General features: G+C 69.5%; 150 protein-coding genes and 1 tRNA gene (2 of these 151 running past the window's edge). 110 read left to right on the top strand and 41 right to left on the bottom strand.

Annotation, left to right across the window (positions count from 1 at the left end; genetic code table 11):
* Together G3I54_RS36670 and G3I54_RS36665 are read left to right on the top strand one after the other, a co-directional pair.
* A protein-coding gene (locus G3I54_RS36670; RefSeq protein WP_164621303.1) for an MFS transporter crosses the window boundary here: on the top strand, positions 1–260 show its final stretch. It extends 976 nt beyond the left edge of the window; the window shows 260 of its 1,236 coding nt (coding positions 977–1,236); its start codon lies off the left edge, out of view; the stop codon is at positions 258–260.
* A 110-nt stretch (positions 261–370) separates the two neighbouring features.
* Positions 371–1,237 carry an AraC family transcriptional regulator gene (locus G3I54_RS36665; protein ID WP_164621301.1) on the top strand — a complete coding sequence of 289 codons (867 nt, stop codon included), beginning with the start codon at positions 371–373 and terminating at the stop codon, positions 1,235–1,237.
* 24 nt (positions 1,238–1,261) lie between these two features.
* On the opposite strand, the gene G3I54_RS36660 is transcribed toward G3I54_RS36665, so the two are convergent.
* From G3I54_RS36660 to G3I54_RS36650, 3 genes are all read right to left on the bottom strand, one after another.
* Positions 1,262–1,852, bottom strand: a complete 591-nt coding sequence (locus tag G3I54_RS36660) for a hypothetical protein (protein WP_239144742.1) — start codon at positions 1,850–1,852, stop codon at positions 1,262–1,264.
* 131 nt (positions 1,853–1,983) lie between these two features.
* Complete coding sequence (locus tag G3I54_RS36655; protein WP_164621297.1) at positions 1,984–2,184, bottom strand: DUF397 domain-containing protein; 201 nt, start codon at positions 2,182–2,184, stop codon at positions 1,984–1,986.
* Positions 2,181–3,014, bottom strand: a complete 834-nt coding sequence (locus tag G3I54_RS36650; RefSeq protein ID WP_164621295.1) for a helix-turn-helix transcriptional regulator — start codon at positions 3,012–3,014, stop codon at positions 2,181–2,183. Before G3I54_RS36650 ends, G3I54_RS36655 begins: the two co-directional genes overlap by 4 nt.
* 150 nt (positions 3,015–3,164) lie before the next feature.
* Between G3I54_RS36650 and G3I54_RS36645 the strand changes: the two genes are divergently transcribed.
* Positions 3,165–3,461, top strand: coding sequence for a sulfatase (locus G3I54_RS36645; protein WP_164621293.1), 297 nt, complete (start codon positions 3,165–3,167; stop codon positions 3,459–3,461).
* Between the two features lie 35 nt (positions 3,462–3,496).
* On the opposite strand, the gene G3I54_RS36640 is transcribed toward G3I54_RS36645, so the two are convergent.
* On the bottom strand, positions 3,497–4,639 hold the full coding sequence (locus G3I54_RS36640; protein WP_164621291.1) for a LuxR C-terminal-related transcriptional regulator: 1,143 nt from the start codon (positions 4,637–4,639) through the stop codon (positions 3,497–3,499).
* 148 nt (positions 4,640–4,787) lie between these two features.
* On the opposite strand from G3I54_RS36640, the gene G3I54_RS36635 reads away from it, so the two are divergent.
* Together G3I54_RS36635 and G3I54_RS36630 are read left to right on the top strand one after the other, a co-directional pair.
* Positions 4,788–6,161, top strand: a complete 1,374-nt coding sequence (locus G3I54_RS36635) for an FAD-binding protein (RefSeq protein ID WP_343240510.1) — start codon at positions 4,788–4,790, stop codon at positions 6,159–6,161.
* A gap of 34 nt (positions 6,162–6,195) precedes the next feature.
* Entirely contained in the window at positions 6,196–7,587 is a 1,392-nt protein-coding gene (locus G3I54_RS36630; protein ID WP_164621287.1) for an MFS transporter, read from the top strand.
* 1 nt (position 7,588) lies between these two features.
* Here the strand turns inward: G3I54_RS36630 and G3I54_RS36625 are convergent, their stop codons facing one another.
* Positions 7,589–7,963 carry a MerR family transcriptional regulator gene (locus tag G3I54_RS36625; RefSeq protein ID WP_164621285.1) on the bottom strand — a complete coding sequence of 125 codons (375 nt, stop codon included), beginning with the start codon at positions 7,961–7,963 and terminating at the stop codon, positions 7,589–7,591.
* A gap of 60 nt (positions 7,964–8,023) precedes the next feature.
* Here G3I54_RS36625 and G3I54_RS36620 point away from each other — a divergent pair, with 60 nt between their 5' ends.
* Genes G3I54_RS36620 through G3I54_RS36605 form a run of 4 tightly spaced genes read left to right on the top strand, consistent with a single transcriptional unit; the run spans position 8,024 to position 13,215 of the window.
* Positions 8,024–8,821 (top strand): SDR family oxidoreductase, encoded by a 798-nt coding sequence (locus G3I54_RS36620; RefSeq protein WP_164621283.1) that lies wholly within the window; start codon positions 8,024–8,026, stop codon positions 8,819–8,821.
* Positions 8,822–8,880: 59 nt separating this feature from the next.
* Positions 8,881–11,283: a tetratricopeptide repeat protein gene (locus G3I54_RS36615; protein WP_164621280.1), complete on the top strand. Its 2,403-nt coding sequence runs from the start codon at positions 8,881–8,883 to the stop codon at positions 11,281–11,283.
* A gap of 10 nt (positions 11,284–11,293) precedes the next feature.
* Positions 11,294–12,103: an AAA family ATPase gene (locus tag G3I54_RS36610; RefSeq protein ID WP_239144741.1), complete on the top strand. Its 810-nt coding sequence runs from the start codon at positions 11,294–11,296 to the stop codon at positions 12,101–12,103.
* Complete coding sequence (locus G3I54_RS36605) at positions 12,100–13,215, top strand: ADP-ribosylglycohydrolase family protein (RefSeq protein WP_164621278.1); 1,116 nt, start codon at positions 12,100–12,102, stop codon at positions 13,213–13,215. Before G3I54_RS36610 ends, G3I54_RS36605 begins: the two co-directional genes overlap by 4 nt.
* A 15-nt stretch (positions 13,216–13,230) precedes the next feature.
* Here the strand turns inward: G3I54_RS36605 and G3I54_RS36600 are convergent, their stop codons facing one another.
* Positions 13,231–14,823 carry a sodium:solute symporter family protein gene (locus G3I54_RS36600; protein WP_164621276.1) on the bottom strand — a complete coding sequence of 531 codons (1,593 nt, stop codon included), beginning with the start codon at positions 14,821–14,823 and terminating at the stop codon, positions 13,231–13,233.
* Positions 14,824–15,188: 365 nt separating this feature from the next.
* Positions 15,189–15,971 carry an SDR family oxidoreductase gene (locus tag G3I54_RS36595; protein ID WP_164621433.1) on the bottom strand — a complete coding sequence of 261 codons (783 nt, stop codon included), beginning with the start codon at positions 15,969–15,971 and terminating at the stop codon, positions 15,189–15,191.
* A 160-nt stretch (positions 15,972–16,131) separates the two neighbouring features.
* Here G3I54_RS36595 and G3I54_RS36590 point away from each other — a divergent pair, with 160 nt between their 5' ends.
* The gene (locus tag G3I54_RS36590; protein ID WP_164621431.1) at positions 16,132–16,935 is read left to right on the top strand and encodes a hypothetical protein; all 804 of its coding nucleotides are present in this window, start codon (positions 16,132–16,134) and stop codon (positions 16,933–16,935) included.
* A gap of 157 nt (positions 16,936–17,092) precedes the next feature.
* Here G3I54_RS36590 and G3I54_RS36585 read toward each other — a convergent pair whose 3' ends face one another.
* The 3 genes from G3I54_RS36585 to G3I54_RS36575 all read right to left on the bottom strand — a co-directional run bounded on the left by G3I54_RS36585 (position 17,093) and on the right by G3I54_RS36575 (position 19,361).
* Positions 17,093–17,299: a DUF397 domain-containing protein gene (locus G3I54_RS36585; RefSeq protein ID WP_030576821.1), complete on the bottom strand. Its 207-nt coding sequence runs from the start codon at positions 17,297–17,299 to the stop codon at positions 17,093–17,095.
* Between the two features lie 218 nt (positions 17,300–17,517).
* Positions 17,518–18,375 carry a helix-turn-helix transcriptional regulator gene (locus tag G3I54_RS36580; RefSeq protein ID WP_164621274.1) on the bottom strand — a complete coding sequence of 286 codons (858 nt, stop codon included), beginning with the start codon at positions 18,373–18,375 and terminating at the stop codon, positions 17,518–17,520.
* A 266-nt stretch (positions 18,376–18,641) separates the two neighbouring features.
* Positions 18,642–19,361 (bottom strand): GPP34 family phosphoprotein, encoded by a 720-nt coding sequence (locus G3I54_RS36575; RefSeq protein WP_003968450.1) that lies wholly within the window; start codon positions 19,359–19,361, stop codon positions 18,642–18,644.
* A gap of 192 nt (positions 19,362–19,553) precedes the next feature.
* Between G3I54_RS36575 and G3I54_RS36570 the strand changes: the two genes are divergently transcribed.
* The 3 genes from G3I54_RS36570 to G3I54_RS36560 all read left to right on the top strand — a co-directional run bounded on the left by G3I54_RS36570 (position 19,554) and on the right by G3I54_RS36560 (position 25,308).
* On the top strand, positions 19,554–22,145 hold the full coding sequence (locus G3I54_RS36570; RefSeq protein ID WP_164621272.1) for a serine hydrolase: 2,592 nt from the start codon (positions 19,554–19,556) through the stop codon (positions 22,143–22,145).
* A 157-nt stretch (positions 22,146–22,302) separates the two neighbouring features.
* Positions 22,303–24,291 carry an MFS transporter gene (locus G3I54_RS36565; RefSeq protein WP_164621270.1) on the top strand — a complete coding sequence of 663 codons (1,989 nt, stop codon included), beginning with the start codon at positions 22,303–22,305 and terminating at the stop codon, positions 24,289–24,291.
* Positions 24,292–24,435: 144 nt separating this feature from the next.
* On the top strand, positions 24,436–25,308 hold the full coding sequence (locus G3I54_RS36560; protein ID WP_164621428.1) for an adhesin: 873 nt from the start codon (positions 24,436–24,438) through the stop codon (positions 25,306–25,308).
* A 49-nt stretch (positions 25,309–25,357) separates the two neighbouring features.
* On the opposite strand, the gene G3I54_RS36555 is transcribed toward G3I54_RS36560, so the two are convergent.
* Entirely contained in the window at positions 25,358–26,131 is a 774-nt protein-coding gene (locus G3I54_RS36555; RefSeq protein WP_164621268.1) for an ATP-grasp domain-containing protein, read from the bottom strand.
* 113 nt (positions 26,132–26,244) lie between these two features.
* On the opposite strand from G3I54_RS36555, the gene G3I54_RS36550 reads away from it, so the two are divergent.
* Positions 26,245–27,123, top strand: a complete 879-nt coding sequence (locus G3I54_RS36550) for an aminoglycoside phosphotransferase family protein (RefSeq protein ID WP_164621267.1) — start codon at positions 26,245–26,247, stop codon at positions 27,121–27,123.
* An 89-nt stretch (positions 27,124–27,212) separates the two neighbouring features.
* On the opposite strand, the gene G3I54_RS36545 is transcribed toward G3I54_RS36550, so the two are convergent.
* The 3 genes from G3I54_RS36545 to G3I54_RS36535 all read right to left on the bottom strand — a co-directional run bounded on the left by G3I54_RS36545 (position 27,213) and on the right by G3I54_RS36535 (position 29,546).
* A tRNA-Arg gene (locus G3I54_RS36545) sits at positions 27,213–27,291 on the bottom strand.
* 52 nt (positions 27,292–27,343) lie between these two features.
* Positions 27,344–28,627, bottom strand: a complete 1,284-nt coding sequence (locus G3I54_RS36540) for a hypothetical protein (RefSeq protein WP_164621266.1) — start codon at positions 28,625–28,627, stop codon at positions 27,344–27,346.
* A gap of 364 nt (positions 28,628–28,991) precedes the next feature.
* Entirely contained in the window at positions 28,992–29,546 is a 555-nt protein-coding gene (locus G3I54_RS36535; RefSeq protein WP_164621265.1) for a helix-turn-helix transcriptional regulator, read from the bottom strand.
* A 216-nt stretch (positions 29,547–29,762) separates the two neighbouring features.
* On the opposite strand from G3I54_RS36535, the gene G3I54_RS36530 reads away from it, so the two are divergent.
* The 24 genes from G3I54_RS36530 to G3I54_RS36415 all read left to right on the top strand — a co-directional run bounded on the left by G3I54_RS36530 (position 29,763) and on the right by G3I54_RS36415 (position 41,508).
* Complete coding sequence (locus G3I54_RS36530) at positions 29,763–29,972, top strand: helix-turn-helix transcriptional regulator (RefSeq protein ID WP_343240509.1); 210 nt, start codon at positions 29,763–29,765, stop codon at positions 29,970–29,972.
* Positions 29,969–30,223 carry a hypothetical protein gene (locus G3I54_RS36525; protein WP_164621263.1) on the top strand — a complete coding sequence of 85 codons (255 nt, stop codon included), beginning with the start codon at positions 29,969–29,971 and terminating at the stop codon, positions 30,221–30,223. Before G3I54_RS36530 ends, G3I54_RS36525 begins: the two co-directional genes overlap by 4 nt.
* Before the next feature lie 91 nt (positions 30,224–30,314).
* A complete protein-coding gene (locus G3I54_RS36520; protein ID WP_164621262.1) occupies positions 30,315–31,100 on the top strand; it encodes a hypothetical protein in 786 nt (261 codons plus the stop codon).
* Positions 31,097–31,363: a hypothetical protein gene (locus G3I54_RS36515; RefSeq protein ID WP_164621261.1), complete on the top strand. Its 267-nt coding sequence runs from the start codon at positions 31,097–31,099 to the stop codon at positions 31,361–31,363. Before G3I54_RS36520 ends, G3I54_RS36515 begins: the two co-directional genes overlap by 4 nt.
* On the top strand, positions 31,360–31,647 hold the full coding sequence (locus G3I54_RS36510; protein WP_164621259.1) for a hypothetical protein: 288 nt from the start codon (positions 31,360–31,362) through the stop codon (positions 31,645–31,647). The genes G3I54_RS36515 and G3I54_RS36510 overlap by 4 nt, the downstream gene beginning before the upstream one ends.
* A complete protein-coding gene (locus G3I54_RS36505; RefSeq protein ID WP_164621257.1) occupies positions 31,644–32,009 on the top strand; it encodes a hypothetical protein in 366 nt (121 codons plus the stop codon). Before G3I54_RS36510 ends, G3I54_RS36505 begins: the two co-directional genes overlap by 4 nt.
* Complete coding sequence (locus G3I54_RS36500; protein ID WP_164621255.1) at positions 32,006–32,272, top strand: hypothetical protein; 267 nt, start codon at positions 32,006–32,008, stop codon at positions 32,270–32,272. The genes G3I54_RS36505 and G3I54_RS36500 overlap by 4 nt, the downstream gene beginning before the upstream one ends.
* Entirely contained in the window at positions 32,269–32,463 is a 195-nt protein-coding gene (locus tag G3I54_RS36495; RefSeq protein WP_164621253.1) for a hypothetical protein, read from the top strand. Before G3I54_RS36500 ends, G3I54_RS36495 begins: the two co-directional genes overlap by 4 nt.
* Positions 32,463–32,723, top strand: a complete 261-nt coding sequence (locus G3I54_RS36490) for a hypothetical protein (RefSeq protein WP_164621251.1) — start codon at positions 32,463–32,465, stop codon at positions 32,721–32,723. The genes G3I54_RS36495 and G3I54_RS36490 overlap by 1 nt, the downstream gene beginning before the upstream one ends.
* Positions 32,716–33,144 carry a hypothetical protein gene (locus tag G3I54_RS36485; RefSeq protein ID WP_164621249.1) on the top strand — a complete coding sequence of 143 codons (429 nt, stop codon included), beginning with the start codon at positions 32,716–32,718 and terminating at the stop codon, positions 33,142–33,144. Before G3I54_RS36490 ends, G3I54_RS36485 begins: the two co-directional genes overlap by 8 nt.
* Before the next feature lie 88 nt (positions 33,145–33,232).
* The gene (locus G3I54_RS36480) at positions 33,233–33,727 is read left to right on the top strand and encodes a hypothetical protein (RefSeq protein WP_164621246.1); all 495 of its coding nucleotides are present in this window, start codon (positions 33,233–33,235) and stop codon (positions 33,725–33,727) included.
* 107 nt (positions 33,728–33,834) lie between these two features.
* On the top strand, positions 33,835–34,845 hold the full coding sequence (locus tag G3I54_RS36475) for a hypothetical protein (protein WP_164621243.1): 1,011 nt from the start codon (positions 33,835–33,837) through the stop codon (positions 34,843–34,845).
* 63 nt (positions 34,846–34,908) lie between these two features.
* The gene (locus G3I54_RS36470; protein WP_164621240.1) at positions 34,909–35,316 is read left to right on the top strand and encodes a hypothetical protein; all 408 of its coding nucleotides are present in this window, start codon (positions 34,909–34,911) and stop codon (positions 35,314–35,316) included.
* A gap of 177 nt (positions 35,317–35,493) precedes the next feature.
* Complete coding sequence (locus G3I54_RS36465) at positions 35,494–36,393, top strand: lambda-exonuclease family protein (RefSeq protein WP_164621237.1); 900 nt, start codon at positions 35,494–35,496, stop codon at positions 36,391–36,393.
* Positions 36,393–37,241, top strand: a complete 849-nt coding sequence (locus G3I54_RS36460; RefSeq protein ID WP_164621235.1) for a recombinase RecT — start codon at positions 36,393–36,395, stop codon at positions 37,239–37,241. The genes G3I54_RS36465 and G3I54_RS36460 overlap by 1 nt, the downstream gene beginning before the upstream one ends.
* A 70-nt stretch (positions 37,242–37,311) precedes the next feature.
* Positions 37,312–37,761 carry a hypothetical protein gene (locus tag G3I54_RS36455; protein ID WP_164621233.1) on the top strand — a complete coding sequence of 150 codons (450 nt, stop codon included), beginning with the start codon at positions 37,312–37,314 and terminating at the stop codon, positions 37,759–37,761.
* An 82-nt stretch (positions 37,762–37,843) separates the two neighbouring features.
* Positions 37,844–38,548: a 3'-5' exonuclease gene (locus tag G3I54_RS36450; RefSeq protein ID WP_164621231.1), complete on the top strand. Its 705-nt coding sequence runs from the start codon at positions 37,844–37,846 to the stop codon at positions 38,546–38,548.
* On the top strand, positions 38,545–38,850 hold the full coding sequence (locus G3I54_RS36445; protein WP_164621228.1) for a hypothetical protein: 306 nt from the start codon (positions 38,545–38,547) through the stop codon (positions 38,848–38,850). The genes G3I54_RS36450 and G3I54_RS36445 overlap by 4 nt, the downstream gene beginning before the upstream one ends.
* Positions 38,847–39,377, top strand: a complete 531-nt coding sequence (locus tag G3I54_RS36440; protein ID WP_203687684.1) for a hypothetical protein — start codon at positions 38,847–38,849, stop codon at positions 39,375–39,377. The genes G3I54_RS36445 and G3I54_RS36440 overlap by 4 nt, the downstream gene beginning before the upstream one ends.
* Positions 39,374–39,712 (top strand): hypothetical protein, encoded by a 339-nt coding sequence (locus G3I54_RS36435; protein ID WP_164621225.1) that lies wholly within the window; start codon positions 39,374–39,376, stop codon positions 39,710–39,712. Before G3I54_RS36440 ends, G3I54_RS36435 begins: the two co-directional genes overlap by 4 nt.
* The gene (locus G3I54_RS36430) at positions 39,709–40,050 is read left to right on the top strand and encodes a hypothetical protein (RefSeq protein WP_164621223.1); all 342 of its coding nucleotides are present in this window, start codon (positions 39,709–39,711) and stop codon (positions 40,048–40,050) included. The genes G3I54_RS36435 and G3I54_RS36430 overlap by 4 nt, the downstream gene beginning before the upstream one ends.
* Positions 40,047–40,883 carry a hypothetical protein gene (locus G3I54_RS36425; protein ID WP_164621221.1) on the top strand — a complete coding sequence of 279 codons (837 nt, stop codon included), beginning with the start codon at positions 40,047–40,049 and terminating at the stop codon, positions 40,881–40,883. Before G3I54_RS36430 ends, G3I54_RS36425 begins: the two co-directional genes overlap by 4 nt.
* Positions 40,880–41,284, top strand: coding sequence for a hypothetical protein (locus tag G3I54_RS36420; protein ID WP_164621219.1), 405 nt, complete (start codon positions 40,880–40,882; stop codon positions 41,282–41,284). Before G3I54_RS36425 ends, G3I54_RS36420 begins: the two co-directional genes overlap by 4 nt.
* Positions 41,281–41,508, top strand: a complete 228-nt coding sequence (locus tag G3I54_RS36415) for a WhiB family transcriptional regulator (protein ID WP_164621216.1) — start codon at positions 41,281–41,283, stop codon at positions 41,506–41,508. The genes G3I54_RS36420 and G3I54_RS36415 overlap by 4 nt, the downstream gene beginning before the upstream one ends.
* 85 nt (positions 41,509–41,593) lie before the next feature.
* Here G3I54_RS36415 and G3I54_RS36410 read toward each other — a convergent pair whose 3' ends face one another.
* Positions 41,594–41,815, bottom strand: a complete 222-nt coding sequence (locus tag G3I54_RS36410) for a hypothetical protein (protein ID WP_164621214.1) — start codon at positions 41,813–41,815, stop codon at positions 41,594–41,596.
* Between the two features lie 186 nt (positions 41,816–42,001).
* On the opposite strand from G3I54_RS36410, the gene G3I54_RS36405 reads away from it, so the two are divergent.
* The 15 genes from G3I54_RS36405 (at position 42,002) to G3I54_RS36335 (ending at position 51,682) form a co-directional block, all read left to right on the top strand.
* On the top strand, positions 42,002–43,144 hold the full coding sequence (locus G3I54_RS36405; RefSeq protein WP_164621211.1) for a DNA cytosine methyltransferase: 1,143 nt from the start codon (positions 42,002–42,004) through the stop codon (positions 43,142–43,144).
* Positions 43,145–43,236: 92 nt separating this feature from the next.
* Complete coding sequence (locus tag G3I54_RS36400; protein WP_164621209.1) at positions 43,237–44,118, top strand: hypothetical protein; 882 nt, start codon at positions 43,237–43,239, stop codon at positions 44,116–44,118.
* Positions 44,099–44,725, top strand: a complete 627-nt coding sequence (locus G3I54_RS36395; protein ID WP_164621207.1) for a DnaA/Hda family protein — start codon at positions 44,099–44,101, stop codon at positions 44,723–44,725. The genes G3I54_RS36400 and G3I54_RS36395 overlap by 20 nt, the downstream gene beginning before the upstream one ends.
* Positions 44,722–45,018 (top strand): hypothetical protein, encoded by a 297-nt coding sequence (locus G3I54_RS36390; protein WP_164621204.1) that lies wholly within the window; start codon positions 44,722–44,724, stop codon positions 45,016–45,018. Before G3I54_RS36395 ends, G3I54_RS36390 begins: the two co-directional genes overlap by 4 nt.
* Complete coding sequence (locus G3I54_RS36385) at positions 45,015–46,388, top strand: replicative DNA helicase (protein WP_164621202.1); 1,374 nt, start codon at positions 45,015–45,017, stop codon at positions 46,386–46,388. The genes G3I54_RS36390 and G3I54_RS36385 overlap by 4 nt, the downstream gene beginning before the upstream one ends.
* Before the next feature lie 226 nt (positions 46,389–46,614).
* Positions 46,615–46,770 (top strand): hypothetical protein, encoded by a 156-nt coding sequence (locus G3I54_RS36380; protein ID WP_164621199.1) that lies wholly within the window; start codon positions 46,615–46,617, stop codon positions 46,768–46,770.
* A 233-nt stretch (positions 46,771–47,003) separates the two neighbouring features.
* Positions 47,004–47,537 carry a DNA N-6-adenine-methyltransferase gene (locus G3I54_RS36375; RefSeq protein ID WP_203687683.1) on the top strand — a complete coding sequence of 178 codons (534 nt, stop codon included), beginning with the start codon at positions 47,004–47,006 and terminating at the stop codon, positions 47,535–47,537.
* A 160-nt stretch (positions 47,538–47,697) separates the two neighbouring features.
* Positions 47,698–48,849 (top strand): hypothetical protein, encoded by a 1,152-nt coding sequence (locus G3I54_RS39915; protein ID WP_164621197.1) that lies wholly within the window; start codon positions 47,698–47,700, stop codon positions 48,847–48,849.
* On the top strand, positions 48,846–49,229 hold the full coding sequence (locus G3I54_RS39910) for a DUF4326 domain-containing protein (RefSeq protein ID WP_164621194.1): 384 nt from the start codon (positions 48,846–48,848) through the stop codon (positions 49,227–49,229). Before G3I54_RS39915 ends, G3I54_RS39910 begins: the two co-directional genes overlap by 4 nt.
* A gap of 26 nt (positions 49,230–49,255) precedes the next feature.
* Positions 49,256–49,477 carry a hypothetical protein gene (locus G3I54_RS36360; RefSeq protein ID WP_164621192.1) on the top strand — a complete coding sequence of 74 codons (222 nt, stop codon included), beginning with the start codon at positions 49,256–49,258 and terminating at the stop codon, positions 49,475–49,477.
* Positions 49,478–49,541: 64 nt separating this feature from the next.
* Positions 49,542–49,712: a hypothetical protein gene (locus G3I54_RS36355; protein ID WP_164621190.1), complete on the top strand. Its 171-nt coding sequence runs from the start codon at positions 49,542–49,544 to the stop codon at positions 49,710–49,712.
* A complete protein-coding gene (locus tag G3I54_RS36350) occupies positions 49,709–50,047 on the top strand; it encodes a hypothetical protein (protein ID WP_164621188.1) in 339 nt (112 codons plus the stop codon). The genes G3I54_RS36355 and G3I54_RS36350 overlap by 4 nt, the downstream gene beginning before the upstream one ends.
* Positions 50,048–50,719: 672 nt before the next feature.
* Positions 50,720–50,884 carry a hypothetical protein gene (locus tag G3I54_RS36345; RefSeq protein WP_164621186.1) on the top strand — a complete coding sequence of 55 codons (165 nt, stop codon included), beginning with the start codon at positions 50,720–50,722 and terminating at the stop codon, positions 50,882–50,884.
* Positions 50,885–51,041: 157 nt separating this feature from the next.
* Positions 51,042–51,482: a hypothetical protein gene (locus G3I54_RS36340; RefSeq protein WP_164621184.1), complete on the top strand. Its 441-nt coding sequence runs from the start codon at positions 51,042–51,044 to the stop codon at positions 51,480–51,482.
* On the top strand, positions 51,479–51,682 hold the full coding sequence (locus G3I54_RS36335; RefSeq protein ID WP_164621181.1) for a hypothetical protein: 204 nt from the start codon (positions 51,479–51,481) through the stop codon (positions 51,680–51,682). The genes G3I54_RS36340 and G3I54_RS36335 overlap by 4 nt, the downstream gene beginning before the upstream one ends.
* 53 nt (positions 51,683–51,735) lie before the next feature.
* On the opposite strand, the gene G3I54_RS36330 is transcribed toward G3I54_RS36335, so the two are convergent.
* The 6 genes from G3I54_RS36330 to G3I54_RS36305 all read right to left on the bottom strand — a co-directional run bounded on the left by G3I54_RS36330 (position 51,736) and on the right by G3I54_RS36305 (position 55,971).
* A complete protein-coding gene (locus G3I54_RS36330; protein ID WP_164620939.1) occupies positions 51,736–52,008 on the bottom strand; it encodes a hypothetical protein in 273 nt (90 codons plus the stop codon).
* A 188-nt stretch (positions 52,009–52,196) separates the two neighbouring features.
* Positions 52,197–52,655, bottom strand: a complete 459-nt coding sequence (locus tag G3I54_RS36325) for a type II toxin-antitoxin system antitoxin SocA domain-containing protein (RefSeq protein WP_164621179.1) — start codon at positions 52,653–52,655, stop codon at positions 52,197–52,199.
* A 313-nt stretch (positions 52,656–52,968) separates the two neighbouring features.
* Complete coding sequence (locus tag G3I54_RS36320) at positions 52,969–53,703, bottom strand: hypothetical protein (protein ID WP_164621177.1); 735 nt, start codon at positions 53,701–53,703, stop codon at positions 52,969–52,971.
* A 140-nt stretch (positions 53,704–53,843) separates the two neighbouring features.
* The gene (locus G3I54_RS36315) at positions 53,844–54,194 is read right to left on the bottom strand and encodes a hypothetical protein (protein ID WP_164621175.1); all 351 of its coding nucleotides are present in this window, start codon (positions 54,192–54,194) and stop codon (positions 53,844–53,846) included.
* A 327-nt stretch (positions 54,195–54,521) separates the two neighbouring features.
* Positions 54,522–55,136 (bottom strand): GntR family transcriptional regulator, encoded by a 615-nt coding sequence (locus G3I54_RS36310; protein ID WP_164621173.1) that lies wholly within the window; start codon positions 55,134–55,136, stop codon positions 54,522–54,524.
* Between the two features lie 112 nt (positions 55,137–55,248).
* Positions 55,249–55,971: a GntR family transcriptional regulator gene (locus G3I54_RS36305; protein WP_164621171.1), complete on the bottom strand. Its 723-nt coding sequence runs from the start codon at positions 55,969–55,971 to the stop codon at positions 55,249–55,251.
* A gap of 179 nt (positions 55,972–56,150) precedes the next feature.
* On the opposite strand from G3I54_RS36305, the gene G3I54_RS39180 reads away from it, so the two are divergent.
* The 15 genes from G3I54_RS39180 (at position 56,151) to G3I54_RS36235 (ending at position 64,129) form a co-directional block, all read left to right on the top strand.
* The gene (locus G3I54_RS39180; RefSeq protein WP_203687681.1) at positions 56,151–56,315 is read left to right on the top strand and encodes a hypothetical protein; all 165 of its coding nucleotides are present in this window, start codon (positions 56,151–56,153) and stop codon (positions 56,313–56,315) included.
* A 2-nt stretch (positions 56,316–56,317) separates the two neighbouring features.
* Entirely contained in the window at positions 56,318–56,509 is a 192-nt protein-coding gene (locus tag G3I54_RS36300) for a hypothetical protein (protein ID WP_164621169.1), read from the top strand.
* Positions 56,510–56,695: 186 nt separating this feature from the next.
* On the top strand, positions 56,696–56,995 hold the full coding sequence (locus tag G3I54_RS36295) for a hypothetical protein (RefSeq protein WP_164621167.1): 300 nt from the start codon (positions 56,696–56,698) through the stop codon (positions 56,993–56,995).
* Entirely contained in the window at positions 56,995–57,192 is a 198-nt protein-coding gene (locus G3I54_RS36290; RefSeq protein WP_164621164.1) for a hypothetical protein, read from the top strand. Before G3I54_RS36295 ends, G3I54_RS36290 begins: the two co-directional genes overlap by 1 nt.
* A gap of 17 nt (positions 57,193–57,209) precedes the next feature.
* On the top strand, positions 57,210–57,572 hold the full coding sequence (locus G3I54_RS36285; RefSeq protein ID WP_164621162.1) for a hypothetical protein: 363 nt from the start codon (positions 57,210–57,212) through the stop codon (positions 57,570–57,572).
* A gap of 89 nt (positions 57,573–57,661) precedes the next feature.
* Positions 57,662–57,829: a hypothetical protein gene (locus G3I54_RS36280; protein WP_164621160.1), complete on the top strand. Its 168-nt coding sequence runs from the start codon at positions 57,662–57,664 to the stop codon at positions 57,827–57,829.
* A gap of 11 nt (positions 57,830–57,840) precedes the next feature.
* Positions 57,841–58,233, top strand: coding sequence for a DUF3307 domain-containing protein (locus G3I54_RS36275; RefSeq protein ID WP_164621158.1), 393 nt, complete (start codon positions 57,841–57,843; stop codon positions 58,231–58,233).
* Positions 58,234–58,308: 75 nt separating this feature from the next.
* A complete protein-coding gene (locus G3I54_RS36270; RefSeq protein WP_164621156.1) occupies positions 58,309–58,545 on the top strand; it encodes a hypothetical protein in 237 nt (78 codons plus the stop codon).
* 17 nt (positions 58,546–58,562) lie between these two features.
* Positions 58,563–58,841 carry a hypothetical protein gene (locus G3I54_RS36265; protein WP_164621154.1) on the top strand — a complete coding sequence of 93 codons (279 nt, stop codon included), beginning with the start codon at positions 58,563–58,565 and terminating at the stop codon, positions 58,839–58,841.
* A 40-nt stretch (positions 58,842–58,881) separates the two neighbouring features.
* Positions 58,882–60,273, top strand: coding sequence for an MFS transporter (locus G3I54_RS36260; RefSeq protein ID WP_164621152.1), 1,392 nt, complete (start codon positions 58,882–58,884; stop codon positions 60,271–60,273).
* Positions 60,270–60,794, top strand: coding sequence for a plasmid transfer protein TraA (gene traA / locus G3I54_RS36255; RefSeq protein WP_164621150.1), 525 nt, complete (start codon positions 60,270–60,272; stop codon positions 60,792–60,794). The genes G3I54_RS36260 and traA overlap by 4 nt, the downstream gene beginning before the upstream one ends.
* Before the next feature lie 30 nt (positions 60,795–60,824).
* Complete coding sequence (traB, locus tag G3I54_RS36250; RefSeq protein ID WP_164621148.1) at positions 60,825–62,822, top strand: plasmid transfer protein TraB; 1,998 nt, start codon at positions 60,825–60,827, stop codon at positions 62,820–62,822.
* A 190-nt stretch (positions 62,823–63,012) separates the two neighbouring features.
* Positions 63,013–63,444, top strand: a complete 432-nt coding sequence (locus G3I54_RS36245) for a hypothetical protein (RefSeq protein ID WP_164621146.1) — start codon at positions 63,013–63,015, stop codon at positions 63,442–63,444.
* 10 nt (positions 63,445–63,454) lie between these two features.
* Entirely contained in the window at positions 63,455–63,928 is a 474-nt protein-coding gene (locus G3I54_RS36240; protein ID WP_164621144.1) for a hypothetical protein, read from the top strand.
* A 15-nt stretch (positions 63,929–63,943) separates the two neighbouring features.
* Positions 63,944–64,129 carry a hypothetical protein gene (locus tag G3I54_RS36235; protein ID WP_164621142.1) on the top strand — a complete coding sequence of 62 codons (186 nt, stop codon included), beginning with the start codon at positions 63,944–63,946 and terminating at the stop codon, positions 64,127–64,129.
* Positions 64,130–64,146: 17 nt separating this feature from the next.
* On the opposite strand, the gene G3I54_RS36230 is transcribed toward G3I54_RS36235, so the two are convergent.
* Genes G3I54_RS36230 through G3I54_RS36215 form a run of 4 tightly spaced genes read right to left on the bottom strand, consistent with a single transcriptional unit; the run spans position 64,147 to position 65,423 of the window.
* On the bottom strand, positions 64,147–64,353 hold the full coding sequence (locus G3I54_RS36230) for a hypothetical protein (protein WP_164621140.1): 207 nt from the start codon (positions 64,351–64,353) through the stop codon (positions 64,147–64,149).
* A gap of 52 nt (positions 64,354–64,405) precedes the next feature.
* A complete protein-coding gene (locus G3I54_RS36225; protein ID WP_103512916.1) occupies positions 64,406–64,672 on the bottom strand; it encodes a hypothetical protein in 267 nt (88 codons plus the stop codon).
* Complete coding sequence (locus tag G3I54_RS36220; protein WP_164621138.1) at positions 64,669–65,163, bottom strand: DUF6221 family protein; 495 nt, start codon at positions 65,161–65,163, stop codon at positions 64,669–64,671. The genes G3I54_RS36225 and G3I54_RS36220 overlap by 4 nt, the downstream gene beginning before the upstream one ends.
* Entirely contained in the window at positions 65,160–65,423 is a 264-nt protein-coding gene (locus G3I54_RS36215; protein ID WP_164621136.1) for a hypothetical protein, read from the bottom strand. Before G3I54_RS36215 ends, G3I54_RS36220 begins: the two co-directional genes overlap by 4 nt.
* A gap of 160 nt (positions 65,424–65,583) precedes the next feature.
* Between G3I54_RS36215 and G3I54_RS36210 the strand changes: the two genes are divergently transcribed.
* From G3I54_RS36210 to G3I54_RS39175, 14 genes are all read left to right on the top strand, one after another.
* Positions 65,584–65,922 (top strand): hypothetical protein, encoded by a 339-nt coding sequence (locus G3I54_RS36210; RefSeq protein ID WP_164621134.1) that lies wholly within the window; start codon positions 65,584–65,586, stop codon positions 65,920–65,922.
* A gap of 9 nt (positions 65,923–65,931) precedes the next feature.
* Positions 65,932–66,210, top strand: a complete 279-nt coding sequence (locus G3I54_RS36205; RefSeq protein ID WP_164621132.1) for a hypothetical protein — start codon at positions 65,932–65,934, stop codon at positions 66,208–66,210.
* Positions 66,211–66,239: 29 nt separating this feature from the next.
* Positions 66,240–66,569, top strand: a complete 330-nt coding sequence (locus G3I54_RS36200) for a hypothetical protein (RefSeq protein WP_164621130.1) — start codon at positions 66,240–66,242, stop codon at positions 66,567–66,569.
* A 25-nt stretch (positions 66,570–66,594) separates the two neighbouring features.
* Complete coding sequence (locus tag G3I54_RS36195) at positions 66,595–67,155, top strand: hypothetical protein (RefSeq protein WP_164621128.1); 561 nt, start codon at positions 66,595–66,597, stop codon at positions 67,153–67,155.
* A 114-nt stretch (positions 67,156–67,269) separates the two neighbouring features.
* Positions 67,270–67,440, top strand: a complete 171-nt coding sequence (locus G3I54_RS36190) for a hypothetical protein (RefSeq protein WP_164621127.1) — start codon at positions 67,270–67,272, stop codon at positions 67,438–67,440.
* Entirely contained in the window at positions 67,437–67,682 is a 246-nt protein-coding gene (locus G3I54_RS36185; RefSeq protein WP_164620937.1) for a hypothetical protein, read from the top strand. Before G3I54_RS36190 ends, G3I54_RS36185 begins: the two co-directional genes overlap by 4 nt.
* Positions 67,683–67,686: 4 nt before the next feature.
* The gene (locus G3I54_RS36180; RefSeq protein ID WP_164621126.1) at positions 67,687–67,971 is read left to right on the top strand and encodes a hypothetical protein; all 285 of its coding nucleotides are present in this window, start codon (positions 67,687–67,689) and stop codon (positions 67,969–67,971) included.
* Complete coding sequence (locus tag G3I54_RS36175; RefSeq protein ID WP_164621124.1) at positions 67,968–68,207, top strand: hypothetical protein; 240 nt, start codon at positions 67,968–67,970, stop codon at positions 68,205–68,207. Before G3I54_RS36180 ends, G3I54_RS36175 begins: the two co-directional genes overlap by 4 nt.
* Positions 68,208–68,231: 24 nt before the next feature.
* On the top strand, positions 68,232–68,474 hold the full coding sequence (locus G3I54_RS36170) for a hypothetical protein (RefSeq protein WP_164621122.1): 243 nt from the start codon (positions 68,232–68,234) through the stop codon (positions 68,472–68,474).
* Positions 68,475–68,524: 50 nt separating this feature from the next.
* Positions 68,525–68,971: a Pycsar system effector family protein gene (locus tag G3I54_RS36165; protein WP_164621120.1), complete on the top strand. Its 447-nt coding sequence runs from the start codon at positions 68,525–68,527 to the stop codon at positions 68,969–68,971.
* Between the two features lie 51 nt (positions 68,972–69,022).
* Positions 69,023–69,250 carry a hypothetical protein gene (locus G3I54_RS36160; RefSeq protein ID WP_164621118.1) on the top strand — a complete coding sequence of 76 codons (228 nt, stop codon included), beginning with the start codon at positions 69,023–69,025 and terminating at the stop codon, positions 69,248–69,250.
* Entirely contained in the window at positions 69,247–69,462 is a 216-nt protein-coding gene (locus G3I54_RS36155) for a hypothetical protein (protein ID WP_164621116.1), read from the top strand. Before G3I54_RS36160 ends, G3I54_RS36155 begins: the two co-directional genes overlap by 4 nt.
* Positions 69,459–69,611, top strand: coding sequence for a hypothetical protein (locus tag G3I54_RS36150; protein ID WP_164621114.1), 153 nt, complete (start codon positions 69,459–69,461; stop codon positions 69,609–69,611). The genes G3I54_RS36155 and G3I54_RS36150 overlap by 4 nt, the downstream gene beginning before the upstream one ends.
* Before the next feature lie 101 nt (positions 69,612–69,712).
* On the top strand, positions 69,713–69,880 hold the full coding sequence (locus G3I54_RS39175; protein WP_203687680.1) for a hypothetical protein: 168 nt from the start codon (positions 69,713–69,715) through the stop codon (positions 69,878–69,880).
* Here the strand turns inward: G3I54_RS39175 and G3I54_RS36145 are convergent.
* Genes G3I54_RS36145 through G3I54_RS36130 form a run of 4 tightly spaced genes read right to left on the bottom strand, consistent with a single transcriptional unit; the run spans position 69,877 to position 74,264 of the window.
* Entirely contained in the window at positions 69,877–71,568 is a 1,692-nt protein-coding gene (locus G3I54_RS36145) for a hypothetical protein (RefSeq protein WP_164621111.1), read from the bottom strand. The two genes, G3I54_RS39175 and G3I54_RS36145, sit on opposite strands and share 4 nt — an antisense overlap.
* Before the next feature lie 15 nt (positions 71,569–71,583).
* Positions 71,584–72,834: a PBSX family phage terminase large subunit gene (locus G3I54_RS36140; RefSeq protein WP_164621109.1), complete on the bottom strand. Its 1,251-nt coding sequence runs from the start codon at positions 72,832–72,834 to the stop codon at positions 71,584–71,586.
* Positions 72,835–72,837: 3 nt separating this feature from the next.
* Entirely contained in the window at positions 72,838–73,353 is a 516-nt protein-coding gene (locus G3I54_RS36135; protein ID WP_239144739.1) for a hypothetical protein, read from the bottom strand.
* Positions 73,354–73,394: 41 nt separating this feature from the next.
* Positions 73,395–74,264: a hypothetical protein gene (locus G3I54_RS36130; protein ID WP_203687679.1), complete on the bottom strand. Its 870-nt coding sequence runs from the start codon at positions 74,262–74,264 to the stop codon at positions 73,395–73,397.
* A gap of 155 nt (positions 74,265–74,419) precedes the next feature.
* Between G3I54_RS36130 and G3I54_RS36125 the strand changes: the two genes are divergently transcribed.
* The 19 genes from G3I54_RS36125 to G3I54_RS36035 all read left to right on the top strand — a co-directional run bounded on the left by G3I54_RS36125 (position 74,420) and on the right by G3I54_RS36035 (position 93,061).
* The gene (locus G3I54_RS36125; protein WP_164621102.1) at positions 74,420–75,208 is read left to right on the top strand and encodes a hypothetical protein; all 789 of its coding nucleotides are present in this window, start codon (positions 74,420–74,422) and stop codon (positions 75,206–75,208) included.
* A 9-nt stretch (positions 75,209–75,217) separates the two neighbouring features.
* The gene (locus G3I54_RS36120; protein ID WP_164621100.1) at positions 75,218–76,078 is read left to right on the top strand and encodes a P22 coat protein - protein 5 domain protein; all 861 of its coding nucleotides are present in this window, start codon (positions 75,218–75,220) and stop codon (positions 76,076–76,078) included.
* A gap of 40 nt (positions 76,079–76,118) precedes the next feature.
* Positions 76,119–76,493, top strand: a complete 375-nt coding sequence (locus tag G3I54_RS36115) for a hypothetical protein (protein WP_164621098.1) — start codon at positions 76,119–76,121, stop codon at positions 76,491–76,493.
* Positions 76,493–77,164: a hypothetical protein gene (locus G3I54_RS36110; protein ID WP_164621096.1), complete on the top strand. Its 672-nt coding sequence runs from the start codon at positions 76,493–76,495 to the stop codon at positions 77,162–77,164. The genes G3I54_RS36115 and G3I54_RS36110 overlap by 1 nt, the downstream gene beginning before the upstream one ends.
* Positions 77,165–77,167: 3 nt before the next feature.
* Positions 77,168–77,542 carry a hypothetical protein gene (locus tag G3I54_RS36105; protein WP_164621094.1) on the top strand — a complete coding sequence of 125 codons (375 nt, stop codon included), beginning with the start codon at positions 77,168–77,170 and terminating at the stop codon, positions 77,540–77,542.
* A 26-nt stretch (positions 77,543–77,568) separates the two neighbouring features.
* Complete coding sequence (locus G3I54_RS36100; RefSeq protein WP_343240508.1) at positions 77,569–77,880, top strand: hypothetical protein; 312 nt, start codon at positions 77,569–77,571, stop codon at positions 77,878–77,880.
* Positions 77,877–78,209, top strand: coding sequence for an HK97 gp10 family phage protein (locus G3I54_RS36095; protein WP_164621090.1), 333 nt, complete (start codon positions 77,877–77,879; stop codon positions 78,207–78,209). The genes G3I54_RS36100 and G3I54_RS36095 overlap by 4 nt, the downstream gene beginning before the upstream one ends.
* The gene (locus tag G3I54_RS36090; RefSeq protein ID WP_164621088.1) at positions 78,202–78,399 is read left to right on the top strand and encodes a hypothetical protein; all 198 of its coding nucleotides are present in this window, start codon (positions 78,202–78,204) and stop codon (positions 78,397–78,399) included. The genes G3I54_RS36095 and G3I54_RS36090 overlap by 8 nt, the downstream gene beginning before the upstream one ends.
* Before the next feature lie 2 nt (positions 78,400–78,401).
* Positions 78,402–78,833, top strand: coding sequence for a hypothetical protein (locus tag G3I54_RS36085; RefSeq protein WP_164621086.1), 432 nt, complete (start codon positions 78,402–78,404; stop codon positions 78,831–78,833).
* Positions 78,834–78,843: 10 nt separating this feature from the next.
* Positions 78,844–79,431 carry a phage tail protein gene (locus G3I54_RS36080; RefSeq protein ID WP_164621084.1) on the top strand — a complete coding sequence of 196 codons (588 nt, stop codon included), beginning with the start codon at positions 78,844–78,846 and terminating at the stop codon, positions 79,429–79,431.
* A 102-nt stretch (positions 79,432–79,533) separates the two neighbouring features.
* Positions 79,534–79,947, top strand: coding sequence for a hypothetical protein (locus tag G3I54_RS36075; RefSeq protein WP_164621082.1), 414 nt, complete (start codon positions 79,534–79,536; stop codon positions 79,945–79,947).
* Positions 79,948–79,961: 14 nt separating this feature from the next.
* Positions 79,962–80,354 (top strand): hypothetical protein, encoded by a 393-nt coding sequence (locus G3I54_RS36070; protein WP_164621080.1) that lies wholly within the window; start codon positions 79,962–79,964, stop codon positions 80,352–80,354.
* 14 nt (positions 80,355–80,368) lie between these two features.
* Entirely contained in the window at positions 80,369–86,233 is a 5,865-nt protein-coding gene (locus G3I54_RS36065; RefSeq protein ID WP_164621078.1) for a peptidoglycan DD-metalloendopeptidase family protein, read from the top strand.
* A complete protein-coding gene (locus G3I54_RS36060) occupies positions 86,233–87,174 on the top strand; it encodes a phage tail domain-containing protein (RefSeq protein ID WP_239144738.1) in 942 nt (313 codons plus the stop codon). Before G3I54_RS36065 ends, G3I54_RS36060 begins: the two co-directional genes overlap by 1 nt.
* A 13-nt stretch (positions 87,175–87,187) precedes the next feature.
* A complete protein-coding gene (locus tag G3I54_RS36055; RefSeq protein ID WP_164621075.1) occupies positions 87,188–88,360 on the top strand; it encodes a siphovirus ReqiPepy6 Gp37-like family protein in 1,173 nt (390 codons plus the stop codon).
* Positions 88,361–88,362: 2 nt separating this feature from the next.
* Positions 88,363–89,376 (top strand): hypothetical protein, encoded by a 1,014-nt coding sequence (locus tag G3I54_RS36050; RefSeq protein WP_164621073.1) that lies wholly within the window; start codon positions 88,363–88,365, stop codon positions 89,374–89,376.
* A 19-nt stretch (positions 89,377–89,395) separates the two neighbouring features.
* Positions 89,396–91,231 carry a right-handed parallel beta-helix repeat-containing protein gene (locus G3I54_RS39170; protein WP_203687678.1) on the top strand — a complete coding sequence of 612 codons (1,836 nt, stop codon included), beginning with the start codon at positions 89,396–89,398 and terminating at the stop codon, positions 91,229–91,231.
* 1 nt (position 91,232) lies between these two features.
* Complete coding sequence (locus G3I54_RS36040; RefSeq protein WP_343240507.1) at positions 91,233–92,783, top strand: hypothetical protein; 1,551 nt, start codon at positions 91,233–91,235, stop codon at positions 92,781–92,783.
* Entirely contained in the window at positions 92,783–93,061 is a 279-nt protein-coding gene (locus tag G3I54_RS36035) for a hypothetical protein (protein WP_164621071.1), read from the top strand. Before G3I54_RS36040 ends, G3I54_RS36035 begins: the two co-directional genes overlap by 1 nt.
* A 7-nt stretch (positions 93,062–93,068) precedes the next feature.
* Here the strand turns inward: G3I54_RS36035 and G3I54_RS36030 are convergent, their stop codons facing one another.
* From G3I54_RS36030 to G3I54_RS35995, 8 genes are read right to left on the bottom strand one after another with little or no spacing between them, the layout of a single operon-like run.
* The gene (locus tag G3I54_RS36030) at positions 93,069–93,386 is read right to left on the bottom strand and encodes a hypothetical protein (protein ID WP_164621069.1); all 318 of its coding nucleotides are present in this window, start codon (positions 93,384–93,386) and stop codon (positions 93,069–93,071) included.
* Positions 93,383–93,691: a hypothetical protein gene (locus tag G3I54_RS36025; RefSeq protein ID WP_164621067.1), complete on the bottom strand. Its 309-nt coding sequence runs from the start codon at positions 93,689–93,691 to the stop codon at positions 93,383–93,385. The genes G3I54_RS36030 and G3I54_RS36025 overlap by 4 nt, the downstream gene beginning before the upstream one ends.
* Positions 93,688–93,972 carry a hypothetical protein gene (locus G3I54_RS36020; protein WP_164621065.1) on the bottom strand — a complete coding sequence of 95 codons (285 nt, stop codon included), beginning with the start codon at positions 93,970–93,972 and terminating at the stop codon, positions 93,688–93,690. Before G3I54_RS36020 ends, G3I54_RS36025 begins: the two co-directional genes overlap by 4 nt.
* A complete protein-coding gene (locus G3I54_RS36015) occupies positions 93,962–94,228 on the bottom strand; it encodes a hypothetical protein (RefSeq protein WP_164621064.1) in 267 nt (88 codons plus the stop codon). The genes G3I54_RS36020 and G3I54_RS36015 overlap by 11 nt, the downstream gene beginning before the upstream one ends.
* Positions 94,221–94,718 carry a DUF6221 family protein gene (locus G3I54_RS36010; protein ID WP_164621062.1) on the bottom strand — a complete coding sequence of 166 codons (498 nt, stop codon included), beginning with the start codon at positions 94,716–94,718 and terminating at the stop codon, positions 94,221–94,223. Before G3I54_RS36010 ends, G3I54_RS36015 begins: the two co-directional genes overlap by 8 nt.
* On the bottom strand, positions 94,715–94,870 hold the full coding sequence (locus tag G3I54_RS36005) for a hypothetical protein (protein ID WP_164621060.1): 156 nt from the start codon (positions 94,868–94,870) through the stop codon (positions 94,715–94,717). The genes G3I54_RS36010 and G3I54_RS36005 overlap by 4 nt, the downstream gene beginning before the upstream one ends.
* Entirely contained in the window at positions 94,863–95,264 is a 402-nt protein-coding gene (locus G3I54_RS36000; RefSeq protein ID WP_164621058.1) for a helix-turn-helix transcriptional regulator, read from the bottom strand. Before G3I54_RS36000 ends, G3I54_RS36005 begins: the two co-directional genes overlap by 8 nt.
* Positions 95,261–95,815, bottom strand: coding sequence for a 3'-5' exoribonuclease (locus G3I54_RS35995; RefSeq protein ID WP_164621056.1), 555 nt, complete (start codon positions 95,813–95,815; stop codon positions 95,261–95,263). Before G3I54_RS35995 ends, G3I54_RS36000 begins: the two co-directional genes overlap by 4 nt.
* Positions 95,816–95,988: 173 nt before the next feature.
* Between G3I54_RS35995 and G3I54_RS39905 the strand changes: the two genes are divergently transcribed.
* The 7 genes from G3I54_RS39905 to G3I54_RS35955 are packed head-to-tail and all read left to right on the top strand — an operon-like array spanning position 95,989 to position 100,656.
* On the top strand, positions 95,989–97,011 hold the full coding sequence (locus G3I54_RS39905) for a peptidoglycan-binding protein (protein ID WP_239144737.1): 1,023 nt from the start codon (positions 95,989–95,991) through the stop codon (positions 97,009–97,011).
* The gene (locus G3I54_RS35980) at positions 97,008–97,349 is read left to right on the top strand and encodes a hypothetical protein (protein WP_164621054.1); all 342 of its coding nucleotides are present in this window, start codon (positions 97,008–97,010) and stop codon (positions 97,347–97,349) included. The genes G3I54_RS39905 and G3I54_RS35980 overlap by 4 nt, the downstream gene beginning before the upstream one ends.
* Before the next feature lie 14 nt (positions 97,350–97,363).
* Complete coding sequence (locus G3I54_RS35975) at positions 97,364–97,735, top strand: hypothetical protein (protein WP_164621052.1); 372 nt, start codon at positions 97,364–97,366, stop codon at positions 97,733–97,735.
* Between the two features lie 36 nt (positions 97,736–97,771).
* The gene (locus G3I54_RS35970; protein ID WP_164621050.1) at positions 97,772–98,062 is read left to right on the top strand and encodes a hypothetical protein; all 291 of its coding nucleotides are present in this window, start codon (positions 97,772–97,774) and stop codon (positions 98,060–98,062) included.
* Positions 98,037–98,237, top strand: coding sequence for a hypothetical protein (locus tag G3I54_RS35965; protein WP_164621048.1), 201 nt, complete (start codon positions 98,037–98,039; stop codon positions 98,235–98,237). The genes G3I54_RS35970 and G3I54_RS35965 overlap by 26 nt, the downstream gene beginning before the upstream one ends.
* The gene (locus G3I54_RS35960) at positions 98,237–98,536 is read left to right on the top strand and encodes a hypothetical protein (RefSeq protein ID WP_164621046.1); all 300 of its coding nucleotides are present in this window, start codon (positions 98,237–98,239) and stop codon (positions 98,534–98,536) included. Before G3I54_RS35965 ends, G3I54_RS35960 begins: the two co-directional genes overlap by 1 nt.
* Complete coding sequence (locus G3I54_RS35955) at positions 98,536–100,656, top strand: glycerophosphodiester phosphodiesterase (protein ID WP_164621044.1); 2,121 nt, start codon at positions 98,536–98,538, stop codon at positions 100,654–100,656. Before G3I54_RS35960 ends, G3I54_RS35955 begins: the two co-directional genes overlap by 1 nt.
* Here the strand turns inward: G3I54_RS35955 and G3I54_RS35950 are convergent.
* The gene (locus tag G3I54_RS35950) at positions 100,643–101,056 is read right to left on the bottom strand and encodes a hypothetical protein (RefSeq protein WP_164621042.1); all 414 of its coding nucleotides are present in this window, start codon (positions 101,054–101,056) and stop codon (positions 100,643–100,645) included. The two genes, G3I54_RS35955 and G3I54_RS35950, sit on opposite strands and share 14 nt — an antisense overlap.
* Before the next feature lie 718 nt (positions 101,057–101,774).
* On the opposite strand from G3I54_RS35950, the gene G3I54_RS35945 reads away from it, so the two are divergent.
* Both G3I54_RS35945 and G3I54_RS35940 read left to right on the top strand, forming a co-directional pair.
* Entirely contained in the window at positions 101,775–102,431 is a 657-nt protein-coding gene (locus G3I54_RS35945) for a recombinase family protein (RefSeq protein WP_164621040.1), read from the top strand.
* Positions 102,428–103,051, top strand: a complete 624-nt coding sequence (locus G3I54_RS35940) for a hypothetical protein (RefSeq protein ID WP_164621038.1) — start codon at positions 102,428–102,430, stop codon at positions 103,049–103,051. Before G3I54_RS35945 ends, G3I54_RS35940 begins: the two co-directional genes overlap by 4 nt.
* 37 nt (positions 103,052–103,088) lie before the next feature.
* Here G3I54_RS35940 and G3I54_RS35935 read toward each other — a convergent pair whose 3' ends face one another.
* The 3 genes in view from G3I54_RS35935 to G3I54_RS35925 are tightly spaced (at most 46 nt apart) and all read right to left on the bottom strand, a layout consistent with a single transcriptional unit that may run on beyond the window.
* Positions 103,089–103,529 (bottom strand): hypothetical protein, encoded by a 441-nt coding sequence (locus G3I54_RS35935; protein WP_164621036.1) that lies wholly within the window; start codon positions 103,527–103,529, stop codon positions 103,089–103,091.
* Between the two features lie 46 nt (positions 103,530–103,575).
* The gene (locus tag G3I54_RS35930; RefSeq protein ID WP_164621034.1) at positions 103,576–104,445 is read right to left on the bottom strand and encodes a DNA ligase; all 870 of its coding nucleotides are present in this window, start codon (positions 104,443–104,445) and stop codon (positions 103,576–103,578) included.
* Positions 104,446–104,486: 41 nt separating this feature from the next.
* Positions 104,487–104,767, bottom strand: partial view of a DUF6233 domain-containing protein gene (locus G3I54_RS35925; protein ID WP_164621032.1) — the 3' portion only. Its footprint extends 49 nt past the window's final position; 281 of the gene's 330 nt are visible here — the last part of the coding sequence; its start codon lies off the right edge, out of view; it ends in the stop codon at positions 104,487–104,489.

Below are 104,767 nucleotides of genomic sequence, written 5' to 3'. Positions count from 1 at the left end.
GGGCGCTCCTCCTCGGGGCGGGCCTCGGCGGCGGGCAGGCGGTCGCCGGAGTCCTGTACGTGAAGCGGGGCCGGGACCAGGACCACGTCGCCGCGCTGTCCACGGCGGCCCAGACGGGCGGCTACCTGATCGCCGCCACCGGCCCGGCCGCCGCGTCCGTCCTGCACACCGCGACCGGCGCCTGGACCGCGCCGCTCCTCGCCTTCCTCGGCGTACTGCCGCTCAGCACGGTGGCGAGCCTGCGGGCCGGGCACGGCTGAGACCCGGCCCGGACGGCGCGCCGACCCGACCGCAGCGGGCACAGGATGTCGGGTCCGGCACAGTGGGCCTTCCCTAGCGTGGAGACCGGTAGAGGGAAGGACGGCCAGGAGTGCTGGAGCGGCTGAATCAGGCCATGGACCACATCGAGGACCATCTCGATGAGCCCATCGACGCGGCCGAGCTGGCCCGTATCGCCATGACGTCGGAGTACCACTTCCGGCGGATGTTCTCCGCGCTGGCGGGTATCCCGCTCTCCGAGTACATCCGCCGGCGGCGGCTGACGCTCGCCGGGGCGGAAGTGCTCGGCGGGGAGCGGACGCTGCTCGATGTCGCGGTGCGGTACGGGTACAGCTCGGGCGAGGCGTTCGCACGTGCCTTCCGCGCCGTGCACGGGGTCGGCCCCGGCGAGGCGCGGCGCACGGGCGCCGCTCTGCACTCCCAGCCGAGGATGTCCTTCCGGGTGATCGTCGAAGGGAGCAGCAACATGCGGTACCGAGTGGTGGAGAAGGACGGCTTCCGGCTCGTGGGCCGGGGGACACGGATCCCGCTGGTCTACGAGGGGATGAATCCGGCCATCGTGGAGTTCGTCAAGAGCATCGGCAAGGAGACGCTGGGGCGCTGGGAGGAGCAGGCGGCCGGGGAGCCCGGCGGTGTCCTGGCCGCCGTCAGCAACCACTCCGCGGAGGACGCGGAAGGCACCGAACTCGACTACTTCCACGGGGTGGTGAGCGAGACGGAGGTGCCCGGGGCTTCGGAGAGCCTCGACGTCGAGCCGGGCACGTGGGCGGTGTTCGAGTCCTCGGGCGAGTTTCCGCTGGCGGTCCAGTACCTCTGGCGGGACGTGTACACGCAGTGGTTCCCGTCGAACCCGTACCGGAGCCGGCCGGGCCCGTCGCTCTCGCGCACCCGGGTGTCCGAGGACGGTACGCACGCGGACGCGGAGGTGTGGATCCCGGTGGAGCGGTCCGGCGACTGAGCCCGGCCGGTCGCGGGCGGCCCGTCACCCCAGGGTGAGCTGGAAGCGGGCCGTCTCCCGGTAGCCGGGGTGCGGAGGGGTGACCTCCACCGTGACCGGGACACCCTTCCGGTCCGGCTTCAACCGGACCGGGACGGTGCGCTCCTCATCCTCGGGGAGGGGCGGCGCGAGGGCGGAGGCGGACTCGTCCCAGTTCAGCCAGTCCACGTAGCTGCCGGCGGCGTAGTCCTGGCCGGACTCGTCGGGCTCGACTTCGAGCGTGTCGGAGAACGACTTCTCGCCGAGGAGCAGTTCCTCGTCGGTGCCGTTCTTGAAGGTCACGGTGAGGCTGTAGGCGCCGTCGTCGTGCCGCTCGGGGAAGCTGACGGTGACCCACAGCCCGTCCTCGTACCGTGCCGTCGTACCGGGGCCGAGCGTTCGGTACGCGCTGCCCGAGGAGCCGGGCCGTTCCAGCTGCCCGTCGCCGTCGAGGCCCTTCTCGAACTCCGTGAAGGCATGCGCTCCGAGCGCGATCAGCGTGAAGAAGACGATCAGGGCGATCACGCAGCCGTAGAACCCCCGCGGGCTGGCGGCGGGTGACGTTTCTGCTGCGGTGGTCGCTTCTTCCGTGTCCATGCCCGTCACGGTAGGCAGCGGCCCGCGCGTGATCATGAGCGCCGGTACTCAGGGGCGGTGAGTAGGCACGAGGGCCCGCGCCCCGGTCCGGTGAGGACGGGTGCGCGGGCCCTGCGGTGTACGAGGGTGGGTCAGCGCTCGGCCGCGAACTCCACGAAGGCCGCCCAGGCGGGGGCGGTGATGAGGAGCGCGGGGCCTGCGGGGACCTTGCTGTCGCGGACGGGGATCAGGCCGGGGTAGCCGTCGGCGACCTCGATGCAGTTGTTGTCGCCGCCGTCGCTGTAGCTCGACTTGCGCCAGGTGGCGGTGGAGAGGTCGGGCGTGCGCTTCATGATCCTCTGAACTCCTTCAGGACGCCCCTGATGAACGCGATGGAGTCGGGCGGGGGCAGCGACCGATCCCGTGCTCGATCGTAGGACAGCCGGGAGCGCGTGACGTCGGCCGGATCTTCCAGCAACTCGGAGCACTGATTGCCTTCCACATAGGCAACGGCACTTCCGTCCTCCTGCCACAGGAGCGTAAGTGAACCGTTCATCAGATGATGCGCCCCGGCCGAGAACGGCAGCACCTGAAGAGTGACCATCGGCAGTTCTGCGATCTTGATCAGGTGCTCCAACTGGGCTTCCCACACCTTCGCGTCGCCCACCTGACGGCGCAACCCGTACTCGTCCATGATGATGCGGACGGTCGGAGCCGGATTACGGAAGAGCAGTTGCTGGCGGCCCAGGCGCGCTATGACCTGCTCCTCGACCGACTCCGCCTCGCTCTCCGTTTCCTGGTCGCCGGACAACAGGGCCCGTGCCACGTCCTCGGTCTGCAACAGACCAGGAATGCCGAGGGCGTACTTGTGCATGATGCGGGCGGTGAACTCCAGCCGCATGAACTCCTTGTACTTGTCCTTGAAGACCTCCCGCCGCGCCACCTTCCACAGCTCGACCAGCAGCCCGCCCGTCTCGTAGAACCGGTCCAGGTCCTCCATCACCGCCGGCTTGGACAGCCGTTTCCCCGACTCCAGGCGTGACAGGTAGCTCTTGTCGTACCGGGTCTTCTCCGCGAGCTGTCCGAGCGACAGCCCCGCCTTCTCCCGTAAGTACTTCAGAGCCCGCCCCAGCGCCGCGCGCCCCGACTCCGCTTCCACGTTCACTTCCGCGACTTCGGTCATCCCCGACTCCCCGACCCCTTGCCGTTGTCCTGTGCGCAGGCAATCGCGTGCCTCTGTCGAGCGTAGGGCGGCGGGCGTGACGATGAGGGCACGAACGGTAATCGCCACCCGTCAGGGTCACGAACCCCCCTCACGCTTTAGGACGCCGACATGACCGACACCTCGCAACTCCGCCTCCTCCCCTGGAGGTCTCTCGAAGGCAAGCCCTGCTACCTCAGCACCAGCGACCCCAACAGCAGGCTCTCCCGGCTCGCCGACGACATGGAGGAGGAGCAGATCGAGTGCGGCAACGTCGTGCTGGAAGGCGCGCAGGAAGTGCTGGCGGACCAGGCGGCCGGTGAGGTCGCCGTACGGTTCGCGCTCACGCAGGCCGTGCTGTCGCTGCGGGACGTGCTGCTCGTCGCGCACAGCCGGGGGCAGCGGCTTCCGGACGCCGATGACCGATGACCGGTGACCGATGACCGGCGCGGGCCCGTTCGTCGTCAGTCGGTACGGACCCGGGTCATGGCCTTCTCGGCAGGCGGGGCGTAGTACTCCGTGAACAGCTTGCCCACCAGCTCGCCCCGGCTGGAGACCCCGGCCTTCTCGAACACCGCCTTGATGTGGTCCCGGACCGTGTGCGGGGAGAGGTGCAGCTGTGCGGCGATCTCGCCGGTGGGGAGGCCGCGGGCGATGTACTGGGTGATCTCGGCCTCCCGGTCGGTGAGTTCGTACGCGTCCACGATCAGCGGGACGATCTCCGAGGTCTTCGCGGGCTCGATCACCACGGCGGACGCGCCGAGCCCGCCGTCGGCTTCCCGCAGGCAGGAGGCGTGGCAGACCAGCCAGCGGCCCGCACGGTTCCGTACGCGGGCACGCGCCTGGCCACGGCTGCGGCCATGGTCCCGTTCCTGGGCGACCGCGCGGGCCTTCATCGCGGTCGCCTGGATCCAGGCCGGTACGCGGATGCCCTGCGGCGAGGGCACGGCGGGGCCCTCTGGGAGGGTGTCCAGGTAGGTCAGGGCGTCGTCGTTGACCGACAGCAGCGCGCCGTTCGGGTCGAAGAGGAGCAGCCCGGGGCCGTGCGGGGCGTCCGGCAGCGGCTGCGGAGCGGGCTCAGCGAAGGAGCGCAGATGCTTGGCGAGAGGTGTGAGGACGGAGGCGATCAGCCGGGTCTCGGCGGCGTCGAAGGCCGCGCGTCCCTCGGACCGGAACAGGCTGATGTGCCCCTGCGGGCGGCCCCCGACGCGCAGGACCGCCCGCAGTTCGTCGTGGAATCCGCGCGGGCGCATGAAGGTCTCGTAGAGGGTGCTGCGTGCCGGCAGGTCACCGGTGGTCTGCCGGAGCCCGGCGACCGGCACGCGGGCCCGCGCCAGATCGCGGAACAGGTTGACGTTCTCGGTGAACAGTTCGGACTCCCAGTAGACGGCGCAGCCGCCCTCGTCCAGGTTCTCCGCGCGGATGGGCGCGGTCATCATGCCGGTCACCGGGTCGGTGACGCGCCACACCGCCGCGTCGTACGGCATGAGCCGCCGCAGATGGGCTGAGGCCTCGGCGAACATGCCGAGCGCGTCGGTGGCCTTCGCGGACCGGGAGAGCAGTTCCGCCCGGCCGACCGACGTGGAGGAAAGCTTCGAACCGGTCATTCCACGAATGTGACAGGTCCGCCGTCCCACTCCAACCCCTCAAGTAGGGGATGGGAACGGCCCTTTCGGACGAGAACACTCCTCCTCATCCGCTGCTGCCGCCGCCGCTGCTGCTGCCGTCGCTCGGCACGAGAGGAAGGACGTGATCGTGGCCGGACCATCCGAACACGCAGGCATCGCCGGGAGCGCCCTCGACGGGCTCGCCGCCCGGCTCAAGGGCGAGGTCTTCACCCCCGCGGACGCGGGATACGCACGGGAACTCGCCGGGTTCAACCGCATCGCGCAGCACCGGCCCGACGTGGTCGTCGCCGCCCTGTCGGCCGAGGACGTGTCCGCCGCGGTGTCCTTCGCCGCCCGGGAAGGGCTCCCCGTCGCCGTCCAGGCCACCGGCCACGGCATCGCCGCGCCCGCGTCCGGCGGGGTCCTCGTCGCCACCCGCCGGATGGACGCGGTCGCCGTCGACCCCCTCACCCGTACGGCATACGTGGAGGCTGGGGCCCAGTGGCACCAGGTGATCTCCGCCGCCGCGCCGCACGGGCTCGCTCCGCTCAACGGGTCGTCCCCGCTGGTCGGGGTCGTGGGCTACACCCTGGGCGGCGGACTCGGGCCGCTGGGGCGGCAGTTCGGGTACGCCGCCGACCATGTGACCCGTATCGAGGTCGTCACCGCCGACGGGCGCATCCGGCAGGTCGACCGTGACCGACACCCGGAACTTTTCTGGGCGTTGCGCGGCGGCAAGGGGAACTTCGGCATCGTCACCAAGCTCTGGTTCGGCCTGATGCCGGTGCGCAGGCTCTACGGCGGAGGGCTCCACTTTCCCGGCGCACAGGCCGCGCGGGTCCTGCACACCTGGCGGCGGTGGACCGCGACCATGCCCGAGGAGATGACCTCCTCCGTGTCGCTGCTGCGGCTGCCGGACGTGGCGGAGGTGCCGGAGTTCCTCCGGGGGACGTTCGCCGCGCATGTGCGGATCGCCTTCACCGGACCGGCCGAGGAGGGTGAGCGGCTCGTCCGGCCGCTGCGCGCGTGCGGCACGCCGTCGGCGGACTCGGTCGCCGAGATGCCGTACGCGGCGGTCGCCGACATCCACCAGGACCCCACGCATCCGCTCGCGTACCACGAACGGAACGTCGTGCTGCGGGAGTTGGGGGACGATGCCGCCGAGGTGCTGCTGCGGGTCGCCGGGTCCGGTTCGGCCTGCGGTGATCTGATGGTCGAGGTGCGCCATCTGGGCGGCGCGCTCTCCCGGCCCGCCGAGGAGCCCAACGCGGTCGGCGTCCGCGAGGGCGCGTACACGCTGTCCACGCTCTCGCCGCCCGGCTCGCCGGACGTGGTCCTGGGTCCGATGGGGCCGTGGAGCACGGGCCGCCGCTATCTGAACTTCCTCGCGGGGGCGGACACGGCCGGTGCGGCGGCGGAGTGCTTCGACCCGGAGACCCTGAGCCGGCTGGCGCGGGTGAAGGCCGCCGTCGACCCCGACCACCTCTTCCGACTCGACCACACCATCGCGCCCCGCCCTTGAGCCAGGGCGGGCCCGCACATCCTTGGAGTCCATCGTGACCACGCACGAGGCCGCGTCGAACGCGACCACCGCCAGAGTCTCCGCCCCGAAGTCCCGCTCGGAAGGACTGCGTTACGGGGCCCTGTTCGGCCCGGTCGTCTTCGGTGTCACCGCCGCCGGGGTCGCCCTGCCCGATGTGGCGTCCTCCCTCGACGCCTCGCCCACCGCCACCGCCTGGGTGCTGACCGCGCACGCCCTCGCCCTCGGCGTCGGCACGGCGCTGTTCGGCCGCCTCGCCGACACCCGAGGGGTGCGGGCCGCGCTGCTGCTCGGCTCGCTGGTCCTCGCGGCCGGCGCGCTCGTCTGCCTCGTCGCGCCCGGCCTGGGCGTTCTGGTGGCGGGGCGCTTCGTGCAGGCCGCCGGTTCCGGGGCCATGGCGGCCTGCGCCATGGCCCTCACCGCCTCCGTACCACCGGACCGGCGGGCCAGGGCCTTCGCCGGGTTCGGCGCGACGATGGCGGTCTTCTCGGCCGGCGCCACCCTGGCCGGCGGGGTGCTCACCGAGTGGGTGACCTGGCGGGTCGCCCTGGTCCTGCCCGCGCTCTCCCTGCTCGTCGTGCCGCTGTGCCTGGCCGACGCGCCCACGCGGGCGCCCGGGCGGAACGGCTCCGGCCGGTCCAGGGCCATGGACCTGCCGGGAGCCGCCCTGCTGACGCTCACCGCGATGTCCTTCCTCGTGCTGATCCAGTCCTCCGCGCTCGCGCTGAGCACCCCGCTGGTGACCGCCACCGCCGCCGTACTGCTCCTGTCGGCCGCCGGGCTCACCTGGCGCGTCCGCAGCAGCGACGCCTCCTTCGTGCCGCGCGCGCTCGTCACCGACCGCGTCTTCCTGAAGGCCGCCGCCATCGGCATCGGTGTGTACGGCGGCCTGTTCGCCGCGCTGTACGCCGTGCCGCAGCTCCTCGTGCGCGACCACGGCTGGAGCGTCCTGTCCGTCGGGCTCTGGCTGCTGCCCGGCGCGGTCGCCGGAGCGGTGCTCTCCCGGCTGGCCGGCCGGCTCACCGCGGGCGACCACGGCAACCGGCTCCTGGGCGCGGTCTCCCTCGCCTTCGCGGTGGCCCTCGCCGGGTCGCTGACCGGTTCGGGGGTGCTGGTCCTCATCCTCGGCGCTTCGCTCGGCTTCTCCGCGTTCTCCGTCACCCAGGTCTTCACCACCGCCCTGATGTCGGAACACATCGAACCGGCCCGGCGCGGCGGTGCGATGGGGCTGCTCAACCTCACGTTCTTCGTCGGCGGGGGCGTCGGCAGTGCCACCGCGGGCGCGCTGGCGAAGGCGATGCCGCTCTCCACCGCCCTGGGCGTGGTCGCGCTCTTCCCGCTGGCCGCCGCCCTGGTCGCCTTCGCGCCGGCCCGGCGGGCGGGCTCCCGGCCGCCCCGGAGCCGGTGACTCAGGCGGCGCGGCCGCCGGTGCTCGCCTCGCCCGCGTGGATGATCGAGCTGAGCATGGCGTGGGCGGCCTGGAGCTGTTCGATGGAGCTGCTCATGCGCTCGCGTTCGTGCTTGAGGTCCTGGGCCATCTCCTCGCAGGTCGGCGCCAGGATGGCTCCCTCGTCGGCCATGCAGGGCAGCACTTCCCGGATCAGGTCGGTGTTCAGCCCGGCCGCGAGCAGGATCCGGATCCGGCGTACGGCGGCCACATCGGGTTCGTCGAACTCGCGGTAGCCGCTGGCTCGCCGTTGCGGTCGCAGCAACCCCTGCTGCTCGTAGTACCGCAGGCTCCTGGTGCTGACGCCGGTGCGCTTCGACAGCTCGCCGATGAACATGTGACTCCCCGGCACAGAAGGTTGACTTTGACATCAATGTCAAGGTCTAGCTTAACCGGCATGGCAACCAACCAGAGCGTCCAGCACCGTTCCACCATCGATCCGAAGTCCCTGGCAGGAAAGCGGGCGGTCGTCACCGGCGGCACCATCGGCATGGGCCGGGCCGTCGTCCAGGCGCTGACCGACCGCGGCGCCGAAGTGATCTACACCGGGCGCAGCGACCAGCGGCTCGCCGAGGCCCAGGCGGCGCTCGGCACCCCGCTGGCGCACCCGGTGCGCTCCGACGCCACGGACGCCGCGGCCATCGACGCCCTCCGCGACCAGGTCGCCGACCGACTCGGCGGCATCGACCACCTGTTCGTCAATCAGGGCATCGCCGAGTTCCAGACGCTCGAAGAGGTCACGGAGGAGTCGTGGGACCGCATCTTCGACGTGAACGCCAAAGGGGCCTTCTTCACCGTCCAGCGACTGGCGCCGCTGATGTCCGAGGGCGGTTCGATCGTCTTCACCACCGTCTCCAACGACCAGATCTTCCCCGGCCTCAGCGCCTACTCCGCGGCGAAGGAAGCCGTCGCCGCCTTCGCGAAGGTGCTGGCCGCCGAGCTGCTTCCGCGCGGGATCCGCGTCAACGCGATCGCCCCCGGATTCATCCTCACCCCGACGATGGGCGTCGCCGAACTGACCGAGGAGCAGCGCGCCGAGTTCATCGAACAGGGCAACGCCTCCACGCCGATGGGCCGGGGAGGCACCGTGGAGGAGGTCTCCGCCGCAGCGCTCTACCTGGCCGTCGAGGCCACCTTCACCACCGGCCTGGAGCTGCCCGTGGACGGCGGGTTCGGCCAGGGCCTCGGCGCCTGACCGCCCCGGGCCCGGGCGTGCGGCCTCCGCTCGCCCGGGCCCGCTGACAGACTGTCCCCATGCCTCCGTCCAGCCCCCGCCGCCTCTCCCTCCAGCAGATCGTCGAAGGGCAGCGCCGTGCCGCCTTCGTCGGTCGTGAGGCCGAACTCGGCCTGTTCCGCGCCAACTTCGTACTGCCGCCCGAAGACCCCCGGCACCGGTTCGTCTTCCATGTGCGGGGCAACGCCGGGGTTGGCAAGACCTCGCTCGTACGGGAATGGCGCGAGATGGCGGGGGAGTTCGGGGCGCTGACCGCGTCGGTCGACGAGAGTGCCGACTCCGTGCCCGACGTACTCGCCGCCATCGCCGCCCAGTTCGCCGAGCAGGGGTATCCGCTCAAGGCGCTGGACCGGCTGCTCGCCACGTACCGCCGGGCGCTCCACGACACGGCCGGGCGGCTCGCGGCGGACAACGAGACCCCGGCCGGCGCCCCTTCGCCCGGGGCGCTCGCCGCCGCGCAGGCCGGGCTGATCGCGGCCGGGGCGATACCGGTCGTCGGGGCGCTGGCCGGGGGCATCGACCCGGCGGTCGTGGCGCGGGGCGCGGGCGGGCTGCGGGCGGTGTTCGGCGGGCGGGCCCGGCAGCAGGAGGAGGCCAGACTGCTGGTGGAACCGGTACGGGTCCTCACGCCGGTGTTCGTCGCCGAGATCGACCGGGTCGCGGACGCCGTGCCCTGGGTCGTCCTGTTCCTGGACACCTACGAGCGCACCGCGCCCCAGCTGGACCGGTGGCTGGCGGACCTGCTGACCCCGGGGCGGTACGGCGAACTGCCCGCCAACCTCGTCCTGACCCTGGCCGGTCAGCGCCGCCTGGACCCCGTGCACTGGGGCGACCGGGGCCGGCTGGTCGCCGACGTACCGCTCGGGCCGTTCACCGAGGCCGAGTCGCGCCAACTCCTGCACGGGCGCGGTGTGGTGGCGGAGTCCGTCGTACGGGAGGTGCTGCGGCTCTCCGGCGGGCTGCCCGTCCTGGTGTCGACGCTCGCCGCCAACCCCGGGGCGGCCGGAGAGGCGAACGCCACCGCCGTCGAACGCTTCCTGGCCGGCGAGAGCGACCCGGTCCGCAGGGCGGCCGCGCTCGCCTGCGCGCTGCCGCGCCGGTTCGACGAGGACCTGGTGGCCGTGGCCGTACCGCACGGGTCGCACGCCGTCCCCGGGCTCTACGACTGGCTGCACGAACTGCCCTTCGTCGCCGAGCCGTACAGCGGGCGCTCCCGCTACCACGCCGTCGTCCGGGCCCCGATGCTCCGCCTCCAGCGCACCGGATCGCCGCGGCGCTGGAAGGCGGCGCACGACCGGCTGGCCGAGGCCTTCGCCGCCCGGCGGGACGCGGCCGCCGAGGGCCTCGACCCGGAACGCCTCTGGGCCTCGCAGCCGTGGCGTCGGGCGGCCCTGGACGTGCTCTACCACCGGCTCTGCGCCCGCCCGCGCACCGCGCTGCCCGAGGCCCTGCGCGCCGGGATCGAGCTCTGCGCCCAGCGGCCCTCCCGCGCCCGGCACTGGGCCCAGACCCTCGTCGAGGCGGGCGAGGACGCCGACGACGCCGTACTGCGGGAGTGGGGCCGGGATCTGCTCGCCGCCATAACCGACCACGGGCCCCGCCCCACCGCCGCGCTCGGACTCCTGCTGACCCGGGCCGAGCTGACCGACCGGGACCGGGCGGCCGCCCTCGTGGTGCGGGCCTGGGACCGCTTCCGGGCCGGGGAGCTGGACGCCGCGCTGTCCGACCACGGGCGGGCCGTCGCCGTGGACCCGCGCAGCGAACGCGCCCACCAGGGAAGGGCGGTGATCCTGCGGTCGCTGGGCCGGTACGAGGAGGCCCTCGCCGACCTGGACCGGGCCGAGGAGATCGCGCCCGCCTGGGCCTGGGCGGTGCGCGAGCGGGGTGAGACGTACCGGCGGATGGGGCGGTTGGAGGAGGCCCTGACCGTCCTGGACCGGGCGCACGCCCTGGACCCGTCCGACGCGGTGACGCTCGGCAGCCGGGGCCTGGTCCGCCATGTGCTGGGCCGGCACGAGGAGGCGCTCGACGACTTCGACCGGGCGATCGCGCTGTGGCCGGAGTACACCTGGGCGCTTGTGAGGCGGGCCCGGGTCCGCACCGCGCTCGGCGACCCGGTGGGCGCCCTCGCCGACCTGGACCGGGCCGAGGAGCTGACCCCCGGGCTCGCGGGTACGGAGGGGGAGCGGGGCGAGGTGTACCGGGCGACGGGCCGGCACGAGGAGGCCGTCGCCTGCTACGGCCGGGCGCTGGCCCTGGACCCCGACTACGCCTGGGCGCACGGCAGCAGGGCCCTGGCGCAGGAGGCCCTGGGCCGGATCCCGGAGGCGCGCGCGGACCTGGACCGGGCGCTGGAGCTGGACCCGGGGTACGGGTGGGCGCGGGCGCAGCGGGAGCGGCTGGGGGCCCGCACGGGGCAGTAGGTTCGCGGGTATGCGTGATGTGCGGGTGGTGCTGATCGGCGGGACCTCGAACACCGGGAAGTCGACCGTCGCCGAGGCGGTGGCGGAGCGGCTCGGGTTCGAGCACCGCTCCACGGACGGTCTGGCCCGGCACCCCGGACGGCCCTGGCGGACCCCGGAGCGCGAGGTGCCGCCCCATGTCGCCGAGCACTACGGGACCTTGACCACCGACGAGCTCATCGCCTCCGTCCTCGCCCACTACGAACGGCTCTGGCCGCGTATCGAGGAGCTGATCACCGACCGCGCGGAGGACGGGTCGCCGGGCCTGGTCCTGGAGGGCTCGGCGCTGTGGCCCGAGCGGGTCGCCCGGCTGACGGCGCCCCGTACGGCCGCTGTGTGGCTGACCGCCGACGACATGGTCGTACGCGACCGGGTGCGGGCGGCGGGGCGGTACGCGGAGGCGACGGAGGGGGAGCGGTTTCTCATGGACCGGTTCCTGGCGCGTACCAGCCGCTATCAGGAGCTGATGGTGGACGCGGCCGAGGCGCTCGGCCTGGACCGGATCGACAGCGGCGGCGGCCGTACGGTGGCGGAGCTGGCCGACGCCGTGCTCGCCGCGGCGGCGGCCCAGGTGCGCCCCGCCCCGGCCGCTGATCTCCCCGTGGCCGCCCCACCGCCCAAAAACGACCTGCGGGACGTCCGTCGACATACCCGTACGTACCCCGGTCGCGCCCTCTACCGCCCGTTCCCGTTCGATTACAGTGCTTGCGCGGTCGCCCGCAGCGGCCCGCGCGGGCGAGCACGTGGTGCCGGGAGCGGCGACGGGGAGGGGGCGGGGTGAGTACAGGGACCACGGCGGTCTGGGGCCGGGCCGAGCAGCAGGACTTCCGCAGCCGGGTCCGCGGGGCCCTGCTCGGCGGAGCCGTCGGGGACGCGCTCGGGGCCGGGGTCAGCGGGCTCGTGCTGGAGGAGATCCGCGCCGCCCACGGGGTCGAAGGCGTCACCGATTACGTTCCCGCGCACGGCAGACGCGGCGCCGTCACCGCCCTCACCCAGCTCACCCTGTTCACCGTCGACGGACTCATCCGCGCCCAGGTCCGCCGCGACACCGGAGCCTGGCACCCGCCCACCGACGTGCACCGGGCCCATCTGCGCTGGGCGGCCACCCAGCACGACTGGGGGCCCGACGAACGGCGCGAGGACAACGGCTGGCTGGCCGCCGAGGAGTGGCTCTACGCCCGCCGCGACCCCGCCCGGGAATGCCTCGGCGGCTTCGGCGACACCGTCATGGGCACCCTGGACCGGCCGAAGAACCCCACCGCCCGGGACGCGGGCGCGCTCACCCGGTCCGCGCCGTTCGGGCTCCTGGTCGGCTGGGAGCCGGGGCTTGTGCTCCAACTGGCCGTCGAGTGCGCGGCCCAGTCCCACGGCCACCCCGCCGCCCAGCTGTCCGCCGGGGCCTTCGCCGTACTGGTGCACGCTCTCGCGCGCGGCGAGAGCCTGGACGGGGCCGTGCAGCACACGCTGGCCCTGCTCGCCGAACGACCCGGCCACGAGCCGGTGACCGAGGCGCTGCGGCAGGCGCTGGGCTCGGTGCGGCAGGGCATTCCGGGCCCGGCGCTGATCGAGGCGCTGGGCGCGAGCGACGCCGCCGAGGAGGTGCTCGCCGTCGCCGTGTACTGCGCGCTGGTCAGCGAGGACATCCGGCACGGGCTGCGGCTCGCGGTGAACCACAGCGGCCCCTCCCGCGCCACCGGGTCGGTCTGCGGGGCGCTGCTCGGGGCGCTGCACGGCGAGACCGCGCTGCCGCCGGCCTGGCTCGCGGAGCTGGAGGGGCGCTCCACCCTCCTCGAACTGGCCGACGACTTCGCGATGGAGATGACCCAGGGCCCCGCCCTGCACAGCCCGGCGGCCGTCGCCCCGGGCTGGCTGGCCCGCTACCCGCGCGGCTGAGGTGCGGTCCGTCGGCTATCCGCGCGGCTGAGGTGCGGGGGTCGGGCCTCCGTCCTGGGCGGGGATCGCGGCGGCCGTCGCCGTACCGTCACCGCCGTCGTCCCCGGCGTCGTCGCCGTCGCCTTCGTTGATCTTCGTCAGGATCGCGTCGCGCTCCGGGGTGTCCTCCGGCTTCACGAAGCCGATCAGGATGTAGAGCACGAGCGAGACGGCCAGCGGTACGGACACCTGGTACTGGAGCGGCACGCCGCCCTCGACGGCCCAGTTGACCGGGTAGTTGACCAGCCAGAAGGCGATCAGGCCCGCGGCCCAGCTGACCAGCGCCGCCGTCGGCCCGGACTTCCGGAACGGGCGCAGCAGGCCCAGCATGAACGGGATCGCGATCGGGCCCATCAGTCCGGCGACCCACTTGATCACGACGGTGATGATGTCCTTGAACGTGGGCGAGTTGATCTGCGTGGCGATGGCCATCGACAGGGCCAGGAAGGCCACCGTGGTCCAGCGGGCCGCGATCAGCCCGGCCCGTTCGCTCCAGCCGCGCGCCGCCTTGGAGAGGACCGGCGCGATGTCGCGGGTGAAGACGGCCGCGATGGCGTTGGCGTCCGAGGAGCACATGGCCATCGTGTGGGAGAAGAAGCCGACGATGACCAGGCCCAACAGCCCGTGCGGCAGCAGCTGTTCGGTCATCAGGGCGTAGCTGTCGGAGGCGTCCGGCTTCTGCGCTTCGACCAGCAGCGGGGCGCACCACATCGGGAAGAACAGCACGACCGGCCAGACGAGCCAGAGCAGTGCCGAGAGCCGCGCGGAACGGGTCGCGGAGGCGGCCGAGTCGGTCGCCATGTACCGCTGGGCCTGGTTCCACATGCCGCCGTTGTACTCGAAGGTCTTGATGAACAGGAACGCCATCAGGAACGTCACCGTGTACGGGCCCGCGGTCGGGTCCGCGTGCCCGTCGGGAAGCTTGTCCCAGACCGTCCACAGGGTGGAGAAGCCGTCGAGCTTGCTCATCACCGCGAGCAGCATCGCGAGACCGGCGAACAACTGGATGATGAACTGGCCCAGTTCGGTGAGGGCGTCCGCCCACAGCCCGCCGACCGTGCAGTAGATCCCGGTGACCACGCCGGTGATCAGGATGCCCTGGGTGATGGAGAGGCCGGTGAACACCGACAACAGGGTGGCGATGGCCGCCCACTTGGCGCCGACGTCCACGATCTTCAGCAGCAGTCCGGACCAGGCGAGCGCCTGCTGGGTCCGGATGTTGTAGCGGTTCTTGAGGTACTCCAGCGGCGAGGCGACATGGAGCCGCGAGCGCAGCCGGTTCAGCCGGGGCGCGAAGAGCTTCGCGCCGATGAAGATGCCGATGGCGATCGGCAGCGACCAGGTCACGAAGGACGTGACCCCGTACTGGTACGCGATGCCGGCGTAACCGGTGAACATCACCGCGCTGTAGCCGGACATGTGGTGCGAGATGCCCGACAGCCACCACGGCATCTTGCCGCCGGCCGTGAAGAAGTCGCTGACGTTGTCCACGCGCTTGTGCGACCAGAGTCCGATCGCGACCATCACGCCGAAGTAGCCGATGAGCACAGCCCAGTCGAGACTGTTCATGTCCCCCTCCAGGGGTCCGCCTTGTGAACGGGAACGCACTTCGTCGGTACGGCCGTTCAGCGGCGTCCCCTTGCGGGAGCGGGGACCTTGGGGATTGAACCCCTTGTGAGGGGCGTCGGTCAAGGCTGTCGGCGGTCATGAATGTGAACGTCAATCAGCAAGGCGAACGATTTTACTCGTTCTTGACCTTGTGGGGCGTTGTCGCGAACGTGACGGCGGCCACACGATGGGCGGGCACTTCGTCAGGCTGTGCAGAGAAGTTCGGAGACGTCAGGGAGCGCGCGGCGACGCGCGAAGGCCGCACGGGATGCGGGTCCCGTGCGGCCGAGAAGCCGAGGAGGAGGGTGCCTCGTCGTACGCGTACGTCAGCGCATCAGCTCGCCCGCGTTGACCAGCAGTGACTGGCCGGTGATCGCCCGGGCCCGGTCGGAGGCCAGGAACGCGACGGCCTCCGCCACATCCCCGTCCGTGGCCAGCTCCGGCAGCGCCATCCGCTCGGTGAGCCGGGCCAGCACCTCGGACTCCGGTACGCCTTCGGAGTGCGCGGCGAACTGGACGTACGCCTGCACCGGCGGCCCCCACATCCAGCCCGGCAGCACCGTGTTGACCCGGATCCGGTCCGGCCCCAGCTCTCGTGCCAGCGAGTACATCGCCGAGGTGAGCGCCCCCTTGGACGCCGCGTACGCCGCCTGCCACACCTGGGAGGGCGCGGCCACCGCGGACTGCGTGCCGATCACCACCACCGAGCCGCCCCGCTCCTTGAGCGCGGGCAGGCAGGCCCGGGTCATCCGCAGCGTACCGAGCAGGTTCACGTCGATGACCGACTGCCAGGTGGCGAAGTCCGCGTCCTGGAGCCCGCCGAAGTAGCTGTCCCAGGCGGCCACATGGACCACCGCGTCGATTCCGCCGAACCGCTCCACCGCCAGCGCGGCCAGCGCCTCGCACTGCGCCTCGTCCGTGATGTCGGTCGACAGGTGGGCCGTGTGCCGGCCCTCCGGGTCGATCTCCGCCGCCGACTTGGCCAGGTTCGCCGCCGTACGCGCCCCGAGCACCGCGCGCCCGCCGTCCCGCACCACGGTCTCCGCGACCCGGTGCCCGAGCCCCGGCCCGACGCCCGACACGATGACGGTCTTCCCCGCGAGCAACATCGGTGCCTCCCGGCCCTGGAAGTTCATCTGACGGACCGTCAGAGTAGGGGGACGCGCGAGCCGATGGAAGAGGAAGGGAGACACGGTGGGCGATGACGGGACACGGAGCGAGAGGTACGGCGAGCGGAGCAGCGGGAGGGGCGCCGAGAGGTATGCGGAGCTGGCGGCGACCGGGCCGTACGGGGTCCGGCCGGGGCACGCCCTGATCACCATGGTCGAACCGCACCCGGGCCATGAGTACGCGTACAACCGCTGGTACGAGGACGACCACTACTACGCGGGTGCGACGGCGATGCCGTGGATGTTCGCCGGCCGGCGCTGGGTGGCCACCAAGGACCTCCAGGAGCTGCGGTACCCGGAGAAGTCGGCGGTGGCCCGGCCGGTCGGCGCGGGCTGCTACCTGTCGACGTACTGGGTGACCGAGGGGCGCTACGACGACCACATGAAGTGGACCGTCGCCATCAACAAGCGGCTGAACCGGGACGGCCGGGTCTACCAGGACCGGACCCACGTCTTCACGGCCTTCCAGGACCACGAGGCGACCGTCTACCGCGACGGAGCCGCCGGCCCCCGGGACTTCCACGCGCTCGACCACCCGTACGCGGGCCTCGTCCTCCAGGTCGTCGACGCCGAGGGGCCCGAACAGCGGGCGGAACTGCTGGAATGGCTGCGTTCGCGCCATCTCCCGAAGCGGCTGAAGGGGTCGCCCGCGGCCATGGTCACGGTGTTCCGGCCGACGCCTCTGCCCGGCGACCGGATGACGTACGTGAAGCAGGTAGAGGGGGTCGACAGCCGGCTGACGCTGCTGTGGTTCCTCCAGGAGAACCCGCGGACCTGCTGGGAGGGGCACTTCACCGGTCTGGACGCGGCGGTCGCGGAGACCGGGCTCGGGCGGGTCGAGCTGGTCGCCCCGTTCGTGCCGACCGTGCCGGGGACGGACCTGTACGTCGACCGGCTGCGCTGACGCCTCAGCGCGGCGTCGGATCGTGCCGAGCCCCCTCGGCCAGGACGGCGAACCGGTCGAGAGGGCTCCATCAGGTGGTGCTGTGGTGCTGTGGTGCAGTGCTGCGGTGATGCAGTGGTTCTGTGCTGCTCTGCTGTTGCGCTGCTGTGCTGCGTGATCAGGCGTCGACCGTGCCGGTGGCGACATCGCGCACGAACGCGTTCCACGCGCCGGGGACGAAGGTCAGCGAGGGGCCCTCGGGGGCCTTCGAGTCACGTACGGCGATGGACAGCGCGACCGGGGACTTGACCTCGACGCACGCGCCGTTGCCCCCGGAGTACGACGACTTCGTCCACTTGTCCGTAGCACCCTGAAGAATTGCCATGTTCACTCCGGTTCAGAGAGTTGGGTGAGTCGCACCAACCTGATTCCGATTGGCGTGATCGACGCTACTCGCCAAGCCCCGTCCATGAGATGGCCGTTCACTCGACCGGATGGTCTTTCCCTGGTACGCCTTCCATGGAGAGTGGGCGGCGGTGTACCATCCCGCCGCCCAATCACTCGCAACCGCTCCCGGATTGGCTCGTATACGACTGCGACGTGTCAGCTCGTGTACGACTTGGCGATCTTGCTGATGAACTCCCGGGTCTGCTCCACGTTCAGCGCCTGCGCCCGCAGATGCTCGTACATCACGCTGTAGCGCTGCACGTCGTTCGCCTTCTCCAGGTAGAGATCACTCGTGACGCCCTCGATGTAGACGACGCTGGAGTCCGCGGCGTCCGGGAACTCCAGGATCGCGTACTGGCCGTTGATGCCCGGGTGCGCGCCCATCTCGAACGGCAGCACCTGCACGGTGACGTGCGGCAGATGCGACTGCTCGACGAGGTGTTCCAGCTGGTCGATCATCACCTGCTTGTCACCGACCACCCGGCGCAGCGCCGACTCGTCGATCACGGCCCACAGCCGCAGCGGATTCTCCGGGGCGTTGACCCGGTCCTGCCGGCGCGACCGTACGTTCACGCGCTTCTCGATGTCCGACGGCGGCGCCTCGGGAAGCGCGCCGCTGATCAGGGCCGCGGCGTACGCCCGGGTCTGGAGCAGGCCCGGGATCATCTGGGGCTCGTACACCCGCAGCGACTCCGCGTCGGTCTCCAGGCCGATGTAGACGCTGTACGGGATGTCGCCGAAGGCGTGCCACCAGCCCTGCTGGCGGGAGTCCTTCGCCATCTGCATGAGCGAGTCGACGATGCGGTGGTCCTCGACCTCGTACACCCCGCAGAGATCGCGCACATCGCGCTGGCTGATGGAGCGGCGGCCGTTCTCCAGGCGGCTGATCTTCGACTGCGAGACCAGCAGCCGCTCCGCCACTTCCTCGGCCGTCATGCCTTTGAGTTCGCGCAGGCGGCGCAATTCCTGGCCCAACCTGCGTCGCCTGACAGTGGGATTGACGTTGGACGGCACGGAAACGGCACCTCCGGCTATGTAGCTGTGCGTATCTACTGCTCAGCAGATTGCCACCCCTTGCCCCGGCCGCGCTGGGAAACGGCCACACGCAGGCCGCAGGGGGCGTGCGCACCGGTGCGCGGGAGGGCGCGCAAGCGCACGGGGCAGCCGGTGATGGTGACTACCGGCTGCCCCGTGCGTGGTGCGGCTCCCGGACCGGGTCCTGTGATGACCGACGACGGTACGGCGGTGTGTTGTTCTGTGCTGTTCCCAGGTCCGTGCGGTCAGCTCGCGGCGGTGTGCGCCATGCTGCCTCGACGGGCCTGTGCTTGCGGCTGCAACGGAACGCCCGCTGCCTGCTGCGTACGGCGTGGCTGGACTGCCACTCCGTTCTGGACGTCCATCACGGCGTGCGCCACGAGACCGCCCATCGGGTCGTGCCTGATCAGATCCCGGAGCCGGGAGCGCGATGAGCGCCCCTCGTTCCCGGGGTAAAGATGCTTGCCGAGTCCGACCGCGTGGGCCAGTGCGGCGAGCGCCGCGGTCCGCGGGTCCGGCGGTACGCCGGTGCGGATCGCGCTGTCCAGCCGGTTCCTGATGTCCCGGCTGATCGCTGTCTCCGTCGCCTGGTAGCGAGTCGTCGGCAGCACTCCGCACATCTGGCCCGCCACGGCATGAACCATGCCGCACCGCTCCAGATGAGCGAGATAGATCTGGCGCAGCCCCAGGCGGGGCCCGCCGATCCAGTGGACCGCCCGGACCGGACTGCCACGACGGCGCAGCAGTTCCAGTGCGGAGTCCAGAGTCGGATCTCCTGTCGGCCGTGGCATCACCACGGCGATACGATCCCCGTCAGGGGCTATCCGTCCTGCCAGAGCCAGCTCCACTAGCTGTGCCCCGGCCAGGCCGAGGTCGAGCGACTGCGGCTGCGCTGTGGTACCCGTGGTCGGGTCCAGAGCGAGCAACAGAAGCTCCTCCGGGATTGTTCTGCGGCTCCTGCCCATCCATGCCTCCCCGCGTGGATGTCTGACAGGGTGACCCCTCTCACATTCATCTGTCGAGAGCGCCTGACTGCTTTGTACGGGAACCAGTAGCTATGTCGTTCTCGTCTAGCAGCTCGGCCAGGGGTTCACACAGGACACTGGTAGATGGTTCGGACAGCGCGGGGTGGCCCCGCAGCGCATGAGGAGGCATCGGTGGCGGGCGAGTCCCCCGACAAAACGGAGCAGCGGAAGTCGTCGGGGACGGCTGCGGAGGAACGCGACCCGCGCTTCGCCGTGTTCCGTGACCCCGACGCCGACACGAACGCGGACGCAGCGGACAAGGGTGCGGATTCGGGCACGGGTGCGGACTCGGGCCTGGGCGCGGGTGCTGACACGCGGCCCACGTCCGACACGGCGACCGCGGTGTTCCGTCCCCGGCTTCCGGAGGACGCCGCCCGGCGCGAGCCCGAGGCGGAAGCTCCCTCTGCGGTGCGTGGGCCGGAAGCCGAGCCGGAAGCCGGGTCGGAGAGCTCTTCCGGGGCGGAGGAGACCGAGTCCGAGCCGGAGAGCGCGGCTGTGGCGGCCTCCACGGCCCCTGAGGGGGCCACCACGCCTCCGGAGGGCGCGGGAGCCGCTGAGGGCCGTACGAGCCCGGACACGGACGCGGAGACGCCTGACGCGCAGGTGCCCGACGCGGAGACGCCTGACGCGGAGACGCCTGACGCGGAGACGCCTGCGGAGGAGTCGGCTAAGGGTTCGGCGGACGGGTCGGCGGATGAGCCGGCGGACGAAGCCGAGGCCGAGGCCGGGGACGGCCGACTGCGGGCCGCGGTGGCCGCCTGGGTCGATGCCGCGGCAGAGGACAAGCCGGCGGCGGACACCGAGAGCGACGCGGACTCCGATGCGGAGCCCGAGGTCGACAGCAAGGACGCGTCCTCGGCGACGGCGGAGGCGAAGCCCAAGGCTGAGTCCAAGGCCGAGCCCGAGGCCGAGCCCGAGCCCGAGGCCGACGAGAAGCCGGAATCGGAGTCGAAGGGCGAGCCGGACGACAAGGCGAAGCCCGGACCGGATGCCGACACCGCCGACACCGACACCGCCCCCGAGCCGGCCGCCGATGATGCCGACGACGCCTCCGACCTGCGAGGAATCGATCAGCCCACCGCCATCTTCAAGGCGGTCAAGCCGGCCGAGCACGTCGACCAGGCGACGACCGCGCTGAAGCTCCCGCCCCGCGAGAGCGAGCCCGAGGACAAGAACAAGAGCAGGTCCGACGAGGCCGGGAGCAAGCCCGAGAGCGACGTCGAGCGCACGAGCACGTTCGTGCCGCTGCGCTCCGACGACGTACGGTCCGCCCCCGCGCCCCGTAAGCCCGAGCCCGAGGCGGAACCCGACGCCGGGTCCGACGCCGGGTCCGAGACGTCCGCGCGCACCCCGGAGACCGTCTCTCCGGCCGCTCCGGCGCCCGCCGCCCCCTCCTGGGCGGCGGCCGAGCGGACCCGGCAGCAGCCGCTGCCGCCGAGGCCGCCGCTCGACCTGCTCGCCGAGCTGACGAACACCCCGCCGCCCCCGGAAACCCCGGTCCGGACCGCCGTGCGACGGGTCAAGATCTGGACGCCGCTGGTGCTCCTCCTGCTGATCGTCTTTGCGATCGTGCAGGTGATGCGCCCGCTGCCGGAGCCCTCGCTGGAGCTCACGGCGAAGCCGACCTACACCTTCGAGGGCGGCGCGACGAAGCTGTCCTGGCCGGGCCAGGGGCAGTCGGCCGTGATGGTGGACGGCGTCGGTTCGCTCGGCTCCGAGGGCGCGCAGAAGCCGGCCCCGATCGCCAGTGTCGCGAAGGTCATGACCGCCTACGTGATCCTTGAGGGCCACCCCCTCAAGGGTGACGAGGAGGGCGAGACGATCACCGTCGACCAGAAGGCGGAGGACGAGTCCAAGCGTCCCGACGAGTCGACGGCCCCGCTGTCCAAGGGGCAGAAGCTCACCCAGCGGCAGATGCTCCAGCTGCTGATGATCCCCTCGGGGAACAACGCGGCGCGGCTGCTCGCCCGCTGGGACGCGGGTTCCGAGGAGGCGTTCATCGAGAAGATGAACGAGGCGGCCAAGGACCTCGGCATGACCGGGTCGACGTACACGGACCCGAGCGGCCTGGAGAAGACCACCGTCTCCACCGCCACCGACCAGCTGAAGCTGGCGCAGGCGGTCATGCGCAACGAGGTCTTCCGGAAGATCGTGGACATGCCCGAGGTCGAGATCGAGGGCATCGACGGCAAGATCTACAACAACAACAACCTTCTGCTGCAGCCGGGCGTGAGCGGCATCAAGACCGGCTCCTCGACCCCGGCGGGCGGCAACCTGCTCTGGTCCGCGAACACCAAGGTCGACGGCAAGGTGCTGTGGATCTACGGAGCGGTCATGGGCCAGCAGGCGGGTACCGGCCGGGTTTACGACAGCCTGGAGCTGTCGCTCCAGAACAGCCTGAAGCTGATCAAGGACGCGCAGGAGGCCGCCACCTCGGCGACGGTGGTGAAGAAGGGCGATGTCGTCGGGTACGTGGACAACGGATTCGGCGGGCGGACCCCGGTGGTCGCCACCAAGAACCTCAAGGCGGTCGGCTGGTCCGGCCTGGAGGTCGAGCTCAAGGTCACGGACAACGGCAAGGGCATCGACCGTGCCGCGAAGGCCGGGAGCGAGGTCGGCATGGTGACCGTGGGCACCGGCACCGGAAAGGTCACGGCGCCGGTGGTGCTGCAGGCCGACCTGGCCGAGCCGGCCTTCGGCGACAAGCTGACCAGGATCGGCTGAGACACCAGGTGGGAGGGGTGGGCGGCGTCGCCCGCCCCTCCCCGTTTTATGACAGAGAAACGTGTCGGAGGTACGTGTTAGCGTCCCCGGACAACTCAAGGACGCCGGGACGCGTCCATGAGGAGGTACGGGGCCGGCGGAGACGGGGAGAGCCGTAGTGACCACCGCGGAGCCGAAACCCGGCCGCGAGGCGGACGGGACCACGGGTGCCGAGGACGACGCCCTGCACGTCCGCGTGCCGTCCCCCCGCGTCCCGGACGCCCCGGACAGCCCCGACGCCCCGGCCGAATCCTCCACCGGACCAGCCACCACGGAGTCCGCAGAGCCCTCCACCGGACCAGCCACCGCGGAATCATCCGAGCCCTCCACCGGCCCGGATTCCACCGGCCCGGATTCCACCGGACCCGCCTCCGCCGAGCCGCCGCCCAAGGCGACCGCCCGTCGGCTGCTGCGCCACCCGGTCACCATCGCGACGGCCGCCGCCGCCGTCCTCCATCTCCTCTGGTTCTTCTTCTTCGCCAACACCGGCGGGGACATCGCCGCGCAGGACGCCTGGGCCGAGTTCGTGGGCCGGCACCCCGGCACCGCGTACAACCTGGCCTGGTACGGGGGCATGCACCCCGTCTCGTACAGCGTGGTCTCGCCCTACCTGATGTCGCTGCTCGGCGTCCGTACGACGATGATGATCGTCGGTACGATCTCCTCCGCGCTGACCGCGCTGATCCTGGTCCGGGTACCGGCCGTCCGCAATCCGCTGGCCTGCTCGCTCGCCGGGGTCTTCGCGTTCCTGTGCAACGCGCTGTCGGGCCGGGTGACGTTCGGGCTCGGCATGATGTTCGCCGTCGGCGCGGTGGCCGCGGTCTTCTGCTGGCCCTACCGGTGGCGCTACAAGCGGTGGGCCAAGGCCGCCGTCGCCGCCCCGCTCGCCGCGCTCGCGACCGCGTCCAGCCCGGTCGCCGGACTCTTCCTGGGCGTCGTCGCGGCGGCGCTGTTCCTGCACAAACGCCGCCCCGGCGCGTACGCCATCGGGCTCGCCCCGGTAGCGGTGGTCGGTCTGTCCTCCTGGCTCTTCCCCTTCTCGGGTACGCAGCCGATGTCGCTCGGGACGCTGTCGCTGCCGTTCATCTTCGCGGTGCTGGTCTTCGTCCTCGTACCGCGCGACTGGAGCACGGTCCGCACCGCCGCGGCCGTCTACGGGCTCGGCACGCTGCTCACGTACGTCATCGACTCGCAGATCGGGTCGAACATCACGCGGATGGCGATGCTGTTCGCCGGGGTGGCGCTGCTGGCCGCCCTGCCGTACACCGCACCGCGCAGCCGCCGCTGGTACGCGCTGGTCCTGGCCTTCGTGGGCCTCAACTTCTGGATCGGCTTCAAGGGCGTCGACGACATCGTCCGGACCGCGCCCGCCGCGTCCTGGAACCGCGAACTGGCCCCGCTGGTCAACCAGCTCCAGCAGGTGGAGGCGGAGCGCGGCCGGGTCGAGGTGGTGCCCGCGAGCAGTCACCGCGAGTCATCGGCGCTCGCCCCGTACGTGAACCTGGCGCGCGGCTGGAACCGCCAGGCGGACATGAAGCGCAACCCGCTCTTCTACGACGACACGCTGGACCCGGTGAACTACCGGGAGTGGCTGGACCGCTGGGCCGTGCACTACGTGGTGCTGCCCAAGGACCGGCCGGACAACGGGGCGGTCCAGGAGGCGGAGCTGGTCGAGCAGGGGCAGCCGTACCTGCGCCAGATCTGGGGCGACGCGAACTGGAAGCTCTTCCGGGTTCTGGACCCGGTGCCGCTGGCCGACCCGCCCGCGACGGTGGAGCGGGCGGGCGCGGACGAGCTGACGATCACCGTGAAATCGGCGGGCCGGGTGCTGATCCGGATCCCGTACACGCGGTGGCTCGCGCTCGTCGACGAGGACGGCAAGAGCGTGGAGCGCCCGCAGGAGACCGAGGAGTCGAAGGAGCGGTCGCAGGTGGACGACACCGCCCCGAAGACCTACCTCAACACCCACGGCTGCCTGAACAAGGTCGAGGAGGGCCCGTACGGCGACGAGTGGACCGAACTGCTCGCGCCGCGACCGGGTGTGTACCGGCTGGCGGCCCCGTACCAGCTCCAGCCGGGCACGCCCTGCCCGGAAGAGCTGAGCTGACGGGCCCTCGTCCGTTCCGTTTGTGCCCGTCCCGTGTACGGGCCATCGGGTGCGGGATCTCCCTCTGCGGGCGGCGCCCTGGCAAGGTGTCCTGCCATGAGGTGCCAACACTGCGGCGGTGGGCGGCGAGGCCCGCTGCCCGGAATGGTCTGCCCCGGCTGCGGGGCGGGGTCGTCCCGCGCGGCCGGCGTGGACGGTTCCTGGGTCGTGCGCGAGACGCTGACGGGCCGGCTCTCCACGCTGCCCCGCCGACGCAAGGCCCTGCTCGCGGCGGGCGTCGTGGTGGCCGCCGGAGGCCTGGTGACCGTCGCCTCGCTGCTGGTCGGCGGTGGCGGCAGCCGGACGGACGCGGCGGGCCGGGCGGGCGCGCTGCCCGACCGGGTCGGCGGCGGGGCCCCCACGAGGATCGCCCCGGGCCCGGGACCGGTGCCGAGCGCGGACGAGGGTACGGACGCGGGTACGGACGCCCCTGACACCCCGGAGCCGTCGAAGCCCCCGGCGGACGGCGACGGCTTCTCCCAGTGGGCGGGCCCCGGCTGCTCGGCGGGTACGTACGCGGAGCACGGCCGTTTCGAGAGCGGGGACGCGGGCTGGTACACGGTCGAGAACGGCGGCTTCGACGGCGGCGGGTGCGACGGCCGGTTCAGCGCCGTCCCGATGTCGGGCAGCCCGACGGAGGACCGGGGCTCCACGGCCGTCTGGTCCTGGCGGCTGGGCCGGGGGTTCAGCGAGTGCGCGCTGACCGTCTTCGTCCCCGACAGCGGCCGCCCGCGCGACGCCGCCGGGGACCCGACGGTCTACCGGGTGCTCTCGGACCCGGACGACGCGGACTCCGCGTACACCGGTTTCGCCGTACGCCAGACGGAACACCGGGGGAGCGCGGTCCCGGTGCGCAGCTACCCGGTCAAGGGCGAGGTCTTCGCCGTGCAGCTCATCGACCGGGGCCGGGACTGGGGCGACGCGGAACGGGTCGGCGCGCACCACGCGGCGGCCCAGATGCGGGCGACCTGCCACTGAGCGGCGACAGGTCGCTCGCAGGTACGCGGGTCGTGCGGCGACGGGTCCCTCACCGCACGAAGGCACGGTCGCGCGGCGACAGTTCGGCGACGGGCCCGGCGGCGCGGAGGACGGTGTCGAGGGCGCGGCCCGGATCGGCCTCGTAACACCCGCTGGCCCAGGCCGCGTTGGCCTCGATGACGGCCCATCGGCCCTCGTCGTCCCGGCCGACGTCGACGACGATCGCGGAGGGCAGGCTCTCCCCGGCGGTCGCGAGGACCTCACGCCCGAAGGCGAGCGCGTCACGGTCCGGCGGCCCGAGCCGGAGCCGGCCGGCCTCGGCGTACTGCCCGGCCGCGTGGACGGCCCCGTCGAGCAGATGGAGCCGGTACTCGACGGCGAACGTCATCACGTCGCTCACCAGCACCACGGTCGCCGGGTCCACCGCATCCGGTCCGGGCAGCCGGGACCCGTCCGCGTACACGAGAGCCGAAATGCTCTTGTCGTTGGGTGACTTGACGAAGGCGGGGCGCCGCAGCCGGTACGCCTCGCCGATGGGCATCGCCCGGACGTCCCGTCGGGTGAGCGCCCGGGGGAGTCGTGCGAGCCAGTCGGCGGGAGCTTCCAGGAGGGCGATGCCGAGCGCGGGGGCCACGACGTCGGCGAAGGAGGGCCCGGCGTGCAGATGCACGGCACGGCCTTCGAGTTCCGACTTCGATTCCGATACGGCGGAGGCCGTCGCCTCCACGATCCGCAGCCCGCGCCGCAGCGCGGTGGTGCGCAACTGCCTTGCGGAGGCGGTGAGTCGGGGTGGGAGGACGAGGGTGCGCGGCGGGCAGGTCATGGCCGCTGATCCTCCCGTACGGGGTGCACCGCGCCCCACCGAATTACCGGTGCCGCGGAGTGAGGGGCGGGGCGTGCGTTGTGCGGGACGGGCCCGCCTGGTTCGATCGACGCATGATCATCGAACCGTCGCTCGTACGCGGCCTGATCGCCGCCCAGTTCCCGCAGTGGGCGGACCTGCCGGTGGAGGCGGTCGACGCGAGCGGGACCGCGAACGCGATCTACCGCCTGGGCGCCGACAAGTCCGTACGGCTGCCCCGTACGGAGGGCAGTGCGGCGGATGTGGCGACGGAGCACCGCTGGCTGCTGAAGCTGGCTCCGCACCTGCCCTTCTCCGTACCGCTCCCGCTCGCCCAGGGGGCCCCGGACAAGGCGTTCCCCCGCCCCTGGTCGGTCTGCACCTGGCTGGACGGCAGGAACCCGGGCCCCGGCGACGGCTCTTCGTCCTCCGACCTACTGGCGGCGGACCTGGCGGAGTTCGTGCTGGCGCTGCGCCGGATCGACCCGGCGGACGCCCCGCCCGCGTACCGCAGCGAACCGCTGGCCTCCCGCGACCCGGCGACCCGCGAGGCGCTGGCGGCCCTGGGCGGGGTGGTGGACGCGGAGGCCGTCGCCGCGTCCTGGAAGGAGTCCCTGTCCGCCCCGCCCTTCGCGGCCCGCCCGGTCTGGGTCCACGGGGACCTCCAGCCGGGCAACGTTCTGGTCGAGGACGGCCGCCTCACCGCGGTCATCGACTTCGGCTGCACCGGCCTGGCCGACCCCGCCGTCGACCTGATCGCGGCCTGGTACCTGCTGACGGCCGGGGCCAGGGAGACGTTCCGTACGGCGATCGCGGCCGACGACGCCACCTGGACGCGGGGGCGGGGCTGGGCGCTGTCCATCGCCCTGCTGGAGCTCGCGCACTACCGGGAGACGAACCCGGTGATGGCGCGGATCGCGGCGCATGTGATCGAGGAGGTCGTCGCGGAGGTGCCTGGGGAGGCCCGTGCCTGAGGGGTCGGAGACACTTCTGTCGCAGAAGGGCCAGGTTGGGCATGGTGCCCCGACCTGGCCCCTAGCGCTTCTCGCGCTGGTGGAGAGTGTGCCCCCGGCAGGATTCGAACCTGCGACACCCGCTTTAGGAGAGCGGTTATTGAGAGAGGAGTCATGCCTGATCCGGGCCAGTAGAATCCCCCTCCTGGTGATCGTTTAGGGGGAATATAGGAGGTGGACCCTACGGGTACTTCCGGAGGTCGACCCGCCCCCACAAGGTCCGGACACCGACGTTCGCCATCGCCTTCCAGAATACTTCTTCCAGCCCGTCCAGGCGCTCCTGCCGCATGTCCGGCGTGGGCTTCTGGTAGTGCCGCTTGATCCCCGGCCGCCGGTGCCCGGCCGCCTCGAACGCCAACGGCTCCTTCACCCCGATCTGCGCCTGAAGCGTGTCGTGCAGCGCACGCAACGCCCGCATATCCAGGCCGGGCAGGATCGGCCCCCATGCCTCCCGGTACGAAACGCCCTGCCGCTTCGCCCGCTCGTCGCGGCCGTCGCACGCCGGACGGAAGTCGCGCGACCAGTTGCCCCGGCGCCACGGCTTCCCGGTTGACGTGGCGAACGGACGCTCCCACGCCCAGTCGTCGAGGTGGTGGCCGAGCAGGCGGGCGAGGAACGACGGCACGTCGACATCGCGCGTGCTGCCGTCGTTCTTTGTCGGCTCCAGCCGAAGGAGGTAGCCGCGCTTCGTGCCGTCAGGATCGCGCTTCTGATACTCCGCATACTCCTCCACCACCCGCAGGATCGGGCACACGAACTCGCCGTCGCCCCACGGCTGCCGCCGCTCCAGCAGTGCCCGGTCCCGGTGCAGCCCAAGACCCTCGCCCCACCGCAGCCCGGTGAACGCGGTCACCAGCACGTGAATACCGCGCGCCGGCCCGAGCCGCTCCGCCAGCAGCAGGACATCCTCGGGCCGCGGGTCCCTCGATACCTTCGGAGCCTTCGGCGTGGCGGCGTCCTCAGTGGTGTCGCGGGTGCGTCGTCTGCCGAACAGCGGGTTCACGGTGATGTACTTGGCATCAACCGCAGCCGTCAGGATCGACGACATCAGGCTGACGCAGTGCCCACGCGACACATCCGCGATCGTCAGGCTCTGCTGCCACGCGTCAACCTCATACCAGGTGATCGCGCCCAGCGCAGTGTCCTGCCACCTCGGCAGGATGTGGCTGTCCAGCTTCTCCCACCGGGTGCCCACCGTCCTGCCGCGCTTCCGCCGCGAGGTCATGAACGACATCGCGAACGTGCCGAATGTGACGCTGCGCTTGTCCGGGTCGATCCACGAGCCCTCGCGGATCAGCCGCTCCTGCTCGTTGCCCCAGCTTTCGGCGGTCTTCTTCGTCGGGAACCCCGACCGGGACAGCTCGGCGGGGACGTGCCCCGGCGGGGCCTTGTACTTCACCCTCCAGGTGAACTGCTTCGTCTTGACCCCGTTGCGCACCTTGTAGACCTTCTCGGCGTATGCCATGAGCGCCCTTTCGTCTCTGTGTCACCGTCAGCTGGCGACGCTCCAGAGCAGGGGGCGGGAGCACTTTTGCGCCACCTCCAGTGACTCCGCGTTGACTTCCTGGAGCGCCTCGTTGACCAGGGTCCGCCCCTCAGGGGAGAGGCGCCCGTCCTCTGCGAGGGATTGATCCGCGTAGACGAGGGTGTGAAGCGGCTGGTGGTCGACCCACACCAGCCCGCTGAATGGCATACCCGACACTTTGAGTACGTGCACACACATGGGCCACCCCGTTCGCTACTAGGTGGCCCCCTGATCAGCGTTCAGTCATCGAAGCACACATTCGGGTCACTTGTGGAGTGTTTGGTGTGACTGAGATAGCCCTGTGCTACGCGTCGTTCGCAGCGGGCGACTGTTCCTGATCGGTTCTCAGTTCGCGCAGGTGGGGGCGGGAGCGCCTGTAGGCCTCCAGGGCGGCCAGGATTTCCTCCGTCGTGGCCGAGGCCCGGATCTCGTCGGCCGTCGCTCCTGGCCGCCCCTTGACGACCAGGACCATGGTGGCGTCGTCTCCCAGGGGGATGAGCGCAGTATCGACGAGTGCGCCTTCGGATTCGATGGCGTCGACCACTCGCAGGGGAAGCCTGGCTGCTTCCGTGGAGATTCGCTGCTCCGGGTCGGGCTCTTTGGTTTCCGTTGCCTGCGCGAGCTCCGGCTCTCCGCCGATCAGGACTCGGTCGACCGATTCGGTAGTCCAGCCGAGGTAGCGCGCGTATGCGCGGATGGCGGGGGTGACCTTGGTGGAGGCGGTTCCGCGTTCGATGGCCTGGAGGTTGGCGCGGCTGACGTCGATGGCGTCGGCGGCTTCCACTTGTGTGGGCTTGGGCCGGCGGGCGAGGCGGGTGGCCTTGAGTGCCGCGCCTAGTCGTGCCATGTCCTGGTCCATGAGGCCACATCATGCCCCATCTTTCTGCAACCCAAAAGCCTAGATCCTGCGCTTTGACCTGCGGATTGGTAGCGAATTCAAGCCTTTCGGGTTGCATTGCGCGCCTCGCGCACGCCTCGCGGCGGCCGAGGGGACTCAGTGCCGTGCTCAGATTCCGTGCCGAATGTGTAGGCACACTGCTTGCCCTCGTAGGCTCAAGATGCTTAGATTCTGAGCGTGAGACCGAACGGGACGGCAATTCGAGCCATTCGTGAAGCTCAGAACATGAGCCTCCGTGCGCTCCAGCAGAAGACCGGCTTGGACCGGGGCTACCTCTCACGCATGGAGAGGGGGCACATCCAGGAGCCGGCCGATACGCCGCTCCAGCAGGTCGCCGCAGCGCTACGCGTCACCACCGACGCCATAACCCATAAGGAGAAGACGTGACCGCCAAGGCCACAGCGGCACCCCCCACCACGCCGGACCGCCCCCAGGACGAGCTGGATGACCTGATCCGGTACACGCCGGACGAGGTCATCGCGAACCGGTGGCTGCCGTACAAGAGCGCCCGGGTCCTGAAGGAGAAGTGCTACCGGCGGGAGGTGATCCACCACAACGACGGTGGGCGGATCAGCTTCACAGCCGAGGACATCCGTCGGGAGAACGAGCGGACCGCCGTCCTCCCCGCCGCTGCCTAGCAGCAGCGAGTGAGGCCGCCCCCGTAACGACCAAGTCCGGGAACGGCCTCGTGATCCACCCGCAATCCTCCGCGAACAGAGAGGTGGACCGATGTCCATCCAACCATCCCCTGAGGCTGCTGTGGCAGCCCGCTTCGCCCGTGATGCTGCCGGGCACAAGCTGACGGCCCTCCACGACGACGGCGTGTACCGGCACCTGGTGTTCCGGGACCCGCAGCACTCGTTCTACTGGTTTGAGCTGATCACGACACCCGGGCAGCTGGTGTTCTCCGGTGACGGCGACAGCTTCGTCTTCCGCCGTCTGACGGACATGTTCCAGTTCTTCCGCTCGGGCCTGAACCGCGACGGCTCGGTGGACATCAACCCGGTCTACTGGTCGGAGAAGCTGGCCAGCAACCGTGACGCCGCCCGCACGTACAGCGTGAAGCTGTTCGACGAGGAGGTTGCCCGCGAGCTGGAGGCGGTCGAGGAGGACTACCCGGGCGTCGGCGAGGTGTGGATTGAGCACGTCGAGTCCGGCTACACCACCGAGTACGAGGACGAGGCCCGGCGGGCCCTGGACGACTTCCGGTTTGGCGAGAGCTACCTGGCCCGCTGCAACGAGTGTGACTGGGATCTGGAAGGTGAGTCCTGGTTGGTCGCTCGCCGGAAGATGGACGAGCACACCAAGGAAGCCGGGGAGAAGCACACCGGCCGCGTCGAGGACCTGACGTTCACGTTCAGCGACGTGGGCGAGTGGCAGCTTCAGGACTTCGACTGGTGGTTCCTGTGGGCGCTGCACGGGATCGTCCACGGCATCGCCCGGTACGACCGGCTGCGCTCCTACGGCCTGATGGCGCTGGCGTCCCCGTCGCAGCGTGAGGCAGGTGCCCTGTGAGCGCCCGGTCCCGCCTCGAAGCGGCGAAGCGTAAGGGCCAGAAGCAGGCCGACGACTTCAACGCCCTCCACCCGGTCGGCACGCCGGTCATGGCGTACCCGCTGACGCGGCCGGGTGAGAACGCGAGCTTCTTCGAGGAGCTCGACACGGTCACCCGCACCCCGGCCTGGATCCTCGGCCACGGCGAACCGGTCGTGTCCGTCGAGGGCTACGCGGGCGGCATCTGCCTTTCCCACGTCGACGTGAAGCAGGTGACGTCGTGACTGCCGCCGACATGGAGCGTGTGGACACTCCGCTCGCCGCCCTGATCGTCGAGGTGGACGCCCTGATCGTCGAGGTGGACGCCTTGGCCGCCCGGAAGCGGGCCCTGTTCGCCGCCGGGTTGCTGGCCGAGGACCGCCACCAGTGCGACCCGGCCGACACCCTGTTCGCCCAACTCCCGTGCCCGCACCCCGAAGCGTGCTCCACCAGCGCCGACTACCCGGGCTTCGACGCCTGGATCACCCAGCAGCAGAACCTCAACACCGCAGCCCGGAGGACCCGATGAACGAGGTGTACGAGACCCGCACCGAGATCACCATCGTGATCCCCGCGTCCGGGGCCACCGACCTCACCGACCCATTCACCCGACGGATCCTCATTCCGCACCGCGTGGAGCTGAGGTTGTGCCACATCGCCACCCCGGACGAGGACCGCCGGTGGGCGCACGTCGCGGTCTACGGGCCGCGCCGCCTGAAGTCCGGGCAGCCGGGCCAGGAGATCAGCTCGCACTGCTGGGCCGACGCCAACCCTTCGGCGAGCTACCGGCCGGACGCAGACCGCCCGGGCTGGCTGACACAGCTGCTCACCGACCACCTGCCCGAGGGCTGGCACCCGTCCCTCGTCGAGCTTGCTGGAGGCACCCGATGAACACCTTCAACCTCTCCTGGGGCGACCGCCCGATCGTGCTGGAGACCGAGGACAACCGCACGTTCCTCCGTATCGGTGCCGCCCTGCGGGTCGAGGTCACCGACGCGTCCCTCGACCAGCTCGACCGGCTCGCCGACGTCGCCGCCGACCTGGCCGACCACCAGCGGGACCGCTACCAAGCGGCCGACGTCGCCGACCAGGTCGCCGCCGAGGACGGGCACCGGTTCATCGGCGTCCCCTTCCAGCGGAAGGCGGCGGCATGACGCCCCGCACGGAGACCGTGACCGTCTCCCACCTCCTCTGCGACGCCCCGCCCGTCATCACCGGCGAGGTCGCCAACACCCTCGTCCGGTCGCTGCGACTCGTCGACCGCGACTACCAGGACACGGTGGACGCCGGCTACGTCGAGACCCTCGAAGAGTTCGCCATCCGCATCAGCAAGGACGGTGCGTAATGGGACCCATCCAGATCGCCGAAGCCCGCGCCCGCCAGTCCGACGACCCCCGCCTGTACATGCTCGCCTACTCGGCCGGCTGGAACGCGGCGGCGGATGGCGGTGACCTCGACGGCTACGCCCGCAAGGTCGGCTTGGACGGCGAGGCCGGGTTCATCGAAGGGGCCGCCGCCTACCGCACGAAGAAGGCCACCGCCCGGGACTTCGTGCCCGGTAGCCCCGCCCACGTTCAGCACATCAGGGGGAGTCGCAATGTCTGAGCTGACGTCGCTGGAGAAGGCTCAGGCTCGCATCGCCGAGCTGGAAGCCCAGTTGGAGAAGTACGTGGGCAAGGAGCCGACGGTCCGCGACGAAATGGCCTACCTCCAGCGGTGCCTGAACTCGGTGCTGGAACTCTGCGACCGGGCCGCCGCCCAGGCAACCCAGTGGGAGAACCCGCTGCCGGTCCCGGAGTGGGCCATCGCAGTCCGTGAGGCGGCAACGGGTGAACGCCCCGACAACCCGGCCGACAAGCGGCGCCGCATTTACATCGACGGCAGAGGCGAGGCGTGGCTGTCCCTTTGCCACGACCGGAACATCCAGTACATCGGCCCGCTCGCCGGGGCGGTGTGGGGCGAAGAGACCACCACCAGCGTCCGCGACCGCACCGGCGAACTCCACGAGATCGGTCGGTGCTGGTGAGCGCCTACCTGATCACCGCCACCGTCATCGGCGTCGTGTTCTGCGCAATGGCGGTGGCCCCCAGCCTCTGGACCCGGAAGGGCAAGTCATGAGCCTCAACCTCGGCATACGCCGCAGCAAGCCGAAGCACCGGGCCGCCGACAAGGTGGCCGAGCTGGAGCGGCAGTTGAAGGACCAGCAGGCCGAGACGGTCAGCGCGTTCGGTCAGCTGATCGGGGCGGCCGACACCATCGCGATCCTCGAAGCCGACCTGGCCGACGTCCGAGCCAAGCGGGCGGAGGCCGAGCAGGTCGTGGTGTGCCTCGACGCCGACCTGCGGGACCGGACCGCCGAACGCGACCAGGCCCGCGACGAGATCCGCCAGCTCCACGCCCAGCTCGCCCCGTTCCTCGCGGCGGAGGCCAACGCGAACGCTGTCACCGTCCCGCCCTCCGAGCGCGACACCACCCGGTTCGAGGACCAGGCGACCGCCCCGATCGACGTCCGCGAACTCCGCAACCGGTTCACCGCTGGCCCGGTCGTGTCGCTGCACCACTCCCCGCAGGCCGCAGACCCGACGCACATCCCGGCACCGGCCGCCTGAGACCTGCCGGGTGGGCGGTGACCACACCACCCTCCCACCCGGCAGACCAACACCCCGCAAGGACAAGTTGCGGGGTGTCAGACACCAGCATCCCAGAGAAGGACGCCATGACGACCATCAACGCCCACAAGCTCCAGCGCCTCATCAAGCAGACCCGCAACCACATCAGCCCCGACGACACCCTGCCGCCCATCAACGGCATCCGCTTCGAGTGCGACGGCGTCCACATCCACGCCCTCGCCACCGACCGCTACACCTTCGCCGTGGCCCGCACCAAGGTCCGCGAGGAGACCGACACCTGGTCCTTCACCATCAGCGAAAGCACCCTCGGCTGGCTGAGCCCGTGGCTGAAGACGCACAAGGGCGACACCATCCTCAACCTCGCGGTCACGGCCGACGGGCTGACCATCACCGACGACGACGGCAAGCTCACCGTCCCCGTCGCCGAGACGACGTTCCCGAAGTGGCAGCACCTCTTCCGCGACGCCCTCCAGGACGCCTCCACGTCGGGTGATCTCGTCTCCGTCGACACCGACATGCTCAGCCGCTGGAAGCACGCCGACACCCACCTCCGGGTCTGGCAGACGGGCGCCGAGAAGCCGCTCCTCCTCATCGGCGAGGAGTTCCTTGGCCTGCAGATGCCGTGCCGGTACAGCGGCGCCAACAAGGACCGGGCCGAGGTCATCGGCGAGTGGATGGGGAGCCTCGCCAAGAAGAAGGGCGAGAGCGCCGAGCCCGTTGCGCCGCTCCCGCAGCCTGGCGCCGTCGCGAAGATGGCCGAGGAGATGCTCCGGCAGACCCTGCGCTCCACCGGGGAGATGTTCGGCACCGACATGGACACCGTGAAGGGGCGCGGCGCCTTCAACGCCTGGGTCCACTCCGGCATCTACGCCTGGTCCGCATACCGGCTGCTTCAGGCACTGAAGACGGCTGACCCGGACTTGGCTGAGAAGACCGTTGCTGACCTCTCCGAGCAGCTGGAGTCCGGCGAGATCGGCGAGTGGGCCTGGGACGAGGCCGAGGAAGCCGGTCACGACCCGAAGAAGTGGGCCGACGACTACGAGGCGCACCTCAAGAAGCTCGCGGAGAAGGCCGCCGCAGAGCAGAACCCGGCCTGACGTGCAGCGCCCCCGCCGAGGCAAGCGGCGGGGGCACCCAACCCCATCATCCCAGGAGGACCCATGTCGTACCCCCAGCTGCTCACCCCCGAAGAGATGCTCGCGAAGGCGAAGGCCGACCTCGGCATCAAGAACGTCGTCGTGCTGTGCGGTTCGATGCGCTTCGCCGACCTCATGGCCGAGATCGCCATCGAGCAGTCCGTGCTCATCGGCGCCCTGGTGCTGAAGCCCGACTGCAACATGAAGGTCACCCACCCGCTGTGGGCCGACCCGGACGACGCAGAAGCGCTGAAGGTCCGGCTCGACGACCAGCACAAGCAGAAGATCCGGCTCGCCGACCGGGTCATCGTCGTCGGCAACTACGTGGGCGACTCCACCCGCTCCGAGATCGCCTACGCCCGGCAGCTCGGCAAGCCGATCTCGTTCACCCACGCCGTGATCGAGGCGGCATTCCGACCGGCAGGCGTCTGAGCCCGGCTCCGTCTGCCCGCTGCGGGCCGCCACCCCCACCGGCGGCCCGCAGCAACCCACCCAGGAGAACCACATGAGCCCCATCGAATGCGCCCAGTGCCAAGGCACCGAAGGGCCGTTCGCCCGCAAGCCCGAAGGCCCCGTCTGCGAAGACTGCCTCACCGAACAGGACCAGCGATGACCACCACCCAGCCGGCCCCGCCGACCGGACGACTGCTCGGCCACTTTGAGCCCGGCACCCCCGAGTGGCACGCCGCCCGCGCCGACGGCATCGGCGGGTCCGAGATCGCCGCCGTCCTCGGCATCAGCCCCCACGAGTCCCGGTTCAGCCTCTGGCACCGCAAGCAGGGCAACGTCAGCCCCGTCGACGAGTCCCCGCAGATGTACTGGGGCAAGCGCCACGAGCCCACCATCTGCGACGAGTTCACCCTGCGGCACCCCGAACTCATCGTCCTCCCGTCCGGCACCTACGCCGCGACGAACACTCCGTGGTGGATTGCGAACCCCGACCGGCTCGGCTTCACCCAGGACGGCGACCTCGAAGTCATCGAGGCGAAGACCGCCTACGACGACCACGAGTGGGGCGACGAAGGCACCGACCAAATCCCCGTCTACTACAAGGCGCAGGTCCGCTGGTACTGCCACGCCCTCGGCGCCCGCCGGGCCCGGGTCGCCGTTCTGATCGGCCTGTCCGACTACCGCGAGTACATCGTCGAGCCGGACCCCGCCGACACCGACCTCATGCGGACCACAGCCCAAGCGTTCATGGACTCCCTCGCCGCCGGGGTTGCCCCGCCGATCGACGGCCACACCGCCACCTACCAGGCGATCAAGGAAATCCCGGACGGCATGGAAGACGTCGACATCCAAGTCGACCACACCCTGGCCCGCCGCTACTTCAACGCCCTCGCCGCCGCCAAGGCCGCCGAAGAAGAGAAGCGGCACGCCTCCGGGCTCGTCCTCGACCGCATCGGCACCGGCCGGCGTGCCGTCGTCGGCGACGACCGCATCGCCACCCGCACCGTCCGAGACGGCCGCACCTACTCCCTCCAGCCCGCCCGCAACAGGAGCATCTGATGACCGACAACGTGTCCCAGGCCGTCGCTGTCCGCGACAACGGACCCGCCGCCCAAGTCGAGCAGTACCGCGACGAATACGCCGCCCTCATGCCCTCCCACGTCAACCCCGACCAGTGGGTCCGCATGGCCGTCGGCGCGATCCGCGGCGACGCCAAGCTCGTCCAGGCCGCCCAGAACGACATCGGCGCGTTCCTCCGCGAACTCCGCACCGCCGCCCGCCTCGGCCTCGAACCCGGCACCGAGCAGTTCTACCTGACCCCCCGCAAGGCCAAGGGCCGCATGGTCATCAAGGGGATCGTCGGCTACCAGGGCATCGTCGAGCTCATCTACCGGGCCGGCGCTGTGTCCTCCGTCATCGTCGAGGTCGTCCGCACCAACGACACCTTCCGCTACGTCATCGGCCGCGACGGCAAGCCCGTCCACGAACCCGACTGGTTCAGCGACGACCGCGGCGACCTGATCGGCGTGTACGCCTACGCCGTCATGAAGGACGGCGCCACCTCCAAGGTCGTCATCCTCAACCGCAGGCAGGTCATGGAGGCCAAGGCCAAGTCCGACGGCCGGAACTCCGAGTACTCCCCGTGGAACACCAACGAGGAGTCCATGTGGCTGAAGACCGCAGTCCGGCGCCTCGCGAAATGGGTCCCGACCTCGGCCGAGTACATGCGCGAGCAACTCCGCGCCCAGGCCGAAGTTGCCGGCGAACTGGCCGCCGCACCGGGCGATGCGCCGATGCCGCCCCAGCCGTCCGTCGACCTCGACGACGAAGAGGACGGGCCCATCGACCCCGAGCTGGAGCCCGAGGGTGGCTGGCCCGAAATCACCCAGCCCGGTACCGCTGCCTAGCCCATCCGCAGACCGGGGTCCCGCCCGCCGCTAACAGGCGGGACCCCGGCCACCCAAGGAGACCACGATCATGACCACTGACCCCAGTACCCAGCTCGAAGTGATCCGGGGCGCCGTTGCCCGGCACATTGCCCACGCTCTCGTCAGCAACGTCCACAGCCGCGCCAGGGCTGCCCGCGATCTCGCCCACGAACTCGACAACAACTGGGCGAACATCGACGACCTCGTCGACCAGCACCTCATCAGTGACGGCTACAGCACCGCCGAGGTCCGGCGAGAAAGTGCCAACGAGACCCCGGACCCGTGGGGCCCTGGCGTCACCCGTGACCAGGCCATGGCCAACGTCGTCACCCTCCACCTCGCCGAAGCGCTCCTCGACGGCAAGAGCGAAGAAGTCCGCACCTGGGCCCGGGGCCTTGCCCACGAGCTGAAGCGCGAACGCATCGACCTGATCGACGACATCGGCCGCCACATGCAGCGCATGGCCCTCGGCGGGCCCACCAACGAGATCCCGTTCTAGCCCACCCGCACTTCGGGGCAGCCCCGTACCCGACATACGGGGCTGCCCCACCACCAGCACACCACACGGAAGGAGGAACGCCATGGCCTGGCACCTGGGCCGCCTCGCCGGCTTCGACCTGGAGACCACCGGCCCCGACCCGCTGACCGCCCGCATCGTCACCGCTTGCATCGTCCAACTCGGCGGCCAGCAGCCCACCGTGGCCGCGAACTGGCTGACCAACGTCGACGGCGAAGAGATCCCCGCCGGGGCCGCCGCGGTCCACGGCATCAGCACCGAGAAAGCCCGCACCGAGGGTGTCCCACTGAAGGAAGCCGTCGGGGAGATTCTCGCTGGGCTGACTCAGGTGATCCTCGCCGGGGTCCCGATCGTGGCGATGAACGCGCGGTACGACGTCACCCTCCTCGATCGGGAAGCCGAACGCTTCGGCCTCGCCCCGCTGCCCGCCAGCCCCGTCATCGACCCGTTCGTCATCGACAAGCAGGTCGACCGCTACCGGTCCGGGAAGCGCACCCTCACCGCGTTGTGCCAGCACTACGACGTCCGCCTCGACGGTGCACACTCCGCCGACGCGGACGCGGTCGCCGCGTGCCGGGTCGCATGGCGGCAGGCCACCCGGTACCCCCAGCTCGCCGCCATGACCCTCGACGAACTCCACGCGGCGCAGGTCGGGTGGGCCGCCGAGCAGGCCGCCTCGCTCCAGGAGCACTTCCGCAAGAAGGACCCGGCCGCCGTCGTCGAAGGCGCCTGGCCACTCATCCCCAGGCAGAGGGAGGCGACGTCATGAGGGCCTTCTACCGCGGCTACAACGCCGCCACCGGCCGCCGCGCCCAACAGGTCCGCAACCTCCACGTCATGCGTGAGGACGGCAACTTCGCTGGGAAGCAGGGGCTGTGCGGGGCGCCGGGCTGGGGTGTCACCCACTCCCCGCCGATGATCATCGACCCGATGCCGCCAGCCCCGCCCGACGGCCTGGTTTGGTGCCGGTCCTGCGTCGGCCATGCCGCCGCCATCATCGGCCAGCTCAACGCGTTCGCCCGCATCATCGCGGCCCTCAACGACCTCGCAGACGAGGAGCAAGCCTCATGACCGCGTCCGTGCAGCCCATCCTCGACGGCAGCATCCACCGAATCATTTCCGATTCGGCGTACCGGGAACGCACGCAGCAGCGCATCAAGGCGCACAGCGAGATAGCCGCCGGCAGCGAGTGCTGGCTCTGGACCAACGCCCTTGATCGGGACGGCTACGGCGTCATCATGGCGCCGGGCCGGGACAGTGCTCACCGCGCCGCCTACCTGGCGTTTGTTGGAGCGATCCCCGCCGACCGGGTTCTGGATCACGTCTGCCACTCACGCGATCAGGCGTGCCCCGGCGGCTCCACCTGCCCCCACCGCCGGTGCGTCAATCCCGCCCACCTCGAAGCCGTGACCGGAGGCGTCAACACCCTCAGAGGTCGCAGCGTCTGGGCGCTCAACGCCCGAAAGACGCACTGCAAGCACGGCCATGCCTTCACCCCCGAAAACACCTATCAGCGCCACGACGGACGCGCCTGCCGGACTTGCATCCGCGCGGCCACGGCGAGGTACCGCAGCAAGAAGAGGGGAACGCCCCGATGACCCACATCCAGCCCGCCTTCGACGGCACCGAGCTTGCCGCCGCAGCCCCGTCTATCGCCCGCCGCAAGATCGACGACTATGAGGCGTGGGTCAGCGAAGTCCGGCCCGTCTTCGAGGAGATAGCGCGCACCGGGCAGCCGTTCCTCTGCTGGAAATTCGCCAAGGACAACGACCTCCCCGACCCCCCGGACCGCGACCATGACTGGGGCCGGTTCGTCGCTGCTCTCCACCGCGAGGGCTTGATCCGCTTCGACAGCTTCGGCCTCACTCGCGACAAGTCCGCCGTCCGACGTTGGCGGGGCACCGCCGCAGCACGACGGGGCGACGCCGCATGACCGACCTCGACACCGTGTTCGCCGCCGGCCAGGCCCTTGCCGCAGTTCACACCGCGGTCGACCAGGTCATCGACGCCGCCCTGTTCTACGGGCCGGGCACCCTGCTCACCGCCGCGGTGGTTGTCGCCTGGCGTGCCGGCCGGTGGACGGTCACCCAGGTCGACCAATGGCTCCAAGACCGGGCCGACCGGCGCGAATACACCGCCCGCGCCCACCGGCTCTGCCGCGTCGCCGACAACGCCGACGCCGTCACCGCGCTCCCCGAGATCGACCTCATCACCTACCTCGACAACAAGCTCGCAGCCACCACAGACCTCGCCCCGGAGGAGGGCCGATGACCACCACCCGAACCCCCGTCCAGCACGGCGAACGCCGCTGCTACATCCGCGGCTGCCGGCGCCCCGAATGCGCCGAGGCCAACCGCCGGTACTGCAAGCAATACCGCACCCTCGTCTACGTCACAGGCCCCCGCCGCGTCGACAACGTCCAGCCCTACATCAACATCGTCACCCGCTACCTCAACCACGGCTGGTCCTACGCCCAAATCGGCAACCTCGCCGGCTGCTGCGAGACCGTCCCGTTCAACCTCCACAAGGGCATCAGCAAGCGCCTGAACCAGAGGACCGCCAACCAGCTCGCAACCCTCCCCACCACACCCCCGGAAGTTCCCGGCCTCGGATTCGTAGACCCCACCGGGACGGTGCGCCGCGGCCAGGCCCTCTACCGAATCGGCCACACCCTCCGCGGCATGGCCCCCGAGCTGAACATCGACCCCGACAGCCTGAGCCGCACCCTCAACAGGCCGACCGCCTACGTCTACGGCAGCACCGCAGCCGCCATGACCGACCTCTACAACCGGTGGCAGAACACCCCCGGACCCAGCACCGCGAACCGCAACCGTGCTGCCGCCCGCGGCTGGCCCGACCCCACCTGGTGGGAGGACATGGGGCACATCGACGACCCCGCCTTCGACCCGCAGACAGTGGTCGAGCGCCCCATGAACCGCCTCGAACTTGCCGCCTACCGGCGTGACGAGATCGAACGGCTCAACTCCTACCGGATCCCCGACCACGAGATCGCCGGACGGCTCGACATGGCCCTCACCACCGTCCGCAACATCATCACCGAGCTGGAGGCCGGCCAGCGCCGCGACCGGAAGCAGGCGGCGTGATCGCGACGCGGCCCGGTGCCGCCACCCCAACCCGCCTGTACCCGTCCACCACCGCCACGGTCGACGGCGACCTCGACCTCATCGCGATCGAGCACGCCATGAACGGCGAACCCGTCACCCTCACCGCAGCCGAGCGCATCGAAACAGCCAGGCAGTTGGTCGCCCGCGGCTTCACCCTCACCGACGCCGGCCGCCGTGTCCGCGCCGACCGCAACACCATCGTCGCCTGGCAGAACAACGGGTGGGCAACACCCTCCGTCAAACCTGACCCCGAGCCCATCAACATCGGCAACGCCCAGCACGGCCGATCTGGCTACAGCAAAGGCTGCCGCTGCCGCACCTGCAAGGACGGGGCCTCCGCAGCCAAGCGGGCCGCGAAAGACCGGAGGGCAGCCGCATGAGCGACCTCGACATGACGTGGCACGAAGAAGGCATCTGCCAGACCACCGACCCGGACCTGTTCTTCCCGGAGTCCGGGGCACCCGTGGCCGCCATCAAGGTCTGCGCCGGCTGCCCGGTGAAACGCCGCTGCCTGGAGCACGCGCTTACTGCACCCGAAGACCACGGCATCTGGGGCGGGACAACGCGCAACCAGCGCCGGCGCATGAACCAGCAGGCCGCATGACAACGGGCGGGCCACCACACGTGGCCCGCCCACACAGCACGACAAAAACCCGCCGCGGCGGGGGAGGGAGGGAGGAGACGTGACGTCAGTCCGAGTCGGGAGCCGGCTTACTGCGCTTGACCCTGATCGTGATGCGCTTCCGGGCCGGAAGGCCCTGCTTCTTCCGCCAGGCGTTGACGCGGGAGTAGGCGTGACGGCGCAGGTCATCGCCGCGGGAGGTGCCTTCCTCCTCGCACAGCTGCCCGTACTCGGCCCAGACCTCATCGTCGATCCGGACCATGCGGCCGGGCGTCCCCTTCGTCGTCATGTCGACAGGGTAGCTGACCCTCTCTTGCCTACACACCCCGCGCCCTGGATTTCGGTCAGGAATCGGGTCGCGAGTGTACTGACGGTGCCTACACACCTTGCGCTACAGTCGAAGCACGCCGAGAGGCCCGCCGACGAGAAAACCGGCGACCCCAAGGGCCTGGTTCCGTGCGCCCACTCGGCCCCCATGACCACCTCCAACCAGGGGGACACCTTGAACGCTCACCCCGACCTCATCGTCGAGGGCTTCCACGGCCCCGGCGGCTTGGCCGAAGGCCGCCGCATCCTCGGCCTGCGCACCCGCGCGGTCGGCATGGAGTGGGACGCCGCCGCCTGCGCCACCGCGAAAGCAGCCGGACACACCGTTGTCCGGTGCGACGTTGCCACCATGCCCACCGCCCCGTTCCGGGGCCGGGTGAAGATCAAGGTGGACTCGCCGCCGTGCCAGGCGTGGTCGGACGCCGGCAAGCGGGAAGGTCTCATCGACCAGCCGCTCGTGCACCAGGCCGTCGAAGACCTCGCCCGCGGACGTGACACCCGGGCCCGGCTTCTCACCGCGTGCAAGGACAAGCGGTCCCTGCTGGCCGCCGAGCCGATGCGCTGGCACCACGACCTCCGCCCCGAAACCATCGTCATGGAGGAAGTCCCGCGGGTGCTGCCTCTGTGGCAGCAGTACGCCCGGGTGCTCCGTGCCTGGGGTTACAGCGTGTGGGTCGGCGTGCTCAACGCCGCCGACTACGGGGTCCCCCAGACCCGGCGCCGCGCCATCCTCATCGCCTCCCTGGTTCGCGACGTCGCCCCGCCCGCGCCTACCCACACCGAACACCCCGCCGGCGAAGACCTCTTCGGCGACAACCTGCCCGGCTGGGTCACCATGGCCGAAGCCCTGCACCTCGAAACCGGCATCGACGTCATCACCCGCGGCAACCGCAAGACCCCCGGCGGCAACGCCTTCCCAGCGGACGCCCCCTCCTGGGCGCTCACCGAGAAGGCCCCCTCCTGGGTGCTGCACTCCCGCCGCGACTCCCCGGCCTGGATCGCCGCCCACGGAGCCCGCGAGAACCGCACCGGGGCGCAACCCGCCCCGTCCATCACTGGAGAAGCCCACCGCTGGTACTGGACCGCCGACGGCGACCTCCGGCGCCCGCTCTCCCTCGCCGAGGCCGCGACCCTCCAGTCGTTCCCCGCCGACCACCCCTGGCACGGGGCCCGCACCCGCCAGTTCCTGCAAGTTGGGAACGCCGTACCGCCGTTGCTCGCCGCGCACGTCCTGTCCGCCGCCACCGGCATCCCGATGCCTGTGGCCGCCGACCTGCGAGCCGCCGCGTGACCGCCCGCCCGGACCCCGCCCCCACCTGACCCGGCCGCAGGCCCCACACCGCCGCCGCCCGTACCTATCCACACCGCTTGAAGGAAGTTCCCATGGCCGAGAAGGACAAGCGCACCTATGTCCGGGTGCACGACGGTCTGCCGGACCACCCGAAGATCATCGAGGCGGGCGGTGAGGCCGGCTGGCTGTACATCTGCGGGCTCGCCTACGCGTCCCGGCAGCTCACCGACGGTGTCCTTCCTCGGCGACTCGTGCCCCGCCTCACCGACTCAAGCAAACCCGAAGCAAGTGCTTCGGCACTCGTTCGCGTTGGCTTGTGGCACGAAGGCGAACACGACTGCCCCAGCTGCCCCCAAGCAGGCCCCGACGCCTACGTCATCCACGACTACCTGGAGCACCAGCGGTCCTCTGCCGAGGTCGCAGACCTCCGCGCCAAGCGTGCAGCCGCAGGTCAGCGCGGTGGCAAGCGGTCCGGAGAGTCCCGCCGCGCCTCCTCCGAAGCCGAAGCAAACTGCGAAGCAAGTGCTTCAGCAAAAGCGAAGCAAGCGCGAAGCAAAAACGAACCAGAGACAGAGACAGAGACAGAGGTAAAAGAAAAGACTTCTCGAACTCCTGCGGAGTCCTCCGACGACCCGCCCCGGCACGACGTCGAACGCGTCTGCAAGCACCTCGCCACCGTCATCGAGAACGGCGGCGACAAGCGCCCCCGCATCAGCGCCAAGTGGCGCACCGACATGCGGCGCCTCATCGACATCGACGGCGTCACCCCGGACCAGGCCATCGCCGCCATCAACTGGGCCCACGCCAGCGGCTTCTGGAACGCCCACATTCTCAGCCCGGCCAAGCTCCGCGAGAAGTTCCCCACCCTCCGCCGGCAGGCCGCCAACGAACGCGACCGCGGCCAGTCCGGCCCGCAGACCGCCTCCCGCAACTCCACCGAGGAAGAGATCGCCAATGACAGCAAGTTCGGGTGACGAGACCCCCATGGACTCCTGGCTCAACGAGCGCCGCACCCAGGCCCTCGCCGCGTTCGACGACCAGATCCCGCTCCTGTACCGCCGCCGCATCTACCTCAACGACCAGGTCGCCCAGTGGGCCGACCAGGCCGACGGGGCACCGACCAGCCTGTTCCTCTGGGGGCCGTTGGGCGTCGGGAAGACCCACAACGCCTGGCAGGCCACCCGCCGCTGGGTCGGTCAGCGGTTCGCCAGCAACTACCGCGGCACCCCCGTCGTCCAGACGTGGCGGTCCACCGCCCTGTTCGACGCCCTGCGGCCCGACGACAACGGGGGCAGCCCCAAGCGGCTCATGAAGCAGCTCCAGACCGCAGACCTGCTGTACATCGACGACGTGGCTGCCGCCCGGGTCTCCCCGACCGGGTGGACCCAGGAACGGCTCTACGAAATTTTCGACGAGCGGTACATCAACCGGCGCCCAATCCTGATCACCAGCGATGTGAAGCCGAGCCAGATCAGCCACATCGTGGGGGAGCGGGTCACTTCCCGGGCCGCCGAGATTTTCCGGCGCGGGGTTGTCCACCTCGACGGCGCCGACCGGCGGCAGGGCGGTGAAGCCGCATGAACGTCCTCGTCTGCCATGCGCAGCGCTACCCGATACGCCGCATCCTTCACTGCCCCACCTGCAAGACCCTCCGCCGCATGCTCTGGCACGACGAGGCCTGGTACGGCACCGCCGTCACCTGCTGCCACTGCGGAGACAGCTGGCAGGACGGCGAACGCAGTCAGCGCCCCAACCGCCGCGGCTGGCGCACAGAAGCCGCGGCCGCGGCCACCACCGAATGGCTCGCGGCGGGCCCCTACGACCCTGCCGCTCATCGCATCTGGCTCAACGAACAGATCGGAACCAGCTCATGACCACCAGCATGTGGGACGCCCCCGTCGACGACCCGGCCGCCCTGCCCGGCACCCCCGCCGACTTCGAAGCCGAGAAGATCCTCGTCGCCACCGCCATGGCCCGCCCCGCCACCGTCGACGAACTTGCCGCCACCGGCTTCGACCCCGCCGACATCGTCGACGACCGCTACCGGTGGGTGTGGTTCGCCGTCGAAGAGCTCGCCACCACCTTCCAGGCCGGCGAAATCCGCTACATCCCCGTCGCCCGACAGCTCCAAGCGTGGCGCGCCGACGGCCGCATCCTCAGCGTCCCCTTCACCGAAGACCAGCTGCGCGACCTGTACAACCACGCCCACCCCGGCACCGAGGGCTACTACGCCGACCGCATCACCCGCCAAGCCATCGCCGCCCGCATGGTCGCCCACGGCCACGCCTCCATCCTCCGCGGCAACTCCCCGGCCTTCGACCCCGACCAAGACGTTGCCGCCGCACAGGCCGAACTCGACGGCGTTATCCGCGCCACCACCGGCACCGAAACGACCCTCGTCGGCGACCTCCTCGCCGGCGTCTTCGAACGGGCCACCACACCGCCCACCAACGACGACAAGATCCCCACCGGGTTCATCGACCTCGACGGGCTCCTCTGCGGCGGATGGGCCCCCGGCCAGATGGTTGTTGTCGGCGCCCGCCCCGCCATGGGCAAAACCACGTTCGGGCTCGGTCTCGCGAGGGTCGCGGCCATCACCCACAACATCCCGACCCTGTTCGAGTCCCTCGAAATGGGTGAGGCCGAGCTCGGCAACAGCATCGTCTCCGCCGAAGCCCGCGTCGCCCTCCACCACATCAAGCAAGGCGTCGTAGGCGAAGACGCCGACGGCACCCGCCGCATGGCCACCCGCGCCCCGGCCATCAAAGCCGCCCCGCTCCACATCAGCGACGAAGCGAACCTGTCCATGGCCACCCTCCGCGGCCGGGTCCGCAACCTGGTGCGCACCGAAGGGCTCCGGCTCGTCGTCGTCGACTACCTCCAGCTGATGCAGGCACCCCGGGCCGAGTCCCGGCAGGTCGCCGTTTCCGAGATGTCCCGGCAGCTGAAGCTCCTCGCGAAGGAGTTCCAGATCACGGTCGTCGTCCTGGCCCAGCTCAACCGCGGGCCGGAGCAGCGCAACGAGAAGAAGCCGATGGTGTCGGACCTGCGGGAGTCGGGGGCGATCGAGCAGGACGCCGACATTGTGATCCTCCTCCACCGCGAAGACGCCTACGAGAAGGAATCCCCGCGGGCCGGCGAAGCCGACCTCATCGTCGGGAAGCACCGCGGGGGCCCCACGGCAACGATCACCACCGCGTTTCAGGGGCATTATGCCCGATTTGTAGACATGGCCCAGACCTGATGTGGGAGCCGACCGTCGACGACATCGTCGCCGCCCGCGAACAAGGCGACCTCAAAGCTTTGTTACTCCTCGCCGCCGGCATCACCCCCACCGCACCGAAGCAGCGCCAAGCCGAACCCGAGGAGCCCTGCTATCACGTGCGCCGCCCCGGCGCCTGGCCCTGCGGCACCGCCCCCACCGGGCCCACACCCAAGCCCTGCACCGAATGCCAGAACGGAGGAACACCGTGACGGACAACTGCCCCAACTGCCCGCAGCAGCACGTCCAGCCGGTTGCCGAGCACGAGCGCGGCGACCAGGTCAGCCACCTGTACCACTGCCCCGCCTGCGGTGCGACGTGGTCGACGAACCGGGACCTGCGGGCCTACGGGGAGGCGGCGTGATGCCCGCGGTGAGGGGGGACCGGTCATCGGGCGGAGCGCGGGCGCGAGGGTCCAGCGGCCTCGTTGCGGGGCGTGGCGGGGTCTCTCGCGGACGAACAGGCCCCTGAAGCCCCTGGGGTCGACCGGCCCGCAGATCGCCCCGCAGGAGCCCACACAGCCGCTCCGTCCGATCAGGTCCCCGGCCAAACCGCCCTGGAACTCCGGCCTATGCAACCGACCCTCTGGAGCCTCTGATGACCACGATGGGTGGACGCCAGTCGTCCCGCATGCAGTCCGACGTATGGCTGACACCCCCAGCCATCCTCTCCGCGCTCGGCGAGTTCGACCTCGACCCGTGCGCCGCACCCGATCCCCGACCGTGGCCCACCGCCACCCGCCACTACGCGCTGCCCCAGGACGGCCTGTCGCTGCCCTGGGAGGGACGGGTCTGGTGCAACCCCCCGTACTCGCGACAGGCGGTGCGATGGCTGCGCCGCCTCGCCGAGCACGGCACGGGTACCGCTCTGATCTTCGCCCGGACCGAGACAAGCTGGTTCATCGAGACAGTCTGGGAGCAGGCCACGGCCGTTTTCTTCCTGCACGGGCGGGTCAACTTTCACTACCAGGACGGCTCTCGCGCTGAGTGGAACGGCGGCGCACCTTCGGCGCTGATCGCCTACGGGCTCCGAGACGCCGAACTCCTCAGGACGTGCGGGTTGGCCGGGACGTACATGTCCGGCTGGGTGACCTCGGCGTCACCCGCCCAGCTTCGCCTCACCGCCGCATGACAGCAGTACCGGCTGCCCCCGTCGCAACCGGGGGCAGCCGGCCCACCCACCGTACCGATCACCTGGAGCCCCTGATGCCCACCACCTGCGACACCTGCCACGGCACGAACGGTCAGCACCACGTCCAGTGCCCCCGCTACCAGCCGAGGAGCGCCGCCTGATGCCCACTACCCCTGACCGCCCCGCCGAGAGCATCCTCGGCCCGATCACCCCGATCCGCTGCACCGAGCCGGGCTGCCACTGGGCCTGCCACGGGGTGCCGGACAAGTACGCGGACAGCCGGGCGCGGATTGTCCGCGAGCACCTGGCGGCCGAGCACGCGCCGACGCCGGAGTCCCCTGACCGCCCCGCCGACCAGCTGCGCGCCGCCGCCGACCGCGCCCGCGAACTCGGCGACACCCTGCACACCGAGCTGGGCAACTGGCTGGAGGCGACCGCGCACCGGCTGGACGCTTCCACCCACCCGGACTGGCAGTGGGCCGTCGTCGAGCCGAGCGCCTTGGCGGTGGCCCGGCAGCTCCTCGGCACCAGCACGGGCGAGGACGACGAGTCGTGCGGCCGGTTCGTGCCGGACACGCCCCGCGCCCCCGGCCTGTGCGCCTCATGCGGCGACGCGAAGGGGTGGCACAGCCTCCTGGCCACCGCCGCCGAGCCGTCCGTCGACCGTCGCGCCCGGTACGAGGAGGCGCTCGCCCCCAACGCGCTGAACGTCGACGCTGCCGTGACCGCCGCGATGGCCGTCGCGGACAGCGAGATCGCAGCCGCCGCCCCGCCCGCGCCTGCCGACCGGGGCGCCACCCGGGACCGCATTCGTCAGGCGATCTGCGAGGCGTCCGGGTTCACCTGGCTGCCCGACGAGTTGATGGAGCCCGACGAGTACGGGGAGCACGCCGACGCGGTCCTCGCGGTGCTGGACGCGCCTGCCGACCGGGCCGCCGTGCTGGCCGAGGCTGCCGACGCACTGGCCGCCGAATACCAGCGGCGCACCGCCCCCGGGATCGATCGGTGGAACCCGCTTAGGGTGCGCGGCCTGGCGGCAGGTGAGGCCATTCTCCGCCGTCTGGCCGGTGAGGCTGCCGCCGGGGCACACCACCCCGAGCAGGCCTTGCGGGTCCGGATCAGTGAACTCGCCGGGAGTTGGCGCCTCGGAGTCGACGAGGGAGATCTCAGCCCCGGGTGGGCATCTGCGGCAGCCGCACTTCTCGCTGTCGTCGACAACCCGCACATCACCCACACGGAGGTTGGGCTCGACCACCCCGCCACGACGGGGCGCGCCCCCGCTGTCCCTGCCGCGCCCGAGGAGACCCGGTGACCACGCCCCAGCGCATCCAGCGCCGCCGCACCAAGGGCTGGCGCGCCCCCGAAGGTGCCGTCTACGTCGGACGCGGCAGCAGGTACGGGAACCCCACCCGGATCGTCTACCGCCCGGACACCGGCGGCTGGCACGCCGAACACGACAACGGCGGCGGCATCGGCACCTTCCCCACCGCCGCCGAAGGCCGACGGTTCGCCGCCGACGCCTTCCGCGCCCACCTCGCGCTCGACCCGGCTCTTGCCGACCGAGCGCGCCGCGAGCTGGCAGGCCGGGACCTCATGTGCTGGTGCCCGCTCCCCGAGCCCGGCCAGCCCGACCACTGCCACGCCGCCGTCCTCCTCGCCCTCGCCAACCGCCCCGCCCCTGCTGCCGGGTGATCCCGGCCCACACCACGGAGACCCACATGACCCGACGCCCGCCTCTGAACTGCGCGCTCTGCGCCGTGCCCATCTGGGGTGACCCGCCGACCGTGTGGAGCGACGAGCCGGACCGTGAGCCGTTCTGCGGTGACGACTGCCTGGCCACCGCAACCGCCGTCGCCCGCAGCGTCCCGCCCGCCGTCGACCGGGGTGTCCGCCGCGACCACTCCCTGTGCGGCGCCAGCCCCTGCTCGCACTGCCGCTGACTGCCTGTCTGCTGTGTGGCCGCCCCACCACAGGCGGCCACCCCCACCCCGGAAGGACCACCCCGTGCTCAGCGACGAAGACCTATGCACCGCCGAATTCCCCGGCGACGAACTCCACGCCGGACAGCTCTGCGACCTCAAGACGGGGCACGACGGTGACCACGTTGCGGTCGTCGGACTGGCCGCCGCGTTCCGACGCCGCCTGACCTGGCCCACCACCGAGGGGGCCCGGTGACCACCCAGCCCACCGAGCTCGACCACCTCCTCGACCGGGCCGACCGCAACGTCCTCCTCCCCGACGAGGCGGCGCGCCTCCGCACGCTCGTCGGAAAGTTGCACGGCGACGTCGAGTTCTACGAGGCCGCCACCTCCCGCATGCGCGACCGAGCCGAGGTGGCCACCGTCCGGGCCAACCGCGCCGAAACCCGCGCCCGAGAGCTGGAGGCCGAGATGGCCCGCTACGAGGAAGTCGTCGGCGAACTCAACGAGGCCAACACCGGACTCCAGCGGGACGTCGCCCGCCTAACCGCCGGGCAGTGCACCGACTCCCGAGCCATGCGGACTGGCTGACCCAGCTCTACATCCGGCCCCCACTCAGATCCTCAAGAAGAAGCCCGACAAGAACCTCTCGGGTGACGCGGAGCTGCCAAGCCCACTCCTCCCGAGTGGCCGAAGAGACCATGCCGCCCCGCTCCACCCGCTCCTCTTCGCGGGTGATCCGCTTCAACCAAACCGCGATCTCAGCCGTGCCGCCCACACCAACTCCTCTATGCAGAAGGGGCACTGTGACTCCCTCGCCACAACACCCCGAAGATCACAATCATCCTGCCACCACCATTGCGCCAATGCCTGACCTTCAGAACTTGATGGCGCAGTGGTCCCGGGACCGGGACGTGATCGCCCGTGTCCGCCAGGCCGTGAACGCCGGCCCGGTCGGCTCGTGCTGCGCCCACCTCATCCGCGCCGCACTCAACCCCCCGGCCGTCGTGAAGCGGTGCGGGTGCGGAAGACCCGACCCAGGGCCCTGCGACCCCTGCCCGTTCGAGACGGTCAGCCTCCACTGCGCCTGCGTGTGCGCACCCGCCGGAACCACCCCGTGAACGGGCCACCGCCGTGCGCTTACGGCCGCCCCTGCCTCTACGACGACGAGGCGGGGGCGTGCCCCTGCGAAACCGAACCAGTCGCCGAACGGGACGTGGAGACCGTCCCCGTCGGCGACTACCTCTGACCGAAGGAGCCCGCATGAACCGCCCGCTCACCGTTCGCCTCGACCCGGACACGTCCCGTCTGCTGCGCCTGTACCGCGGCCAATCCCCAGCCGCCGTCTTCGGGCAGGCGATGCGGCTTCTCGCGACCGCCGACGGGCACCTCGACCCGGCGGGCAACGTCAAGCAGCAACGCCCATGACCGGCCCGTCCACGACACCCCGGGGTGAGCACGCCGGCCGCCCCGGGACCGGGTGGGAAACCGTCCTCCAACCCGGCGGCGAATACGTAGTCCCCGACGACCAACCACAATCGCGCGCCAACCGGGCGGCGCGGCGAACAGCACGGAAGAGGAACCGATGACCGACACGATCACCGCCCCGTGGGGCAGCGAACAAATTGCCGCCCTCGAAGCGTTCCAGACCTCCAGCGGGATGCATCCCTTCACCTGCGGCGCTGACCGGCATACCCAAGCGCCGGCCCTGGTCCCGTCCCACTCCGGCTGGTACTGCCCCGACCCCTCCTGCGACTACCGACAGGACTGGGCGCACACGTTCATGACCGACCCGGCAGCGTGGCCGAAGCCGTTCGGGGAGCGGCACGGGCCGACACCCGAAGAGGTTCGGGAAGGCCTGAAGGTCGCCGTCCGGGCAGCCGCCCGCCGCCGTCGCGCCCTGGCGTTCAACGCCGTTCAGCCCGTCCTCGCCAAGCACGACCGGCACCTGCCGCTCACCGTCCGCCAGGAGATCGCCGACGCGGTGCTCGCGGCCATCGACAGCGACCCTCAGGCGACGACATGATCGCCCACCTCGCCGGCCGTCTCGCGACCGCCCTCGCCCGGTACGCCCACTGGCACGGCGTCCACCACTACCTGTCCACCGGCTGCCTGCACGGGGAGCACGGGTACTGCCAAGGGAACACCGGGAAGGCGGGGGCGAAGAAGCCAGCCGAGTGCAAGTTCTGCGGGGCCGGCTGCCAGTGCCCGTGCCACCACAGCTGACCCCGTACACGCCGCGGCCCCCACCCATACGGGTAGGGGCCGCTCCGCTACGTTCAGCGCTTGCTGGGCCAGATCTCGTGCCGCGGATCCCACCACACGACATGGAAGACGTTCCCCACCAGAAAGCCCCAGAGCCGACCGGCGCCCCCGACGCGCAGCTTCCAGATCTGCGTCATATCGGACAAGCCCAAGGCATCGAGGCGGGCCAGAGCGTCCCTGTTCGGCAGCGTGTGGACGTCGTGGCGCTTCCCCGGCCACTCGCCCTGGTGGAACAGCTCATGCATCGTCTGGCTCTCGAACTTCGCCATATCCGTGAGCAGCACCATCAACCGCTCATGATCCAACGACACAAGCCCCCACGGCCCGTCCAAGTCGAGGTGGCTGAACCGCCAGCACACCCGCTCCTCCGACGTGCGACTGCTCGGCAGCAGCGAATTCGGGTCCCCGGTGCGCTTCTCGTCCGCGATAGAGCCAGGCGGGACGCTGACCTTCTTCCCCTTCCCCCCTTTGCCCATCAGTCTTCGCGGCCCGCCAGCGCGCCGAAGAAGTCGGCGATCTCCTCATCCCGCAGTTCCTCGTTGCTTCGCTGCAAGTCGTCCTCCAGGCCAGCCCGCCGGCGGGCATCCAGCCACGGCCCCGGCCGGTGAGTCATCGCGGACAGCTCGTGAGCCGAGAACGCCTTGAAGCTCTCCAGTACGGCGTCGATCGACTCACGCTCTCCGACGTCGAGCTTGGACGGGTCACCCTGGATGTCGCCGTTGTCCAGCCGGTACTGGCCACGGTGCTCGGCGTACAGCTCGTACACCACCGGCCCGTTCGCCCACGCCTCGAACCGCTCCGGGAACAGCTGCCGGTCCTCCCACGCCAGGTGGTACCCATAGGCGAAGTAGCAGAGCTTCTGCAGCTTCATCGCGGACATCGGCGAGTCCTTGCGCAGTATGTACGCGGCCACGTCCTGAACGTTCGCTGTCATGGTGTCTCCTCTGGTGCCTGTTCCTCACCGTAGATGAGTCCTCTCCGGGTGCGACTCGGCGGGTCTACGGGCAGGACGGCACATCCCCCAGACAGCCCACCGTAGCGACTGCCGCTGACAGCGGTAAGAGGCAGGGTGAAGGTCTGGACAACCCGTGACGTACCGATCGCACGTTCGAATAGATGGTTCGCGCGCGGCTCCCCGTGAACCAACTGTCCATCCCTCCCGGAACCGCATCGCCGGGTGACACCGCTGGCACGCAGAAGCCCCCGCCGGTGAACCAGGCGAGGGCTTCAAGGTGTGCGGTCAGCGGTTAGCGCGGGAACCGGGTCAGCCAGTCCGGCAACGGCTTCCCCTCCCGGGCGTAGTGCTGCAACGCGTACTGGTAGCTCAGAAGGTCCACGGCGCGCACCGAGTGCAGATCCTCCGGCGCCTCGCTCCCAAGCTGCGACAGGGTCTTCTGCCGCTGCTCCCGGTAGATCCGTGGCCGTTTCCGCTCGAACTGCAACAGCAACCTGCGCAGCCGCCCGTCGTCCAGCTGGTTCGCCGCCTCGTACAACGCAACAAGCCGGCTCGCTGGCTGGCCCGCGCGAGCGCAAGCGAGTGCGGAGGAGGATTGTTCCGCTTCTTCTTGCTGCTGGTTCTTCTTGTAAGAACTCGTGTTGTTAAAGACCTCCGGGTCTTCGGGACTGCTGAAGTCTGGAGGTACTGAACCCTGGACCTCCTGAAAACCCGTACCTCCAGGATCCGCAGCGAACACCGGCAGATCGCATACCGCCGTCTCCGTCCGCCACCGCTGCGCACCAGGCGCCGGATTCTCCACACGAACCCGACGGTGAGCCAGATAGCCCTTCCGTTCCAGCTCCTGCATCGCCCGCCGCATCGCATCCCGACCCTCAACATCCGGGTCGCCGGCCCGCTTCGCCTGCTGCATCAACCCGTCGAACGTCACGCTGTACCCGTCCGGGAAACTCAGCAGATCCAACAGCAGCCCCTTCGCCCGCCACGACAACCGCCGCTGCTGCGCCGTCGCATTCCCCACCGGCACCCAGCCCTCCGGAGGCATCGACCGTATGACCTTCACCTACACCCCGCCGCCATGCATGGGCAGACCGCACCGCGGCCCCGCCCGCCGATCTGGAAACGGCCGGGCAGCAACCAGCTGCCCGGCCGTGAGAAACCGCTACGTCAGCGGCCGGCTCGCCACTCCGCCCGCGCAACCTCCAGGCGGCCATGCATCTTCTCCAGGTGCTCCAGCCGCTCCCGCAACGTCCCGATCACCGTCGCCAGACCGTCCGGGTCCAAGCCCTCAATCCACTCGTCCTGCACCACCTCCACCGACACATGCGGGGCGCGCAGGGCGATCGTCTCGGCGAACGGCAGCATGTTCAACGTCGCCGACAACACCCGCATGTTCTCCGGGGTGCCGTTCGAGTTGATCGGCAGGCACACGTCCGTCGAGTCGATCTGGCACCAGATGTCATCCGGATCCGACGGGGACGCCGCATCCAGTGAGTGGTCGACGTCGCAGCCGCGCATGCAGGTGACCTCCAGCCGGCGACCCGTGTGACGGTCGGTGAACGACCAACGGCGGGGATCCGGGGCCGGGGCGGGGGGTGTCGGGGCCGGCGGCTGCGGCGGAACCGGAGCCGACAACACCGGGGAGACGAGGGCAGGGGAGGGCTGTACGATGGCCATCGAGGTACTCCTCTGATCGGGATGGATCTCTGACTGGCGAGCTGATGACTCGCCGGTGAAACAGGCCGGGCGTTCGTAGCGCCCGGCTTTTTCGTGTCCGCACCTAGACCAACGAACGGGAAGGCGCGGCGTCCCGCACGAACTATGCGGCGGGAGTGCAAAAGCCGATCAGCCTGGGAACCCGTGCGCGCGGTACCAGTCGTGTGGCAGCTTGGGGCGCTCGTTGTTTGCAAGGCTGTGAGGCGTGCTGCTCTTCGGTGCCGACGTCGGGGCCAACCTGTGTGTGGCCTGGGCGACGAACACCCCGTGCCCCGGTCGGATCTCAAGGAGCCCTTCTTGCTGGAGCAGAACGGACGCTTGGCTGGCGATACGCATGCTTGCCCCGACTGCCTCGGCAAGGGTGCGCAGAGACGGGATGCGCTGGCCGCGGCCCCACCGCCCGCTGGTGATCTCGCCCCGAATGAGCTCCGCGATTGATGTGACCTTGTGGAGCGCTGACACGGTCGGCCAGCTGGCTGGGTCGAACGGGGCGTCGTCGTAGTTGTGCTTCCCGTTGTGTCGGGGGCGCTCTGCCTTGATGGCAGCTTCCTCGGCCTGTACAGCCTCTTCCCTGGTGCTCCACCACTCGATCACGTGGCGTGTGACCTGCTTCGGCCATAACTCCCGGGAGTACAGGTGGGCCTTCCAGCGGAAGTCAGGGTCGTTGCTGATGCCGACGTACAGCAGCACGTCGTCGGCGTCGTAGAGGCGGTAGAGCGCGGTGTGCTCGGGTGATTCACTCATGGGCGGTACGCTGCTCACGAGGTCTCCTTCGTTGAGGACTCTCACCGATCAGCGGGTGGCGACCCGCCTTGATCTTCGGGCCGGACGGTGGCGACCGTCCGGCCCTGTTGTGTTACTCCTCGTCTACCTGCCAGGAGCCCGGGGGGTACAGGTCTTCCCAGACTTCGAGCGGGCCGTCTTCGTCGTGGAAGACGTTGACGACAACGAGGGCGGCTGTTGCTGCCTCGGGGGGCAGCTCGACGCCCAGCGCCTTGAGCTCGTTGTTCGAGATGAGGCGTGCGGTTCGCCGTTCGGGTGACTTCGTGACCTCTCGGCCGGTGCGCTCCTTGTAGAGCTCCTGCCACCAACGTTCCAGAGGGGCGTTGCTCAGGATTTCCGGCACGTCGCCAAGGGCGCGCACGTGAATCACCGAGAGCGCGACGGTTGAGGGCTTACCGTCTCGCCGGTGTACTCGCCGCCGGATGACGACTTCGTCGTGCGGTTCGACGCCCAACAGGTTGGCGATCAGTGGATCGGCGAGCGACCTTAGCCCAGCCCAGTGATCTGTCGATGATTCGCCGGGTGCGTAGGGCTTCCCGGTGCGGGCGAGCCGGTTCAGTCTGGCAACGCCCGTGACGGCGACGTCGGACTGATGCGCGACGGTCGTTCCCTTTCCAGGCCGGCTCACGATCAAGCCCTCGGACTTGAGGATGTCGTAAGCGCGAATGACGGTCGTCCGGTTGACCTCGAACTCCTCGGCCGCCTTCGCGTAGGACGGCATCGCTTCCCCGGGACTCAGCTCACCGTCGGCGATCTGCCGCCTGAAGTGAGTGGCGATTTCCGCATAACCAAGCATCGCTCCTTCCTCTCCTTTCCATGCGTTGGGAATTGACCATAGGCGTGAACCACGACCTCGGTCAACCAGTTGACACCGGTGGACCACCGGTCTACCGTCAGTATCGCATCGCCGGGAGCTGAACGAATCGGCGGCTAACACTCCATTGCCATGCGCCATCCGAAGGAAGGAGCACAACCATGACCCCGCCGATCTCCCCGCCGGCCGCCCCGATGTCTGCGGCGGACGAGCTGGCGCACGTGAAGGCGTCGCACCGCCGCCCGGCGCAGGTTTCCCAGGAGTCCCCGACCCCGCCCGCCGACCCGGCTGCTCGCCGCCGGTTCATCGCGCAGCGGGGGTGGTGATCGTGCTGGCTCCGGCGTTCGCGTTCGACGAGCAGCACCGGGCCGAGGGGCTTGCCGCCCGCGCCCAGGAGATCACCACCACCCCCGGTCACCCGTCGGCCGGCTCCCTGCACCTGTACCAGGAGTCCGCCAGGGCGGCGTTCGAGACGGCCGCTGCGCACACCGAGCAGCCCGATGGTGGGTGGCGGTCGTGACCGCCGCCGAGTACGAGGCGCTGCGCCGGAAGGTCGCCGAGGCGAACGAGCGCAGCCGCAACAACGCCGGCAAGTAACACTCCCAAGCCGTCGCTCCTGCCCGGTGTCCAACCCCCGTCCCGGGCAGGAGCGGCTCTCCACCCCCACCTCTGTTTGATCCCATTCACCTCACAGATAGGCACCCCCATGTCTCCGTACCTGATGTCCACGACCGACCTGGCCACCCTGTCCGACGCCGACACGGCGACGGTGTCGTCGCTCGCGGCTCGCCGCCGGTCGCAGCTCACGGTTGCTCAGGCCGAGCAGCTGGCCGCCGACCGGTTGGCGGTGTCGCTGCTGTCGGAGTTCCGTGCGGCGTGGTCGGTCGGTGACCGGGACGCCATGTCGGCGGTGATGCTCGCCGCGATCGACCTGGACCAGACCTCCCCGGGTGCGCCGCGGCTGATGGACGAGATCCGCGGCCTGTCGACGCCGGCCGCGGCGTGATGCCCGCGGCGACGGGCCCGGCGGATCCGGTTCTTCGTGACGCCGAGCAGACGGTGGTCATCGAAGCCGTGCGGGCCTACGTGGAGAACATCCGGCCGATCGATCTCTCCGACTCCGGCCGCCTGGTCGGGCATCTGATGGCCGCCGAAATGCTCCTGATTGAGGTCGGTGCGGCGTTCACCGCCGACAACACCTGACCCGAAAGGACTTGCTCATGGCCGTCGCGACGACCCACACCGTCGACAGCCTGATCGCCCGCTACGCCGTCGACATCGCTTTCGTCGCCGAGGAGCAGCCGGCCACCACCCTGGCCGACTTCAACGCCCAGCTCGCCACCGTCGTCGAACGTCTCGGCCCGACGTGGGCGGACATCGAGGGCGCCGAGGAGTTGGACGTCGCCGTCACCTACCTGGCTGACGCCCTCGATACCACCGGCGACGCCGAGCGCACCGTCCTCGTGAACCGTGCCGCCACCTACCTCACCCGCATCCCCGACCTGGTCGAGGAGTACCGGGAGATGGCTGCCGAGGGTGCGGCGCTCCTCGAACGGCTCGACTCTGCCACCGGCCCAGCCTGACCCCGGGTCGCCCTGTCGCCCCCAACTCCGTGTTGGTGGCGGCGGAGTGGCCCGGGAACCACCCGGACCCAACACCCAAGGAGAGCCCCATGGCCCGCAAGACCGACAAGCAGTGCGCCCAGGCCGCCGTCGCCGCCGCGATCGTCACCGGCACCGAGTCCGGCACGAAGAAGGTCGTATCCGAGTCCCTCACCCGCGACGAGATGCGGCGTGCCCGGGGCTACCTCCAGTCTGGCCAGTCCATCAAGGGCAAGTAGAGGAAGCTGCCATGTTCGCCACCCTGTTCGTTCTGCTGTACGTCGCCCATTTGCTCGCCGACTACCCGTTTCAGACGGATCACCAGGCCGGTCACAAGGCGGGCTGCGGGGCGGCGGGGTGGCGGGCGAACTTGTCCCACGCCGGGACACACCTGGTGCTCTCCGGGCTGGCCCTGCTGGTCGGGTGGGCGGTCCTCGACTTGCACGTGGGGTTGGTGCCCGCTGCTGTGGCCCTGCTCTGGGTTGCCGGTTCGCATGCGTTCGTCGACCGCCGGTGGCTTGTTGCCCGGTGGATGGCGTTCGCCCGGCAGGCCGGGTGGGCGCAGCACGGTGGTGCCGCCCACGTCGACCAGACCGCGCACATCACCGCCATCTTCCTCGCCGCACTGGCCCTTGCCGCCTGACTGGAGTCTGCTGTGCACCCGTACCTGATTACTGCGAAGCCCGGACGGTTCCGGCGCACTGCCGCCTGGGTGCGGGTGTGGACTCTCCGTCTCCTGGCCCTGCTGGTGATGGCCGTGTTGGGCGCGGTGGTTCTGACCGTCCGCTGCGCCCGGCCGCTGATCAACTACGCGGCCACCCGGCTGATCTTCCTCGAACTGTGGGCCGCCCAGCGTTTGGGCCGGCCGCCGGTCAGTGGGTTCGTCGGGGCCGGGATCACCGACGCGTTCGTCGACGAATTCCACCGCGCCCGACGCACCGCAACCACCGTCTGACCTGAAAGGACACCGACATGAACATCAACCGCATCGTCGAGCCCGGCCGCTACGACTACAGCCTCACCGTCAAGTTTCCGAGCACCTACATCCCGGAACACACCCCGCCCGAGTTTCGTAACGCCGCCGGTTACGAGACCACCCGCACCCGCAGTGTTTTCGGGCAGTTCGACCTCGCCGCGGCTGCGCCGCGCGACCTCGTCCGTGACCACTTCGTCCGCCAGGTCACCGACGAGCTCCTGCTGCCCAATGGCGGGGTCGAGGTCGTCAGCTTCACCCTCGAACAGCCCGCCTGAAGCACTACTTCAACTACGCCAGGAAGGACATCGAGCCGTCGTGACGACCAGCCCGCCCCAGGTGAACGGCCACCCCCGCACCCTGCCCGTCCTCGGGGAGTGGCAGGCCATCACCAAAGCCATAGAGCAGCCCGTCGCCCCCGACCCCGCTGTGGCCAGTGAGCCGAAGCCGGATCTGATCGCCGAGGCCGAAGCCGAAGCGATCCGAGCCCGTGCCTTCGCCGAGGCCGAAGCGCGCCGTAAGGCGGCAGACGCTGAGGCAGAGGCAGTGCGCATCAAGGCCGAAGCCGAGGCCGAGAAGCAGCGCCTGGCCAACGAGCGGGCCGCGATGAAGCTGGAAGCCGACAAGGCGGCCCACGCCAAGCGGCTCGCCGAACTTGACGCACAGAAGGCCGCTGCTGAGGCCGCCGAGCTGAAGACCCGCCAGCAGTCCGAAGCGGAAGCCGACCGGGCCGCGGCGCGGGAAGCGGAGCAGGAGCGGACCGAAACCATCTGGAAGTGGGGCGCCCGCAGCATTTACGCGGTCGGCCTGATCATCGCCGCCCCTATTCAGTTCCTTGCGTTCTGGGACAAGGAGCGCCCCTTCCTTGTTGCCGCGCCCGCACTCCTCGAAGGCCTCGCACTCGTCCTCGCGTTCGGCGCAGCGTGGGCGGTTGCCCACCGCCGCGATGTTGTTCCCTACCGGGTCGGCATCATGATCGGTGCGCTGATTGCCGCCGGCATCAACCTGTGGCACGGACTCGACGACCCCACCATCGGGCTGAACGCCGGAATCATCGGCGCCATTGCCTCCGTCGGCGGCCCGATTGTCCTCATGGCCTACGAGCACGGCATCGCGCAGAAGGCCGACGGGGTGCCGTCATGGCGGGAGCAGCGAGCCGCCAACCAGGCCCGGGAAGCCGAGGATGCAGCCAAGGCGCAGGCGAAGGCCGAGAAGGATGCAGCCGAAGGGAAGGCCGCCGCCGACAAGGCTGAGCAGCAGGCCCGACTCGACGCCGAACAGCAGCGCAAGGACGCCGGCCGGAGGGACCAGCACAAGGACGTCTGGGACGTCGCCGAAGCCTTCCGTTCCGCCCGCGGAGCGCAGGTGGTGACCGAGCAGATTTGGGCTGATGCCTGGCACCGCGTGACGGGCACCAAGCTCATCGGGATCCGGCCCGAGATCGAGGCGCAGAGCAGGCTCGCCGCGGCCCGCATGAAGGACGCCTCGGAGCGCCCGGTTGGCGACGCTGCGTCGCAGGTCGAATCCCAAATGCCCCCCAGGCAGAAGAAGGAACCCGGCGCCCCCGACGGTCGCCGCTCCAACGGGGGGATCCCGCCCATCCGGCAGCCCGGCGACACGACCCCCTACCACCGTGCCGCCGCCGTGTCGGCAGCCGACACCGCACGCCGTTCCGTGACCGCCCGAATCACCACTGAGGAGACCAAGTGACGACCCCGCCCCGACCGCGCACCGCTCCCGCCAACGGCCACCATCCCGGAGGCGTCAACAACTCGAAGAACCGCACCGGCGGAGGGTTCAACCCGTCGCTCGGCCTGTCCGTGAACAAGACCGTCGTGAACGGCAACGCCGGCGGCGGTACAGGACCCGGAGGAGGCGGCACCGGTGGCAAGGTGCCCGGCTCCGACTTCATGTCCAACGAGGACATCCGCGCGTTCTGCGAGCACCACCGGAAGAAGTCCCGCGACGGCGCCACCGAACTCGCCATGGACGCCGACCACCTCCAGACCGTCCTGCGCACCATCCCCGACGCCACCGGTTCGCTCGGCGGATCCCGAATGCGGGCCCGCCGCGTGTCCCGGTGGCTGAAGAAGGCCGCGGCGGCAGAGAAGGCGAAGCAGAAGTACTTCGCCGCCGTGTACGCCACGTTCGAGCGCGAATTCGAGTCGAACCTGCGGAAAGTCGGCAAGGGCCGCACCCAGCAGCAGCCCAGCAAGTTCGGCTGGCGCTAACCCCCAACCCACCTGATCAGGAGAACACCCGTGGCTGACAGCCAGAAGGCCGACCTGTGGAAGGCCCTGAAACACCCCCGCATGAGGCCCTGGCTGACAGTCGCCGCCGGGGTCCCCGCCACCTTCGCCTCCCACCACTACTGGGGCGACTCCGTGCCCGCCGCGATCGGCCTCACCGTCGCGGCGGGTGTCCTGACCGCCGCAACGTGGTGGGCAGGCGAAGGGACCCGGCCCGGCCGGCGTATCCACGCCACCCTGTCCACCGGACTCGGCACTTCCTACCTCGTCGTCGGCACCGCGGTCGGCCCGTTCGACCCGGCCCTGACCTCCACCCTCGTCATCGGCGGTGCCGTCGCCGCAGGCAGCTGGAACATCCGCCAGGCCCTCCGCGTCAACGTCGACACCCAGAAGGACGGCGGCAACGCCGAGACCGGGGTCCTCGTCAAGGCCATCGGTGACGCCAAGGTCGCCCTCCGCGGCAAACCGAAGATCGAACCCAACAAGGTCACCGCACCCCTCCAACTCGCCGCCGGCCAGGTCACGTCCGACGACCTGGGCAACCGCATCAAGCACATCGCCGGGGAACTCGGAGTGTCCCCGACCAGCATCCGTGTCATCCCCGACCCCGACGACGCCGCCCGCGCCACCCTCGTCGTCGTCCCCAAGGACGAACTCAAGCAGCCCACCCCCTGGCCTGGGCCGTCCAACCCGGGCGGCAGTATCACTGAGCCCGTCGTCCCTGGCATCTACGAGGACGGCGAGGAGGCGAGGCTGTGGTTCCCCGCCGGCCCAGGACGGAACGCCACCCACTTCCTCACCGCGGGCATGAACGGCTCCGGGAAGTCCGCCGGCCAGTCCGTCGCCATCACCGAAGCCCTGACACGCCGCGACGCCATCGTGTGGGCGGTCGATCCGTCCAAGGGGCAGCAGACCTTCGCCCCCTTCCTCCCGCACCTGGACTGGGTAGAGATGACCGAGGCGGGCGGGAACGAGATGATCGACGCCCTGTCGCAGGTCATCACCGCTCGCGCCAACGAGCTCGGCCGCCACGGCTTCAAGAACTGGACCCCGCAGGCCCACGACCAGCTCGGCATGCCGTACCTCATCGTGTGGATCGAGGAGGCCGCGAAGTTCTTCCGCAACGGCACCGAAATGGAAGGCCTCGTCATGGAGGCCCGCTCGGCGGGGATCAGCGTCATCATCAGCCTCCAGCGCCCCTCCGCGACCAGCATGCCCACCGACGTCCGCGAACAGCTCGGCGGCGTTCTCTGCTTCGGCGTCAAGGGCTCCACCACCGCCGACATGGCCCTCCCCGACGACGTCCGCGACGCCGGCGCCCGCCCCGAAGCGTGGGAGAACCGCAAGCCCGGCTACGCCTACCTCGTCGCCCCCGGCGTCGACGAAGACCGGTACGCCACCCCGCTGCGCACCTACCTCATCGACGACGACCAGATCACCGGGGCGCTCTCGATCCTGCCCCGCACCCCCATCGATCCCGTCACCGCCGCCGCAGCCGGTGACGCCTACACCAACCGCACCCGATATGACGCTGACACCCCCCTGGCCAGCAACGACACTGACAGGCAGGAGAACGTCCTCATGAGCAAGGACGACAACGAGCAGGCCGAGAAAGCGTTGCTGGAAAAGCAGGTCGACCGTGAGATCGACGCCATGGTCGGCGACGACCCCGACGACGACGGGTACGTGCCCGACATCGACGCCGAGCAGGAGATCGCCCCGCCGACCGAGACCTGGTCGTTCGGGCAGCCCCCGGCTCCCGTTGAGGAGAAGACACCGGAGGCGGGCATGGAGGCTCTGATGGCGATGCTCGACGACTTCCGGGCGGAGGACCGGGAGTTCGTCGGGCCGAAGGACTTCGCCCCCTACGGCAAGGGGTCGCGCATCGGAAGGGCCCGATCGTGGGTGTCAGGGGCCCTCGGGGACCTGTCAGATGGCGGGATTCACCTGTCAGAAACGGATCAGCCGGGGGTCTACCGGCTGCTGTACCCGGTCCCGGCTGAGGTCTGACACCTGAAGGTGTCAGCGCTGACACCCCATCTGACCTGCGGTGACACCGTCTGACGCCGGTTCTGACACCTCGAAGGTGTCAGAACCGGTGTCAGAAGCCCTCCAGGGGGCCGATTTCTATAGGTCATGCGCGTGCGCGCGCGTGACCCGCCCCTCCGTGATACCCCAACCTGACACAGGAGACAAACCCGTGAAAAGCCCCGAAACGGACGGAGGTCGAGCGAAAGTCCTAGCCGCCGCACTCCGCACCTGGACCACCGTCGATAACGACCCCGAACCCCCCGTCGCACGCCTCGAAATCCGCTACCCACCCGCTTGGGCGTTCACCTCCACCAACCCCATCACCGCCAGGCAGCAGCAGCGGCTCCTCGCGTTCCTCCGCGACGACCTCGCCGAAAACCGGCCCGGACACTCCACCCCCGAACGCGCCGCCGCAGTCATCCATGGCCTCATCAACGAGCACGCCGCCGCCGGCCGTACTCGGATCACGACCGCAGACCTCGCCGAAGCTGCACCGCGCATCGGCCGGTCCCGCACCTGGATCGCCGCTCACGTCACTGACCTCGTCGATGCCGGGGTGCTCCACGAAACCCGCCGCATCGACACCTTCCGCATCAACTAGGAGCCCCTTCATGCAGCTGCCTGAGCAGCCCGTCGCCGGGCAGCCCGACCCTATCCGTGACAACGCCGAACGGCTTCTTGCCGCTATCCGGGACATCGAGCAGGCCACCTACCACCGGGACACTACCCCGCTCCCCGTGGTCGGCCCGACGCCGCCGGTTCCGCAGCCGGGGCAGCCCCCGATGTCGCAGTGGGCGACCGACGCCAGCGGTGTCCTCAAGGCCGTGTCCGTCGCCTCGCTGCCGATCGGTGGGGCCCTGTGGATCGTCGGCCAGGTCGACCCGCTGACCCTCGGCATCATCCTCGGCTCGCCGGCCGCCGTCGCGTTGGCCGTGGCCCGGCTCGTCGCGAAGGTCAAAGACGCCAACCAGGCCGTGCATCCGGTCGTCCAGCACTACCACGGCGCCGTTCACCAGGACACCCGCACCGTCACGAGCACCACCCGCGGCGTCATCGCCAACAATCGGAACACCACCAGCACCTGACCTCAGGAGGATCAGATGAACACCAACAATAACGTCACCGACTCCACTGCCGACACCGTCATCCAGGCAGGCACCACCGGCCCGATCAACATCGACACCAGCACCCAGAACAACGCCCCGACCTTCAGTGGCAACAACACCGGCGTCACCGTCATCAACGGCGACATGGCCGGCGAGATCAATCAGACCTTCAACCGATAGCCTGCAGAGGGGCGGCTTCAAGGCCGCAGCGGCCTGACCCGGCTAGCGCACGAAAGGCCCCCGACCGTCTGGTCCGGGGCCTTTCGTGTAGCGCGGGCGATCCACGCCCCGCCCAGCCGGTCCGTCGGTGGCAGCGTCACGGTCACGTCCAGGAGCCGGCTCAGCTCGTCCAACGCCTGCTGGCATTCGTCCTGGGTGCAGCCGTGGACCGTGAACCTCGCCATGACCACAGTCTGCCGGGGGAGCAGGGGTGGTGGTGGCGGAACCGGTGAAGCGCTACGGGCAGTCCGGTCGAGTCCGTTCCCGGTCGGCCAGCCGGTCGGCTTCGTCGAGCAGGGCCCGCGCGGCCTCGTGCTTGCCGTCGGCGGCGTACACCTCGGCGCGCTCCCGCAGAATGTCCGCGACCTCATACAAAGCGGTGCTCGCGGCGTGGGTGGCGGCAATGTCATAGTGCCGGTCACCGGTCCAGCCGATCAGCGGGGCCGAGGTCAGCGCGTCACGAACCTGCTCGGTCACGTCGTACAGAACAGTCGGGTCACTCACGGCCGCAACGCCTCCTCGTATCCGGGGTGGTCGATGTACGGGAGGGCGAGGAGTTCCAGGGTGCGGCGGACCCGGGCGTCCCGGCCGCAGGACTCCCAGCACTCCGGCTCGACGCCATCCTCGTGGCGGCGCTCTGCGTTGAGCGCGTCCAGCGCTGCGAGGGTGGTCTCGTCGAGCCCGTCGGCTGCTGTGGCGCGGGGGCACGTCTCGTATTGGTCGGCGCTCACGTGGTGGCGGTCGGCGAGCACGGCGTCAAGCAGCTGGTGCTTGGCGTCGACTTCCCGCAGGGTGTGGGCCGGGTCCTGGCGGGCAAAGTGGGCGCGTGTTTCCTCGCGCGGCACCATTGCCACGGTGCCCGCGTTCGCGTCGTCGCGCAGCTCGCCGTCCATGTCGAAGTTCTGCCACGACAGGCTCGGCTGGCCAGAGCCCCGCGCCACCCACTCGTCGTCTTCGAGCCGGGCCTTGAGGAAGGCCACCAAGGCGGCGGTCATGAGGGGCTCCCCTCGGGCTTGAGCTTGCCGACGGTGGGCGGACGGAGGCGCTCCACTCCCTCGGCGCGGGCGATGCGCCGGAAGTACTCAGGGGTGAGGCCGGTGAGCTTCGCCAGCTGTCTGACGGTCGCCCCGGCCTTGAGGTCGGCTGCCGCCTGCTCCCGGACAGGGTCCTTGAGCTCGGCTTCGGCTTCGCGGGCGCGCTTGTAGCGGGCGTAGAGCCGGGTGGCTTCTTCGTCGGGGGCGTAGTCGGTGGCCATAGGGGTCATGGTCCCACATTTGTTGGCCACCGATAAGGCCACCCGGTTGCCCTGACTAAAGAATCATGATGGCCAATCTGTTGGCCTCTTGCATGGGCAACATGTTGGCCTATATGTTGGAGTCATCGCCAAGCCGCACAGCACCACCCGAGGGGGACTCGTGATCGCCAGCAACCGCACCCGCCGCGCCACACTCCGCGCACGCCAGACCGCCAACCGGGCCGCCGCACGAATCCGCCGCACCGGAGTCGGCACCCTCGCCACCCACTGCTTGGCCGCCGGCCTCACGCCCCGCGAAGCCCAGTCGGTCGCCGGCTCCCTCCGGAAGAACGCCACCAAGGCCGGAGTCACCGGCACGATCGGCCGCACCTTCCGCAAGGGCGCTGCCCGGGTCTGCACCCGCTACACCCGGGCCGCCGTCGCGCTCATCGCCGCGATCTACCGGCCCCGCAAGGCCGCTTACCGCCTCGCCGCCGCCAAGCTCGCCCTCGCCGCCTAGGAGACCCTGATGAACCTGCCCGACATCAAGCAGCAGCAGCCGTCAGTCCCGACGGTGTGGATCCTCTCCGAGGGTGAGATGCACGAAGGCGGCACGATCGTCGGCGTCTACCTCGACCGCGACCTTGCACGCGGCGCTCTGACCGCACGGGCCCAGCAGTTGCACGAGCGGTTCACGATCGACGACGCCCGCCAGGACGACGACGGGGCGATTCGCATCGAGGGTGGCTGCGACTGGATCTCCTTGGAACCCCACCCGGTCGTCACTGCACTCGAACTCGGCCGATGAACTCCCGCTCTGCCTCCGGAAGGACCCCGATGACTGACACCCGCCCGCTGTATCCCGCACCAGCCGATGGAGTTCGCTGGCGTGTCCTGTACGAGGGCTCCGGGTTCTCCATGGCCGAGACGCACCCGGACGAGGACACCGCCTATGCCGCGGCTCGGGCGGCTGCGGAACGTGCCGCGACCGGTGAGCAGGTCAGCTTCGTCAGCCGAATCGGACCTGCACTCAAGACCGTCCTCGGCGTCTCGATCCTCCACTGGTCCGACGAGGTCGGCGACTGGCGACACCACGCGTGGAGCTGGAGAGACAACGCTCCGGGGGTTGACGCGCTCACACCGCTGCCCGCCGACTTCTGGAACTGAACGACCCACGCCGAAGGAGAACCCGATGACCGACACCCCGATGGCCCCGGACCGCGAGCAGGAGATCCGCACCCTGGATCTGCTGGAGTTGATGTCCGACCGCGTCGCCCCCGTGATCAGCGGGCACCTTGCCGCACTGCTCGGAGAGATCGACCGGCTGCGGAAGGCTCTGTCCGAGGCGGCCGACCAGGTTGCCGAGCTGGACGACGTGAACGCCCAGTTGCACCATCAGATCGCCGCCCAACGATCCACCGCAAAGCAGCTCCTCGCCCGGGTTGCCGAACTGGAGACGTTGAAGCCCGCCCGGTTCCAGGACTGCCAGGTGTGCGGGGCCGGGTATGAGTACGCGAAGCCGTGCGCCGCCTGTGAGTTCAACAAGCAGATGGCCGCCGCGCAGTCCGAGCCCGCCTACCGGTCGCAGCCCCTTCCGCCCCGGGATGCCCTGTGCATCTGCGGCCACACCGGCTTGGACCACCACCACAGCGAGACGAGCTGCTGGGCGACCCTGCCTCGCACGCAGCAGCGGAACGGGACGTGGAGCGCCGTACCCACCTGTGACTGCTCGGAGTTCGAGGCCACCCCGTGACCCCGCCGCCGGCCCCGGCCCCGTTGCCGCCGTGGGAGGACACCCTGGCCGAGGTGAAACGCCGCGACCGCGAATGGTGGGAGCGGGACTATGACAACGACAACGAGGACTGACATGAACGAGTACCCGCACCTGCCCGCCGAGTGCCGCAACAACCGTTGCGACCACGAACCCAACCGGTGCGTCCGCTACCGGTCCCGGCGCTGCCTCTCCGGCGAATGCGCCCACGCCAGGCAGGACCTGATGTGTGCCGTGAACTACCCGACCGGCGGCGACCAGCAGTGACCGCCCCGAACCCCATGGGCTGCCAGCTGTGCGGCATCGACCGCCCGCACGGCTGGCAGTACACCGACGAGGCTGGCCTCCACCAGTGGGTCCGGCCCACCCAGGAACAGATCAAGGGCCGGATGCGCGCCCGACGGTCAGCCCGCACGGAGCGGATCCGGCACTCCGGGCCCGACACCAAGTTCTGCGTCCTCTGCCTGTCAGGGGAACACCAGCGCATCGACAACGACAACGAGGAGTAGACCGGTGAGTGCACGAGATGAGACCACCTGGGCGGGCGCGACGGAACTCGCCTCCGACGGGGAGATCGCCAGGGTCGCGGGGACTGATGTTGTCGGCTACCGGCAGAACCAGGGGCGGCTCCTGCACTGCCTCGCCCACAAGCCCGTCCCCGCATCCCGGTATGCCGACTTCCACGAGGTCGGCGCGGATGACCTCGACGACGGCGGGATCTGCGTCTACCGCGACTGCGGCCGAGACCTCCTTGCCGCCTGGCCCACCACCCGAACGCCCGAGGAGCCCACACGGTGACCCAGAACCCCCTGTACCGCTACGTCGACATGGACGGCGACGAACTCACCGTCACCGCAGACCTCACCGACGGACTGCGGGTCGCTACCATCCGAATCCGATCTCGCGGCATGATCTCCGCCGTCCAACTGCCCGTCGACGGCGGCGAAGACGATGTCCTGCACCTACTCGCCGCCATCCGCAGCGCCGCAGGGCTGCCTCCCGAGCCCACCACCCCCGCCCCTGCTGCCGGGTGACCTGAACTCATTACGGAGACCAACATGAGCGATCTACTTCGCTGCCCCATTGAGGACTGCCCGACCGAGGTCGACGAATACGACCTATATGGGCACCTGGCAGACGAACACGAAGTCGGTGAGCTCGTACACCGGCTCGTTGAGCTGGCCCCCGATCTGCCGTACCACCGGGCCATCGAGTGCGAGAAGTGCGGCACCTACGGGGCCCGACCCGGCGACCACCCGCTCTGCGCCAACTGCGAGCAGCAAATCCACCCCACCACCTGACCGCCCCTGGGCCGCTGTGTACGGCACGGCAGCCCACACCGGAGGAACCCATGACCGACCGCACCGACCGCAACCTCGACGCCACTATCGCCCACACCACCGCCGACCTCGCCCGCACCGACACCAAAGCGGGTTTACTCCTCACCCTCGACGGGCTCCTCGTCGCCGCCCTCAGCCTGTCCGGCACCGACATGCATGGCCTCTCCCTCACCCTGGCCGTAGTCGGCGCTATCGCCCTGGTCGGGTCGGTGATCCTGGCGCTCCTCGTCATCCGCCCCCGACTCAACGGCGGGCAGATCAACGACCGCACGTCCTACGGGTACTTCGCCGAAGCCGACCCCGCCGCCATCGCAGAAGCATTGGCCGCAGACCGGCGCCCCGCCCACCTTGCCGCCCTGTCCACGATCGCCCTCCAGAAGATGCGGCGGCTCCGACTCGCCGGCGACATCACCCTCGTCGCGGTCGTCGCGATCGCCGCCGCCATCCTCACCCGATAACCCAGCCGGCCGCCACGCCAGGCGCGGCGGCCCACAACCCGAGGAGAACCCATGCCCATCGTCGACGACATCGAGTTCTTCGGCCGCGCCGCCGATGCAGGCGACATGCCACGCGACGCAGCCATCCGGGCCCTGGCCGCCGCCAGTCAAGGTGGCCTCACCGAACTTGGCGCCGCGTCATCCATCGACAACTGGCAGACCGCCCGCGCCGACTACCAGGCGATCTACGAGACCGCCGCCGACAACCTCCGCAAGTGGACCCAGGAGCCCCCGCGATGATCCAGCCCGGACAGACCTACCGCAGCGTGAAGCCGAGCGACAAGGGGTGGCGCATCCGCATCGTCGACGTCGGCCCCTTCAGCGCCCGAGCCGTTGAGGCGACCAACGGTCGCCCGCTACTCAACCGGATCATGCTCCACAGCCTCCACGCCAGTCCGACCACGAAGAACGGCACACCCCGCCGCACCGGATACGTCCTGGAGGACACGTGAGCGACACCCGCTACGCCGTCACGATCACCGTGACCGCCGTCAACCTCGCCGAGGCCGACCTCGACACCCTCCGGCAGGAGATCGAGGACGCAGCCGTCGCCTACAAGGGCGACGTCACCGTCGACGGTCGGGACTACATCGCCGACTAGCGCCACCCCCACCCTGGGCCCGTCCTGAACCATCAGGCGGGCCCGAGGCGTTGTGTGCGGTACGTCAGCGGGAACACTCCAGGCAGACCACGGAGGTGACCATGCCAGGCCGACAGCACACCGGATTCAAGAGCCGAGCCCAATGGCGCTACTTCTTCGCCAACCCCAGGCTCCGCCGCTACGCCCGCCAGAAAGCCCACGCCACCAAGGGCGGGAAGATCACCCGTTACCGGCGGCTCCCCGCACGGCGCGGCATCCGTCGCCGCTAGGCCGCCAACGCAGGCCGCGAGCCCCCGCCCACCGGCTCTTCGTCCGGGTCCTCCGACTGGCCCTCGTCGAAGCCCGGCTCGACCTCGCCGTCCGGCTCCTCCTCGTTCGGCTCACCGCCGCCCGTGTTGAACGGATCCCCGGCAGGAACCGCCGCCTTGTCGTCCCGGATGCGTCGCACCTCCGCCAACACCTCCGCCTCATCCCACGACGGCTCCCGCATCTTCACCTTCATGTAGGTGGAGATCGCCCCCGCCGACTCCAACAACGACAACGACCGAGCCGTCGCCTCCGGGTCCGGCTGAACCGCCTGCGGCCACGACGCCGTCAACTCCGCCGCCGGATCCACACCCTTCGCGCGGCAGTGCGTCACGTCCACCCACATCAGGGTCGTCAGGTGCTCCAGCAGCGCCGGCCGCTGGTAGAGGATCTTCAGACCGCGGGTCGTCAACGACTCTTCCTTGCGAGCCGCGACCTCGGTAGCGGTCACCGCCACCGAGCCCTCCTCGCCGTATGACTGGGCGGAGTAGCCGGCCGACGCCAGAATCTGGCGGCGCAACGCCTTCGCAGTCCGTTCATGGTCGTCGACACGGATCGCGAACTGAATCTCGGTGATCGAGTCCTTCATGGACTTCTCGTCACCCAGGAACCCGCTCAGGGAGACGAGCAGCTCCTTGTCCAGATCGAACGACGAACCAGAACCCGGGCCGTCGGTGTCGAGCATCTCCTGCGGGACCACCACCCGTGCCTTGCCCAACCGTAGGTCCCGCATCCATGACGACCAGGCCTCGTCCAGGCCGTCCATCATCGGCTCGATGCCCGCGTAGTCGCTGCGGCCAAGCGGCGCCGTGTCCGGCACCCCGTCCCACACCCGGTTCGGGAGGACGTTCGGCAGGTGCGTGATGAGCAGCCGGTCGATGCCCGTCGCCTGGCGACCCTTGTCGTCAGTTCGGCTCGCCAGGAACTCGGACTCATGGTGGTCCGCGAAGTCCATCAGCATGCCGAGCGTCGCGTGGTCGCCCTTGTACACCCCGTACTCGATCAACCCAGGGGTGTGATACTCCAACAGCCGCCACACCCCACCAGCGTCATCCAGCGGCTCCAGCTCCCGCCACACCGTCGCCGCCGCCAACATCCCCCACCGCCACTCCGGGACCACCGCGTTCGCCTGGATTACGTCCGACCACGGGCGCGGGCGCAGCGACGTGTCCCACACCGCCCGCAGGTACACGTTCGACAGGCCGGCCGTCAGCTCGGCGGCCTCTCGCATCTTCGCATGACCCCGGTCGTCGAGGTACCGGCCGATCTGCGCCTGCGTCGACGCGGCCGTGGCCTTGTCCGTCGAGTCCCCATCGACGGTCACCTGCGGCACCTCAGCCCACAGGAGGTTTGCGGACATCTCCGCAATGTCCCCGCCGATCGGCACATGCAGCTTCGCCGCCTGCTGGCCCGGTGACGGCTCCTGCCCCCAAAACATGCGCAGCTCGTCACCACCCACCGCACGGCGCCTGTCCACATCGAAGAACGCGCGCGCGATGCCGTTCCGCGTGTACGACGCCGGCCCCCCGTACACCTGGGCCAAGTGCCCGGTGTCGCCGGCGTACCAGGCCCGCCACATGTCCATGTCGGCGTGCGGAATCTCCAGCTTCGACGGCGGCCACGGGGTGTTCCCGGACGGAGGCAGCGGCATGACGAGTCCTTTCGGTCAGGCGGCCAGGGCGAGCTGGCGCTGCCACAGGGCACGAGTAGTGAAGATCGCGTAGCGGAGGGCGTCGACACCATGGTCGGCAACCTTGATGGGGCGCTCCTCACCGCGCAGGGCGGCCTTGTCGTCCCAGGAGTAGCCGCCGATCTCGGTGATGAGGTCCTTGCAGGAGGCGTGAACGAGGAGCCGGTTGGAGGCCAGGAGCGAGGAGACGGTGCGGATGCCGTCCATGACGTCGTTCTTCGCCGCGGTCGGTGTCATCCGGTCCCGGCGCAACTGGGCACTGAAGCTGGCCGCGGACGGGTCGACGGTCACGAACTGCGGGCGCACCGGGCCGATCCCCGGCACGTCCGTGAGCCACGCCCGCATCCGCTGCGAGTACTCGGCGTCGGTGAGCTGCTTCTTCGTCTGCCGCGCCTCGTACCGCCACTCCGCCGCGGCGTACAGCCGGCGGTCTCGGCCAAGGCCGAGGAGCACGGCGTGGAACGGATTGGACGTGCCGTAGTCGACACCGAGGCTGATCCACCGGCGGATGCCCTCACGGGGCAGAGCATCGACGATGTGCCGTTCGCGGTCCCACGAGTCGTAGATGGCGCCCTCGGCGGCCACCCACTCGCCGAGGATGAACCGACGGTAGAACAAGCCCTCGTGGGAAGCCTTCATGTCGGCGACGTACTCGGGGTCGAGGAACGGGTTGTCGTCGATCGTGAAGCTGAACCGGCGCACCGGCTTCTTCCCGACGTGGGCGAGCCAGTCCCGCATGAACCAGTGGGCGGGGTTGTCGGGGTTCGTCGTGCAGAACATTTGGGCGCCGTGCACGGACATGCGGCCGTAGAGCTGCTCGAAGAAGATTTGCGGGACGAGGGTGACCTCGTCGACGTAGGCCCCGCACACCGTCATCCCTCGGATCTTCGGTTCGGACTTGGCGTCGTTGGCGCCGATGACGTGCACAACCCGGCCGAGAATCCGGGCTGTTGGCGCACCGGGTGTGTAGTGGATGTGGTGGGCGATCTCCCCGAACAGGGCGGGGTCCTGCAGGGGCAGGAACAGGTTGCGGTGGATGGTCTGCGACGTCTTGCCGATCATGACGAGTTCGCCCGTCGTCGGCGCATTCGCAATGAAGATCAACCACTTCAGTAGGGACGCGATTGTCTTCCCTGACCGAATGGCACCCTCCCAGCACGAGATCTTCGTCGTCGACTCAGCGACCGACCTGATCTGCTTCCGCGACAACGGGAGGGTGTCCAACATCAGCTACGCCCGATCCATGGGCTCAGCCTCAGCGCCCTGCTCGTCCATGTTCTGCGAGTACACAGACAGCAAGTTCCCCAGGTTCCCCAGCATCGACTTCGCCCCGTCCAGGTTCGACGAAGCCTCAGCAGGCGCCAGCTTCAACGACCGGTCCGTCGCCGTACCCGCAGCGGCGACCAGGGCCCGCCGCTCCGCGGCCGGGGCCTCGTCGAAGGTGTGCTCCTCGTAGGTGTTCTTCGCCCCGCCGAACGCGTACACCGTCGTCGGCTTGTAGATCCGGTCCAGGGAGTCCTCGGCGACGTCGGTGAACTTCACAGCGAGAAGGCTGCGCCGCTCGGCAAGGTCGGCGACGCGTGCGGCGGTTGCGGCTTCGATGCGTGACCGGTCGAAGGTGAGGTCCAGGTGCTCGGCGGTGCGTGACACCACCGCGTAGCATTTGCCCATTTCGCGGGAGATTGCGTTACGTCCCAGCCCTTCGGCGTGCAGTTCACGGAACCGTTCCCAAAGGTCCTTGGCCATCACTCCTGTCGGCACTTCGGCCTCCTGCGGGTTACCAGTCATCAGGCTCTCCGATCGGTTCGTGCGGCCCGGCGCAGCAGGGCGGGTAGTGGTGTGCCGTCGACAGGCCAGGTGGGGGAGTAGGGGATGGTCCAGCACCGGCAGTGCGGGTGCAGGGGAGGCCCTTTGGGCGCGGTGGCGAAGACGGTGCGCCGCGGGTCGAGGCTGAGTGCGGCGGGGAACCGGCGGCCGGCCACGACACTGCGCCCGGCGTAGGCGGCGCAGGCCGGGCACGCCCCGGGTTCGGCGACCCACAGGAGCCGGGCGCTGGGCCCAATGCCGCGGGCGACTGCAGCGGCGGCATGTGCGGCGGCGCTGGTGACGGTGCCGCCGGCGTGGCGGGCGATGCGGGTGACAGCGCGGCGGGCCCGGTTGAACACGCCGGTGACGGCTGCGAACCCGAGGGCGGTAACGCTGGCCGCGGTGAGGAGCGCAAGGGCCCGGTTGTGTTCGTCCTTGACTGCTGCGGGTACGGCATCGACGGTGGCCGTGGCCTCTGGCCCAATGACGGGCTGCACCGGTGGGGTGGGCTGGCCGCTCATCGCCGCGGCGAGCGCGGAAGCCTGACGGGCGCTGAGCTGGGCGGAGCTGAACGCAGCGATCCGGATGACGTCCGCGGCCAGCTTGCCCTTGCCGCGGAACGCGTCGGCGAGCAACTGCCTGACGGCCGTGATGTACCGGTCGAGGGCGGTCGGTGACGGCAGGGCCTGCTTGTTGGTGGCGTGGAGCCACTGCCGGGTCGCTGAACGCTGGGCGTCGGCGAGCGCCTGAGCGAGGGGCTGGGCGGCGTCCCGGGCGGCTTGCTGCTCAACGCGTCGCAGTGCGGCGGGGAGTTGCCGTGCTGTGTCGGCTATGCGGTTGCTGCTGACCATCCCACCCACCCCTTTGAGCCTTGGATTCTAAGGACATCTTGCGCTATGACCTTTGATTGTGCAGCATTGTGGTGGGTTCAGGGTTAACATCTGGGCTAACACGCCAGCGGACAAGGTGTCGCAACCGCGTGCAGGCCGCCCAAGGAGGCACCGAGATGACGACCCCCGCCCCCGCAGCACCCGAGGGAACCACGGCAGACCCCGGCACCCAGCCGGACAACCCGCCCACACCCCCGGCCGCACCAACTGCACCGGCCCAGCCAGAGCCGGCCGCACCCACCACAGCTGAACCGGCAGAGCCCGCCACCGAGCCCAAGGGGAAGTCCCCGGAGTTCAAGGGCGAGTTCGACCCGGCGAAGTTCCAGAAGCTCGTCGAGAACCTCCGCGGCGACGTCGCAGCCGAAAAGGCCAAGCGCGAAGCCCTGGAGCAAAGGGCTAAGGACGACCAGGACACCCTCATGAAACGGGTGGCCAAGGCGTTCGGCCTGGAGACCGACGAGGAGAAGCCGGCAACCCCCGAAGAGCTCGCCAAGCAGCTGGACGAGGCGCAGACCCGGACCAAGGCGTCCGACGATCGCGCCCGCCAGCGAGAGGTCGAACTCGCCGTCTACAAGACGGCCGGGAAGCACGGCGGCGACCCCGACGCACTGCTCGACTCACGCAACTTCGCCAAGGCCATCGAGAAGCTCGACCCCAACGCAGACGGGTTCGACGAAGCGGTAGCCAAGGCCGTGAGGACGGCAGTCGACAGCAACTCCAAGCTCGCGGCCAAGGCGCCGAAGCAGGAGCCGGAGCCCACCCCGGCGGGTGGCGCACCGATGGATGGGGCCGGTGGGAGCAAGAAGCAGCTGGGCGAGGCGGATCTAGCTCGCATGACTCCCAAGCAGATCAACCAGGCCATGGCCGAAGGGCGGTTCGACCGCTACCTGGGCAGGGCCGGATAAGGACCCACCATGTCCGTCGCGCTGTTCAAGCCCCAGATCTGGTCCGCCCAGATCCTGGCCGGTCTGGACGAGGCACTCGTCTACGCGCAGCCCCAGATCGTCAACCGCGACTACGAGGGTGAGATCACCTCGCAGGGCCAGTCGGTGCGGATCGTCACCATCGGCGACCCGTCGATCTTCCCCTACAAGTCCGGCGACACGATCAACTACGAAGACATCGACACCGCCGGTCTCGACCTGCCCATCGACCAGGGCGACGCGTTCGCGTTCAAGCTCGACGACGTCGACAAGGCCCAGGTCGCCCTCAACCCGATGGCGAAGACCACCCAGCGCGCAGCCCGGAAGCTCGCCGCCCAGGCTGACCGGTACGTCGCTTCCCTGTACACCGGGGTCGCCCCGTCCAACGTCGTCGGCTCCTCCGGCTCCCCGGTCAACATCGCGACGAACCCCAAGGACGCCTGGGACAAGGTCCTCATCCCGCTCCGCACCAAGCTCAACCGGGCCAACGTCCCCGGCATAGACCGGTACGTCGTCGTGTCCCCGGAGTTCACCGGGGCGCTCCTCCAGGACGACCGGTTCGTTCGCGTCGACGCCTCCGGCAACGAGCAGGGCCTCCGCAACGGCATCGTCGGCCGCGCCGCGGGCTTCGACGTTCTGGAGTCCAACGTCACCCCGAACCCGTCGTCGGACACCCAGGTCATCCAGGCCGGCTACCCCGGCGCCCTGACGTTCGTCGACCAGATCCTGGAGACCGAGGCGCTGCGCCTGGAGTCGACGATCGCCGACGCCGTCCGTGGCCTGCACGTGTACGGCGCGAAGCTGATCCGCCCCGAGGGCATCGCCGTCGCCTACGTCGACCCGTCCGCCTGATCCCTCCCATCACCTCGTCGGCGTTCTCTCTGGAGGAATCATGCCGCGCACTGCTCTCACCCCGACCAACCTCGGCGTCACCGACGTCGCCGACCCGACCGGCACGGCGATCGACTCGACGCTCGTCACGAACGGCGTCGTCATCAACGCTGCAGACCCGTCCCGCATTGTGCTGCGGGTCGCAAACTCCGCAGGTTCCGCCAAGAAGGTCACCGTCCGCGCCGGCGGCAAGGACGGCCCGGCGTGGATGCGCACCCAGGGCGACACCGAGGTGTCCGTCGGCGCGTCCGGCACACGCTGGGTCGGCCCGTTCTCCGAGGCCCGCTACCTGCAGCACGGGGGGAAACTCAACATCGACTTCGAGTCCGGGTTCACCGGCACGATCACCGCGTTCAAGCTTTCCCGGAGCCTGTGATGGCGGCCCGCGAGTATGTCGGCGCGGGTGGCATGCGGGTCCTGCTCGACGAGCCGCTCGACCCGATGATGGCCGCCCAGGTCAACCGGGGCGAGCTGCGCCTGGCGGAGGACGGTGACCCGCTGCTGGACCCGGGCCAGAAGGTGCAGCCGCAGGTCATCCATCACGGCGCGGACGCCCCCGCAGCCACCCGGGTCGGGAAGAACGTGCGTGGGGCCCCGGAGAAGCCGGAACCGGGCGATCACACCGGGGCGTGGGCCACCTACGCGGTGCGCCTCGGGCTGCTCGCCACGAAGGCGTCCACCATGTCCCACCAGCAGCTGATGGAGTGGGTCGACGCCGTTGAGGAGACCGACACCGGTGTAGTCGGTGACGCAGGCGAAGGCGCCCGCGGCCCGGAGCATGCGAGTGTCGACGGCCGGCCCAACGAGGCGCGCGGCGACGTGCACCCGAAGTCGGAGCCTCGGAAGTCCGATGCGCCGACCGAAGACGGTGAAGACGAGCCGACGGCGGACCTGCCGAAGAAGCCTGCGGCCAACGCCAAGGTCGACACGTGGCGCGAGTACGTCATTGCCCTGGGCATGGACCCGGACCAGGCGAAGGACGCCACCAAGCAGGAGTGCCAGGACTACGCCCAGGTCGTCGAGGACGCCGAAGAGGGCCAGGAGTAGCCGGTGCCCTACGCGACCGTCCCCGACCTCGCAGCGTGGCTGGCCCCCGAGCCGGCCCCGCCGAACGCTGTGCGCCTGTTGACGTTGGCGTCGCAGCGGATCGACCGCGCCCTTCTTGGCGCGTGGTACGACCGCGATGACGCCGACGTGGTGGAGGTGTTGCGGCAGGCGACGGTCCAGCAGGTGCATTGGATGCTGGACCGCGGTGACGAGACCGAGGCCCAGGCCGATCTCCAGTCGATGTCGACGGGGCAGCGGTCGTTCACCCGGCGCACGGTGGGCGGGGCAGCGGGCCAGACGGCGCAGCTCGCCCCGTCTGTGGTGGACCTGCTGCGGACGTGCGGGTTGTTCCGGTTCGATCCGCTGGTGGTGGGCTGATGCCGGGCCACATCGGACGCCAAACCGTGGTGCTTGTCGACGCGCCGCTGATCGACGGGGACTACAACACGCAGGTCCGGGACTGGGCGCACGCCACCCGCACCCCGGTGTACGGGTGCACCGTCGACTACGCGTCTTCCTCGGAGTCGAAGGAAGCCAAGGACCAGACGGCCACTGTTGCCCAGCTGTTCATGCCGCGCCGCGCCCCGAAGGTGTCGGAGTGGCAGCGCGTTGAGTGGGACGGGCGCACCTGGGAGGTCGACGGGGTGCCGCGCGACGTTCAGGAGGCCGGTCCGCTGTCGGGGCAGACGGTGCGGCTGCTGGAGGTGGCGGGATGAACTACATCCGCATCGACCTTGACGAGGACGCCATCGCCGGGCTGGTGCTGCACCCCGACGTGCAGGCCGACCTCGACGCACGAATGGGGCGGGTTGAGGCCGTGGCGCAGCTGACGGCTCCGGTCGACACCGGCGAGTACCGCTCGAAGATCCACGTTGTGGAGCGCCCCGACCCGGACGGCACCCGCCACGTCGACGCTGACGCTGACCACTCCATCTACGTGGAACTCGGCACCCGGCAGACCGACCGCCACGGCCGCCGCATCCACCTGCCGAACCACACGCTCGGCAACGCTCTCGACGCCGCAGGAGGCGACCACCATGTCTGACCGCAGCACCGTGAAGATGCGCCTGACGTTCCCCCGGGGCAAGCAGCAGCCCGGCGAGATCGTCGATGTTCCCGCCGACGAGGTCCACCGCTGGAAGGGCTTCGCCGTACCGGCCGAGGACACCCCCAAGGCGACGACCGAGAAGAACCCGACGACCGGCAGTCAGCCGCAGAAGGCCGCAGGCAAGTAGCCATGGCCACCCCGCTGATCCTCCCTGACGGCAAGAAGGTCGCCATCGACCTTCTCGACCTCGACATGCCCGACGCCTACGTGACGTCGAAGCTCCCCGAGGGCAAGGCACTCAACGCCAAGCTTCCGGCGGTCAGGGTCCTGAGGATCGGCGGCACCAGCACCATGCGCGGCTGGTCCGACCCGGCCACTACCGACCGGCCCCGGTTCTCGGTCGACTGCTATGCCGCCGACGAGGGGGCGGCCATGCGCCTCGCCCTCTGGGTCTGCGCCGCATGGGAGCTGTTCCCCGGCCGGTCCACCGAGGACGGCATCGTCAGCGCCATCTCGCAGGAGACCGGCCCGCAAGACCGACCAGAAGAGCCCAACACCGGCATCGCACGCGTCGGAATGATCCTGGGGATGAGCGTCCGCCCACCCCTCCCGAACAGCTAGGAGGCCCGTCGTGGGCGACTCTGCGAACATCATCGTCGGTACGGCGGGCAAGGCCTACGCCGCCCCCGTCGGCTCCACATTCCCCCTCGGCCCCGAACTCACATGGGGCGTCGACTTCGTCGACATGGGGTTCATCACCCCCGACGGTCTCGAAGAGGCCATGGCCGAGGAGCGCACCCAACTCGACGCCTGGGGCGAAGACGCACCCGTCGTCGACCTCGCCAAAAAGCGCACCCAGACGTTCAAGCTCACGTTCCGCGAGACCACCGCCCAGCTCCTGTCCCTCTACTACCAGGTGCAGTTGGCGAACATGACCAGCACCGCAGCAGTGGAGGGCCCGCCGGCGAAGAAGCAGTTCATCTCCTTCGGCTCCGGTAGCACCCAGGACACGGTGGAGATCGCCCTCGGCCTGGACGTCATCTACGGAGGCAAGCGCCACCGCATCATGATCGCCCGCTGCGGCGTATCCGACCGAGGCGCCCGCAAGCACAGCGCGGACGACTCCTCGAACTACGAACTGACCTTCACCGCGCTCAGCGCCCCGGGCGGCGCCCAGTCCGTCCAGCACATGATCACCGAGGTCACCCTGCCCGCCTAACCCCGACTGGTGGCCCGTCGCGCTCCAACCCGGGGCGGGGAGAGCGCGACGGGCCACCTGAAACACCCCGCCCCATCCCCGCCCGAGTAAAGGACCAACCCCATGTCGAAGCCCAACCGCAAGGTCATCCGCCTCCAGCAGATGCGCGCCCAGCGCGCCTCCGCCGAGAAGCTCCAGTTCCTCGATGTCGTCTTCGAGAACGCCGACGGCGTCGAGGAGACCTGCAGCTTCCCTGTGCAGGACAACTGGCCCCTGGAGGTCATTGAGGAAGTCGAGGAGAAGGGTGGCAACGCCAACCTCAACGTCCTTCGCGAGATCGCCCGACCGAAGGAAGCCTTCGACCGGCTTGTCACAGTCGCCCACCTCACCGTCGGCGAGCTGAAGGACATCCTCGACGAGCTGAACGAGGAGGCGGGCACCAACCCGGGGGAAGGCTCTGGCTCCTCCAGCTCCTCCGAGAGCACCCCGGAGCCGTCCGCGCCGACCTCCAGCGGTACTACCCCGGCCGCCGCCTAGAGGAGTTCTGGGCCATGTCCTGGGGTGAGGGGTCCATGAACTGGGCGGAACTCCGCGACCTGGTCGAACACCTCCCGGAGGACTCCGCAACGAAGGCGGCCACCGCCGGGGACGTGGACGGGCGGCGTTGGACACAGGGCACCTACCTGCAAGCCGCCCAGTACAACGCACTCCTTCTCATGATCCGCGTCCTATGGGCCGCCCACCTTAAAGGCGACCCGCCGGACATGCCGCCTGTCGAATCCCCGGCCACGGAAGTCGACGAGAGGCAAGCCGAACTCGAAGCCGCTGGCACGGCGTACAGCGAGGCAGTCCTCAACCAGTTTTCGCCCGGCACCACCCAGACCGATCAAGCGGAGATCGACCACTGGGCCAGCAAGCTCCGCGAACTCGAAGCAGCACCGTAGGAGGGGAGGGCAGCATGGCCGAGCCGACACTCGTCGGATCCACCCGGGTATCACTCATCCCGGACACGTCGTCCTTCGGCGACAAGCTTCGCGTCGAACTGCCCTCCGCAATTCGCCAGCCCGCCAAGCTTGCCGGCCAGGTCGCCGGAGACCAGATCCTCGACGGGATCCGGCGGAAGCTTGCCGCCGCCACACCCACTGTGCGGGTCGGCGTTGACCTCCTTACAACCGTGGCGGAGGCCAAGCTCACTAAGCTGACCAAGACGCGCACGATCAAGGTGACGGCTGAGCTCGACGATAAGGCCGCCACGACGGCGCTGACCCGGCTCACCCGCGACCGCACCGTAAAGGTCCGGGCCGAACTCGACGACACCACGGCCCGCACCGCGCTCGGCAAGCTCACCGACCAGCGCACCGTAAAGATCACCGCCCAGCTTGAAGACCGGGCCGCCAAGACGGCACTCGCCCGCCTCAACGACGAACGAACCGTCCGAATCGTCGCCCAAGTCGACGACACCGCAGCCAAGGCGAAGCTCGCCGGGTTCGGGCAGACCACCGTCGACATCGTCGCCAAGATCCAAGACGCGGCGTACAAGAAGGTCGAGAAGGCCCTCGACAAGCTCACCGCCGACCGCTTCGTACAGATCCGCGCCACCCTCGACACCCGCGTCGCCGCCAACGAGTTGCGGGGCCTCACCCAAAGGCAGCGTGTCCGACTCGGAGTCGACGTCGACACCAGGGTCGCGGCGAACGATCTGGCGAACCTCACCCGCGCCCGCATGGCCCGCGTCACCGCACGCGCGGACACCACCGCCGCGAACACCGCCCTCAACCACGTTTCGCGCGACCGCACCGTCAACATTCGCACCCGCCTGTTCGGGCTCGCCGGAATCACCTCAGCCCTCGGGTCCTTCGGCGGGAGTGGAGGCAGCGCATCCGCCCAGGCGGGCATCCTGTCGGGGCGCATCGCGAAACTCGCCGCCGCCGCGCTCCTCGCCACCCCGCAACTGTCCGCGATGGGCCAGGCCATCGCCCAGATGGGGCCGCTCGCCGCCGTCGCGGCACCCGCCATCCTCACCCTCGCCACCGCCTTCGGGGCCATCAAGCTCGGTACGTCCGGGGTGGGTGACGCGATCAAGGCCGCGCTCAACCCCGCCCCCGCCGAAGCCCAAGCAGCCGTCACCGCAACACGGCAGGTCGAGACGGCGCAGCGCTCCCTCGCCAACGCCCAGCGCGGTGTCGCCGACGCCGAACGCAACCTGTCCCAAGCCCAACGGGCCGCCCGCCAAGCCCAGGCCGACCTGTCCGCAGCACGACGGCAGGCCACCCGCGACCTGGAGGACATGAACCAGCGCCTCCGCCAAGGCGCACTCGACCAGAAGCAGGCCGCCCTCGACATTGAGCAAGCCGAACTCGACCTCGCGAAAACCCGCTCCGACCCCACCGCAACCCAGCTACAGATCCAGCAAGCCGACCTTGCCCTGGAGCGCGCGCGGGCAGCGGCGGAGGAGCAGACGCGGCAGCAGAAGCGCCTCCAGGTCGACACTGCGGCCGCGAACAAGGCCGGGGTCGCCGGGTCCGACGCGGTCGTGCAGGCGCAGGAGCGGATCCGGGCGGCGAACCAGCAGGTTGCCGAGCAGGAACGCGGACTTGCTGATGCCCACCGGGCTGTCGCCGACGCTGCCCGCGCGGTGGCTGACGCTCAGCAGACCGCCGCCACGCAGACCACGAAGCTCGACGACGCCATAAGCAAGCTGTCACCGAACGCCCGAGGCTTCGTCAACACCCTCCGCGAGATGGCCCCCGCCTGGCGGGCCATGAAACTCGACGTGCAGGACGCCCTGTTCGCCGGGCTCGGCACCCGGCTCCAAGCCGTCGGCGGGCGCATCCTCCCCACCGTCCGGGCCGGGTTCGTCGGCGCCGCCACCGAGCTGAGCACGATGGCGAAGAACGCCCTCACCGCCGTCGACAACCTCGAAAAGACCGGGCAGCTCAAGGGCACCTTCGACGTCATCCGCAACGGCCTCGGAAACCTCAACAAGATCCCCGGCCAAGTCCTGACCGGCCTGTCCCAGCTCACCATCGCCGCCGGCCCCGCCTGGGACCGCATCACAGGCGGGGCCGGCGAGGCCATGGACCGAGTCATGGCCAAGCTCGCCAAGGGCCTGGAGAACGGCAAGCTTGAAGAGGCCATCAACACTGCCCTCGACGTCGCTGTCCAGTTCGGCGGGGTGCTGGCGGACCTCGGCGGAATCATCAAGAACGTCTTCGGGGCCGCCGCAGACGGGGGCGGCGACTTCTTCGCCATCGTCGGCGAGGCCCTGAAGGAAATTCGCCGGGTCACCGCCCTGCCCGAGGTCCAGGCCTCTCTGAAAGCGATCTTCTCCGCCGTCCAGGCTGTCGCCGGGCTGATCGCCGGGGCACTGGGAACCGCGATCCAGGCAGTGCTGCCCATCCTCGCTGCCCTGGCCCCGTCGGTGATTCAGATCTCGAAGCTCCTCGGACCTGCGATCGGCGCACTGCTGGAGTCACTGGGCGGTGCACTCCTCCCGATCGCCGAAGCGCTGGGGCCGGTGTTGGTGGTGGCAACCCAGGCTGTCATCGCGTTGGTCAAGGCCGTGTCGCCGCTGCTTCCGGTCCTCGGGAAACTGATCGCCGACCTGCTGCCGCTCGTGACCCCGATCTTTGACACGCTGATCGTCGTCTTCAATGAGCTGGCCCCGGTCATCGCCCAGATCGCCGGGATGCTCGGCCCGATTCTCTCGCCGATCATCGAGGGCCTGTCTGCGGTCATTGCCGAGCTGGCTGGGCAGTACGCGGTGGCGTTCATGCGGGTCCTGCAACAGCTGCTGCCGATCATTCCGATGCTCGTGCCGCCACTGATGCAGCTCGGCAAGTCGATCGGTGACATCCTCCTCGCCCTGGCGCCGTTGCTCCCTCAGCTGGCGTTGCTGGGGACCGAGTTCCTGATCCAGCTCCTGCCCGCGATCCTGCCGCTTCTGCCGCCGCTGATCCAGTTCTCCATGCTGATGACGCAGCTAGCCACGGCCATCATCCTGCGGATCGTCATCCCCGCAATGCGCGAGTTCATCAAGTCAATGACGAACCTTCGCAAGGACATCCAGCCTGGCGTCGACGCGGTGAAGTGGCTGACGGACAAGATAGCCAAGGCGTTCGAGTGGCTCTACGACTTCCTTCTCGGGCACTCCGTCATCCCCGACATCGTCAACGGTGCCATCCGGTGGTTCAGAGACCTCCGAGACGGCGCGATCCGGATCTTCAACTGGATCCGCGACAAGGTGTCCGGGGCATGGTCCGGCCTGTGGAACGACATCAAGACGACCGCGTCCGGCGCCTGGGGCAGCGTTCGTAAGGGCTTCGACGGCTTCGCCGAGAAACTCTCCGACGCCTTCGAGACCTTGAAGGAAGGCATCGGAAAGATCTGGGCCGGACTCAAGAACCTGGTCAAGGCCCCTATCAAGTTCTGGATTGACGTCGTCTACAACAAGGGCATTGTCGCAGTCTGGAACAAGACCGCGGCGAAGATCCCGGGCGTCGACGACCTCAAGCCCATGGGCATGCCGAAGGGCTTCGCGAGGGGCGGGATCCTCCCGGGCTTCAGCAACTGGCGGCAGGGCGACGACCAGCTTGTCCCCATGCGCCGCGGCGAAGGCGTGTACGTTTCCGAGGCGATGCGCGACCCGTATGAGCGGGCCCGGCTCCACGCCGTCAACCAGGCCGCCATGCGCGGCCAGTCCCTGCGCGCCTTCCGCGGCTTCGCCGAGGGCGGCATCTTCGACGGCATCACCAACGCCGTAGGCAACGTCCTCTCCAAGGGCGCCGACGTAGCCCGCGGCGGGTTGGCCGACCTCGCCGAGTCCGCGTTCTCCCCGGTGAAGAAGGGCATCACGAAGGCCCTCGGGAAGAACAAGGGCACCTGGCCCGGCATGATCGGGCAGGCCCCGATCGGGCTCATCAACAAGGCCATCGACTACATCCGCGGCAAGGACATCGTCGAAGGCACCGGCCAGTGGCTCAAGCCCGTTTCCGCCCCCTACGGCACCCCCTTCGGCAAGCCGGGGCTCATGTGGTCCAGCGGCCGGCACACCGGGCTGGATTTCCCGGCGAAGACCGGCACGCCGATCCGGGCGGTTGACTCCGGGATTGTCCGGCAGGCCATCGACTCGGGGCCCTACGGCAAGCACATCGAAATCAACCACGGCAGCGGCCTGTCGTCCCTGTACGCCCACATGTCCGCCATGCTCGCGCGCGCATCCGACACAGTGAAGCGCGGCCAGCAGATCGGCCGTGTTGGTGCCACCGGCAACACAACCGGCCCGCACCTCCACCTCGAAGCCCGCATCAACGGCAAGACCGTCGACCCCATGCGCTACCTCGAAGGCGGAGGCGACGGCGGATCCGGCGGGGCCGGGGTGGAACGCTTCCGCGGCGTCGTCACCCAGGCGCTGGGGCAGGTCGGGCAGTCCCTGTCGCTGGTGAACACGACGCTTCGCCGGATGGGCCAGGAGTCGGGCGGTAACCCGAAGGCCGTCAACCGCAACGACATCAACTGGATCAACGGAACGCCCAGCGTCGGGTTGTTGCAGGTCATCGAGCCGACGTTCAACGCCTACGCCGGGAAGTACCGCAAGACCGGACCCAAGATGTACGGGGTCAGCATCGACCCGATGGCGAACATCTACGCCTCCATGCGCTACGCCCTCGCCCGCTACGGGTCACTGTCGTCGGCGTACAACCGGCCCGGCGGCTACGCCCTCGGCGGCATCGTCGGCGGCGGGGTGCAGATCAACACCGGGCTCCGGCGCGGCGGGTACGCAACCGGCGGTGTCATCCGGGTCGGCGGGAAGTCCATCGACACCGGGCCCATTGCGGCGAGCGTCGGCGCGAACTTCCTGAAGGCTCTGGCTGGTACGGCGTCCGCGATCGACAAGGCCATGACCACCGTGGCCACCGCAGTGAAGAACGCGTTCAAGGGCGTGAAGACCACCCTTGACGACCGGCTCATCAAGAACCTCAACGCCCAGAACAAGACCCTCCAGAAGCTCGCCGGGCAGCGTGACGCGCTCACCGCGAAGATCGCACAGGCCAACACGTTCGCGAAGGAGACAACCGCCAGCGCAGGGAACTTCGCCTCCCTCACCGGCCTCCCCAACTCAGGCCTCCCCTTCGGTCCGGAAGGCATCCTGTCCGGCCTGAAGGTCCGCCTCGGGCAGCTCCAGGCGTTCTCCGCGAACCTGACCACCCTTGGGAAGCGGGGCCTGTCGAAGGAGTTCCTCGGCCAGCTCATCGCCGCCGGCCCCGACCAGGGCGCACCGTATGCGGCAGCCCTCGTGAAGGCCACGGACGCGCAGTTGAAGTCCATCAACGCGACTCAGGTGCAGATCGGGAAGGCTGCCACCGCCTACGGGCAGTCCGCTGCTGACGTCATGTACGACGCCGGGGCCATGTCCGGGAAGGGGTACTTGGCGGGGCTGAAGGCGCAGGAGAAGGACATCGTCAAGGCGATGGCTGATCTGGCGAAGAAGATCCAGAAGACCATCAAGGTCGAACTGAAGATCAAGTCGCCGTCGCAGGTACTCGCCAGCCTCGGCCGGTTCACCGGCCTCGGGTTCGTCCGCGGCGTCCGCGACACCATCCCGCAAGCCGCAGCAGCCGCCGCCTCCATGGCCCGCGTCGTCCGCTCCACCGCCGCAGCCACCGTGGCTCGTACCGAGGCCAACACGGTCAACAACACCACCGGCGACCGGCACCTGCACTACAACGCGCTCGTCCGCGAAACCGCGTCCCGCCGCAGCATCCTCGACGCACTCGCCCAGGACGACATGCTCCACCGCCCCGCCATGATCGGAGCCAACTGATGCCGATCCTCGTCGCCTCAACAACCCCACCGATCGAGCAGCCGCCACCGTGGGAGTGGCCGCAGCGCATCGTCGAGATGCCGCTCGTCAGCTTCACGGATCCTGGTGGCGTGACGACGCTCCTCACAGACTGGGAGCGCGGCTGGGTTGTACAGCCCGGCATCAAGGGCCTCGACATGCCCTACTACGCCATGGCCACCGACGAATCCCCCGGCATCGACGGCTACGAAGTACGCCAAGTCCGAGCCCAAGGCAAAACCATCTCGATCCCCATCGCGTTCTGGGCCAACGACAGCAGGGCCGCGTACCTGGCTCGCCGGCGCGCGTTCATTCGCTCCCTCAACCCGAAGCGCGGGCAAGGAACCCTGACCCTCACCCAGCCCGACGGCGACGCCCGCAGTATCGGGGTCCGCTACCAGGACGGCATGGAAGGCGACGAATCCCTCGACGCCGCGGGCCGCCGCTGGTGCATCGGGGTCATCACGTTCGCCGCCCCGTCCCCGTACTGGACTGGGGGAGAGGTCACCACAGAGTGGAAGAACAGCACGGGCGGGGACTTCTTCCCGTTCCTGCCGCTCGTCGTGGGCGACTCCCAGGTGCTGGGCGCGGTCACCGTCGACAACGACGGCGACGACGACGCCTTCCCCGTGTGGACGATCAAGGGTCCGGCCACGTCGGTCACCCTCACCAACACCACGACCGGGCAGACCCTCGTGCTCACTCGCACCATCACCGGCGCGGACACGATCGTCATCGACACCCGGGAACGCCGCCAAACCGCTCTCCTGAACGGCGCCACCAACCTGTGGCCGAACCTGTCCAACGCCTCAGCCCTGTGGCCACTAGAGACCGGCGTCAACGAGCTCACCCTCACCGTGGCCGGCTCCACGTCTGACACGTCCGTCCGCATGACATACCAGCCCCGCTACCTGGCCGCCTGAGAGGAGGAGACCTATGCCGAGCACCGCTCTTCGCGTCTACGTCCGCAACGCTGCCCTGGAGCGCATCGGGCAGATCGACGACTACACCAGCCTCACCGTCATCCCCCGCTACAACGCCATCGGCAGCTTCGTCCTGGAGATCTCAGCCGACTCCGGCAAGGCGAACCTGCTGGCCGAGGGCAACGGGCTCATCATCCGCACCGCAGACGGCACGCTGGTCGACTCCGGGCCGATTCGCACCGTCGACTGGTCCCGCTCCAAGGACGACTCCGGCGAGGGAAAGCTGACCGTCGGCGGGGTGTCCGACACGGAGGTGCTGGCCCGTTACACCTGCTGGCCCGCCCCCGGCAGCGCCATCGGCTCGCAGGCCGACGCCGTCTACAAGATCAGTGCTGTGGTTGCCGAGACCGCCATGCGGACCCTCGTCAACGTCAACGCCGGACCCGGCGCCCTGGCCGCCCGGAAGAACCCGCTCCTCACGCTCGCCACCGACGGGAACCGTGGGCCGACGATCACTCGGCAGCTCAACCAGTTCGACAGCCTCCTCACCGTCCTCACCGACATCGCGAACGCCGCCGGGCTCGGCTTCCGCATCGTCCAGGTCGGCTCCGGCCTCCAGTTCCAGGTGTACGAACCCACCGACCGGTCCGGCACCGCCCGGTTCGCGTTCCGGCTGGGGAACCTCACCGACGCCAACTACACCACCACGCCGCCCACGTGCACCCGCGCGGTCGTCGTCGCAGGCGGGCAGTCCTCGCCCCGGCAGTGCAAGACCTACGACCGCACCGACCCTCTGTTTCCCGGGCTGGTCATCGAGCAGTTTGTCGACCTCACCAGCGTCGACACCGCGTCCGTCGACCTCGTGGCGCAGATGGACCAGGCTGCCGAGGAAGCCCTCACGTCGGGTGCCGGGCAGGGGTCGTTGGCGATCAGCCCGATCGATATCCCGCTCCTCCGCTACGGCCGCGACTACCAAGTTGGCGACACCGTGTCCGCGATGGTCCGCGAATCGTGGATGACCGACGTGGTCCGCGAAGTGACCCTCACCTGCACCGCCGGAGAGGGCACCACCGTGAAGGCCGCCGTCGGATCCAGTAGCGGTGACGGCGCGGTCGCCCGCATTTACCAGTTCCTCGCCCAGCTCAAACGAGACCTGGGCAGAGTCAAGACCAGGAAGGCGGCCTGAGCATGGCCGAGTTCAGTGCGCCGTTCGACGACGCCCCGATCGCCACCCAGTCCCAATGGTCCCGTATGGCACGCCGGTGGGGGCTCGATGGTGTTCACGCCTCCGACCCCGCCGACACGGCCCTGAAGGTCACGGGCAACGGCAGCGGTAACGTGGCCCTGCAACCGGGGGAGGCGTTCGTCAACGGGTTCTACTACCTCAACGACGCCGCCAAGAACATCCCGGTCACCGCGAACGCCGGATCCGCCGCACGCATCGACACGGTCATCCTCCGCGCCTCCATGAGCGCCAAAACCGTCCGCGCCTTCTACAAGACCGGCGGCACCAGCGCGCCAACTCTCGCTGCCGACGAAAACGGCGACTACGAGATTCCTCTCGCCCAGTGCACCATCGCCGCCGGATCTTCCGTCGTCACCGCCGTGAACGTCCTCGACCGCCGCTGGTTCACCGACCGCGGAGCCGTCCCCGGCATTCCCGGCGCTCGTCGGCCCAGCGTGCGGGGGCAGCTCCTCGTCGAGGGCACCAAGGTGTACGTCGGCGACGGTGCGGGCTGGCAGTGGGTGTCGTCGCCCGGTGTTGAGGAGGACTACTACACCCCGCAGTGGAGCGTCGGCGGCAGCAACTTCCACTGGGGTACAGCGGCCACGAACATCGGCCGGTACACCGTGCGTGGGAAGCGCGTCGACCTGGTCATTCACGTGGTGCCGTCGGCGAACCCGCCCGCCTCCACCGAGCCGATCATGGTGTCGCTGCCGCCTGGCTACCCGGCCGCCTACAACCACCGGGCCATCCTCAACTGGGCCTACACAAGCAACAACGACGAAGGCGGCGGCATCGGTCAGGCGGTCATCTACCCCACCTCGTCCACCACGAAGATCGCCCGCTTGCGGTACGCGATGAGCAACAGCCTCAGCAGCACAGCCACCCCCAACGCGTTCTCCGTCTACACGAACAAGCCGTGGAACATCCGGACCGGCGACATCCTCACCATCGACGGCTCCTACTGGCTCGCCTGACCCCCGAAAGGAACACCACATGCCTCGCCGACTCTTCGGGGGATCCACATCCGACTACGCCATGGAGCGCGTCGGAAACCAGCTCCTCGTCCGCCCCGGCGCCACCGGTGCCGTGTGGACCGCCGCGGCCGGCGGCACCCAGCTCACCGACCTGACCGACCTCAACGGCGCCCCGATCGCCACCGTCACCGCCGATGGCGACGGTGCGGTCGCGTTCTACGGGCCCGACGATGTCACCAACGTGTTCATGGACTTCGGGTACGGGCGCCGGTACGCCGCCGCGGCCGTCGACCTCGGGCAGATCCTCCAGGAGCACCTGGCACAGCGCGACCAGCCCGGCGGGTGGCCGTCCCTGGACTCCGGAGGCCGCATCAGCCCGAGCCAGGTGTCGGGGGCGCTGGACTGGCAGACGGTGGCAGCACACGGCGCGGTCGGCGACGGGGCCGCAGATGACACCCCGGCGATCCTCGCCGCGATCGCCGCATGCCCGGTTGGTGGCGTGGTCTATTTTCCGGCTGGTGTGTACCGGATCACGGAGACCCTCGACCTGCCGATGGGCATCACGCTGCACGGATCCCACTCGAACTTGATGGTCGGCCCGGGAATGACCGACGAGGATTCGGCGTGCTGGATCCAGCCGGACCCGGCCTTCGATGGCGACTGCGTCATCCAGATCGTCGGCGAGGACGACGGCGAGCACCCGGACATCAACGGTGAGCAGCGCCTGCGAAACCTGATGATCGACGGGTCGCAACTGACCGGCAGCAGCATCGACGGGATCTTCGCCAAGGGCAACGTGCAGAACATAATCCTCGACGACGTGTGCATCCGGCAGATGCCGAACAACGGCATCGTCACCGCCTCCCGCACAGACGGGGTGTTCCCGTTCTCGTGGCGGCTTCGGCATGTCATGGTCGACAACTGCCACGCCAACGGGCTTCTCATCAACGGCAACACCGACATCACGTTGGACGACGTCCAGGTCATCGGCTGCTGGGCGCAGGGCATCGTTCTCACGAACTGCACGAACGCCCAGCTCGTCGCCTGCCGTACCGAATGGAACGGCTCCCACGGGTACCGCATCACCGGGGCGTGGGGTGACTGGCAGGGCTCCGGTGGCATGCAGATGACCGGCTGCTCCACCGACCGCAACGGGCAGCACGGGGTCCTCATCGACGCCACCGGCAACACCCCCATCCTCATCGACGGGCTGATGACCCGCCGCGACGGTCGCAACGGCGGTGCGGGGGGCGGCGGATACGCCGGTCTCGCCGTTGCAGCCGCCACCGTTCCCGTCGTCATCACCGGCATCACCTGCTACCCGGGAGTCGACGATGGCGGGGCCAGCACGAACAGCCCCGAATACGGGCTTTCCGTCACCGGAGCCTCCACACTCGTCCAGGTCGACAACGGATACCTCCACGCCGCCACGCAGGGATTCCACTCCACCAGCACCGGAACCCTGGCGGTCGGCGCCAACGTGACTTACGCGTCTGGCCCCACGAACGCCCCGGTGCGCACGCTGCCGTTCACCGCGTCTGTGTCCAAGGCGCTGGTCGTCACCGCCCCGGCCGGCGCAGCAACCTATGTGATCTGGCGGGCACCGAAGGCCTGCACGGTCACCGCGGTGCGCGGCTACCGGGTCGGCGGCACCGGTGTCTCGATCAACGCGACGAAGAACGGTGCTGACCTCCTGGCGACGAACCTGTCGCTGTCCACAGCGGACACGTGGCTGGCCGGGCCCGGTGTGCAGAACGAGACGATGGCGGCCGGGGACACGCTCGCCGTGGCTGTCCGATCGGTGACCGGCACACCAGCCGCGGTCACCATCCAGGTCGACGTACAGGGGGTGTGACGTGGCTGCACTGACTGTTCTCGACGACAACGTGCCGTACCAACCTGCGGTTGGTGCGCTTACCACCGAAGCGGTGGCCGGGCCACCGGACCTGCTGCGGGTCTCCGATGCGGGCGGTGTCCTCGCGACCCTCACCGTCGGGGCGAAAACCGTCACCATGCGCGGCCCGACCCGCACGTTCGCGGAGAACAAGCGGTCCTTCACCGATGCATTCACCCGCACCTCCGCTTCCACTTTCGGCACAAGCCCCGGCGGCGGAACCTGGTCACAGTCCGGCACCGCCACCCTCTATACCGTCAACGGCAGCGTCGGCGTCATCTCCTGTGACGTCGCCAATAGCAGTCGCCACACCACGATCGTCGACACCCTCACCGACGTTGATGTCACCGCCAAGGTCACCGTCGCCACCGTGCCCGCCGGGGCCACCACGAGCATCGGCCTCTCGTTCGGCTACACCGACACGAACAACTCCAACCGGGCGCGTCTCCTCGTCACCACGGCAGGCGTCGTCCAGCTCGCCCTGGAGACGGAAGTCGCCGGCACAGTCACGGCTGTTGGTGCTGTCACCCAGGTTGGTACGGGGTTCACGGCGGGAGATTGGTGGAGGATCCGGGCGCAGCGTACCGGGTCGACGATCCGTTGCCGGGCGTGGAAGGACGGCACAGCCGAGCCTGGGACGTGGCTCCACTCCGTCACCGACACCGCGAACCCGTCCGGCCGCGTCGGGTTCCGCGCCCTCGCATCCACCGGATCCACGGGGTTGCCGCGCACGGTTCACGTTGACGACCTTCGGGTTGTTTCCGGCAGCTGGGCAACCATCCCCACCGTCACCCACAACACGTGGGTCCGGACCCTCCCGGAGCCGTTCAACGGCACGTGGACCGATGCGCTTGCCGCACAGATCCGCCGCTGGGCGGTTGACACCAGCCCTGATGTTCTCGGCTACGCGACGATGTACATCACCGGCGCCCCCCCGGTAACCAGCCCAGCCCTATCCGGCGCACAGGTCTCCGGCCAGGCCAACTACGGGCCCCTCGACAGTGCCGGAACTCCCATCGAAGGCGCAGACTTCCACGACTACATGGGCCTCAACTGGACCTTCCCCAACGGCGAAACGCAGACCGCCGGCGCAGGGGAGTCCGGCTGCTTGGACTGTTCCGGGCTTGTCCGGATGGTCTATGGCTTCCACATGGGTATCCCTGTGGTCCGGAACCTGGACTTCGACGGCATCAACCTGCCTCGGCAGACGAAGGACATCGGGCCGAGTGGACCGGGGGTGGTCGTTGCCCAGGCGACCGGTGCTGCTCCTGCGTTGACGAACCTGCGGATTGGGGACGTGCCTCACTTCGATGCGACCTCTGGTGGTGGTGAGGCGGAGGGGCAGCTTGATCACAACGGTATCTATCTGGGCGTTGACTCGCTGGGCCAGCACCGGTTCATCAACTCGCGGAAGACCCCGAACGGCCCAACGTTCGGGGATCTTGGTGGTGCTTCCCGGCTTGATGGTGGCGGCACGTATGCCTCGTCGCTGCGTCTGATCCGGAGGTTCTGATGCCGCTGTTGGTGGGACCCGAGGCGGGCGGCGTTCTGGGGATGGTTCCGGCGTTCGGCGGGCTGCGGGTCGAGGTGACCGCCCCGCCCGGCACGGACACCGCCCGGGTGCCGGGCGGTGGTCCGGTGGTGGGGTGGGTGCTGGTCGCCGACGAGCAGGTGGTGGGTGGTGCCCGGGTGGATCCGGTGTTCCTCGCGGCGGGCCGGGCGTGGACACCGGACCAGTACCGGGCCGCCTACGGGCAGCAGCTGGGCGTGGTCGTCGGACGCGTTTCCTAGGCGGCTGTCACGCCGGGTCCACTTCGGGCTTGCCCGGTTCGCCACGGTATTTGGCGAGGGCTTCGCGAACTCGGTCCTCGCTCCAGTCGCTGGAGTCCCACCACTCGACGGCTTTCCATACGGTGGTGAGGCGCTGGATGCGCGTGGCGGCCCGGACCTCCCACTGGCGTAGCAGGAGGAGAAGCTCCTCCGTTTCACGGGCTGCGTCCTGGGCGTAGCCAAGCCCCGCGAGGCGGGCTGCCATCTGTTCGAGGTCGTACCTGCGCGAGTTGATGTCCTCAAGATCCCCCGAGTAGCACAGGTAGTTGTAGCTGCCGCCGCTCACGTCGCCTCCTCGGTGATCACGGCGGGCGGTTCGACGAGGCACGGCGCGGTGCGCTCCTCCGCCAGCGGTTCGCCTTCGTTGTCCGGGTCGACCCGAACGTGCCCGTCGGCGTTGAACACGAACGCGGTGTAGCGGACGGTCCGGTTGCCGGGCGGCCCTGTGATGGTGATGTCGCGGCGGGGGATCCGGAGTTCGATGTTGTTTGCCTGGAGCCAGTCCTTGACCTGGTCGTGGAACGGGCTGTCCCAGAACGGGTCGTCGTCCGGAGGGGCGGGCACCGTGGTGGTGAGGCTGGCCTCGGTCATGGTTGCGGCACCTCCGGGTCGATGAGGTCGGCGGCGCTGGCCACGCCCCGGCAGAAGTCGCACCCACCGGAGCAGTGGGCTTTGACGGGGGCGTTGCCGACGCCGAAGTGGGTGCGCTGCTTGTTGGCGAGGTAGCGGGCGTGCTGTTCGAGAACAGTCTTGGCCGCGTGCTCTGCCCGCTCCGGCGTGTGGCCTACCGAGAAGAGCGCCACAAGGATCGGGTGGGGGTCGGGTGCGGGGCTGCTGCTCACGTTGTCCCCCTCATGGGTCTCAGTCGTCATCGGCTGCTGCTATGGCTCGCATGCGGGTCTGGACGAAGTCGAGGAGCCCCATCACCCGGTGGTGGGGGATCGCGCCGCCTCCGCTGGGAAGGAGGGTGCCGACCTGGGTGATGCCGTCACCTTCCTCGTCGTACCGCTGAGACGCGGCGATAACCACCCACTCGGTGAGGACGCCTTTGTAGCCTTCCAGGCGGCAGACTTCCTCGACTGCTGCTTCGAGCCGCTGGTAGGCGGCCTTCTCCCGGTCGTCAGTCATCGTCGGTCTCCTCGTCGTCGAGTCCGTAGGCTTCGGCGAGGGCGAGGATGGTGGGGCAGTTGCCGCGCCCTTCGGGGACTCCATCCCAGTCGTGGCAGGTCTCGCACCCGAACCCGGCACTGCGTGGCCCGTAGCTGGGGTTGATGACTTGGGTGGTGTACGGGTGCGCGGCGAGGATCCGCCGGTCGGCTGCGCAGCGGCGGAGGGCGTCGTCAGGGTCGTTGAGGGCTATGAAGTCGCCCGTTCCGTTGCGGTAGACCGTGGCTACCGTGCCTGAGTTGACCTGATCCCGTACCTCGTGGGCGCAGTCGTCGTACTCCCAGGACCCGCATGTCTGCTGGTGGTTGCGGGCGGCCTGCTCCCGCCTCTGGACCTCCTCGGTGATCCATTCGTGCAGTCCGGGCGTGACGTCCCACTCGGCGACCGTGATCACTTCCTCCGGCGCGCCTTGCCGCCGGATCTGGTTCAGCCGAAGCTTGCGGTCGCTCATGTCCCGCCTCCGACGTTGGCGACGATGACGGCCTTCACGAGTTCCAGGGCCTGCTGTTCGGTGAACCCGGCGGCAACGTATGCCTGGTGCATCTCGTGGAGCTGCACGGCTGCGGCGGCCAGCTCGGTCATGGGGTCGGTCGGCTCAGGCATCCGGGGCCTCCTCCGTGATCAGGCGTATGCCGAGGATGCGGGCCGTCGGGGCGAGGAACACTCGGGTCTCCCGCAGGTAGAACGACGCCCACGTCTCGCCCGGGTCGACGGTGTCGGCGGCGATGCTCTGGGCTGCGCCGTCGTCGGTGGTCACCTCGTACACCGGGACGCTGTCCGCGTCCGGATCGTCGGACATGAGCCGCTCAGGGGTGACACCAAAGGCGGCGGCGAAGTCGACGAGGTCGTTGACCGTGATGCGCCGCCGCCCAACTTCTGCGCTCCAGACAGCTTGTGAGGAGTTGTGGCCCACCCGTTCGGCCAGTTCGTCTTGGGACCAACCGCGTCGGGTGCGGAGCAGCTTCACGTTCGCAGCTACCTGCTCGGCGGGGGTCACGATGCGCCCCTCCAAGCATGCCGGGCGAGCCAGCGCCGCACAGCTTGGTTGTGGCGGGCGTCAGCGAGAGCATTGTGCTCCCCGGCCTCCTGCTTCGGCAGCTCGTCCCAGTCGAATCCGAGCCGCCGGGCCTCCTGCTGGATGTCGTGGGTGAACATCGGCACCCCGTCCGGCAGGGCGATCATCGGCCCCCAGAGCTGGGCGAGCGCTACGTGGTCGTAGGCCCCGTAGTTCGCCCACAGCTCGACGTCGTCGGTGGCCTGGATGAACGCGGCGACCTCGGCGGCAATGGTCTTGCGGGACTTCACCCGGGGATCGCCGTAGTGGAACAGCCAGCGCTTCGACATGCTGTTCCGCAGGTCGCCGTGCCCCTTGGGCAGGTGCGGCACGACGTTCTCCATCAGCCACGGGTGCTTCCGGATCCGCCGCACAGGCATGTCCCGGTTTGCGGCGTAGTACTCGCGCCCGTCGTCGCACACCATCCCGATGGAGATCAGCTCGATGGTGCGGCCGTCTTCGAGGAACTCAAGGTCGTAATCGATAGCGGTCATGTCCGCCTCCGGTGCGGGTGGGTGCGGGTTGGGGTGGCTGGCCCAGACCCGCACGGCCAGGCCAGCCACCAAGAGGTCGCCTCGCGGCAACGACCTAGGTGCACCATAACCCCTGAACCTTGGAATCGTAGGCATATGCGATTACAAAGCCTATGATTCAAAGGTCAACGGTCATGCTGACGCCCTCCGTCGCCACGCAGGAGACACCCATGAAGCTCGTCACCAGAGCCCAACTCGGATGGCCCACCTCCGCCGCCCCCACCCAGACCACCACCAAGGGCGTCAAGGTCCACTACCTCGGGTCGCCCGTCAGCACGAAGCTCCTCGCCGACCACGGCGAATGCCTCACCCTCTGGAAGGACATCCGCCGCAGCCACCTCGCCAACAAGGCCGAGGGCTACTCGGACGTCGCCTACAACTACGCCGGATGCCCCCACGGCTACCTCCTCGAAGGACGCGGCCTACGTCGCCGAACCGGCGCAAACGGCAACCAGGCCCTCAACATCGCGCACTACGCCATCGTCGGACTCGTCGGCAGCAGCGGCCTCACCGAACCCACCGACGCCATGCTCTCCGCGATCCGCGACGGCATCGACCTCATGCGAGGCAACGGCGCGAGCAACGAGATCAAGGGGCACCGCGACGGCTACGCCACCGCCTGCCCCGGCGGCCCCCTCTACGCCTGGGTCCAGAAAGGCGCACCCCGCCCCGGCGGCGACGACGAGCCCAGCACCAAGCCCCCGACCAGCAGCGGCACATACACCGTGAAGAAGGGCGACACACTCACCCGCATCGCCACCGCACACAACACCACCGTGGACGCCCTGGCGAAGCTCAACGGGCTCAAGGACCCGAACGCCATCAGCATCGGCCAAAAGCTCAAGGTTCCCGCGACCAGCAAGCCGGACTCCGGCACGAAGCCCCCCGCCGCGAAGCGTGAGCCGTACCCCGGGGCCAGCTTCTTCCTCAACGGCAGTCGGCCCGCTCTCGGCAAGAAGTCCCCCATCTTCACCGCCATGGGCAAGCGCCTCGTCGCCGTCGGCTGCGGCAAGTACAAGGTCGGCCCCGGCCCCGAACTCGGCCAAGCCGACGTCGACTCCTACGAAGCCTGGCAGCGCAAGTGCGGCTACAGCGGCACCGCCGCCAAGTGGCCCCCCGGCAAAACCACCTGGGACAAGCTGCAGGTGCCGAAGTGATCCTCAACCTGACGCCACACCCCGTCCGCCTGTACTGGGGAGAACGCGAAGACGGCAGCGACGACCTCGACGCGCACCTCATGAAGGTCTACGAGCCCGAACCCACCCCGGCCCGGCTCGCCACCAACGAAGTGAGCAGCGGCATGTGGCCCGTGCTCGTCGAGTTCGGGCACGCACAGAACCTGCCGCCCAAGCAGGACGGCTACCAGTACATCGTGTCCCTCGTCGTCGCCCTCGCCCTGGCCGACCGGCGCGGCGACCTCCTCGTCCCCTACCGCGAGGTCCGCAACGCCTCCGGAACCGTCATCGGCTGCCGCGCACTCGCCCAGCCCGTCTGAGAAACGAGACCACCATGAAGATCTTCGGCCGCGAACCCGTCGCCATCCTGGGCGCGATCGCCGTCCTCCTCAAGCTCCTCGCCGGCTACGGCATCCAGGTATCCGAGACGCAACAGACCCTCATCAACACCTTCCTCGCCTGCGCCGTCGCCGTCGCCTCCGCCATCGTCCTCAAGAACGGCGCCCTCTACGCCGCCCTCCTCCAGGCCGCCTCCGCCGGCCTCGCCCTCTTCGTCGGCTTCGGCCTCGACATGACCGTCGAACAGCAAGCCGGATGGATGGCGTTCGTGTCCGCCGTCCTCATCGTCATCGAACGACCCGCCGTCGAAGCCCCCGTACCGACCACCCGCATCGAACAGACCAGCCCCGTCAAACAGCAGGCCTAACCCAGGTCATGCACAACACACCCCGGGAGGCAGCGGATGGCTGAACTGTTCGGATTCAAGCCCGCCGACCTCGGAGCCGCCGCCCTCCTCGTGGTCGTCGTCCTCATGGTCCTCACCGGCCGCCTCGTACCAAGACGCACCTACGACGACCTCAAAGAGGACCGCAACGACTGGCGCACCGCACACGGCGAAAGCGAAAAAGCCCGCGTCGAAGCCATGCGCCAGAACAGTGAACTCATCGAACTGTCCCGCACCGGCGTACACCTCCTCGACTCCCTGCCGCGCGGGGAGGTGACAGCCGATGGTGATCAAACTGTGGCGCCGTAAGAAGACCAGGCCGACAGACGCCAAGAAGGCCATCGCACGAGCCGAAAAGGCCAACAGCGAACTCGAACGCCAGCGCCCGGAGGCAACCCAGCTCAGCGCCCGCCTCCGGGCCCTCCGGCACGAAAACCACTTCGAGGCAAAGATCAGAGCAGTCATGGAAGGCGGCGGCCAGTGATGGGCACCTGGGACCGAATCCTGAACGTCATCACCTCCGCCATCACAGCCGGAGCAGGACTGACGTTCATGGCCACCTACCACCTCCTCGCCCCCTGGTGGCGGTCCAAGACCGGCCGCCACCTCATGAGCTTCGGGGCCGCCGTCACCGCACTCAGCGCCTACACCGTCACCATCACCGCATGGCCTGAGTTCTGGCCGCTCCGCGTCCTGCGGACAGCCGTTGTCCTCGCGATCGCCGCCCTGTTCATCCAGCGGACCGTCATGGTCATCCGCGCCCAACGCCACCAGGAGCACTGATGCCGTTCCCCGAGGGCGTCCCGTCCGTCCCCGTCCGCTATAGCGTCACCTCCCCGGTCGGCGGCGGCCCCGGCGAAGGCGCCCTCCAGCTCATGCCGACCGTCCCCGCGATCCGCATCCCCGGGCAGGAGGGCGTGTTCACAGGTGGCGGCACCTACCGGTTCGTCGACGGGCAGCTCGTCGACGGCGACGGCGAACAGGTACGGCTCCTCCCCACCAACGTCGACGGGGCCAACCCGACCATGTGGGCGTGGCTCGGCATCGAGCAGATCAACGGACAGCAGCCCCGCCACTTCTACTTCGCCCTGGACGCGGACGCAGAGGAGGTTGATCTCGGTGCCGTCCAGCAGCTCGCCCCCGACCTCACCCAGTACCTCGCCGTCCCAGGCGAATCTGCCTACGACGCATGGCGGCGGGCCGGCAACGATGGCACCGAAGACGACTTCCTGGCGAGCCTCGTCGGCCCGCCCGGAGACATTGCTGCGGCCAACGAATACACCGACGAGACCGTCACCCAGGGTCTCGTCGCCGAAGTCGCCCGCGCCGACGCCGCCTACGATCCGGCCGGCGCAGCCACAGCGGCCCAAGCCTCGGCTGTCAGCACCGCCGCAGCCGACGCCGCCGCGAAAGCGAACACAGCACGCGACGCAGCCATCGCCACGGCCGCCGCCGACGCTGCGACGAAAGCGGGCAACGCGCAGAGCGCCGCCGTGACAGCGGCAGCCACCGCAGCCGCCGGCCTGTACCTCCCCAAGGCCCTGCTCACCGTCGACAGCTTCATGGCCCAGCCCGGCACCAAAGTCTTCGGCCACCGGGGTGCCGGCATGGTGTGCCCGGAGCACACCGAGGCCGCCTACGACTACGCGATCGCCCACGGCATCCAGGCCATGGAACTCAGCGTCAACGTCGACTCCGAGGGGCAGTTGTGGTGCCTCCACGACCTGACGCTCGACCGGACGACGTACAACACCGGGGCGCTCAACACCTATCCGTCGACCGGGGTCGCCCAGCGCGTCCTGACGAACGGCAGGGTGATGCTCGGGCAGGGCTGGACGGACCAGCCGATGGTGCCCCTCCGGCGGATGCTCGACAAGTACCTCGGCCGCGTCGTCCTCTTCCTGGAGCCGAAGGGCAACGACGCTGTCGTGCCCCTCCAGACCTTGCTCTCCACGTCGTACCCGCACGCGCCAGCCAGCGTGATCTGGAAGGCCCACGTGGGCACCAGCTTCACCTGGCCCAAGCAGCAGGGCTACCGCACCTGGTGCTACGTCGACGACGGGTCCAGCAACGCCGTTCTCGACGGCAAGGACAGCCTGGTGGACTACTGGGGTGTCTCCACGTCCATGCCGTCCGCTCGGCGAAAGGAGATCGTGCAGCGGCCGGGGAACAAACCTGTCTTCAGCTGGCCCGTGTACCGCCGGTCGCAGCGCGCCGCCCTGGAAGCCGACGGGGTGGTCGGCCTCATGTCGTCGGACCCGGTGTACGTGCGCGGCACCACCGCACAAGCCACCGCGTCCCGATGGGACCAGCAGGTCAAGGAATCCGGCGGCACACCACAAACCGACTACAACGAGACCGCGGCGCTCAAGTTCTCCGAGACCGGCGGCTGGGTGTCCATCAACCGGGCCCGCGGCACCTACGGGCTCGGCCGCTACTGCCCCATCGTCCCCGGGGCCGGCGGGTACCGGATCCAGGTCGAAATGAAGTACGACCAGATCAACACCGCGGACCTTGCCGTCCATGGCGGCCTCTACCTGGGGAAGGCGTCGGACGATCCCTACGAGTTCAACACCATCAACCCCAGCAACGGATACCACCTCATCCTCCGCCACAACGGGGTCCTCAGGCTGTACCGGCACGTCACCACCCAGACCGGCGGCATCCAACTCGGCGTCGCAGACATCGCCACCGACGCCGCCGTCGCCGGGCAGTCCATGACCATCCAGATCGACGTCACACCCACCACGATCGAAGCCCGCCGACTCGGCAACGCCGCCTGGGCCACCGGACCCATCGCGGACGCCTCCTACCGTGGTGGCTACTTCGGGCTCAGCAACGGCAGCATCACTGACGTGGCGTCCAGGCCGTTCTGGCGGAACCTACTGATCACCCAACTGTAGAAAGATCCTTCTTCACCTCGGCGACCTGCGGCCCACTGTCCTGCTCGGGCATCTTCCACTGGTGGGCCGTACCCTCACCGTCGACGTAGACGAGCGTCCCACCCTTCGCCTGCGCCGCAGTGAGGTCAAACGCCTCTGCGTCCCAGACGAAGCTGCCCGGCTGGATCGTGCCGGACGTGTTGAAGTCGCCCAGAACCACGTTGTACGACTCCCCGTCGCCCTCGTTCAGGGCCTGCCCATCCGGGGCCTTCCACTGCCAACCACCGGGCCCCATCGGCGACGACTCGTCGGCTGGGGCTGCGGTTGTGGGCCGCTTCTTCACCGTGACGACCACGAAGACGTCCTTCGCCGGGGCGTTCCCGTCGCTCTCCTTCGCGAACACGACGCTGGTCGGCGTCATCTCTAGAACGCCCGCCCCTCGTCGCCGACAGTCAGAGCTGGCTCACCCAGAACGTGCACCGTTTCATCGACCGGCGGAGCACCGTCAGTACCGTCGCCGCCCGTTCCCGCCCCTTCACTGTCGCCCGCGCACTTCTCCACCCACTCGGCCTGGCCAAGCCTCGTGTCCGAACAGTCAACGGACGGGCTGGCCTTGGCCGGCGGCTTCTTGTCGGACGGGGCGCTCTCCTCTGCCCCACAACCTGCGAGCGCGGCAACAAGGAGCAGGGCTGCTCCGGCGGCAGTACGAGTACGCATGATCCATCCCCCACAGGTGCTCTACGGACGCCGACCGTAGCCACCCGGCCGCGCCCCGTGGTCCCACATGTTCTGGTGGTGACGGAGTTGTGACCAAACAGTGGGGGAGAGGTGGGCACACCTGCGCCCCGCTCTCATCCGAGGGCGGGGCGCAGTGCTGCCGGTCTGCTCGGGGAAGTTGTTCGGTCTGGGGATAGGTAACCGTTCCGAACAGAGCTAGCGCATAACGTCGGCCCAGGCGCTCTCGTCGAGCCTCCTGGCGGTGTCGCGGACCGTGACCGTCCATCAATCGATCGATTGATGGCTACTTGAACAGTCGGGGATCGAACCGGGCATAACGGCACGCGCGGTTGTCCAAAAAGGGTGTGCAAAAAATCTCGATGTCCATATACATACCTACGCCCTTTATTGGACAATGGAGCATGGACCTCGACACCCAAGACCTCCTCGATCCCGTCGGAGGCGGAGGCGCACTCATCGGCTACGCCCGCGTCAGCACCAAGGGCCAGAAGCTCGACCGCCAGATCGCCGCCCTCGAAGCCGCAGGCTGTCAACGGACCTTCTCCGACAAGAAGTCCGGCAAGAACACCGAGCGCGAAGAGCTCCGGAAGGCCCTCGACTACCTCCGCGAAGGCGACACCCTCGTCGTCCCGTCGCTCGACCGACTCGGCCGCTCCATCCAAGACCTCATCACCATCGTCGCCGGACTACGCAAACGCGGCATCGGCTTCCGCTCGCTGCATGAGGCTCTCGACACCACCACACCGGGCGGCCGGCTCGTCTTCCACGTCTTCGCCGCCCTCGCCGAGTTCATCCGCGAGCTCATCGTCCAAGGCACCCACGAGGGGCTGGCCGCCGCACGGGCCCGCGGGCAACGACTCGGCAGGCCACCAGCAATGACGGAGGAGCAGATCCGGCACGCCCGCTCCATGCTTGCCGACCCCGAGGCGTCGATCAGCTCGATCGCCAAGCTCCTCGGCGTCAGCCGCACCACCATCTACAAGTACGTGCCGGAGCTTCGGGCTGGCCATCGGCCGACAACGGCGGCCACACCGCTTGCAGAGCTGGAGGAGAAGTGACCGTTCATGAGGATGCTGCCCAGGTGCTGCTAGAGGAGCGCCAGGCGGACCCCGACAGTGCATTGACGCTGGCTAAAATGTCCGCATCGCTCTACGAGGGCACCTATAACCGCCAACTCATCGCATGGGTGGGGCAGACGCCACAGGACCCTGCCTACTGGCCTGCGCACCAGGTCGCTGCTCTCATTGATGTTCTCGACGGCCTGGCTTACGGGCGCATCGTCCGTAGGCGCATCGCGATCGGGGAGACGCCTGGCCCGGACGCGGATCGGCACGGAAACGCGGCACGGCTACGGAACCTCGGCGCCCCGTTCCATGCCGACCTGGACAGGTCGCAGAACGGCGCCGATAGCGACGGCACGCTCTGGTGGGACCAGACCGTCAACTTTTGGCGCGCGCTCGGGGTCCGCACGCTCCACCAGCAGGGCATCCATGGTTCCTTGCATGCACCCTTCGAGGTCCGTCCATGGCGCGTACCGCTAGAAGTCGGCTACACGCTTCCAAGCCGGACGCTCATGCATCTGGCCGTGGAAAGCGGCTGCCCGCAACCTTGGCGCTCGCCACTGCGGTTGCTGGACCCGGCCGAGCTGGGAGAAGCCGCTACGGCTAGAGCTACATGAAACCTGCTGATAAGCGCTGGAACCGCCGCTCCCGGAGTCAGGGCCGGGGGAGCCGCTGGCCGGGCATGTAGACCACCACCCCGCCAACAACGGGCTCGCACCGGGTGTCGGGCGGGAGCTGGACGAGGCCCAGATTCTCGGCCTGTCCACCCACGCTGATGCGCTGGAGGTGGCCACGGCCGTACAGGACGGTCCCGGGGTTTTCCAGAGTGCCGGTGATGCACAGCACCGGGTCCGGCAGGAACTGCCCGCCATCGGCGCGGGCGACGGCCAGCTCGGCGTCATTCGCTTCGGCCGCTGCATGCTCCAGCGGGGTCTGGCACAGGGGGCACAGGATGAGCACGATCTTGCCGCCCTCGTGCTTACCGCTCCAGTTCTCGGCGGCTTTGGACGTGAGGTCCTTGGGTGCGTAGCAGCCGCACCGGTTGCACCGGAGCCGCTTTCCTGTCCGGGTCGGCGGACGCTTCTTTCGACTCATGCCAGTTCAACGACGGCGGCGCTGGATCGGTACCGGGGGCCGGCTGCTACCGCATGCGGGTGACGGTGAGCGTCCCGTGCCTGCCGGAGCCGGCGAGCACCTCGACGACGAGGTCGGTCTCGACCCGGGTGCACGCCTCCCCCTCGGCCCGCCGTTCCCCGAGCGCCTCGGCCGCAGCGAGCGCGTTGCCGATCCGCCCTGCGAATACGGGGTCGAGCCGTGCGGACAGCCGGATGGGCCCGCCCTCATCCCCGACGACGAGTGCGAGCCGGTGTGGCCGGCGCCGGGGTCCGAGGTAGCCGACGACGAGCGCGTCTTCGGTGTCGGCGTGCCGGACCTTGGTCCAGTTTCGGCGGCCGAGCGGGTACGGGGCCGTCCCCTTCTTGCAGACGATGCCCTCGATCCCCTGTTCCTGGAGGCCCTCGTACCAGGCGACGGCCACGTCTCGGTCGTCGGTGGTGGGCACGGCCTGGATGGGCGGCGGAATGTCGTGGAGCAGGTCGACGAGCAGCTGACGCCTCTCCGTGTAGGGGAGTGCCGTGACCTGCCCGCGTTCGGGGTGTTCGAGGATGTCCCACACGGCGTAGCTGGCGGGGTGTTGTGCGGCGAGTGCTCGTGCCCGGGTGATGGTGGATGCGGCCCGGGATTTGGCTGCGGCGAAGTCGACCTTGCCGTTCTTCCAGATGACGGCTTCCCCGTCCAGCGTGGTCCCGGCCGGTAGCTGCATGGCGGCGACGGCGAGGTCCATCCAGTGGCTGGTGACGACCCTGCCGGACCGGGCGTAGAGGGTGACGGTGTCCTCGGTGCGCCGGAGGATCGTTCGGTGCCCGTCGAATTTCGGCTCGTACCACCAGCCGGGCCTGCCGGGGATGGTGGGTACGGCTCGGGCGAGGGCGGGTCGGATGGGGTACTTCACAGCCTGATTTTGCGCCGGGGCGGTGCCAGTCGCCTGTGGGGTTAGCCCAGGATGCCGAGTGCGGTGTCGGGTCTGCAGTGGGCGCAGGGGTTGACGCCCTGGTTGATGGCTTGTTCGCGGGTGATGGTGCGCCGTCTTCTGCTTGCTGTGGGGCAGCCGCCGATGTGGACGTCGACTGGGGGTGCGCCTTGTCCGATGCCGAGGTTGACGATCCAGTCGGGGGTGGCTTCTGCGCGCCGTTGCTTCAGGCGTTGTTGTGCCGCCTGCTCCTGTTCTGCCGCTTTGATGGCTTGGTTGATGCGGTGGAGCCACATGGTGTGCC

The organism is Streptomyces sp. SID14515 (genome assembly GCF_010548505.1).
Classification (GTDB): domain Bacteria; phylum Actinomycetota; class Actinomycetes; order Streptomycetales; family Streptomycetaceae; genus Streptomyces; species Streptomyces caviscabies.
This window is presented reverse-complemented; position numbering and strand designations above follow the sequence as displayed.

Excerpts from the sequence above, each read along its gene's own strand:
- G3I54_RS36660 (WP_239144742.1), bottom strand. The coding sequence starts at position 1,852 with ATGGACACGGAAGAAGCGACCACCGCAGCAGAAACGTCACCCGCCGCC.
- G3I54_RS36655 (WP_164621297.1), bottom strand. The coding sequence starts at position 2,184 with ATGAAGCGCACGCCCGACCTCTCCACCGCCACCTGGCGCAAGTCGAGC.
- G3I54_RS36650 (WP_164621295.1), bottom strand. The coding sequence starts at position 3,014 with ATGACCGAAGTCGCGGAAGTGAACGTGGAAGCGGAGTCGGGGCGCGCG.
- G3I54_RS36645 (WP_164621293.1), top strand. The coding sequence starts at position 3,165 with ATGACCGACACCTCGCAACTCCGCCTCCTCCCCTGGAGGTCTCTCGAA.
- G3I54_RS36640 (WP_164621291.1), bottom strand. The coding sequence starts at position 4,639 with ATGACCGGTTCGAAGCTTTCCTCCACGTCGGTCGGCCGGGCGGAACTG.
- G3I54_RS36625 (WP_164621285.1), bottom strand. The coding sequence starts at position 7,963 with ATGTTCATCGGCGAGCTGTCGAAGCGCACCGGCGTCAGCACCAGGAGC.
- G3I54_RS36620 (WP_164621283.1), top strand. The coding sequence starts at position 8,024 with ATGGCAACCAACCAGAGCGTCCAGCACCGTTCCACCATCGATCCGAAG.
- G3I54_RS36615 (WP_164621280.1), top strand. The coding sequence starts at position 8,881 with ATGCCTCCGTCCAGCCCCCGCCGCCTCTCCCTCCAGCAGATCGTCGAA.
- G3I54_RS36610 (WP_239144741.1), top strand. The coding sequence starts at position 11,294 with ATGCGTGATGTGCGGGTGGTGCTGATCGGCGGGACCTCGAACACCGGG.
- G3I54_RS36600 (WP_164621276.1), bottom strand. The coding sequence starts at position 14,823 with ATGAACAGTCTCGACTGGGCTGTGCTCATCGGCTACTTCGGCGTGATG.
- G3I54_RS36595 (WP_164621433.1), bottom strand. The coding sequence starts at position 15,971 with ATGTTGCTCGCGGGGAAGACCGTCATCGTGTCGGGCGTCGGGCCGGGG.
- G3I54_RS36585 (WP_030576821.1), bottom strand. The coding sequence starts at position 17,299 with ATGGCAATTCTTCAGGGTGCTACGGACAAGTGGACGAAGTCGTCGTAC.
- G3I54_RS36575 (WP_003968450.1), bottom strand. The coding sequence starts at position 19,361 with ATGGGCAGGAGCCGCAGAACAATCCCGGAGGAGCTTCTGTTGCTCGCT.
- G3I54_RS36560 (WP_164621428.1), top strand. The coding sequence starts at position 24,436 with ATGGTCTGCCCCGGCTGCGGGGCGGGGTCGTCCCGCGCGGCCGGCGTG.
- G3I54_RS36555 (WP_164621268.1), bottom strand. The coding sequence starts at position 26,131 with ATGACCTGCCCGCCGCGCACCCTCGTCCTCCCACCCCGACTCACCGCC.
- G3I54_RS36550 (WP_164621267.1), top strand. The coding sequence starts at position 26,245 with ATGATCATCGAACCGTCGCTCGTACGCGGCCTGATCGCCGCCCAGTTC.
- G3I54_RS36540 (WP_164621266.1), bottom strand. The coding sequence starts at position 28,627 with ATGGCATACGCCGAGAAGGTCTACAAGGTGCGCAACGGGGTCAAGACG.
- G3I54_RS36535 (WP_164621265.1), bottom strand. The coding sequence starts at position 29,546 with ATGGACCAGGACATGGCACGACTAGGCGCGGCACTCAAGGCCACCCGC.
- G3I54_RS36520 (WP_164621262.1), top strand. The coding sequence starts at position 30,315 with ATGTCCATCCAACCATCCCCTGAGGCTGCTGTGGCAGCCCGCTTCGCC.
- G3I54_RS36505 (WP_164621257.1), top strand. The coding sequence starts at position 31,644 with ATGAACGAGGTGTACGAGACCCGCACCGAGATCACCATCGTGATCCCC.
- G3I54_RS36500 (WP_164621255.1), top strand. The coding sequence starts at position 32,006 with ATGAACACCTTCAACCTCTCCTGGGGCGACCGCCCGATCGTGCTGGAG.
- G3I54_RS36495 (WP_164621253.1), top strand. The coding sequence starts at position 32,269 with ATGACGCCCCGCACGGAGACCGTGACCGTCTCCCACCTCCTCTGCGAC.
- G3I54_RS36490 (WP_164621251.1), top strand. The coding sequence starts at position 32,463 with ATGGGACCCATCCAGATCGCCGAAGCCCGCGCCCGCCAGTCCGACGAC.
- G3I54_RS36485 (WP_164621249.1), top strand. The coding sequence starts at position 32,716 with ATGTCTGAGCTGACGTCGCTGGAGAAGGCTCAGGCTCGCATCGCCGAG.
- G3I54_RS36480 (WP_164621246.1), top strand. The coding sequence starts at position 33,233 with ATGAGCCTCAACCTCGGCATACGCCGCAGCAAGCCGAAGCACCGGGCC.
- G3I54_RS36475 (WP_164621243.1), top strand. The coding sequence starts at position 33,835 with ATGACGACCATCAACGCCCACAAGCTCCAGCGCCTCATCAAGCAGACC.
- G3I54_RS36470 (WP_164621240.1), top strand. The coding sequence starts at position 34,909 with ATGTCGTACCCCCAGCTGCTCACCCCCGAAGAGATGCTCGCGAAGGCG.
- G3I54_RS36465 (WP_164621237.1), top strand. The coding sequence starts at position 35,494 with ATGACCACCACCCAGCCGGCCCCGCCGACCGGACGACTGCTCGGCCAC.
- G3I54_RS36460 (WP_164621235.1), top strand. The coding sequence starts at position 36,393 with ATGACCGACAACGTGTCCCAGGCCGTCGCTGTCCGCGACAACGGACCC.
- G3I54_RS36455 (WP_164621233.1), top strand. The coding sequence starts at position 37,312 with ATGACCACTGACCCCAGTACCCAGCTCGAAGTGATCCGGGGCGCCGTT.
- G3I54_RS36450 (WP_164621231.1), top strand. The coding sequence starts at position 37,844 with ATGGCCTGGCACCTGGGCCGCCTCGCCGGCTTCGACCTGGAGACCACC.
- G3I54_RS36445 (WP_164621228.1), top strand. The coding sequence starts at position 38,545 with ATGAGGGCCTTCTACCGCGGCTACAACGCCGCCACCGGCCGCCGCGCC.
- G3I54_RS36440 (WP_203687684.1), top strand. The coding sequence starts at position 38,847 with ATGACCGCGTCCGTGCAGCCCATCCTCGACGGCAGCATCCACCGAATC.
- G3I54_RS36435 (WP_164621225.1), top strand. The coding sequence starts at position 39,374 with ATGACCCACATCCAGCCCGCCTTCGACGGCACCGAGCTTGCCGCCGCA.
- G3I54_RS36430 (WP_164621223.1), top strand. The coding sequence starts at position 39,709 with ATGACCGACCTCGACACCGTGTTCGCCGCCGGCCAGGCCCTTGCCGCA.
- G3I54_RS36425 (WP_164621221.1), top strand. The coding sequence starts at position 40,047 with ATGACCACCACCCGAACCCCCGTCCAGCACGGCGAACGCCGCTGCTAC.
- G3I54_RS36415 (WP_164621216.1), top strand. The coding sequence starts at position 41,281 with ATGAGCGACCTCGACATGACGTGGCACGAAGAAGGCATCTGCCAGACC.
- G3I54_RS36410 (WP_164621214.1), bottom strand. The coding sequence starts at position 41,815 with ATGACGACGAAGGGGACGCCCGGCCGCATGGTCCGGATCGACGATGAG.
- G3I54_RS36405 (WP_164621211.1), top strand. The coding sequence starts at position 42,002 with ATGACCACCTCCAACCAGGGGGACACCTTGAACGCTCACCCCGACCTC.
- G3I54_RS36400 (WP_164621209.1), top strand. The coding sequence starts at position 43,237 with ATGGCCGAGAAGGACAAGCGCACCTATGTCCGGGTGCACGACGGTCTG.
- G3I54_RS36395 (WP_164621207.1), top strand. The coding sequence starts at position 44,099 with ATGACAGCAAGTTCGGGTGACGAGACCCCCATGGACTCCTGGCTCAAC.
- G3I54_RS36390 (WP_164621204.1), top strand. The coding sequence starts at position 44,722 with ATGAACGTCCTCGTCTGCCATGCGCAGCGCTACCCGATACGCCGCATC.
- G3I54_RS36385 (WP_164621202.1), top strand. The coding sequence starts at position 45,015 with ATGACCACCAGCATGTGGGACGCCCCCGTCGACGACCCGGCCGCCCTG.
- G3I54_RS36375 (WP_203687683.1), top strand. The coding sequence starts at position 47,004 with ATGACCACGATGGGTGGACGCCAGTCGTCCCGCATGCAGTCCGACGTA.
- G3I54_RS39915 (WP_164621197.1), top strand. The coding sequence starts at position 47,698 with ATGCCCACTACCCCTGACCGCCCCGCCGAGAGCATCCTCGGCCCGATC.
- G3I54_RS36360 (WP_164621192.1), top strand. The coding sequence starts at position 49,256 with ATGACCCGACGCCCGCCTCTGAACTGCGCGCTCTGCGCCGTGCCCATC.
- G3I54_RS36345 (WP_164621186.1), top strand. The coding sequence starts at position 50,720 with ATGAACCGCCCGCTCACCGTTCGCCTCGACCCGGACACGTCCCGTCTG.
- G3I54_RS36340 (WP_164621184.1), top strand. The coding sequence starts at position 51,042 with ATGACCGACACGATCACCGCCCCGTGGGGCAGCGAACAAATTGCCGCC.
- G3I54_RS36335 (WP_164621181.1), top strand. The coding sequence starts at position 51,479 with ATGATCGCCCACCTCGCCGGCCGTCTCGCGACCGCCCTCGCCCGGTAC.
- G3I54_RS36330 (WP_164620939.1), bottom strand. The coding sequence starts at position 52,008 with ATGGTGCTGCTCACGGATATGGCGAAGTTCGAGAGCCAGACGATGCAT.
- G3I54_RS36325 (WP_164621179.1), bottom strand. The coding sequence starts at position 52,655 with ATGACAGCGAACGTTCAGGACGTGGCCGCGTACATACTGCGCAAGGAC.
- G3I54_RS36315 (WP_164621175.1), bottom strand. The coding sequence starts at position 54,194 with ATGCGCGGCTGCGACGTCGACCACTCACTGGATGCGGCGTCCCCGTCG.
- G3I54_RS36310 (WP_164621173.1), bottom strand. The coding sequence starts at position 55,136 with ATGAGTGAATCACCCGAGCACACCGCGCTCTACCGCCTCTACGACGCC.
- G3I54_RS36305 (WP_164621171.1), bottom strand. The coding sequence starts at position 55,971 with ATGCTTGGTTATGCGGAAATCGCCACTCACTTCAGGCGGCAGATCGCC.
- G3I54_RS39180 (WP_203687681.1), top strand. The coding sequence starts at position 56,151 with ATGACCCCGCCGATCTCCCCGCCGGCCGCCCCGATGTCTGCGGCGGAC.
- G3I54_RS36295 (WP_164621167.1), top strand. The coding sequence starts at position 56,696 with ATGTCTCCGTACCTGATGTCCACGACCGACCTGGCCACCCTGTCCGAC.
- G3I54_RS36290 (WP_164621164.1), top strand. The coding sequence starts at position 56,995 with ATGCCCGCGGCGACGGGCCCGGCGGATCCGGTTCTTCGTGACGCCGAG.
- G3I54_RS36285 (WP_164621162.1), top strand. The coding sequence starts at position 57,210 with ATGGCCGTCGCGACGACCCACACCGTCGACAGCCTGATCGCCCGCTAC.
- G3I54_RS36280 (WP_164621160.1), top strand. The coding sequence starts at position 57,662 with ATGGCCCGCAAGACCGACAAGCAGTGCGCCCAGGCCGCCGTCGCCGCC.
- G3I54_RS36275 (WP_164621158.1), top strand. The coding sequence starts at position 57,841 with ATGTTCGCCACCCTGTTCGTTCTGCTGTACGTCGCCCATTTGCTCGCC.
- G3I54_RS36265 (WP_164621154.1), top strand. The coding sequence starts at position 58,563 with ATGAACATCAACCGCATCGTCGAGCCCGGCCGCTACGACTACAGCCTC.
- G3I54_RS36240 (WP_164621144.1), top strand. The coding sequence starts at position 63,455 with ATGCAGCTGCCTGAGCAGCCCGTCGCCGGGCAGCCCGACCCTATCCGT.
- G3I54_RS36235 (WP_164621142.1), top strand. The coding sequence starts at position 63,944 with ATGAACACCAACAATAACGTCACCGACTCCACTGCCGACACCGTCATC.
- G3I54_RS36230 (WP_164621140.1), bottom strand. The coding sequence starts at position 64,353 with ATGGCGAGGTTCACGGTCCACGGCTGCACCCAGGACGAATGCCAGCAG.
- G3I54_RS36220 (WP_164621138.1), bottom strand. The coding sequence starts at position 65,163 with ATGACCGCCGCCTTGGTGGCCTTCCTCAAGGCCCGGCTCGAAGACGAC.
- G3I54_RS36215 (WP_164621136.1), bottom strand. The coding sequence starts at position 65,423 with ATGGCCACCGACTACGCCCCCGACGAAGAAGCCACCCGGCTCTACGCC.
- G3I54_RS36205 (WP_164621132.1), top strand. The coding sequence starts at position 65,932 with ATGAACCTGCCCGACATCAAGCAGCAGCAGCCGTCAGTCCCGACGGTG.
- G3I54_RS36200 (WP_164621130.1), top strand. The coding sequence starts at position 66,240 with ATGACTGACACCCGCCCGCTGTATCCCGCACCAGCCGATGGAGTTCGC.
- G3I54_RS36195 (WP_164621128.1), top strand. The coding sequence starts at position 66,595 with ATGACCGACACCCCGATGGCCCCGGACCGCGAGCAGGAGATCCGCACC.
- G3I54_RS36190 (WP_164621127.1), top strand. The coding sequence starts at position 67,270 with ATGAACGAGTACCCGCACCTGCCCGCCGAGTGCCGCAACAACCGTTGC.
- G3I54_RS36170 (WP_164621122.1), top strand. The coding sequence starts at position 68,232 with ATGAGCGATCTACTTCGCTGCCCCATTGAGGACTGCCCGACCGAGGTC.
- G3I54_RS36165 (WP_164621120.1), top strand. The coding sequence starts at position 68,525 with ATGACCGACCGCACCGACCGCAACCTCGACGCCACTATCGCCCACACC.
- G3I54_RS36160 (WP_164621118.1), top strand. The coding sequence starts at position 69,023 with ATGCCCATCGTCGACGACATCGAGTTCTTCGGCCGCGCCGCCGATGCA.
- G3I54_RS36155 (WP_164621116.1), top strand. The coding sequence starts at position 69,247 with ATGATCCAGCCCGGACAGACCTACCGCAGCGTGAAGCCGAGCGACAAG.
- G3I54_RS39175 (WP_203687680.1), top strand. The coding sequence starts at position 69,713 with ATGCCAGGCCGACAGCACACCGGATTCAAGAGCCGAGCCCAATGGCGC.
- G3I54_RS36145 (WP_164621111.1), bottom strand. The coding sequence starts at position 71,568 with ATGCCGCTGCCTCCGTCCGGGAACACCCCGTGGCCGCCGTCGAAGCTG.
- G3I54_RS36140 (WP_164621109.1), bottom strand. The coding sequence starts at position 72,834 with ATGTTGGACACCCTCCCGTTGTCGCGGAAGCAGATCAGGTCGGTCGCT.
- G3I54_RS36135 (WP_239144739.1), bottom strand. The coding sequence starts at position 73,353 with ATGGCCAAGGACCTTTGGGAACGGTTCCGTGAACTGCACGCCGAAGGG.
- G3I54_RS36130 (WP_203687679.1), bottom strand. The coding sequence starts at position 74,264 with ATGGTCAGCAGCAACCGCATAGCCGACACAGCACGGCAACTCCCCGCC.
- G3I54_RS36125 (WP_164621102.1), top strand. The coding sequence starts at position 74,420 with ATGACGACCCCCGCCCCCGCAGCACCCGAGGGAACCACGGCAGACCCC.
- G3I54_RS36120 (WP_164621100.1), top strand. The coding sequence starts at position 75,218 with ATGTCCGTCGCGCTGTTCAAGCCCCAGATCTGGTCCGCCCAGATCCTG.
- G3I54_RS36115 (WP_164621098.1), top strand. The coding sequence starts at position 76,119 with ATGCCGCGCACTGCTCTCACCCCGACCAACCTCGGCGTCACCGACGTC.
- G3I54_RS36110 (WP_164621096.1), top strand. The coding sequence starts at position 76,493 with ATGGCGGCCCGCGAGTATGTCGGCGCGGGTGGCATGCGGGTCCTGCTC.
- G3I54_RS36095 (WP_164621090.1), top strand. The coding sequence starts at position 77,877 with ATGAACTACATCCGCATCGACCTTGACGAGGACGCCATCGCCGGGCTG.
- G3I54_RS36090 (WP_164621088.1), top strand. The coding sequence starts at position 78,202 with ATGTCTGACCGCAGCACCGTGAAGATGCGCCTGACGTTCCCCCGGGGC.
- G3I54_RS36085 (WP_164621086.1), top strand. The coding sequence starts at position 78,402 with ATGGCCACCCCGCTGATCCTCCCTGACGGCAAGAAGGTCGCCATCGAC.
- G3I54_RS36075 (WP_164621082.1), top strand. The coding sequence starts at position 79,534 with ATGTCGAAGCCCAACCGCAAGGTCATCCGCCTCCAGCAGATGCGCGCC.
- G3I54_RS36070 (WP_164621080.1), top strand. The coding sequence starts at position 79,962 with ATGTCCTGGGGTGAGGGGTCCATGAACTGGGCGGAACTCCGCGACCTG.
- G3I54_RS36065 (WP_164621078.1), top strand. The coding sequence starts at position 80,369 with ATGGCCGAGCCGACACTCGTCGGATCCACCCGGGTATCACTCATCCCG.
- G3I54_RS36060 (WP_239144738.1), top strand. The coding sequence starts at position 86,233 with ATGCCGATCCTCGTCGCCTCAACAACCCCACCGATCGAGCAGCCGCCA.
- G3I54_RS36055 (WP_164621075.1), top strand. The coding sequence starts at position 87,188 with ATGCCGAGCACCGCTCTTCGCGTCTACGTCCGCAACGCTGCCCTGGAG.
- G3I54_RS36050 (WP_164621073.1), top strand. The coding sequence starts at position 88,363 with ATGGCCGAGTTCAGTGCGCCGTTCGACGACGCCCCGATCGCCACCCAG.
- G3I54_RS39170 (WP_203687678.1), top strand. The coding sequence starts at position 89,396 with ATGCCTCGCCGACTCTTCGGGGGATCCACATCCGACTACGCCATGGAG.
- G3I54_RS36035 (WP_164621071.1), top strand. The coding sequence starts at position 92,783 with ATGCCGCTGTTGGTGGGACCCGAGGCGGGCGGCGTTCTGGGGATGGTT.
- G3I54_RS36025 (WP_164621067.1), bottom strand. The coding sequence starts at position 93,691 with ATGACCGAGGCCAGCCTCACCACCACGGTGCCCGCCCCTCCGGACGAC.
- G3I54_RS36020 (WP_164621065.1), bottom strand. The coding sequence starts at position 93,972 with ATGACGACTGAGACCCATGAGGGGGACAACGTGAGCAGCAGCCCCGCA.
- G3I54_RS36015 (WP_164621064.1), bottom strand. The coding sequence starts at position 94,228 with ATGACTGACGACCGGGAGAAGGCCGCCTACCAGCGGCTCGAAGCAGCA.
- G3I54_RS36010 (WP_164621062.1), bottom strand. The coding sequence starts at position 94,718 with ATGAGCGACCGCAAGCTTCGGCTGAACCAGATCCGGCGGCAAGGCGCG.
- G3I54_RS36005 (WP_164621060.1), bottom strand. The coding sequence starts at position 94,870 with ATGCCTGAGCCGACCGACCCCATGACCGAGCTGGCCGCCGCAGCCGTG.
- G3I54_RS35995 (WP_164621056.1), bottom strand. The coding sequence starts at position 95,815 with ATGACCGCTATCGATTACGACCTTGAGTTCCTCGAAGACGGCCGCACC.
- G3I54_RS39905 (WP_239144737.1), top strand. The coding sequence starts at position 95,989 with ATGCTGACGCCCTCCGTCGCCACGCAGGAGACACCCATGAAGCTCGTC.
- G3I54_RS35975 (WP_164621052.1), top strand. The coding sequence starts at position 97,364 with ATGAAGATCTTCGGCCGCGAACCCGTCGCCATCCTGGGCGCGATCGCC.
- G3I54_RS35970 (WP_164621050.1), top strand. The coding sequence starts at position 97,772 with ATGGCTGAACTGTTCGGATTCAAGCCCGCCGACCTCGGAGCCGCCGCC.
- G3I54_RS35965 (WP_164621048.1), top strand. The coding sequence starts at position 98,037 with ATGGTGATCAAACTGTGGCGCCGTAAGAAGACCAGGCCGACAGACGCC.
- G3I54_RS35960 (WP_164621046.1), top strand. The coding sequence starts at position 98,237 with ATGGGCACCTGGGACCGAATCCTGAACGTCATCACCTCCGCCATCACA.
- G3I54_RS35955 (WP_164621044.1), top strand. The coding sequence starts at position 98,536 with ATGCCGTTCCCCGAGGGCGTCCCGTCCGTCCCCGTCCGCTATAGCGTC.
- G3I54_RS35950 (WP_164621042.1), bottom strand. The coding sequence starts at position 101,056 with ATGACGCCGACCAGCGTCGTGTTCGCGAAGGAGAGCGACGGGAACGCC.
- G3I54_RS35945 (WP_164621040.1), top strand. The coding sequence starts at position 101,775 with ATGGACCTCGACACCCAAGACCTCCTCGATCCCGTCGGAGGCGGAGGC.
- G3I54_RS35935 (WP_164621036.1), bottom strand. The coding sequence starts at position 103,529 with ATGAGTCGAAAGAAGCGTCCGCCGACCCGGACAGGAAAGCGGCTCCGG.